At 71.4% G+C, this 80,812-nt stretch carries 67 protein-coding genes, 1 tRNA gene, 1 rRNA gene and 1 pseudogene; 51 read left to right on the forward strand and 19 right to left on the reverse strand.

Annotated features, from left to right (window positions below; translation table 11 throughout):
- The first annotated feature begins 156 nt into the window (after positions 1-156).
- From rrf to ABZ930_RS26830, 3 genes are all read left to right on the forward strand, one after another.
- Positions 157-273 (forward strand): 5S ribosomal RNA (gene rrf, locus ABZ930_RS26820).
- A gap of 118 nt (positions 274-391) precedes the next feature.
- A complete protein-coding gene (locus ABZ930_RS26825; RefSeq protein WP_361552893.1) occupies positions 392-1,054 on the forward strand; it encodes a DegT/DnrJ/EryC1/StrS family aminotransferase in 663 nt (220 codons plus the stop codon).
- Between the two features lie 97 nt (positions 1,055-1,151).
- Positions 1,152-1,224, forward strand: a tRNA-Thr gene (locus ABZ930_RS26830).
- Between the two features lie 68 nt (positions 1,225-1,292).
- On the opposite strand, the gene ABZ930_RS26835 is transcribed toward ABZ930_RS26830, so the two are convergent.
- The gene (locus ABZ930_RS26835; protein WP_361552714.1) at positions 1,293-3,911 is read right to left on the reverse strand and encodes a SpoIIE family protein phosphatase; all 2,619 of its coding nucleotides are present in this window, start codon (positions 3,909-3,911) and stop codon (positions 1,293-1,295) included.
- A gap of 408 nt (positions 3,912-4,319) precedes the next feature.
- Here ABZ930_RS26835 and ABZ930_RS26840 point away from each other — a divergent pair, with 408 nt between their 5' ends.
- The 10 genes from ABZ930_RS26840 to ABZ930_RS26885 all read left to right on the forward strand — a co-directional run bounded on the left by ABZ930_RS26840 (position 4,320) and on the right by ABZ930_RS26885 (position 19,220).
- Positions 4,320-9,818 (forward strand): HAMP domain-containing protein, encoded by a 5,499-nt coding sequence (locus ABZ930_RS26840; protein ID WP_361552717.1) that lies wholly within the window; start codon positions 4,320-4,322, stop codon positions 9,816-9,818.
- 274 nt (positions 9,819-10,092) lie between these two features.
- Positions 10,093-10,773, forward strand: coding sequence for a response regulator (locus ABZ930_RS26845; protein WP_353945113.1), 681 nt, complete (start codon positions 10,093-10,095; stop codon positions 10,771-10,773).
- Positions 10,774-10,888: 115 nt separating this feature from the next.
- Positions 10,889-13,654, forward strand: coding sequence for a DNA translocase FtsK (locus tag ABZ930_RS26850; RefSeq protein ID WP_361552720.1), 2,766 nt, complete (start codon positions 10,889-10,891; stop codon positions 13,652-13,654).
- A gap of 270 nt (positions 13,655-13,924) precedes the next feature.
- Positions 13,925-14,779 (forward strand): helix-turn-helix domain-containing protein, encoded by an 855-nt coding sequence (locus tag ABZ930_RS26855; protein WP_361552723.1) that lies wholly within the window; start codon positions 13,925-13,927, stop codon positions 14,777-14,779.
- A 79-nt stretch (positions 14,780-14,858) separates the two neighbouring features.
- Positions 14,859-16,328 (forward strand): 30S ribosomal protein S12 methylthiotransferase RimO, encoded by a 1,470-nt coding sequence (gene rimO / locus ABZ930_RS26860; RefSeq protein WP_361552726.1) that lies wholly within the window; start codon positions 14,859-14,861, stop codon positions 16,326-16,328.
- On the forward strand, positions 16,325-17,032 hold the full coding sequence (pgsA, locus tag ABZ930_RS26865) for a CDP-diacylglycerol--glycerol-3-phosphate 3-phosphatidyltransferase (protein WP_361552729.1): 708 nt from the start codon (positions 16,325-16,327) through the stop codon (positions 17,030-17,032). The genes rimO and pgsA overlap by 4 nt, the downstream gene beginning before the upstream one ends.
- Positions 17,029-17,607 carry a CinA family protein gene (locus tag ABZ930_RS26870; protein WP_361552732.1) on the forward strand — a complete coding sequence of 193 codons (579 nt, stop codon included), beginning with the start codon at positions 17,029-17,031 and terminating at the stop codon, positions 17,605-17,607. Before pgsA ends, ABZ930_RS26870 begins: the two co-directional genes overlap by 4 nt.
- A 109-nt stretch (positions 17,608-17,716) precedes the next feature.
- Positions 17,717-18,097, forward strand: coding sequence for a helix-turn-helix transcriptional regulator (locus ABZ930_RS26875; protein WP_361552735.1), 381 nt, complete (start codon positions 17,717-17,719; stop codon positions 18,095-18,097).
- 172 nt (positions 18,098-18,269) lie between these two features.
- Complete coding sequence (locus ABZ930_RS26880) at positions 18,270-18,743, forward strand: DNA starvation/stationary phase protection protein (RefSeq protein ID WP_361552896.1); 474 nt, start codon at positions 18,270-18,272, stop codon at positions 18,741-18,743.
- Between the two features lie 141 nt (positions 18,744-18,884).
- The gene (locus ABZ930_RS26885; RefSeq protein WP_361552738.1) at positions 18,885-19,220 is read left to right on the forward strand and encodes a hypothetical protein; all 336 of its coding nucleotides are present in this window, start codon (positions 18,885-18,887) and stop codon (positions 19,218-19,220) included.
- Here ABZ930_RS26885 and ABZ930_RS26890 read toward each other — a convergent pair.
- The 3 genes from ABZ930_RS26890 to ABZ930_RS26900 form a co-directional block, all read right to left on the reverse strand.
- Positions 19,168-19,959 carry an SDR family NAD(P)-dependent oxidoreductase gene (locus ABZ930_RS26890; RefSeq protein ID WP_361552741.1) on the reverse strand — a complete coding sequence of 264 codons (792 nt, stop codon included), beginning with the start codon at positions 19,957-19,959 and terminating at the stop codon, positions 19,168-19,170. The two genes, ABZ930_RS26885 and ABZ930_RS26890, sit on opposite strands and share 53 nt — an antisense overlap.
- Before the next feature lie 83 nt (positions 19,960-20,042).
- Positions 20,043-20,843 carry a DNA-formamidopyrimidine glycosylase family protein gene (locus ABZ930_RS26895; RefSeq protein ID WP_361552744.1) on the reverse strand — a complete coding sequence of 267 codons (801 nt, stop codon included), beginning with the start codon at positions 20,841-20,843 and terminating at the stop codon, positions 20,043-20,045.
- 193 nt (positions 20,844-21,036) lie between these two features.
- Complete coding sequence (locus tag ABZ930_RS26900) at positions 21,037-25,785, reverse strand: ATP-dependent helicase (RefSeq protein ID WP_361552747.1); 4,749 nt, start codon at positions 25,783-25,785, stop codon at positions 21,037-21,039.
- A gap of 88 nt (positions 25,786-25,873) precedes the next feature.
- Here ABZ930_RS26900 and ABZ930_RS26905 point away from each other — a divergent pair.
- The 4 genes and pseudogenes from ABZ930_RS26905 to ABZ930_RS26920 form a co-directional block, all read left to right on the forward strand.
- Positions 25,874-26,623, forward strand: a pseudogene (locus ABZ930_RS26905) (AraC family transcriptional regulator); the annotation flags it as partial.
- A gap of 113 nt (positions 26,624-26,736) precedes the next feature.
- Positions 26,737-27,543, forward strand: coding sequence for an AzlC family ABC transporter permease (locus ABZ930_RS26910; RefSeq protein ID WP_361552750.1), 807 nt, complete (start codon positions 26,737-26,739; stop codon positions 27,541-27,543).
- Positions 27,540-27,848: an AzlD domain-containing protein gene (locus tag ABZ930_RS26915; RefSeq protein WP_361552753.1), complete on the forward strand. Its 309-nt coding sequence runs from the start codon at positions 27,540-27,542 to the stop codon at positions 27,846-27,848. Before ABZ930_RS26910 ends, ABZ930_RS26915 begins: the two co-directional genes overlap by 4 nt.
- 88 nt (positions 27,849-27,936) lie before the next feature.
- Positions 27,937-29,133 (forward strand): helix-turn-helix domain-containing protein, encoded by a 1,197-nt coding sequence (locus ABZ930_RS26920; protein ID WP_361552756.1) that lies wholly within the window; start codon positions 27,937-27,939, stop codon positions 29,131-29,133.
- Positions 29,134-29,165: 32 nt separating this feature from the next.
- On the opposite strand, the gene ABZ930_RS26925 is transcribed toward ABZ930_RS26920, so the two are convergent.
- Positions 29,166-30,116, reverse strand: coding sequence for a hypothetical protein (locus ABZ930_RS26925; protein ID WP_361552758.1), 951 nt, complete (start codon positions 30,114-30,116; stop codon positions 29,166-29,168).
- A gap of 80 nt (positions 30,117-30,196) precedes the next feature.
- Between ABZ930_RS26925 and ABZ930_RS26930 the strand changes: the two genes are divergently transcribed.
- A complete protein-coding gene (locus ABZ930_RS26930) occupies positions 30,197-30,391 on the forward strand; it encodes a DUF3046 domain-containing protein (protein ID WP_361552761.1) in 195 nt (64 codons plus the stop codon).
- A 98-nt stretch (positions 30,392-30,489) separates the two neighbouring features.
- Positions 30,490-31,761, forward strand: a complete 1,272-nt coding sequence (locus tag ABZ930_RS26935; protein WP_361552764.1) for an AI-2E family transporter — start codon at positions 30,490-30,492, stop codon at positions 31,759-31,761.
- Between the two features lie 25 nt (positions 31,762-31,786).
- Here the strand turns inward: ABZ930_RS26935 and ABZ930_RS26940 are convergent, their stop codons facing one another.
- Positions 31,787-32,557 carry a hypothetical protein gene (locus ABZ930_RS26940; RefSeq protein ID WP_361552766.1) on the reverse strand — a complete coding sequence of 257 codons (771 nt, stop codon included), beginning with the start codon at positions 32,555-32,557 and terminating at the stop codon, positions 31,787-31,789.
- A gap of 331 nt (positions 32,558-32,888) precedes the next feature.
- On the opposite strand from ABZ930_RS26940, the gene recA reads away from it, so the two are divergent.
- The 3 genes from recA to ABZ930_RS26955 all read left to right on the forward strand — a co-directional run bounded on the left by recA (position 32,889) and on the right by ABZ930_RS26955 (position 37,467).
- Positions 32,889-34,004: a recombinase RecA gene (recA, locus tag ABZ930_RS26945; RefSeq protein ID WP_361552769.1), complete on the forward strand. Its 1,116-nt coding sequence runs from the start codon at positions 32,889-32,891 to the stop codon at positions 34,002-34,004.
- A gap of 3 nt (positions 34,005-34,007) precedes the next feature.
- Positions 34,008-34,784, forward strand: coding sequence for a recombination regulator RecX (gene recX / locus ABZ930_RS26950; RefSeq protein WP_361552772.1), 777 nt, complete (start codon positions 34,008-34,010; stop codon positions 34,782-34,784).
- 142 nt (positions 34,785-34,926) lie between these two features.
- The gene (locus tag ABZ930_RS26955; RefSeq protein WP_361552775.1) at positions 34,927-37,467 is read left to right on the forward strand and encodes an FtsX-like permease family protein; all 2,541 of its coding nucleotides are present in this window, start codon (positions 34,927-34,929) and stop codon (positions 37,465-37,467) included.
- Positions 37,468-37,504: 37 nt separating this feature from the next.
- Here ABZ930_RS26955 and ABZ930_RS26960 read toward each other — a convergent pair whose 3' ends face one another.
- From ABZ930_RS26960 to ABZ930_RS26995, 8 genes are all read right to left on the reverse strand, one after another.
- Positions 37,505-37,906: a rhodanese-like domain-containing protein gene (locus ABZ930_RS26960; RefSeq protein ID WP_361552778.1), complete on the reverse strand. Its 402-nt coding sequence runs from the start codon at positions 37,904-37,906 to the stop codon at positions 37,505-37,507.
- Positions 37,903-38,457, reverse strand: a complete 555-nt coding sequence (locus ABZ930_RS26965; protein WP_361552780.1) for a cysteine dioxygenase — start codon at positions 38,455-38,457, stop codon at positions 37,903-37,905. The genes ABZ930_RS26960 and ABZ930_RS26965 overlap by 4 nt, the downstream gene beginning before the upstream one ends.
- A gap of 89 nt (positions 38,458-38,546) precedes the next feature.
- Positions 38,547-38,639, reverse strand: coding sequence for a putative leader peptide (locus ABZ930_RS26970; RefSeq protein WP_361552783.1), 93 nt, complete (start codon positions 38,637-38,639; stop codon positions 38,547-38,549).
- 64 nt (positions 38,640-38,703) lie between these two features.
- On the reverse strand, positions 38,704-40,338 hold the full coding sequence (locus ABZ930_RS26975) for an FAD-dependent monooxygenase (protein WP_361552786.1): 1,635 nt from the start codon (positions 40,336-40,338) through the stop codon (positions 38,704-38,706).
- A 198-nt stretch (positions 40,339-40,536) separates the two neighbouring features.
- On the reverse strand, positions 40,537-41,475 hold the full coding sequence (locus ABZ930_RS26980; RefSeq protein ID WP_361552789.1) for an amino acid ABC transporter permease: 939 nt from the start codon (positions 41,473-41,475) through the stop codon (positions 40,537-40,539).
- Entirely contained in the window at positions 41,472-42,119 is a 648-nt protein-coding gene (locus ABZ930_RS26985) for an amino acid ABC transporter permease (protein WP_361552792.1), read from the reverse strand. The genes ABZ930_RS26980 and ABZ930_RS26985 overlap by 4 nt, the downstream gene beginning before the upstream one ends.
- Positions 42,120-42,229: 110 nt before the next feature.
- The gene (locus ABZ930_RS26990) at positions 42,230-43,153 is read right to left on the reverse strand and encodes a glutamate ABC transporter substrate-binding protein (protein ID WP_361552795.1); all 924 of its coding nucleotides are present in this window, start codon (positions 43,151-43,153) and stop codon (positions 42,230-42,232) included.
- A 92-nt stretch (positions 43,154-43,245) separates the two neighbouring features.
- Entirely contained in the window at positions 43,246-44,025 is a 780-nt protein-coding gene (locus tag ABZ930_RS26995; RefSeq protein WP_361552797.1) for an amino acid ABC transporter ATP-binding protein, read from the reverse strand.
- A gap of 273 nt (positions 44,026-44,298) precedes the next feature.
- Here ABZ930_RS26995 and ABZ930_RS27000 point away from each other — a divergent pair, with 273 nt between their 5' ends.
- Together ABZ930_RS27000 and ABZ930_RS27005 are read left to right on the forward strand one after the other, a co-directional pair.
- Positions 44,299-44,985 (forward strand): response regulator transcription factor, encoded by a 687-nt coding sequence (locus tag ABZ930_RS27000; RefSeq protein WP_361552800.1) that lies wholly within the window; start codon positions 44,299-44,301, stop codon positions 44,983-44,985.
- A 15-nt stretch (positions 44,986-45,000) separates the two neighbouring features.
- Positions 45,001-46,431: a HAMP domain-containing sensor histidine kinase gene (locus ABZ930_RS27005; RefSeq protein ID WP_361552803.1), complete on the forward strand. Its 1,431-nt coding sequence runs from the start codon at positions 45,001-45,003 to the stop codon at positions 46,429-46,431.
- Between the two features lie 24 nt (positions 46,432-46,455).
- Here ABZ930_RS27005 and ABZ930_RS27010 read toward each other — a convergent pair whose 3' ends face one another.
- The 3 genes from ABZ930_RS27010 to ABZ930_RS27020 all read right to left on the reverse strand — a co-directional run bounded on the left by ABZ930_RS27010 (position 46,456) and on the right by ABZ930_RS27020 (position 49,010).
- Entirely contained in the window at positions 46,456-47,463 is a 1,008-nt protein-coding gene (locus ABZ930_RS27010; protein WP_361552805.1) for a TAXI family TRAP transporter solute-binding subunit, read from the reverse strand.
- 98 nt (positions 47,464-47,561) lie between these two features.
- The gene (locus tag ABZ930_RS27015) at positions 47,562-48,503 is read right to left on the reverse strand and encodes a TIGR01777 family oxidoreductase (protein WP_361552808.1); all 942 of its coding nucleotides are present in this window, start codon (positions 48,501-48,503) and stop codon (positions 47,562-47,564) included.
- Positions 48,504-48,599: 96 nt separating this feature from the next.
- A complete protein-coding gene (locus ABZ930_RS27020; protein WP_361552811.1) occupies positions 48,600-49,010 on the reverse strand; it encodes a cupin domain-containing protein in 411 nt (136 codons plus the stop codon).
- A 211-nt stretch (positions 49,011-49,221) separates the two neighbouring features.
- On the opposite strand from ABZ930_RS27020, the gene ABZ930_RS27025 reads away from it, so the two are divergent.
- The 12 genes from ABZ930_RS27025 (at position 49,222) to ABZ930_RS27080 (ending at position 60,413) form a co-directional block, all read left to right on the forward strand.
- Positions 49,222-49,803 carry a carboxymuconolactone decarboxylase family protein gene (locus ABZ930_RS27025; RefSeq protein ID WP_361552813.1) on the forward strand — a complete coding sequence of 194 codons (582 nt, stop codon included), beginning with the start codon at positions 49,222-49,224 and terminating at the stop codon, positions 49,801-49,803.
- The gene (locus ABZ930_RS27030; protein ID WP_361552816.1) at positions 49,800-51,290 is read left to right on the forward strand and encodes a sugar ABC transporter ATP-binding protein; all 1,491 of its coding nucleotides are present in this window, start codon (positions 49,800-49,802) and stop codon (positions 51,288-51,290) included. The genes ABZ930_RS27025 and ABZ930_RS27030 overlap by 4 nt, the downstream gene beginning before the upstream one ends.
- 171 nt (positions 51,291-51,461) lie before the next feature.
- Positions 51,462-52,442: an ABC transporter permease gene (locus tag ABZ930_RS27035; RefSeq protein ID WP_361552819.1), complete on the forward strand. Its 981-nt coding sequence runs from the start codon at positions 51,462-51,464 to the stop codon at positions 52,440-52,442.
- Positions 52,439-53,413: a sugar ABC transporter substrate-binding protein gene (locus ABZ930_RS27040; protein WP_361552822.1), complete on the forward strand. Its 975-nt coding sequence runs from the start codon at positions 52,439-52,441 to the stop codon at positions 53,411-53,413. Before ABZ930_RS27035 ends, ABZ930_RS27040 begins: the two co-directional genes overlap by 4 nt.
- A gap of 55 nt (positions 53,414-53,468) precedes the next feature.
- Complete coding sequence (locus tag ABZ930_RS27045) at positions 53,469-54,386, forward strand: LysR family transcriptional regulator (RefSeq protein WP_361552825.1); 918 nt, start codon at positions 53,469-53,471, stop codon at positions 54,384-54,386.
- Between the two features lie 117 nt (positions 54,387-54,503).
- Positions 54,504-55,427, forward strand: a complete 924-nt coding sequence (locus ABZ930_RS27050; protein WP_361552828.1) for a VOC family protein — start codon at positions 54,504-54,506, stop codon at positions 55,425-55,427.
- A gap of 92 nt (positions 55,428-55,519) precedes the next feature.
- Positions 55,520-56,956, forward strand: coding sequence for an NAD-dependent succinate-semialdehyde dehydrogenase (locus tag ABZ930_RS27055; protein WP_361552831.1), 1,437 nt, complete (start codon positions 55,520-55,522; stop codon positions 56,954-56,956).
- Between the two features lie 6 nt (positions 56,957-56,962).
- Positions 56,963-57,748, forward strand: a complete 786-nt coding sequence (locus ABZ930_RS27060; protein WP_361552834.1) for a fumarylacetoacetate hydrolase family protein — start codon at positions 56,963-56,965, stop codon at positions 57,746-57,748.
- A complete protein-coding gene (locus tag ABZ930_RS27065) occupies positions 57,748-58,119 on the forward strand; it encodes a VOC family protein (protein ID WP_361552837.1) in 372 nt (123 codons plus the stop codon). Before ABZ930_RS27060 ends, ABZ930_RS27065 begins: the two co-directional genes overlap by 1 nt.
- A 36-nt stretch (positions 58,120-58,155) precedes the next feature.
- A complete protein-coding gene (locus ABZ930_RS27070; protein WP_361552840.1) occupies positions 58,156-58,947 on the forward strand; it encodes an alpha/beta hydrolase in 792 nt (263 codons plus the stop codon).
- Complete coding sequence (locus ABZ930_RS27075) at positions 58,944-59,417, forward strand: heme-binding protein (RefSeq protein ID WP_361552843.1); 474 nt, start codon at positions 58,944-58,946, stop codon at positions 59,415-59,417. The genes ABZ930_RS27070 and ABZ930_RS27075 overlap by 4 nt, the downstream gene beginning before the upstream one ends.
- A gap of 3 nt (positions 59,418-59,420) precedes the next feature.
- Complete coding sequence (locus ABZ930_RS27080; protein WP_361552846.1) at positions 59,421-60,413, forward strand: methionine synthase II (cobalamin-independent)-like protein; 993 nt, start codon at positions 59,421-59,423, stop codon at positions 60,411-60,413.
- Positions 60,414-60,495: 82 nt separating this feature from the next.
- Here the strand turns inward: ABZ930_RS27080 and ABZ930_RS27085 are convergent, their stop codons facing one another.
- Positions 60,496-60,783, reverse strand: coding sequence for a putative quinol monooxygenase (locus ABZ930_RS27085; protein ID WP_361552849.1), 288 nt, complete (start codon positions 60,781-60,783; stop codon positions 60,496-60,498).
- 203 nt (positions 60,784-60,986) lie between these two features.
- Here ABZ930_RS27085 and ABZ930_RS27090 point away from each other — a divergent pair, with 203 nt between their 5' ends.
- The 9 genes from ABZ930_RS27090 to ABZ930_RS27130 all read left to right on the forward strand — a co-directional run bounded on the left by ABZ930_RS27090 (position 60,987) and on the right by ABZ930_RS27130 (position 72,181).
- A complete protein-coding gene (locus tag ABZ930_RS27090) occupies positions 60,987-62,438 on the forward strand; it encodes an aldehyde dehydrogenase family protein (RefSeq protein WP_361552852.1) in 1,452 nt (483 codons plus the stop codon).
- Positions 62,439-62,491: 53 nt separating this feature from the next.
- A complete protein-coding gene (gene lhgO / locus ABZ930_RS27095) occupies positions 62,492-63,691 on the forward strand; it encodes an L-2-hydroxyglutarate oxidase (RefSeq protein ID WP_361552855.1) in 1,200 nt (399 codons plus the stop codon).
- Between the two features lie 187 nt (positions 63,692-63,878).
- Positions 63,879-64,739, forward strand: coding sequence for an amidohydrolase family protein (locus tag ABZ930_RS27100; protein WP_361552858.1), 861 nt, complete (start codon positions 63,879-63,881; stop codon positions 64,737-64,739).
- 10 nt (positions 64,740-64,749) lie between these two features.
- Positions 64,750-66,462 carry a thiamine pyrophosphate-dependent enzyme gene (locus tag ABZ930_RS27105; protein WP_361552861.1) on the forward strand — a complete coding sequence of 571 codons (1,713 nt, stop codon included), beginning with the start codon at positions 64,750-64,752 and terminating at the stop codon, positions 66,460-66,462.
- 30 nt (positions 66,463-66,492) lie between these two features.
- Complete coding sequence (locus tag ABZ930_RS27110; protein WP_361552864.1) at positions 66,493-67,542, forward strand: Ldh family oxidoreductase; 1,050 nt, start codon at positions 66,493-66,495, stop codon at positions 67,540-67,542.
- Between the two features lie 181 nt (positions 67,543-67,723).
- Positions 67,724-69,517: an ABC transporter ATP-binding protein gene (locus tag ABZ930_RS27115; protein WP_361552899.1), complete on the forward strand. Its 1,794-nt coding sequence runs from the start codon at positions 67,724-67,726 to the stop codon at positions 69,515-69,517.
- A gap of 49 nt (positions 69,518-69,566) precedes the next feature.
- Positions 69,567-71,093 carry a tRNA (N6-isopentenyl adenosine(37)-C2)-methylthiotransferase MiaB gene (gene miaB, locus ABZ930_RS27120; protein ID WP_361552867.1) on the forward strand — a complete coding sequence of 509 codons (1,527 nt, stop codon included), beginning with the start codon at positions 69,567-69,569 and terminating at the stop codon, positions 71,091-71,093.
- Between the two features lie 25 nt (positions 71,094-71,118).
- Complete coding sequence (locus tag ABZ930_RS27125; RefSeq protein WP_361552870.1) at positions 71,119-71,466, forward strand: hypothetical protein; 348 nt, start codon at positions 71,119-71,121, stop codon at positions 71,464-71,466.
- 10 nt (positions 71,467-71,476) lie between these two features.
- Positions 71,477-72,181, forward strand: a complete 705-nt coding sequence (locus ABZ930_RS27130; protein WP_361552873.1) for a class III extradiol dioxygenase subunit B-like domain-containing protein — start codon at positions 71,477-71,479, stop codon at positions 72,179-72,181.
- Between the two features lie 86 nt (positions 72,182-72,267).
- Here the strand turns inward: ABZ930_RS27130 and ABZ930_RS27135 are convergent, their stop codons facing one another.
- Positions 72,268-72,585 carry a hypothetical protein gene (locus ABZ930_RS27135; protein WP_361552876.1) on the reverse strand — a complete coding sequence of 106 codons (318 nt, stop codon included), beginning with the start codon at positions 72,583-72,585 and terminating at the stop codon, positions 72,268-72,270.
- 182 nt (positions 72,586-72,767) lie between these two features.
- Here ABZ930_RS27135 and miaA point away from each other — a divergent pair, with 182 nt between their 5' ends.
- The 6 genes from miaA (at position 72,768) to hflX (ending at position 80,701) form a co-directional block, all read left to right on the forward strand.
- Complete coding sequence (gene miaA / locus ABZ930_RS27140) at positions 72,768-73,706, forward strand: tRNA (adenosine(37)-N6)-dimethylallyltransferase MiaA (protein WP_361552879.1); 939 nt, start codon at positions 72,768-72,770, stop codon at positions 73,704-73,706.
- A gap of 106 nt (positions 73,707-73,812) precedes the next feature.
- Positions 73,813-74,280, forward strand: a complete 468-nt coding sequence (locus ABZ930_RS27145) for a hypothetical protein (RefSeq protein ID WP_361552902.1) — start codon at positions 73,813-73,815, stop codon at positions 74,278-74,280.
- A gap of 48 nt (positions 74,281-74,328) precedes the next feature.
- Positions 74,329-75,198 carry a diaminopimelate epimerase gene (gene dapF / locus ABZ930_RS27150; RefSeq protein WP_361552882.1) on the forward strand — a complete coding sequence of 290 codons (870 nt, stop codon included), beginning with the start codon at positions 74,329-74,331 and terminating at the stop codon, positions 75,196-75,198.
- 139 nt (positions 75,199-75,337) lie between these two features.
- Entirely contained in the window at positions 75,338-77,461 is a 2,124-nt protein-coding gene (locus ABZ930_RS27155; protein WP_361552885.1) for an HD domain-containing protein, read from the forward strand.
- A gap of 77 nt (positions 77,462-77,538) precedes the next feature.
- A complete protein-coding gene (locus ABZ930_RS27160) occupies positions 77,539-79,014 on the forward strand; it encodes a M1 family metallopeptidase (RefSeq protein WP_361552888.1) in 1,476 nt (491 codons plus the stop codon).
- A gap of 190 nt (positions 79,015-79,204) precedes the next feature.
- Positions 79,205-80,701, forward strand: coding sequence for a GTPase HflX (gene hflX, locus ABZ930_RS27165; protein WP_361552890.1), 1,497 nt, complete (start codon positions 79,205-79,207; stop codon positions 80,699-80,701).
- The last annotated feature ends 111 nt before the right edge of the window (positions 80,702-80,812 follow it).

Genomic DNA, 80,812 nt, shown 5'->3' on the forward strand with positions numbered 1-80,812 from the left:
TTGATAGGCCGGATCTGGAAGCACCGTGAGGTGTGGAGGTGACCGGTACTAATAGGCCGAGGGCTTGTCCTCAGTTGCTCGCGTCCACTGTGTTGGTTCTGAAACCACGAACAACCCCATGTGCCACACATGGTGCGGTTGTCAGTTTCATAGTGTTTCGGTGGTCATAGCGTGAGGGAAACGCCCGGTTACATTCCGAACCCGGAAGCTAAGCCTTACAGCGCCGATGGTACTGCAGGGGGGACCCTGTGGGAGAGTAGGACGCCGCCGAACTCCTTTTGATAAAGAGCTGGTCCCCGAACCTTTGGTTCGGGGACCAGCTCTTTTTTGTTTTGCTTTACTTGCCGTTCACGTAGCGCCATGACTATTCGGTGCCATGGGCACAGTTGGAATGCTGCAAGCCGCCGGTGTCGGCGCCGGTGACGAAGTGATCGTGCCGGCCTTCGGCAACCCCGAGGTCGCCGAAGCCGTCGTACAGGCAGGCGCCGCTCCCGTCTTCGCGGACATCGACCCCGACACGTACTGCGTCGACCCCGCACACGTCGCCGCGTGCGTCAGCGAGCGGACCGCCGCCGTCATCGCCGTGCACCGCTTCGGGCACAGCGCCGACCTCGAGCGGCTGAGGGGAGTCACCCAGCGCCGCGGGCTGTTCCTGATGGAGCAGGGCGAATCCCAGCTGCCGTTCGAGGAAGTCGGCCGGCGACGCGCGTACGCGGCCTATCTGAACGCGCGGCTCAGCGGGCTGCGGACGCCCGCGGCGAGCGAACGGCACACCTATCAGCAGTACGTCGTGCGGGTACCCGGCAACGGGCGGCCCGACCGGGACGCCTTCGCTCGCGCCCTGCGGGGCAAGGGAGTCGAATGCAGCGTGCCGGTGAAGACACCGGTGCACCGCATGCCCGCCTTCCGGCGGGACGTGGAACTGCCCGAGACGGAACGCGCCGCCGACGAAACACTGGCACTCACCCTCGACACGGCACTGTCCAAGCGGCAGATGCAACGGGTCGTCTCCGCCTGCAACGCACTCGGCGGATTGCTCCAACCCGCCTTCTAGCGCAGCCTTCGCGGGCCGTGCGATCGATGGTTCGAAGCGACCTGATCTTCGGGTATGCTTTAACTCGTTGGCGCGCGGAAAACCGCGAAAGCGACAAGCCCCTATAGCTCAGTCGGTAGAGCGTCTCCATGGTAAGGAGAAGGTCAGCGGTTCGATTCCGCTTGGGGGCTCAGGAATTGAGGCCCCCGCCCTGGAAACAGGGCGGGGGCTTTTTGCCTTTCCCCCCGCCCCTCCGGCGTCAGTCGTGGTGCAGGCCCGGTACGCGCATCGTCAGGATCGCCATGTCGTCGGACGGGGCGTCAGCGGCGAAGCGCTCCACCGCGCGCATGATGCGGGCGGCCACGGCGCCGGCCGTCAGCCCCGTACACGTCGACAGGACTTCGGCGAGACCGTCGTCGCCCAGCATGCGAGTGCCCTCACGGCGCTCCGTGATGCCGTCCGTGACGCACAGCAGGACATCGCCCGCGTCCAGCGTCATCGTCTGCTCGTACAGCTCCAGATCGTCCATCACGCCGAGCAGCGGCTGCGGCTCGGCGAACGGGACGACCGTGCCGTCCTGGCGCAGACGCAGCGGAAGCGGATGACCGGCACAGACCATCTTCAGGACCGCCGAGCCGTCCTCCTGCGGCCACAACTCCCCGTAGAGCAGCGTCAGGAAGCGGCTGCGGGCGCCCTCGTCGAGGATCGCCGCGTTCAGCCGCTCCAGGACCGCCGGGCCGCCGAAGCCCTCGCGGGCCAGCAGGCGCAGCGCATGCCGGGCCAGGCCCGTCACCGCGGCCGCCTCCGGGCCCGTGCCGCACACGTCGCCGATCGCGAAGCCGTACGCGCCGTCGCGGATCGGGAAGAGGTCGTAGAAGTCGCCGCCCACCTCGTTGCCCTCGCCGGCCGCGCGGTAGATGACCTCCACCTCGACGCCCGGGACGTCAGGGAGCTCCGGCGGGAGGAGGCTGCGCTGGAGGGACTGGCTGATCGCCATGCGCTCCGAGTACAGGCGGGCGTTGTCGAGAGCCAGGGCCGCTCTGCGGCTCAAGTCCTCGGCCAGTTCCAGGATCTCCTGGCGGAAGTGCTCGTCCGTCGGCTTGCCGAGCGTCAGCATGCCGATGACACGGTTGCGGGCGACCAGAGGGAGGACGACCGTCTCGCCGCCCACCGCCGACGCCGTGGCGAGCGTCGTACCGATACCGGAGGTCACGCTCGTCGGCTCGTTCAGGCCGAGGCTTCTCATCGACGTACGCAGTGCCGCCTGATGGGCCGCCTCCGCGGGCGCCGGCCAGACGCGCGCGCCGGGCGTGGGCACGGGCTCCGGCGGGGCGATCTTGGAGAGGAGCGCCTTGAGGCCGTCGATGCGCTCCTCGTCCTCGTGCAGGACGTACGAGAGGTACGGGTCCGAGGCCTGGTCGGCGATCGTGTACACCGCGCACCAGGTCGCCAGCGTCGGCACCGTCATCTGGGCCATCAGCGCCAGCGTCTGGTCCCGGTCGAGCGTGCCGGCCAGCAGATCGGACGCCTCCACCAGGAAACTCAGCGAACCGCGGCGCAGCTTCTCCAGCTCGCCGAGACGCGCCGATTCGACGGCCAGCGCGATACGGTCCGCCGCGAACTGGAGGCGAAGGGCTTCTTCGTTGGAGTAGCGGTCCGGCGACTCGGCCGCGACACCGAGCGAGCCGGTCAGGCGGCCCTCGACCTTGAGGGGGACCGTCACGACCGAACGCATGCCCGTGCCGTTCAGCAGCGGGACGGCGCCCGGGACTTGGGTGAGGTCCTCGTGGACGGCCGGCATGCGCGCCGAGCCGTAGCGGCCGGGGCCCACCTCGACGGGCACGCGCGCGAAGCGCTGACGGGCCGAGGGCAGACCGGTGGAGGCGCGGACCTCCAGCTCCGTCTCGTCGTCCGTGGCCAGCAGCAGGAAGGCCGAATCGCCGTCGAGCATGTCGCGGGCCCGCTCCACCGTGCGCTGGAGCAGGCCGTCCAGGTCGTCGGGGGCGGGGGAGCCGATGAAGACCTCGAACGGGTCGGAGCCCTGACTGTCCGACGACCCGCTGTCGGGCGCCGGGACGCGCAGCGGCGTCTGCAGCACGGCGCGCTCGTGATCGCGAACGAGCAGGCAGACCGTCGAGGGCTCACCGTCGGTGTCGCGGACCCGCAGATGGGAGGCGTAGACGGGGAGGACACGGCCGGTGGCCGCACGGATGCCGTAACTGCCCTCCCAGCGCGAGAGTTGGAGCGCGTCGGCGATGCCCGTGCTGGTGCCCGGCGTGTGCGGCCAGGCCGCGAAGTCGGTGAGGGGCTTGCCGGTGACCTGGTCGGCTGGATAGCCGAAAAGGCGCTCCGCGTCCTCGTTCCACGACGTGACCGCGCCGGTCTTGTCGATCTGCACGACGGCGACGCGCACCCGCTCGTCGGCGAGCGGCAGCAGATCGGTGGGGACCACGGGGCCGGCCGCGCGCGTGCCCACCGAGCGCTCCGGCAGGTCGAGTTGGAACCAGACCTGCTTGTGCGTGGCCGAATAGTCCACTCCCCAGCGGCCCGCGAGCGCGGCACAGAGCTGGAGACCGCGGCCGCCCTCGCGGTCGGGACTGCCCATGTTGATCGCCGAGGACTGGAGCGGGATCTCGCGTTCCGGATAGCGGTCGGAGACTTCGATGCGTACGTGGTCGTCACTGCGCAGGCACAGAACGTCCGCGGATGTGCCCGCGTGCACCACGGCATTCGTCACGAGTTCGCTGGTCAGCACCACGGCGTCGTCGATGATGTCGGCGTAGCCCCACCCCTGGAGGGTGTCGCGCACGAAGGATCGGGCGGTCGCGACGGACCGCCCGACGGGCTCGAAGGTGGCAGCCGCACGCGCGGTGATCACAGAACTCCCTGTACGCGTTGAACTCGATGTACTCGCCGTACCCGCCGCAGCACTCGCTGTACGAATGTCGAGGCCCAGGTCTCCCGTACCCATGTCTCGGCCGCCCCTCCGATGCCCGCTCGTTTTCCGCCACCGCCCAGGTCGGGCCGACCGGGGTGGGTGGACAGCCGTATGCCAGGTTACTTACCTTCGCCGTCCATGCGGATGCCGGTCGCCAGTGTTTCCGCCCGGAGGGTGTGCGGACGGTGTGCGAAGCTGCCGAACTGTTATGGCCTGGTTCAGCCATGGTGAAACACTGGGCAGGCTTCTGAAGAGAACGCATCGAATGACGGGTGCGGAGGTAGAAGCGCATCTGGGCACAGCCGAGCTACCCGAGCAGTACAGGTCGATCCCTGCGGGAGGGACACAGTGGAGTCTGGCGCAGCGACGCGGGGCAAGAAAACGCGCGCAGAAGGCGGACAGTCCCTGGCGAAACAGCGCAAATCGCGCAACGGCAGCGGGACGACGACGGTCGACAGCGCGGCGCTGAACCGGCTGCTCGCCGGTCTCGTCGCCATGCGGGACGGCAATTTCCGCAAGCGCCTCACGGTCAACGGCGACGGCGTGATGTCGGAGATCGCCGCTGTCTTCAACGAGGTGGCCGACCGGAATCTGCACCTCACCGGCGAGCTGTCGCGGGTGCGGCGGATGGTCGGACGTGAGGGAAAGCTCACGGAGCGGCTTGAGACCGGCGCGTGCGAGGGCTCGTGGGCCTCGGCGATCAACGCGTCGAACGCGCTCGTCGACGACCTCGTACGCCCCGTGTCCGAGGTGGGGCGGGTGCTCACGGCGGTCGCCGAGGGCGATCTGTCGCCCCGTATGGAGCTGCGGGCGCAGGTGCCCGAAGGGGCGGGGCATCCGCTGCGCGGGGAGTTCCTGAAGGTCGGACGGACGGTCAACAACCTCGTCGACCAGCTCTCGACCTTCACGGACGAGGTCACGCGTGTCGCGAGCGAGGTCGGGACCGAGGGCAAGCTGGGCGGGCAGGCGCGCGTACGCGGAATGTCCGGTTCGTGGAAAGACCTGACCGACTCGGTCAACACCATGGCGTACCGGCTGACCGCGCAGGTGCGTGACATTGCTCTCGTCACCACCGCGGTGGCCAAGGGTGACTTGTCCCGGAAGGTCACGGTTCACGTCGCGGGCGAGATGCTCGAACTGAAGAACACCGTGAACACCATGGTGGACCAGTTGTCGTCCTTCTCCTCCGAGGTCACGCGCGTGGCGCGCGAGGTGGGCACGGAGGGCGAGCTCGGTGGCCAGGCGCAGGTGCCCGGTGTGGCCGGTGTGTGGAAGGACCTCACCGATTCGGTGAACCTCATGGCCGGCAACCTGACGGCCCAGGTGCGAGGGATCGCCCAGGTCACCACGGCGGTGGCCAACGGCGACCTGTCCCAGAAGGTGACGGTGTCCGCGCGGGGCGAGGTCGCCCAGCTCGCCGAGACCATCAACCAGATGACCGAGACGCTGCGCACGTTCGCCGACGAGGTCACGCGTGTCGCCAACGAGGTGGGCGCCGAGGGCCAGCTCGGCGGCCAGGCCAATGTGCCGGGCGCGGCCGGGACCTGGAAGGACCTGACCGACTCCGTCAACACCGTCTTCAGAAACCTGACCACTCAGGTGCGCGACATCGCGACCGTCACCACGGCGGTGGCCAACGGTGATCTCTCCCAGAAGGTCACCGTCGACGTCGCGGGCGAGATGCTGGAGCTGAAGAACACCGTCAACACGATGGTGGACCAGCTCTCCGCCTTCGGTTCCGAAGTGACCCGTGTGGCCCGGGAGATCGGTGTCGAGGGTGAGCTGGGCGGCCAGGCGCTCGTCGTGGGCGCCGCCGGTACCTGGAAGGACCTGACGGACTCCGTCAACACGGCCTTCCGCAACCTGACCGGACAGGTGCGCAACATCGCGCAGGTGACGACGGCCGTGGCCAACGGCGACCTGTCGCAGAAGGTCACCGTGGACGTCTCCGGCGAGATGCTCCAGCTGAAGAACACCGTGAACACGATGGTGGACCAGCTGTCGTCGTTCGCCGACCAGGTGACCCGGATGGCCCGGGACGTGGGCACGGAGGGCCGGCTCGGCGGTCAGGCCCGCGTGGACGGGGTGAGCGGCACGTGGAAGGAGCTCACCGACTCCGTCAACTTCATGGCCGGCAACCTGACGTCGCAGGTGCGGCAGATCGCTCAGGTCACCACGGCCGTGGCGCGCGGTGACCTGTCGCAGAAGATCGACGTCGACGCGCGCGGCGAGATCCTGGAGCTGAAGAACACCATCAACACGATGGTCGACCAGCTGTCCGCCTTCGCCGACCAGGTCACGCGGGTCGCCCGCGAAGTGGGCACGGAAGGACGCCTGGGCGGTCAGGCGCAGGTGCCCGGCGTCGCCGGTGTGTGGCGCGACCTGACGGACTCCGTGAACGGCATGGCCGGCAACCTCACGGCCCAGGTGCGCAACATCGCGCAGGTCGCCACCGCGGTCGCGCGCGGTGACCTGTCGCAGAAGATCGACGTCGACGCGCGCGGCGAGATCCTGGAGCTGAAGAACACCCTCAACACGATGGTGGACCAGCTCTCGGCCTTCGCCGAGCAGGTCACGCGTGTCGCCCGTGAGGTGGGTACGGACGGCATCCTCGGCGGTCAGGCCGAGGTGCAGGGGGTGTCCGGTACCTGGAAGGACCTCACCCAGTCCGTGAACTTCATGGCGAACAACCTGACGCTCCAGGTGCGCAACATCGCCGAGGTCACCACGGCGGTCGCCCGCGGCGACCTGTCCAAGAAGATCACCGTCGACGCCAAGGGCGAGATCCTCGAACTCGTCACCACCGTGAACACGATGGTCGACCAGCTGTCGGCGTTCGCGGAGCAGGTGAACCGGGTCGCCCGTGAGGTGGGCACCGAGGGCCAGCTCGGCGGCCAGGCACGGGTTCCGGGCGTCACCGGCATCTGGAAGGACCTGAGCGACAACGTCAACCTGATGGCCAACAACCTGACCATGCAGGTGCGTAACATCTCCCAGGTCGCCAACGCCGTGGCCAACGGCGACCTGACCCGTACGGTCACCATCGAGGCGCGCGGCGAGGTCGCCCAGCTCGCCGACACGTTCAACACGATGGTGAAGACGCTGAGTTCGTTCGCCGACCAGGTCACGAAGGTGGCCCGTGAGGTGGGTACGGACGGCATCCTCGGCGGCCAGGCCCGCGTACCCGGCGTGGCCGGCACGTGGAAGGACCTCACCGAGTCCGTGAACGGCATGGCCTCGAACCTCACCGGCCAGGTCCGCAACATCGCGATGGTCACGACCGCCATCGCCAAGGGCGACCTGACCAAGAAGATCGACATCGACGCGCGGGGCGAGATCCTCGAACTGAAGACGACGATCAACACGATGGTCGACCAGCTGTCGTCCTTCGCCGACCAGGTCACCCGGGTCGCCCGCGAGGTGGGCACCGAGGGCCAGCTGGGAGGCCAGGCACGCGTGCGCGACGTCGACGGCACCTGGCGCGACCTGACCGAGTCCGTGAACGAGATGGCCGGGAACCTGACCCGTCAGGTGCGCGCCATCGCGGCCGTGGCCACCGCGGTGACCCGCGGCGATCTCAACCTCAAGATCGACGTCGACGCGGCGGGCGAGATCCAGGTCCTCCAGGACAACATCAACAAGATGATCTCGAACCTGCGCGACACCACGATCGCCAACGAGGAGCAGGACTGGCTCAAGGGCAACCTGGCCCGCATCTCGGGTCTGCTCCAGGGCCGCCGCGACCTCGACGACGTGGCCTCGCTCATCATGAGCGAGCTGACGCCGGTGGTCTCCGCGCAGCACGGCGCGTTCTTCCTGGCGATGCCGCTGGACGACGGCGCCGACGCGGCGAGCAGCGACGAGGACGCGTACGAGCTGCGCATGCTCGGCAGCTACGGCTACTCCATGGGCTCCATGCCGACCTCCTTCCGGCCCGGCGAGACGCTCATCGGCACGGCCGCCCAGGAGAAGCGCACGATCCTCGTGGACAACGCGCCGAGCGGCTACCTGAAGATCGCGTCGGGTCTCGGGGAGGCGCCGCCCGCGCAGGTCATCGTGATCCCGGTGCTCTTCGAGGGCACGGTGCTCGGCGTGATCGAGCTGGCGTCCTTCACGCCGTTCGCGCAGATCCAGAAGGACTTCCTCAACCAGATCGCCGAGATGATCGCGACGAGCGTCAACACCATCTCCGTGAACACCAAGACCGAGGTGCTGCTGAAGCAGTCCCAGGAGCTGACCGAGCAACTCAGGGAGCGCTCGGCCGAGTTGGAGAACCGGCAGAAGGCCCTCCAGGCGTCCAACGCCGAGCTGGAGGAGAAGGCCGAACTACTGGCCCAGCAGAACCGGGACATCGAGGTCAAGAACACCGAGATCGAAGAGGCGCGGCAGGTCCTCGAGGAGCGCGCCGAGCAGCTCGCGGTGTCGATGCGCTACAAGAGCGAGTTCCTCGCGAACATGTCGCACGAGCTGCGCACCCCGCTCAACTCGCTGCTGATCCTCGCCAAGCTGCTCGCCGACAACGCCGACGCGAACCTCACGCCGAAGCAGGTCGAGTTCGCCGAGACGATCCACGGAGCGGGCTCCGACCTGCTCCAGCTGATCAACGACATCCTGGACCTGTCGAAGGTCGAGGCGGGCAAGATGGACGTCTCGCCGACGCGGATCGCCCTGGTGCAGCTCGTCGACTACGTGGAGGCCACGTTCCGGCCGCTGACCGCGGAGAAGCAACTCGACTTCTCCGTACGGGTGTCGCCGGAACTGCCCACCACGCTCCACACCGACGAACAGCGCCTCCTCCAGGTACTGCGCAACCTGCTCTCCAACGCGGTGAAGTTCACCGACTCCGGAGCGGTCGAGCTGGTCATCAGGCCGGCCGGGAACGACGTGCCGAACGCGATCCGTGAACAGCTCCTGGAAGCGGGGTCGTTGCAGGACGCGGACGCGGACCTGATCGCGTTCTCGGTCACCGATACCGGTATCGGCATCGCGGCCAGCAAGATGCGGGTCATCTTCGAGGCGTTCAAGCAGGCCGACGGCACGACCAGCCGCAAGTACGGCGGTACGGGTCTCGGGCTCTCCATCAGCCGGGAGATCGCCCGCCTGCTGGGCGGCGAGATCCACGCGGCGAGCGAGCCCGGCCGCGGCTCCACGTTCACGTTGTACCTGCCGCTGCACCCGAGCGAGCTGCCGCCCCAGGGGTACGCGCAGCTGGCCCCGGCCGTCGAGCCGGGACGGCCGCTCGCCCTGGACGCGGCGCCCGAGCCGGCCGCCGAGGTGGAGACCCCGGCCGAGGTGAAGTCGTACCGGGAGACGCAGAACGGCGCCGCCGCGCTCTTCAGGCGCCGTCGCAGGGCCGTCCCGGAGCCCGAGCCGCGAGAGGCCCTGCCGGGCCGGTCCGGGGCCGCTCAGGAGCCGTGGGAGGGCTTGGCCGAGGAGATCCCCGCGCCGAAACCGCGGCGCGGCTTCACGTTCGGCGGTGAGAAGGTGCTCATCGTCGACGACGACATCCGCAACGTCTTCGCGCTGACCAGCGTTCTCGAGCAGCACGGGCTGTCGGTGCTGTACGCGGAGAACGGCCGGGAGGGCATCGAAGTCCTGGAGCAGCACGACGATGTGACGGTCGTGCTGATGGACATCATGATGCCGGAGATGGACGGTTACGCGACGACCACGGCGATCCGCAGGATGCCCCAGTTCGCCGGTCTGCCGATCATCGCGCTCACCGCGAAGGCGATGAAGGGCGACCGGGAGAAGGCCATCGAATCGGGCGCCTCCGACTACGTCACGAAGCCGGTCGACCCGGATCATTTGCTCTCTGTGATGGAACAGTGGATGCGCGGTGAGTGATGGGAAAACGGAATTTTCACGCAGAGTTGCTGACTGAGTGTGGCCGAGGCCGTGTAGAAGTGCGGTGTACGGGGAACCTTCTGGTCCCCCACCGCGTTTCTGCTACGTGCACAGTGACATCGCGGTGACAGGGTGTGGCGACAGGCGGGGTGCGGCTACCATGACCGGCACAAGGACGGGCGGCGCAAGGGAGTCGTTCCCCGGGGCGGCGACAGGAGCCTCCCCGAGTCCTGCGGACAGGGGCGGCCCCATGCCGGGGCGAGGAGGGCGGGCCATGGTGCAGAAGGCCAAGATCCTCCTGGTCGATGACCGGCCGGAGAATCTGCTGGCGCTGGAGGCCATCCTCTCTGCGCTCGATCAGACGCTGGTGCGGGCATCGTCCGGGGAGGAAGCGCTCAAGGCGCTGCTCACGGACGACTTCGCGGTCATTCTGCTCGACGTTCAGATGCCGGGAATGGATGGTTTCGAGACCGCGGCGCACATCAAGCGCCGAGAGCGGACACGGGACATCCCGATCATCTTCCTCACAGCGATCAACCACGGGCCGCACCACACCTTCCGGGGGTACGCGGCCGGCGCGGTGGACTACATCTCCAAGCCGTTCGACCCGTGGGTGCTGCGAGCGAAGGTCTCGGTCTTCGTCGAGCTGTACATGAAGAACTGCCAGCTGCGGGAGCAGGCGGCACTGCTGCGGCTCCAGCTGGAGGGCGGCGGCAAGGCGGTCGGCGACGCGAAGGAGCCCGCCGGGCTGCTCGCCGAGCTGTCCGCGCGGCTCGCGGCCGTCGAGGAGCAGGCCGAAGCGCTCTCCAAGCAGCTCGACGACGAGTCGGCGGACGCGGCCGCGGTGGCCACGGCCGCCCATCTGGAGCGCAAGCTCACCGGTCTGCGCAGAGCGCTCGACGCGCTGGAGCCCGGCACCGGCAGCGGCACGCCGTCCGTCCCGTCCCAGAACTGAGCAGCCGCCCCGGCTTTGAGGGCGCGTCACCTCACACGGCATCAGACCGCGACACAAACGGGTGAAGCCGCGACCACACGTGTCCCCGGCCTCGTCCCCCGGTAACCTCACACCCATGGCCTCACGTCCCGCAGCCAAGAAGACGCCCGCGAAGAAGGCGGCGGCGCCGGCCAAGGCTCCGGCGAAGAAGGCCGCTGCGAGAAAAGCGCCCGCGAAGAAGACCGCCGCCAAGAAGGCACCGGCCAAGAAGGCCGCTGCCAAGAAGCCCGTACCGAAGCCGGCCCCCAGCCCCACCGGCGGCCTCTACCGGCTCGTGCGCGCCGTGTGGCTCGGCGTCGCGCACAGCGTCGGCGCGATGTTCCGCGGCATAGGGCGGGGCGCGAAGGGGCTGGACCCCGCGCACCGCAAGGACGGACTGGCACTGCTGCTGCTCGGCGTCGCGCTGATCTGCGCCGCCGGCACCTGGTCCAATCTGCGCGGTCCCGTCGGGGACCTCGTCGAGATGCTGGTGACCGGCGCGTTCGGCCGGCTCGATCTGCTGGTGCCGCTGCTGCTCGGCTTCATCGCGGTGCGCCTGATCCTGCACCCGGAGAAGCCCGAGGCGAACGGGCGGATCGTCATCGGCCTGTCGGCGCTGGTCGTCGGCGTGCTCGGCCAGGTCCACATCGCCTGCGGTTCGCCCGCGCGCAGCGACGGCATGCAGGCCATACAGGACGCGGGCGGCCTCATCGGCTGGGCCGCGGCGACCCCGCTGAGCTTCACCATGACCCAGGTGCTCGCGGTCCCGATGCTCGTGCTGCTCACCGTCTTCGGACTGCTCGTGGTCACCGCGACGCCGGTCAACGCGATCCCGCAGCGGCTGCGGCTGCTCGGCGTCCGCCTCGGCATCGTGCACGACGACACGCTCGTCGGGGAGGCCGTGGAGGGCGAGTACGACGAGGAGTGGCGCGAGGCCGCGCCCGCGCGCGGGAGGCGGCGCCCGGCGGCCCAGGAGGAGCCACAGGCGTACGACCCCGACCGGATAGAGGAAGACGCGCTCTCCAAGCGGCGCAGGCCCCGGCGCGCGTCCGTGCAGCCCGCCATGGAGCGCCCCATGGACGCCGTCGACGTGGCCGCGGCCGCCGCGGCGGCTCTCGACGGTGCCGTGCTGCACGGGATGCCGCCGTCGCCGCTCGTCGCCGACCTCACCCAGGGCGTCGGCGGGGACCGGGCGGGGGAGCGGACCGGGGACGCCTCCGCGCCGGAGCGCACGGCGCCCGTACCGACCGCGCGCGGCAAAAAAGCCGCGCCGGCCGTCCCGGAGCCCGAGACGCCGTCCAAGCTGGCCGTGCCGGACCTGACGAAGTCCTCGCCCGACGCACCGCGCGACCTGCCCCCGCGCGCCGAGCAGCTCCAGCTCGCGGGCGACATCACGTACTCGCTGCCGTCGCTCGACCTGCTGACCCGCGGCGGACCGGGCAAGTCGCGCAGCGCCGCCAACGACGCCGTCGTCGAATCGCTGTCGACGGTCTTCACCGAGTTCAAGGTCGACGCCGCCGTCACCGGCTTCACGCGCGGTCCGACGGTCACCCGGTACGAGGTCGAGCTCGGCCCCGCGGTGAAGGTCGAGAAGATCACCGCGCTGGCCAAGAACATCGCGTACGCCGTCGCCTCCCCGGACGTGCGGATCATCAGCCCGATCCCCGGCAAGTCCGCGGTCGGCATCGAGATCCCGAACACGGACCGCGAGATGGTCAACGTCGGGGACGTGCTGCGCCTCGCCGACGCCGCCGAGGACGACCACCCGATGCTGGTCGCGCTCGGCAAGGACGTCGAGGGCGGCTACGTGATGGCGAACATGGCGAAGATGCCGCACATCCTGGTCGCGGGCGCCACCGGCTCCGGAAAGTCGTCCTGCATCAACTGCCTGATCACCTCGATCATGGTGCGGGCGACCCCCGAGGACGTGCGGATGGTCCTCGTCGACCCCAAGCGCGTGGAGCTGACCGCGTACGAGGGGATTCCGCACCTCATCACGCCGATCATCACCAACCCCAAGCGGGCCGCCGAGGCGCTGCAGTGGGTCGTGCGCGAGATGGATCTGCGCTACGACGACCTCGCGGCCTTCGGCTACCGGCACATCGACGACTTCAACCAGGCGATCCGCGACGGCAAGCTCAAGACGCCCGAGGGCAGTGAGCGGGAGCTGAAGCCGTACCCGTACCTGCTGGTCATCGTCGACGAGCTCGCCGACCTGATGATGGTCGCGCCGCGCGACGTGGAAGACGCGATCGTGCGCATCACGCAGCTCGCGCGTGCGGCCGGCATCCATCTGGTGCTCGCCACCCAGCGGCCGTCCGTCGACGTCGTCACCGGCCTGATCAAGGCCAACGTGCCCTCGCGGCTCGCCTTCGCCACCTCCTCGCTCGCCGACAGCCGCGTCATCCTGGACCAGCCGGGCGCCGAGAAGCTGATCGGCAAGGGCGACGGGCTCTTCCTCCCCATGGGCGCGAACAAGCCGACCCGTATGCAGGGCGCCTTCGTCACCGAGGACGAGATCCACGCCGTCGTGCAGCACTGCAAGGACCAGATGGCGCCCGTCTTCCGCGAGGACGTCGTCGTGGGCACCAAGCAGAAGAAGGAGATCGACGAGGACATCGGCGACGACCTGGAGCTGCTGTGCGCGGCGGCCGAGCTGGTCGTCTCCACCCAGTTCGGGTCCACGTCCATGCTCCAGCGCAAGCTGCGCGTGGGCTTCGCGAAGGCCGGCCGGCTGATGGACCTCATGGAGTCGCGCAGCATCGTCGGCCCGAGCGAGGGGTCCAAGGCGCGGGACGTGCTCGTGAAGCCGGACGAACTCGATGGAGTGCTCGCGGTGATCCGCGGGGAGGCTCATTCTTAGGCCGTTCGATCCCGGACCGAACGGCCCGGGATCGCTCGGTGCGGGACCGGCGCGATTTCGATGTCACTCGTAAGGGAATCGGGGGCAACCGTTTCCTCATCGCGTACGTCAAGTTGAGGGGAGGGGCGACGCCTTGTCGACCATCAGGACCTCGGGTCACACCGGTGGCTCTGATGGCGTACAAAGTCCGACCGCCCGGTTGCCCCACCCTTTCGTACCCCCCCTAGACTGAACCTCCAGCAGGTGGCTACACGCTCGAAAGGCGCCCCCGTGTCCATCGGCAACTCCCCTGAAGACGACCGCCCTTCGGAAGACCACACCCCGCAAGCGGGCGACGACCGGCCGTCGATCGGTCATGTCCTGCAGCAGGCACGCATCGCCGCGGGTCTCACCGTCGACGAGATCAGCCAGTCGACCCGGGTGCGCATCCCGATCGTTCACGCGATCGAACAGGACGATTTCTCGCGCTGTGGCGGCGACGTGTACGCGCGCGGCCACATCCGCACGCTCGCGCGTGCCGTGGACATCGATCCGGAGCCGCTGCTCGCCCAGTACGGCGCCGAGCACGGCGGCCGGCCCGCGCCGACACCGGCCACACCGCTGTTCGAGGCCGAGCGCATCCGCTCCGAGCCGCGCCGGCCGAACTGGACGGCCGCCATGGTCGCCGCGATCGTCGCTGTCATCGCCTTCGTGGGCTACACGGCGGTGAACGGCGGGGACGACGACGGTGACAAGCAGCAGGCCGCCGAGGGCGCGACGCCCAGCACCTCCAAGCCCGCGAGCCCCAAGCCGAAGCCCAGCACCAAGAAGCCCTCCGACCCGAAGCCGAACCCCTCGGACAGCGCCATCGCGGCCGCCCCGCGCGACAAGGTCACCGTCAAGATCAACGCGGCGGACGGGCGCAGCTGGATCTCCGCGAAGGACCACAACGGCCGCCTTCTGTTCGACGGAGTACTCGAACAGGGACAGTCGAAGACCTTCCAGGACAACCAGAAGGTCGACGTGGTGCTCGGTGACGCCGGTGCCGTCCAGCTGTACGTGAACGGGAAGAAGATCCAGGACGAGTTCCAGCCCGGCCAGGTCGAGCGGCTCACCTACACCAAGGGCGATCCCGAGGTCGGCTGAGGCCGAACCGGTGGCCTCGGCGATCTCCCGGTAACCCTCCCGGCGAGGGGTGTCAGTGGGACGAAGTAGTCTTGAGTCCATGCCCGAACGCCGTACCGTCGCACTCGTCACCCTTGGCTGCGCCCGTAACGAGGTGGACTCGGAGGAGCTCGCAGGCCGCCTGGAGGCGGACGGCTGGGAGCTCGTCGAGGACGCCGAGTCCGCCGATGTCGCCGTCGTGAACACCTGTGGCTTCGTCGAGGCCGCCAAGAAGGACTCCGTCGACGCCCTCCTCGAAGCCAATGACCTCAAGGGGCACGGCAGAACCCAGGCCGTCGTGGCGGTGGGCTGCATGGCCGAGCGGTACGGCAAGGAGCTCGCCGAGGCCCTTCCCGAGGCCGACGGTGTGCTCGGCTTCGACGACTACGAGGACATCTCCGGCCGCCTCCAGACGATCCTGTCGGGCGGCAGCGTGGAGGCCCACGCCCCGCGCGACCGGCGCAAGCTGCTGCCCATCAGCCCGGCCGAGCGCCAGGAGGCCGGCTCCGGCATCGCGCTGCCGGGGCACGCCCCGGTGGTCCTCACCGAGCTGCCCGAGGGTGTCGCGCCCGCGTCCGGGCCGCGTGCGCCCCTGCGGCGCCGGCTCGACGGCGCGCCCGTGGCCTCCGTGAAGCTGGCCTCCGGCTGCGACCGGCGGTGCACCTTCTGCGCCATCCCGTCGTTCCGCGGCTCGTTCATCTCGCGCCGCCCCAGCGATGTGCTCAACGAGACGCGCTGGCTCGCCGAGCAGGGCGTCAAGGAGGTCATGCTGGTCTCCGAGAACAACACCTCGTACGGCAAGGACCTCGGTGACATCCGTCTCCTGGAGTCTCTGCTGCCCGAGCTGGCCGGTGTCGACGGGATCGAGCGGGTGCGGGTGAGCTACCTGCAGCCCGCCGAGATGCGGCCCGGTCTCATCGACGTGCTGACGGGGACCGACAAGGTCGTCCCGTACTTCGATCTCTCCTTCCAGCACTCCGCCCCCGCGGTGCTGCGCTCCATGCGTCGCTTCGGCGACACCGACCGCTTCCTGGAGCTGCTCGACACCATTCGGAGCAAGGCACCGCAGGCGGGTGTCCGGTCGAACTTCATCGTGGGCTTCCCCGGTGAGTCCGAGGCCGACTTCGCCGAGCTGGAGCGGTTCCTGAACGGCGCGCGGCTCGACGCCATCGGCGTCTTCGGCTACTCCGACGAGGAGGGCACGGAAGCGGCCACGTACGAGACCAAGCTGGACGAGGACGTCGTCGCCGAGCGGCTCGCGCGGGTGTCGCGCCTCGCCGAGCAGCTGGTGTCGCAGCGGGCCGAGGAGCGTCTGGGCGAGACCGTCGAGGTGCTCGTCGAGTCGGTGGACGCCGAGGACGGCGTGATCGGCCGCGGCGCGCACCAGGCGCCGGAGACGGACGGCCAGGTGCGGCTCACGAGCGGCGAGGGACTGACGGTCGGCCGTATGGTCGTGGCAAAGGTGGTCGGAACCGAGGGAGTGGACCTCGTCGCCGAGCCGCTCGACGGGCTTGAGGAGGCAGGCAGATGACCGGAGTGCCGGCATCCGCCGCAGGTGGCACCGGTAGGCCGGCGCCCGGCGGCAAGCTGGGCACTGCGGCCGTCAACCAGGCCAGCCTGTGGAACATCGCCAACATCCTGACCATGGTCCGGCTGCTCCTGGTGCCGGGCTTCGTGGTGCTGATGCTCGCCGACGGGGGCTACGACCCGGCGATGCGGGCGTGGGCCTGGGCGGCGTTCGCCGTCGCCATGATCACGGATGTCTTCGACGGGCATCTGGCCCGCACGTACAACCTGGTCACCGACTTCGGAAAGATCGCCGACCCCATCGCCGACAAGGCGATCATGGGAGCGGCGCTGATCTGTCTGTCCTCGCTCGGTGACCTGCCGTGGTGGGTGACCGGCGTCATCCTCGGTCGCGAACTGGGGATCACGCTGCTGCGCTTCGTGGTGATCAGGTACGGGGTCATCCCGGCCAGCCGCGGCGGCAAGATGAAGACCCTCGCGCAGGGCACGGCCGTGGGCATGTACGTGCTCGCGCTGACCGGGCCGCTCGCGACGTTCCGGTTCTGGGTGATGGCGGTCGCCGTGGTGCTCACCGTGGTGACCGGTCTCGACTACGTACGACAGGCGGTCGTGCTGCGCCGCGCCGGGCTGGCCGAGGCGCAGGCCGCCGCGGCGCTCTCCCCGGCCGCCGCCGGTGGCCAGACGCCCTCGGAGGCGGCCGAGAAGTGACGTACGGGGCTGCCGAGGCGCTGCGGTTGTTGACGGAGCGAGGGGAGACCCTTGCCGTCGCGGAGTCGCTGACCGGCGGTCTGGTGGCCGCGGAGCTGGTGGCGGTGCCCGGGGCCTCGAAGTCCTTCCGCGGTTCCGTCACCGCCTACGCCACCGAGCTCAAGCACACGGTGCTCGGCGTGGACGCGGCGCTGCTCGCCGCGCACGGCGCAGTCCACCCTGACGTGGCGCTCCAGATGGCCGCCGGAGTGCGCGACGCGCTCGGTGCGGACTGGGGGATCGCCACCACGGGTGTCGCGGGTCCCGAGCCCCAGGACGGGCAGCCCGTGGGCACCGTCTTCGTGGCGGTGGCCGGGCCCGAGGAGCCCGGCACGGGTGGTTTCCGGCATGCACGCGATTTCGCTGGTAGCCGCAAAGTGCTCGGACTGCGGTTGAACGGCGACCGGGCGGAAATTCGTAGAGAGAGTGTACGGAGCGTGCTCGGGCTGCTCACGGAAGAGCTGGTCGGAGCGCATTCCGGCGAACGTACTGGGAATGCGCGGACACAGGATACGGAACAGAACGGGGGGTTTTGATGTTTGCAGCCCTGAGTGAACACGACATCGCTCCCCGCACGGCCGCCGCCCAAGGCGGTACGGTGGGGCGTGAAGGATGCGGCTACGCGGTCCGAGGAGGGAGCCACCGATGATTCTGCTCCGTCGCCTGCTGGGTGACGTGCTGCGTCGGCAGCGCCAGCGCCAGGGCCGTACTCTGCGCGAAGTCTCCTCGTCCGCCCGAGTCTCGCTCGGCTATCTCTCCGAGGTGGAGCGGGGGCAGAAGGAGGCTTCCTCCGAGCTGCTCTCCGCGATCTGCGACGCGCTTGACGTACGGATGTCCGAGTTGATGCGCGAGGTGAGCGACGAGCTCGCTCTCGCGGAGCTGGCCGCGTCGGCGGCAGCGGTCCCGTCGGAACCGGTGACGGCGCCGGTTCGTCCGATGCTGAATTCCGTCTCCGTGACCGGCGTCCCGCCGGAACGGGTGACCATCAAGGCGCCTGCGGAGGCCGTCGACGTCGTAGCGGCGTAGCGGTTGCGCCCAGCATGAGCTTGGGAAAGCCCCGGTCGAGATCTTCGGCCGGGGCTTTTCGCTGTGCGCACGGCCGACGGCACCTGGGACGTTCGGCCCTCACACCTCCCTCGTATGTCCGTGTTAGTACGGATATGCCATTGTTGGTAATGGTTTCGAGATGGAGGTACGGATGTACGTCGTGAAGAGTCCCCTGTCCGACGCAGACCTGAAGACGGTCTCCGAGGCCCTGCAAGGTGCCCTGGTCGATCTGGTGGACCTCTCCCTGGTGGCGAAGCAGGTCCACTGGAACGTGGTCGGTCCCCGCTTCCGGTCCGTGCATCTGCAGCTGGACGAGGTGGTGGACACCGCGCGTCTGCACTCCGACACGGTGGCCGAGCGGGCCTCCACGCTCGGGGTGTCGCCGGACGGCAGGGCCGGGACCGTGGCCGCCACCAGCGGGATCGGCACGATCGCCGACGGCTGGGTCAAGGACGTGGACGCGGTGGGCACCCTCGTGGACGCCCTCGGCGCCGTGATCACCCGGATGCGGGAGCGGATCGACGCGACCGGCGATGCGGACCCCGTGAGCCAGGACATCTTCATCGCCATCACGGCGGACCTGGAGAAGCACCACTGGATGTTCCAGGCCGAGAACGGCGGCTGAGCCGCCGCCGCGCGATCGGGCGCGCGCCGCCTCGACGGTGGCGCGCGCCCGGTGCGCCCTGTCCGTGGGGCGCGGGCTTCGTTAGCGTCGGAATGCGGTGCGTGGTGCGGTCGGTGCGGTACGGGTGGAGGTGAGCGGGCGGTGACGGTGGGCCGATGGCGAGCGCTGCGCTGGATACCCGCCGTGCTGGTCGGGCTGGTGTGGTGGTGGGGAGTGCTGCGGCTGGCCTTCGCGCCGGACGCGGGAGCGTTCGAGGGGGCGGTCGCCGCGGGGGGCTGGGGGCTGAGTCTGCTGCCGGTGCACGCGTTGCCCAAGTCGAAGGCGGCCGGCGTCGCGGGAATGCCGGGGCGTCATGGTGCGCGCAAGGTGCGGGTGCGGGCGCTGCGGGCGGGGCAGGAGACCGCGGGCGGGGTGTGGGGGTTCGTCACCAGGGCATGGCGACGCCTCCGTTCGGGCGGAGGATCTGGCCGGTCGTGAAGGACGCGGCGTCCGAGGCGAGGTGCAGCACCGCGTGCGCGATCTCGTCGGGCTCGCCGACCCGGCCGAGCGGGGTCATACGCGTCATCAGGGCCTCGGTGTGCTCTTGGGCGCGCTCGTCGTGTCGGGTCGTCATCGGGGTGCGGATCCAGCCGGGGGCGACCGCGTTGACCCGGATGCCGTGCGGGCCGACCTCTGTGGCGAGCGTCTTGGTCAGCTGGACGACGGCCGCCTTCGCGACGCCGTAGCAGAGCAGGCCCGGGCCGCCGGTGTCGACGGCCCCCGACGCCATCGTGACGATGCTGCCGCGGGTGCCGTTCGCGATCATCGTGCGGGCCGCTTCCTGGCAGGCGTACAGGATGCCCTTGAAGTTGATGGCGAAGACGCGGTCGAGGTCTTCGTCGCGGGTCTCCAGGACGGGGCTCGAGTGCATGACCCCGGCGATCGCGGCCATGATGTCGAGACCGCCGCCGCTGCCGTCGCCGCCGGGGCGGGCCGCCGTGGCGATCGCCTCGGTGAGCTGTCCGCGGTCGCTGACGTCGAGCGGGTACGGGTGCGCGGTGCCGCCGTCCTGCTTGATGAGGTCGGCCGTCTCGTGCAGGCCCTGCTCGTCGCGGTCCGCGCAGTGCACGGTGGCTCCCGCGTGGGCGAGCAGGACGGCCGAGGCGCGGCCGATGCCGCTCGCCGCGCCGGTGACGAACGCGGTGCGTCCGGTGAGGTCGTACGCCGTGACAGGCATGAAGCGACCGTACGAGCATTTCTGACGGGTCGTCAATTGTTGTGCGTGCTCGGAAATGCGGGACGGCGGGTGTGGCGCAGGGGCTACGGTGTCGGGCCCTGCTGGCAGACGGGGCACCAGTAGGTGGGGCGTTCCCGGGATCCGTCGCCCTGGTTCGCCTTGCGGATCGGGGTCCGGCAGCGCAGGCAGGGGCGCGGGGCGCGACCGTAGACGTAGAGGTGCTCGCCGGGGTGGCTGCTGCCGGTGGTGATGCGGGTCGGGCGGTCGCGGTTGGCCTCGAGGAGCTTCTTGGCGAGGAGGGGGAGGCGGGTGGTGGCCGCGTCCGGCAGTTCGCCGACCGGGAGCCAGGGGGTGACGCGCAGGAGGAAGCAGAGCTCGGACTTGTAGACGTTGCCGATGCCGGCCAGATTGCGCTGGTCGAGGAGGGCTTCGCCGAGCGGGCGGGCCGGGTCCGCGAGCAGATTGCGCAGGGCCGTGTCGGGGTCCCAGTCCGGGCCGAGCAGGTCGGGGCCGAGGTGGCCGACGGCCTTGGACTCCTCGGCCGTGCGCAGGAGTTCGACGACGGGGAGGCGGTAGCCGACCGCCGTGCGCGTCTCGTTGCCGAGGATGGCGCGGATCTGGTGGGCGGGGCCGCCGCGCCAGCGCTCGCCCGGCGCGTAGATCTTCCAGGAGCCGTCCATGCGCAGGTGCGAGTGGAGGGTGAGGCCGCCCTCGATGCGGGTCAGCAGGTGCTTGCCGCGCGCGGTGACGTCCAGGACGTCGCGGCCGGTCAGGTCGGCCGTGGCGAATCGGGGGACGCGCAGGTCGGAGCGGGTGAGCACCTGGCCCGCGAGGGCGGTGTGCAGCCGTTTCGCGGCTTGCAGGACGGTGTCTCCTTCGGGCATGGGTTCAGCGTAGGCGGGGGGCGGGTGGGGTGGCATGCCGTGGTGGGGGTGGGGGGGGTGGGCGCGGGCCGAGCGGGGCTGTGTGGGGCGGGGCGCAGGAGGATCGGGTGGGCAGTCTCAGGGCAGTGGGGTTCGGGCGGGCAGATTCAGGGGGCTTCGGCGGGTGGCCGGTGCCTCTGCGGGGCTGGGTGGGTCATGCGCGCAGTCTCAGGCCGCGGGGCGTCGCGTGGAAGCCTGAGCCCTCCAGGAGGGAGGAGTACGGGGAGGTGAGCGCCGCCGTGCCGTTGATCCGCTCGACCGTGATCGTGCCGAGCGCGCCGGAGCCGGCCGCGTCGGCGAGTGCCTGGGCCGCGACGGGCAGCCGGGGGTCGTCGGCCAGCTCGGCGGGGGTGGGGGCCGCGGCGTCCGCCGTGGGTGTGCCGTCGGAGGCCGGCCAGGACAGCAGGGTCTTGCCGCCGCGCTCCATGTAGAGCGTCAGCTCGCCGTCGACGAGGACCACGAGGGAGCCCGCCTTGCGGCCCGGCTTGTGGCCCGCGCCGGTGGGGGGTTCCGGCCAGGACAGGGCCGCCCCGTACGCGTTCGCCGGGTCGGCCGCCGCCAGGACGAGCGCGCGGGGCCCGCCGCTCTTCGGGGCGGGCGTGTCGGCCGGGGCCCAGGGGTCCGGCGGGGCCGTGCCGCGCTCCCGTGCCGTCGCCGCCGCGCGCAGGCGGTCCACGGCGCCGTCCATGGCGAACTGGGCGGCGCCGAGTCCTTCCACGACATAGCCGCGCCGGGCCTGCCCGCTCTCCTCGAAGACGGACAGCACCCGGTACGTCGCGGAGAAGCCGCCCTCGACGCCCTCGGCGGCCACGGCGCCGCGGGTCACCACGCCGTGCCGGTCGAGGAGGGTGCGGGCCAGGGCGTGGGCGCGCAGCGTCGGGTCGGGCTCCTGGGCGGGCAGCAGGGACCAGCGGCCCGCGACCGTGGGCGGGCCGGTGCGCGAGGTCGCGCGGGCGGCCCCTGTGAGGCTTCCGTAGCGGCCGCGCGGGACGGCTCTGCGGGCCCGGTGGGCGGTGGATCCGGCGGTGCGCCCGGAGCCCAGGACGGCCCGCATCGGCGCCAGCGTGTCGTTCGTGAGCCGGCCCGACCAGGCCAGCTCCCACAGGGCGTCGGCCAGCTGGGGATCGGTGGCCTCCGGGTGGGTGGTGGCGCGGACCTGGTCGGCGATCTGCCGGAAGAACAGGCCGTAGCCGCCCGCGAGGGCGTCCAGGACCGACTGGTGGAGCGCCGTCGGCTCCAGGGGGTGCGGGGGCGGCAGCAGGAGCGGCGCGCTGTCCGCCAGGTAGAGGCTGACCCAGCCGTCCTTGCCCGGCAGCGAACCCGCTCCGGCCCACACCACCTCGCCGGACGCCATGAGTTCGTCCAGCATCGCCGGTGCGTAGCCGGAGACGCGGGAGGGCAGCACCAGCTTCTCCAGTGCGGAGGCGGGCACCGAGGCGCCCTGAAGCTGCTCGACGGCGCGGACCAGGCCGTCGATCCCGCGCAGGCCGTGGCCGCCCAAGTGCTGCCACTGGGGCAGGAACTGGGCCAGCGCGGCCGGCGGCACCGGCTCCAGCTCGTGCCGGAGCGCGGCCAGGGAGCGGCGGCGCAGGCGGCGCAGCACGGTGGCGTCGCACCACTCCTGGCCGATGCCCGCCGGATGGAACTCGCCCTGCACGACCCGGCCGTTCGCCGCGAGACGCTGCAGGGCGCCCTCGGTGACCGCGGTGCCCAGGCCGAAGCGGGTGGCCGCCTGCGCCGAGGTGAACGGGCCGTGCGTGCGGGCGAAGCGGGCCAGGAGGTCGCCCAGGGGGTCCTTCACCGGCTCCGTGAACGCCTCGGGCACACCCACGGGCAGTGCGGTGCCCAGGGCGTCGCGCAGCCGGCCGGCGTCCTCGATCGCCGCCCAGTGATCGGTACCGGCGACGCGGACGCGGATGGCGCGGCGCGCGGCGGCCAGCTCCTCGGCCCAGCCCGGCTCCGCGCCGCGCTCGGTCAACTCGGCGTCGGTGAGCGGGCCGAGGAGCCGCAGCAGATCCGCGACGCCCTCGGCGCTCTTGACGCGGCGGTCCTCGGTGCGCCACTGAAGTTCCTGCTCCAGCTCGGCCAGGACGTCCGCGTCGAGCAGCTCGCGCAGCTCGGCCTGGCCCAGCAGCTCGGCCAAAAGGTGCGAGTCCAGGGACAGCGCGGCCGCGCGGCGCTCGGCGAGCGGGGAGTCGCCCTCATACAGGAACTGCGCCACGTAGCCGAAGAGCAGCGAGCGGGCGAAGGGGGAGGCCTCCGGGGTGGTGACCTCGACGAGGCGCACCTTGCGGGACTCGATGTCGCCCATCAGCTCGGCGAGCCCGGGCACGTCGAAGACGTCCTGGAGGCATTCGCGCACCGCCTCCAGGACGATCGGGAACGAGCCGAACTCGCTGGCCACCTCGAGCAGCTGGGAGGCCCGCTGACGCTGCTGCCACAGCGGGGTGCGCTTGCCGGGATTGCGCTTGGGGAGCAGCAGCGCGCGGGCCGCGCACTCGCGGAACCGGGAGGCGAACAGGGCCGAGCCGCCGACCTGATCGGTGACGATCTGGTCGACCTCGCCCTTGTCGAAGGCGACGTCCGCCGCGCCGATGGGGGCCTGCTCGGCGTCGTACTCCAGGCCCGGCTTGGCGGGCTCCTGGTCGAGGAGGTCCAGGCCCATCAGGTCCGCGTCCGGCAGGCGCAGCACGATGCCGTCGTCGGCGTGCATGACCTGCGCGTCCATGCCGTACTTCTCGCTGAGCCGGGCGCCCAGGGCGAGGGCCCAGGGCGCGTGCACCTGGGCGCCGAAGGGGGAGTGGACGACGACCCGCCAGTCGCCCAGCTCGTCGCGGAAACGCTCGACCACGATGGTGCGGTCGTCCGGGATGTGGCCGCACGCCTCGCGCTGCTCGGCCAGATACGCCAGCACGTTGTCCGTGGCCCAGGTGTCCAGGCCCGCCGAGGTGAGGCGCACGCGCGCGTCGTCGGGCTTCTGGGAGCCGATCTCACGGAGGAACGCGCCCACCGCGCGCCCCAGTTCGAGCGGGCGGCCCAGCTGGTCGCCCTTCCAGAAGGGGAGCCGGCCGGGGACTCCGGGGGCGGGGGAGACCAGGACGCGGTCGCGCGTGATGTCCTCGATGCGCCAGGAGCTGGTGCCGAGTGTGAAGACGTCGCCGACCCGGGACTCGTAGACCATCTCCTCGTCCAGCTCGCCGACGCGGCCGCCGCCCTTCTTGGGGTCGGCTCCGGCGAGGAAGACTCCGAAGAGGCCCCGGTCGGGGATCGTGCCGCCGGAGGTGACGGCCAGCCGCTGCGCCCCGGGACGGCCGGTGACGGTCCCGGCGACGCGGTCCCAGACGACGCGCGGCCGCAGCTCGGCGAAGGCGTCGGACGGATAGCGGCCCGCCAGCATGTCGAGGACACCGGTGAACGCCGACTCGGGGAGCGAGGCGAAGGGCGCCGCCCCGCGGACCAGGGTGAGGAGGTCGTCGACCTGCCAACTGTCGAGGGCGGTGATCGCGACCAGCTGCTGGGCGAGCACGTCCAGGGGGTTGGCCGGGACGCGGAGCGACTCGATGGAGCCGGTCCGCATGCGCTCGGTCACCACGGCCGACTGCACCAGGTCGCCCCGGTACTTGGGGAAGACGACGCCCGTGGAGACCGCGCCCACCTGGTGGCCCGCACGGCCGACCCGCTGCAGACCGGAGGCCACGGAGGGCGGCGACTCGACCTGGACGACCAGGTCCACGGCGCCCATGTCGATGCCCAGCTCCAGGCTGGAGGTGGCCACGACCGCGGGCAGCCGCCCCGCCTTCAGGTCCTCCTCGACCTGGGCGCGCTGCTCCTTGGAGACCGAGCCGTGGTGGGCGCGCGCGATGACCGGGGGAGCGCCGGTCGCCGCGCCGGAGCCGCCCATCAGCTCGGCGGGCGAGTGGTCCTCGGGGAGGGCCTCGCCGGTGGCGCGCTCGTACGCGATCTCGTTCAGCCTGTTGCACAGGCGCTCCGCGAGGCGGCGGGAGTTCGCGAACACGATCGTCGAGCGGTGGGCCTCGATGAGGTCCGTGATCCGCTCCTCCACCGAGGGCCAGATCGACGGACGCTCGGCGCCCTGGTCGGAGTCGGCCACCGGGGAGCCGCCCAGCTCGCCCAGGTCCTCGACGGGAACGACCACCGACAGGTCGAACTCCTTGCCCGACGGCGGCTGGACGATCTCCACCCGGCGCTGCGGCGACAGGTAGCGCGCCACCTCGTCCACCGGGCGGACCGTCGCCGACAGGCCGATGCGGCGGGCCGGGCGGGGCAGCAGCTGGTCCAGACGCTCCAGGGAGAGCGCCAGATGGGCGCCGCGCTTGGTGCCGGCCACCGCGTGCACCTCGTCCAGGATCACCGTCTCGATGCCGGTCAGCGCGTCACGCGTGGCCGACGTCAGCATCAGGAACAGCGACTCGGGCGTCGTGATCAGGATGTCCGGGGGCCGGGTGGCCAGGGCGCGGCGCTCGGCGGGCGGGGTGTCGCCGGAGCGGATGCCGACCTTCACCTCGGGCTCCGGCAGACCGAGCCGCACCGACTCCTGCCGGATGCCGGTGAGCGGGCTGCGCAGATTGCGCTCCACGTCGACCGCCAGGGCCTTCAGCGGCGACACGTACAGGACCCGGCAGCGCTTCTTGGGGTCGGCGGGCGGCGGGGTGGAGGCCAGCTGGTCCAGGGCCGCCAGGAACGCGGCCAGGGTCTTGCCCGACCCGGTCGGCGCGACCACCAGCACGTCCGAGCCCTCGCCGATCGCCCGCCACGCCCCGGCCTGGGCGGACGTGGGCGCGGAGAAGGCTCCCGTGAACCAACCGCGGGTCGCGGGGGAGAACCCGTCAAGGGCGCCGAGTGCGCTGGGGGCGCCGGTCGCCCCCTCATTGGACCTGACCATGGCTCCATCCTGCACCCGACCACTGACAACCGCCGTGACCAGCGCAAACGGGTGGTTCGTCGCGGCGGGCCCGGCGCACAATGGGAGCATGGCGGGCAAGGGCGAATGGGCACGGCACTGGCGGTACGAACACCTGCCGGGTCTCGATCTGCTGCGCGCCCGCTATCTGCGCCACACCTTTCCGCGCCACAGCCACGACGGCTATGTCCTCGGCGCCGTCACGAGCGGCGTCGAGGAGGTGGGCATGCCCGACGGCACCCTGCTCGCCGGACCCGGCAGCGTCGTCATGATCAATCCGGAGGTGGCGCACACCGCGCAGGCGGGCGGCCCCGACGGCTGGTCGTACTCCACGCTCTACCCGTCGGCGCGGGTCGTCGCCGAGATCGCGGCCGAGATCGGCACGGTCCGCGGCACCCCGGCCTTCGGGGAGTCCATCGTCATCGACCCGCAGACCGCACGCATGATCAGCGACGTGCACCGGGCCGCCGAGCAGGGCAACGCGCTGGCCGCCGACAGCCTCCTGCGCGTCGTGCTCGCCCGGCTCCTGCGCGACCACGGCACGGCTCTCGCGCAGCGCCCCCGCAGGACCGCCGGGCTCGGGGCCGCGACACGCGCGCGTGAGTCCCTCGAGGAGCGCATGGCCGATCCGCCGTCCCTGGAAACGCTCGCCTCCGAACTGGGCACCAGCCCCTTCGCGCTGCTGCGGGCCTTCCGCGACGCCTACGGGATGCCGCCGCACACCTGGCTCACCAGCGCGCGCGTACGGGCCGCCCGACGCCTCCTGGAGGCGGGCGCGGCCCCGGCCGAGGCCGCCGTCTCCGTCGGCTTCACCGACCAGCCGCACCTGAACCGGCACTTCACCCGGATCGTCGGCGTGCCGCCCGGGGCGTACCAGCGGGAGCGCAAGAACGTACAAGACCGCGACGGACACCTGCTCGTACCGTCCGAGGCGTGGCAGAACAGACAACACCCACGGACATACGCACAGCCGTACGCGCAGCAGGAAGGGCGCCTGAAGCGGCCCCCGGACACCACGGAGAGCACGCCGGAACGGACGGAAAACCGACCGCTGCCGTCGTCCGGGACGCGCTCGGCGTCGGCATCGCCGTCGGACTGTCGGGATTCGCCTTCGGGGTGACCTCGGCGGGCAGCGGCCTCAGCGTGCTGCAGAGCTGCGCGCTCAGCCTCCTCGTCTTCACCGGTGCCTCGCAGTTCGCGCTGGTCGGCGCGCTCGCGGCCGGCGGCAACCCGTTCACGGCCGCCGCGGGAGCCTTCTTCCTGGGGGTGCGCAACGCCTTCTACGGGCTGCGTCTGTCGCAGCTGCTCGCGCTCCCGCGCGCGGTGCGGCCGTTCGCCGCGCACTGGGTCATCGACGAGACGTCGGCCGTCTCGCTCGCCCAGCCCGACCGGCGCAGCGTGCGCCTGGGATTCACCGTCACCGGGCTGAGCCTGTACGTGCTGTGGAACCTGACCACGCTGGTCGGCGCCCTCGGCGCCGAGGCCATCGGCGACACCGACGCCTGGGGGATCGACGCGGCCGGACCCGCGGTGTTCCTCGCGCTGCTGGCACCGATGCTGAGGACCACCACGGAGCGTGCCGTGGCGGGTCTCGCCGTCCTCCTGATGCTCGGGCTGCTCCCCGTGCTGCCCGCCGGAGTGCCCGTACTCGTCGCCGCGCTCGCCGCGCCGGCCGTGCTCTACGTAGAGGGACGCCGTCGGGGCGGGGTCACGAACACGCCGCAAGGAGAGAACCGTTGACCATCTGGATCGCCATCGGCGTCACCGCGGTGGGGTGCTACGCCGTCAAGCTCATCGGTCTGCTCGTGCCCGCGGGGGCGCTGGAACGGCCCGTGGTGAAACGGCTGGCGGCGCTGCTGCCGGTCGCGCTGCTCGCCGCGCTCACCGCCCAGCAGACGTTCGCCGACGGCCGCGCGCTCGTCCTCGACGCCAAGGCCGCGGGACTTGCCGCGGCCGCCGTGGCCCTGCTGCTGCGCGCGCCCTTCCTGGTGATCGTCGCCGCCGCCGTGGCGGTCACCGCGGGCGTGCGGGCGCTCACCGGGTAAGCGGGCCCGCGCCGCGAACGGGAGGCGAACGCGCCGGTTAATGTGGCGCGTCACGACGACCTGTCCCGCAGCGCCCCAGGGAGGAACCGTGCCGCTGTCGCCGGAGGCCCGCTCCCTCGCCGCGCGCTGCGCACCGCACGTCAACGAACTGGCCCGGCGCATGGCCCGCGAGTCCTTCGAGGAACTGCCCGGCTACGCGCAACTGCCCGACGACGTGAAGGACCTGGAGATCGCGGCGACCGCACGCCACGGCGTACGGCGGTTCCTGAAGCACGTGAACGGGCCGGACCCCGACGTGCCGGGCCGGTCGGAGCGGTCCGGGGACCACCGGCTGTTCCGCGAGCGGGCCGCTCAGCGCGCCGAGGAGGGCATGCCGCTGCACCTCCTGCTGCGCACCCACGCCCTCGGCGTCTACGCCCTGTGGCAGGCGCTGCGCGACGTGGCGCGGCCGGGCGAGGAGGCGGCCCTCGTCGAGCTGGTCGACGTCCTGCTGGAGAGCCACCCCGGCATCGTCGGCGCGGTCGCCGAGACGTACCTCGACGAACGCTCCGCCCTGGAGGCCGAACAACGCGCACAGCAACGGTCGTTGGTCCGCGCCCTGCTCGACGGGATGGTGCCGCCCGGGCATGTGCTCCTCGACCAGCTCCGGCTCGAGGGGCCCGCCCTGGTCCTGGCGCTCGGCGTGGACACCCCGCCCGTGGAGGGGCCCGTGGCGGTGCGGCGCCGGCTGCGGCGGGTGCAGACCGTCCTGGACCAGGCCTTCGGAGTGGAGGCGCTCGCGCTGCTGGACGGCGACGGGGGCCGTGTCGTCGTGCCCAGGGACGCCGTGCCGCCCGAGGACCTGCCCCGGCGTCTGAGCAGGGCCAGCGGTCTGCGGATGCGGGTGGCCGCGGTGCGGGTGGACGGGCCCGAGCAGATCACCGGCGCGGCACGCACCGCGACGGAGATCCTGCGCATCACGCGCGTGTGCGGCCTGCCACCGGGGCTGCACCGGCTCGACGACGTCCTGCTCGAGTTCCACCTGTCGCGGCCCGACGAGAGCAGCCCCCGCATTGCCGCGCTCCTGGACCCGGTGGCCGAGCGGCCCGAACTCCTGCGGACGCTGCGAACGCACCTGGCCCACCGGCAGGACCGGCGGGCCACCGCCGACGCGCTCGGGCTGCACCCCAACACCGTCGACAACCGGCTGGCGAAGATCGCCGAACTGACCGGGATCGACCTGTCGTCGCCACGCGGCACCGCCCTCGTGATCGCCGCTCTTCTGCTGCGCGACTCCGAAGGCTGACCACGGCGCCGACGGGAACGCGGGCCGGGCCGCTACAAGGGCCGGCCGTAGGCGCGCAGGGTGCGCAGGGCCTCGATCGTCACCATGGGACGCGCCTCCAGGGCCGTTCCCGGCGCCCACTGCCGCCAGTTGACCGGCCAGCCGCCGTCCTCCTGCTGCTCGCTCCCCAGATGGTCGAGCGCGCGGGCCATCTCCTCCTCGGTGAACCAGGAGCGCGCCAGCGACTCGGGCGCCTTCGCGTAGTCGTACGGGTAGTGATGCTCGCCCGGCGCGTACCCGGGGGCCACCGGGTAGTCGCCCACGCGCTCCGGATCGAGCACCACGAGCCGCTGCTCACGTACGAGACGGCCGAGCCGGTCTGCCGCCGTCCGCGCGCGCGAGCGGTCCGGCACACCGTCGAGGAAGGCGATCGCCGCGTGGATCTCGTACGGGTGCGAGACCTTCAGCGACTCCACGGCCGACCAGCAGAAGTCGGTGGCGCGGAACAGCCAGGCGTGCCAGACCTCGTTGCGGTGCAGCAGACCGACCACCGGACCGGTGGCGAGCAGATCGCTCGGGGGGTCGTCGACCAGGGGCACGAACGGGGCGCAGGGGTAGCCGCGTTGGCTGGGATGCACTGCCGGAAGGGCCCCTTCCGGTGTGGAGACCGTCGTGAGATAGCGGCACACGCGTTCCACCCGCTGCCCCGAACAGCGTCCTACGGAGTCCAGCACGCGCAGCGCGTGACCGGTGTGCAGGGGCTGGCTGACGGGGCCGCGCAGATCCGGTTCGAGAGCGTGCCCGTACCCGTCGTCCTCGTTGCGGTACGCGGCCAGGGCGGTCTCCACGGCGTCGGCGGCGGCGGCCGAGCCCGTCAGGAAGTGATAGGCGAACCGGCGCTGCTCCAGGACGCGCGCGGTCAGCCAGATGAAGTGCTCGGCACGGGAGAGCGGGGTGTGGGGCGACGGCGATGAGGGGAGTGGGGATGCTCCGGTTTCGGCCATGCACCGACCGTAGGACGGAAAGCGTTCTCAACAAGACTCCCCGGAAACGTCTGCACTCTCAGGGGCGGGATACTGGAGTCATGCGGTTGACGGTCTTCTGGCAGCGGATGGCGGATCACTTCGGATCCGGGTACTCCGACACCTTCGCGCGCGACCACGTGATGGCGGGTCTCGGCGGGCACACGGTCCACGAGGCGCTGGACGCCGGCTGGGACGCGAAGGACGTCTGGCATGTGGTGTGCACCACGATGGACGTGCCTCAGGAGAAGCGCTGATCCGCTGAGGCCTGCCGCGGGCCCCTGAGAGGCCCCGAGCGGCCCGGATTCCCGACGCGTGGCACAGATTGTCCGTGGCGTGGGTGAGACTGGGCAGCGTGGCAGCGACAGACGAGAACCTCCAGGTGAAGACCGACGCCGCACCGCCCGGCACGACACCGCCCGAGCCGCCCTCGGGTCCGGTCGCTGCCGCGCGCGCGGGGATGCCGCGCTGGCTGCCGCGCGCCATGGTGCTCGCCCTGGCCCTCATCGCCTGTTTCCAGCTGGGCAGCTGGGCCTTCCACCAGGTCACCGGCCTGTTGATCAACGTACTGATCGCGTTCTTCCTGGCGCTCGCCATCGAGCCCGCGGTGAGCTGGATGGCGGCGCGCGGTCTGCGCCGTGGCCTGGCCACCGGTCTCGTCTTCCTCGGCGTGATGATCGCGACCGCCGGTTTCGTCTTCCTGCTCAGCTCGATGCTGGCCGGCCAGGTCGTCGACATGGTCGAGGACTTCCCGAAGTATCTCGACCAGCTCATCAGCTGGGTCAACACGACGTTCCACACGGACCTGAGCCGGGTCGAGGTCCAGGACAGCCTGCTGCACTCGGACTGGCTTCAGAAGTACGTGCAGAACAGCGCGACCGGCGTCCTGGACGTGTCCGGGCAGGTGCTCGGCGCGCTGTTCCAGCTGCTGACGATCACCCTGTTCTCGTTCTACTTCGCCGCCGACGGCCCGCGCCTGCGCCGTGCGCTGTGCTCGGTGCTGCCGCCCGCCAAGCAGGCCGAAGTGGTGCGCGCGTGGGAGATCGCCGTCGACAAGACGGGTGGCTATCTGTACTCGCGCGGCCTGATGGCGCTCATCTCCGGGATCGCGCACTACATCCTGCTGCAGGCGCTTGGAGTGCCGTACGCGCCCGTGCTCGCCGTGTGGGTCGGGCTCGTCTCGCAGTTCATCCCGACGATCGGCACCTATCTGGCGGGCGCGCTGCCGATGCTGATCGCCTTCACGGTGGACCCCTGGTACGCCCTGTGGGTGCTCATCTTCGTGGTGGTCTACCAGCAGTTCGAGAACTACATGCTGCAGCCGAAGCTGACCGCGAAGACGGTGGACATCCACCCCGCGGTCGCCTTCGGGTCGGTCATCGCGGGCACCGCGCTGCTCGGCGCCGTCGGGGCGCTCATCGCGATCCCCGCCGTCGCCACGCTGCAGGCGTTCCTGGGGGCGTACGTGAAGCGGTACGACGTGACGGACGACCCGCGCGCGCGGGGGCCGCGAAGGCGCGGGGGAGCGCCGTTGCTCGCGCGCATGCGGCGTGCCCTGAGGGGGCCGAACCATCCGGACGCCGAGTCCGCGGCCGACGCCGAGGCCCGGGAGGCCGGGGCCACGTGAGCGGGCCCCGCGCCGGGCGGGCCGGTCAGTAGGTGACGGCGGCCCGAGCGCCTGCCGCGACGACCGCCACCGCGTAGGTGGCCACCGCGCCGTACATGACCCGTTCCTTGGTGCGGTCCCGCCATGCCGTACGCGACATCAGCCGGGCCAGGACCGGCAGGACGAGCACGGCGTGCAGGCTGACCCCGTGCAGCGGCTTGAGCGCGGCCGTCGAGTGGTAGGCCGCCTCCTGATGTCCGCTCCGGGTCAGCGCCACACCCCGCGCGATCATGGCCGCGCCCGAGGCGAGAGCCACCAGGAGGACGGCGAAGCCGGCGCGCACGGCGAGCGGCATGCCCGTGCAGCCGCTCGGACGGCTGCGGAAGGAGAGGACGGCGAAGACCGTCAGGAGCACCACCAGGACACCGCCTCCCACGGCGAGCGACAGGGAGACGGCGGTGTCGAAGGCGGTCTCCATGTCGAGGTGCGACGGAACCTTGCGCCACGCCTGGAGGGTGATGCCGCCGACCTCCAGGACGCAGTCCGCGGCGAACACCACGAGCAGGGCGCTCCGCAGCCGGGCGCCGACGCGCAGATACGACGTCACCCAGGTGAGGGCCATCAGGGTCACGCCGAAGGAGAGCCCGAAGGTGACGGGCTTGCGCCAGGAGACGGGACCGTCCCAGGGGCCGCCGTCGACCGCGAACACGACGAGATGGACGAGCCCCGACGCGACGAGGGCGACGCCGGTCGTGTGACAGAGCCGCTCGGCCGGGGTGCATCGGCGCTCCACGGGGCAGGGGTGGGAGAGGTCCATGCGGACAAGGCTCGTCACACGGGTCCGCGCGGGCGTCGTCCGGCCGGAGGCATCCGGCGTACGCCGCGGGGAGTACCCGGGGCGATGGGTCGAGGCGGGGGCGGGACTTGCTCCTGTGCCGCGTGGTGCGCTTGACACCAAAATCGAACATCCTTTCTTATGGAAGGTCCAGGGACTCCTCTTGCCAGTAGTCCCAAGGGATTCGGAGAGAGTCGCCGGGCGAAGAGCCTCGAGTTATCCACAGGCGGACGGGCGTCGAGGCCGATTGTCAGTGGCAGGCGTTAGCGTCTTTGACGTGAAGCGATCGACTCAAGCAAACCGGGTGGAACCCATGGCAGGAACCGACCGCGAGAAGGCGCTCGACGCCGCGCTCGCACAGATTGAACGGCAATTCGGCAAGGGCGCGGTCATGCGCATGGGCGAGCGGCCGAACGAGCCCATCGAGGTGATCTCCACCGGCTCGACGGCCCTCGACATCGCGCTCGGTGTCGGCGGCATCCCGCGCGGCCGCGTGGTGGAGGTGTACGGCCCGGAGTCGTCCGGTAAGACGACCCTGACCCTGCACGCCGTCGCCAATGCCCAGAAGGCGGGCGGCGCGGTGGCCTTCGTGGACGCCGAGCACGCCCTCGACCCCGAGTACGCCAAGAAGCTCGGCGTCGACATCGACAACCTGATCCTGTCCCAGCCGGACAACGGCGAGCAGGCTCTGGAGATCGTCGACATGCTGGTCCGCTCCGGCGCCCTCGACCTGATCGTCATCGACTCCGTCGCCGCGCTCGTCCCGCGCGCGGAGATCGAGGGCGAGATGGGCGACTCGCACGTGGGTCTGCAGGCCCGTCTGATGAGCCAGGCGCTCCGGAAGATCACCAGCGCGCTCAACCAGTCGAAGACCACCGCGATCTTCATCAACCAGCTCCGCGAGAAGATCGGCGTGATGTTCGGCTCGCCGGAGACCACGACCGGTGGCCGCGCGCTGAAGTTCTACGCCTCGGTGCGCATGGACATCCGCCGCATCGAGACCCTGAAGGACGGCACGGACGCGGTGGGCAACCGCACCCGCGTCAAGGTCGTCAAGAACAAGGTCGCGCCGCCCTTCAAGCAGGCCGAGTTCGACATCCTCTACGGCCAGGGCATCTCCCGCGAGGGCGGCCTGATCGACATGGGCGTGGAGCACGGCTTCGTCCGCAAGGCCGGCGCCTGGTACACGTACGAGGGCGACCAGCTCGGCCAGGGCAAGGAGAACGCGCGCAACTTCCTGAAGGACAACCCCGACCTGGCCAACGAGATCGAGCGGAAGATCAAGGAGAAGCTGGGCGTCGGCGTCAAGAAGGTGGAGGAGCCGGCCGCCGAGCCGGGCGAGGAAGCGGCGGCCGCCCCCGTCGAGGACGCGAAGACCGTCCCCGCTCCCAAGGCCGCCAAGTCCAAGGCCGCGGCGGCCAAGAGCTAGTCCGTGACACGACGAACCGACTGGGCCGAGTACGACGCCCTCCCCACCCCCGATCGGGGACGTGCGGGTGCGGGGGCGTACGACGATGCCGTGGACGGGGAGGCTGGTCACGACGTCGAAGCGGGGGACGGAGCGGTGGACGGGCCGCGCCGTGGTGGACGTTCGCGCGGCGGGGCCGGACCGCGCGGGCGTCGGCGCAGAGGCGGATTCGGGGATCCGTCCGGCGCCGCAGGGGACGACGGTCCCCCCGACTCGTCGAGGGCCGAGCGGGGGGAGCCGTCGGGGGACCCGGCGGAGCGGGCGCGGAACATCTGCCTGCGTCTGCTCACCGGGACCCCGCGCACGCGCAAGCAGCTCGCCGACGCACTGCGCAAGCGCGAGATCCCGGACGACGTGGCCGAGGAGGTGCTGTCCCGGTTCGAGGAGGTCGGACTGATCAACGACAGCGCCTTCGCCGATGCCTGGGTCGAGTCCCGGCACCACGGGCGGGGCCTGGCGCGCCGGGCGCTCGCGCGGGAGCTCCGCACCAAGGGAGTGGACTCCACGGTGATCGACGAAGCGGTGGGGCAGCTCGACTCCGACCAGGAGGAGGAGACGGCGCGCGACCTCGTCGCCCGCAAGCTCCGCTCCACGCGCGGCCTCGACCGTGACAAGCGGCTGCGCCGGCTCGCGGGGATGCTCGCGCGCAAGGGCTACCCCGAGGGCATGGCGCTCCGGGTGGTCCGGCAGGCGCTGGAGGAAGAGGGGGAGGAGACCGAGGACCTGGGGTTCGCGGAGTAGCGGAGCAGCAGTGGTCCGAGCGGCGGACGGGTGGGGTTTACCCCACCCCGAGACGCCTGGCCGCCGCAGTGTGCGAGGTATCCGGTACGGGCCATCGTGGGCGCATGACGTTGAAGCCACGCACGGTCCGCCGGGGGACGCCATGATGCTGCGCTACGCACTGCAGACCGTGCGAGACCGGAAGGGCGGGTTCCTGGGGGCCTTTCTCGCCCTGATGTGCGCCGCCGCCCTCGTCACCGCCTGCGGCACCCTGCTGGAGACGGGCCTGCGCGGCACGGTGCGCACCGAGCGCTACGGGGCCGCTCCCGTGCTGGTCTCCGCCGATCAGAGCGTGCACCGGACCACCGTCAAGCACAAGAAGGGCAAGACGAAGGTCAAGCACAAGGCCAAGCCCCTCGCCGAGCGGGCCTGGCTGTCCCGGGACCTCGTCCGGAAGGTGCGGGCGGTGCCCGGCGTGCGGCGGGCCGTGCCCGAACTCACCTTCCTCGCCGAGCCGTTGGCGGCGGGCGCCACCGATCCCGACCGGCCCGCGCACGGCCACGCCTGGGACTCCGCCGCCCTGACCCCCTACACGCTGGCCGCCGGCACCGCGCCCCGGTCCGGCGGCGACATCGTGGTGGACCGCGGTCTCGCGGACCGCGCCCGTCTCACGGTCGGCGGCCGGCTCACCGTGCAGTCCACCCAGGACCCTCGTACGTACCGGGTGACAGGGATCGCCGAACCCGCCCCCGGCGCCACCGTCACCCGCCAGACCTCGCTGTTCTTCTCCACCGCCGAGGCCGAGCGGCTCGCCGCGCATCCCGGCCGGGTGACGGCGATCGGTGTCGTGCCCGAACAGGGCCGGGACGTCGGCGCGTTGAAGAAGTCCGTCGCCGAGGCGCTCGAAGGGACGACGGCGCGGGTCACCGCCGGTGAGGAGCGCGGACCCGTCGAGTTCCTGGACGCGGCCGCCGCGCGCGTGAAGCTGGTCAGCATGGGCGGAGCCATGGGCGGCACCTCCCTGCTCGTCGCCGTGCTCGTCGTCGTCGGCACCTTCGCCCTGTCCGTGCAGCAGCGCCATCGCGAACTGGCCCTGCTGCGCGCCATCGCCGCCACCCCGAAGCAGATCCGCCGACTGCTCGGATGCGAGGCGCTGGTCGTCGGCGCCGCCGCCGGGACCGTCGGCTCCCTCGCCGGGCTGCCGCTCGGCGGATGGCTGTACGGGCGCTTCGTCGAGCTCGGGTCCGTACCGCCCACGCTGGAGCGCACCGTCGGCTTCTTCCCGGTCGCCGCCGGGCTCGCCGCGACCCTTGTCGGCGCCTGGGTCGCCACCCGCGTCGCCGCCCGGCGCATCGGCCGGATCAGGCCCGCAGCCGCACTCTCCGAAGCGAGCGCCGCACCGGTGCGGCCCACCGTGCTCCGGACCGTCGCCGGGCTCGTCGCCCTGGCCGGCGGCACCGTGCTCGTCGTCGTCCTGGCCGGGCTGCGCACCGAGGCCGCCTCGACCCCCGTGACGTTCCTGTCCGTCGTCGTGCTCGCCGTGGCCGTCGCGCTGCTCGGCCCGCTGCTGGTCAGGGCGACCACCGCCGTCCTGGGACGGCCGCTGCGGAGCCTCGGTCCCACGGCCCGGCTCGCCACGGCGAACCTGAAGGGTCACGCGGCACGGATGGCCGCCGTCGTCACCCCGCTCACCCTCCTCACCGGCATGACCTGCACCGTCCTGTTCGTCCAGCCCACCCTGGGCGACGCCGCCCGGGCCCAGGCACGGGCAGGAGTCCGCGCCGACTCGGTGGTCACCGCGCAGGGCCCCGGCGTCCCGGCGGCGGCCGTGCGCGAGCTGCGCCGGGAGCGCGGGACCACCGCCACCGAGGTCGTCCGCTCCACCGTCCGGGTCGGCCTCGACAAGTACCCGGCACAGGGCGTCACCCCGGACGGCCTCACCCGGACCTGGGACCCGGACGTCACCGCGGGATCACTGGAGCGCTTCGGGGCGGGATCGGTCGCCGTCAGTGAACTCGCCGCCGATCAGCGGCATCTGAGGCCCGGCAGCACCCTGAAACTGACGCTCGGGGACGGCACACCCGTCACCCTGACCGTCGCCGCCGTCTACGCGCGGGGCCTCGGCTTCGGCGATCTGACCGTCGCCCACGATCTGCTCTCGCGCCACGTCGACAATCCGCTCGCCTCCTCCGTGCTCGTCTCCACCACCCGCTCACAGGAACAACTCGCGGCCACCCTGGATGAGTTCCCGGGCGTCCGCGTCCTCTCGCCGAGCGCGGCCGACGGGCTCCGGGCCGAGCGGCAGCAGGCCGACGCCGAGGTCAACATCATCGCGATGGCCCTGGTCCTCGCCTTCACCGCCATCGCCGTCGTCAACACCCTCGCGATGTCGGTGTCCGAGCGGATCCGTGAGTTCGCCCTGCTCCGGCTCGCCGGTGCGACCCGGCGCCAGGTGCTGCGCATGCTGCGGATCGAGGCGCTGACCGTCGTCCTCATGGGAGTGGGCCTCGGCAGCGGGATCGCCGCCGCCGTGCTCAGCGCCTTCAGCCTCGGCATGACCGGCACGGCGGCCCCGGCCGTCCTGCCCCTGACGTACGTCACCGTGGTCGCGACCGCCGCCGTCCTCGCGCTCACGGCGACGGCACTGCCGGGCCGGGCGGCCCTGCGCGTCCGGCCGGTGACCGTGGCGACGGCGAAGGAGTGACCCCGGCACCGTCGCCCCGGTCGCGCGGTGAGCGGCGTCAGCCCGCGGACACCGGAAGCCCCGCCGCGCGCCACGCCTGGAACCCGCCCACCAGGTCCGTCGCCCGGTGCAGCCCCAACTGCCGCAGGGAGGCGGCCGCGAGGCTCGACGCGTAACCCTCGTTGCAGACCACCACGACCCGCAGGTCGTGGCCGGTCGCCTCGGGGGCGCGGTGGCTGCCCTGCGGATCGAGGCGCCACTCCAGCTCGTTGCGCTCGACCACGAGGGCCCCGGGAATCAGTCCGTCGCGCTCGCGCAGGGCCGCGTACCGGATGTCGACGAGCAGTGCCTCGCCCGCCGTGGCCGCCGTGTACGCCTCCCGTGCCTCGACCCGGTCGAGGCCGGACCGTACGCGTTCGAGGAGTTCGTCGATGCCCACCGGGCGGTCCGCGGTGCTCACTGCCAGTCCTCCGGGCGCTCCACCGACTCCAGGCGCAGCAGCGGGCCGGTGCGGCTGTAGCGCCGGATCTGCGGGAGCGGGGGGTAGTAGGCGTGCACCGAGACGGCGTGCTCGGTGAGGGACTCGTTCAGGACCTCGTGGACGTGGTGGCGGCCGAAGCCGCGGCCCTGGCCCGTGCGCAACCGCCGTTCCCTGTCGACGCCTTCGGACAGTTCCAGGGTCTTCCAGCCGTCGGTGGGCAGCCGGGCGGCGAGCGAGTTCTCCTTCAGCGTGCCGGCCGCGGTCAGGAAGGCGCCGACCGAATCGGCGTGGTCGTGCCAGCCGGTGCCGGTCCCGGGCGGCCAGCCGATCAGCCAGGCCTCACTGCCGCCGGGACCCTCGAGCCGCACCCACGTACGGCCTTCCGGATCGAGCGGCAGGGAGGCGATGAGATCCAGGTCCGCCGCGGTGCGGCGGACGAAGTCGAAGAGATCGGCCTGGGTGGGCGCCGCGGCCGAGGGCGCGGCGGAAGCGGCGGGTACGGACGCGGGAGCAGAGAGGGGCGCAGACATGGAAACCGTCCTGGGTTCGCGAAGACCGCGCGCCACCGGCCCGGCGGACGGCCGGGAGACGGTGGGGCGCGAAGAGGAAGAAGGCGAATTCAGCAGGACGGGCGACACACGCAGCCCGCGTAGCGGACGAGGTCCATATGGACCCTCCGCCACAGGCGCACATTCGTGTCGATCGTCGTCACGTTCCGGAGTACACCATGGCGGTAGGGGCCGGTCAACTCTTGTTCACGGGGCGCGCGAAGCTCACTACGCGCCGCTGACCTCCGACGAGGCCGTCGCGGGCTCCGCCACCGACGGCTCCGGGCCGCCGAGCGCCGTGCGCGCCGCGTCGTACAGTTCCGCCGGGCGTACGCCGCTCAGCGCGGTGACGAGATGCCCGTCGGGCCGGATCAGCAGCACCGTGTGGGCGGGGGCGTCCGGATAACTCTCCGCGACGAGGAGTTCGGCCTCGTGCGGGAGCGCGGAGACGGCGGCCGCGAGCCGGGGCATGAGCCCCGCCGACATCCAGTGCTTGCGGTCCCACACGCCGGTGCCGGGCGCCACCAGGACCACGAGCAGCGGACCCAGGCCGAACCGGTCGCGCAGGTCGACGAACGAGCCGTCGGGCGCCGTCACCCGTACATCGGCCGCCGGGGCCCCGGGCGCCGTGCCCACGTCCACCTGCGACGCGGCGCGCGGTGGCGTGAGCGGGGAGTCGGCGTACGCCCCGGGCGCGCCCAGCGGGCCGTATCCCAGGTGACCGTCCGTGAGCAGCGCGTCGTGGCCGCGGGCGGATCCGGGCACGTACGACCGCAGTCCGCCGCCACCGCGCAGTATCGGCAGCGCCTGGTCGGCGGCGCGCAGCCGGCCCGCGACGGCGGCGCGGCGCTCCGTCTGGTAGCTGTCGAGGAGGGCGTCCGGGGTGGGGCGGCGGCCGTCGTGCCAGGCCAGGGCCAGTTTCCAGGCGAGGTTGTCGGCGTCGCGCAGGCCCTCGTCCAGGCCCTGGGTGCCGAGTGCGCCGAGGAGGTGCGCGGAGTCCCCGGCGAGGAAGGCGCGGCCCACGCGCCAGCGCCGGGCGAGGCGGTGGTGCACGGTGTGCACGCCCGTGTCGAGCAGCTCGTACGGGGGTGTGGAGCCGCCGCACCAGCCCGCGAGGGTCTCCCGGATGCGGGTCACCAGCACGTCGGGGGTGACCAGGTCGCTGCGCGGCGGGAGCAGCCAGTCCAGGCGCCAGACGCCGTCGGCCAGCGGGCGGCCGACGACCTCCGCGCCGGACGGCCCTGAGGTCCGCCACGGAGGGTTGCGATGGAGCAACGCCTGACCGGGCCAGGGAAGTTCCGTGCGCAGTGCGGCGACCGCGTGCCGTTCGACGGCCGTGCGGCCCGGAAAGCGGATGTCGAGGAGCTTGCGGACGGTCGAGCGGGGGCCGTCGCAGCCGACCAGGTAACTGCCGCGCCAGTAGGTGCCCTTGGGGCCGCGGGTGTGTGCCGTCAGCCCGCTCCCGTCCTCCTCGATCGAGTCGAGGCGGCTGTCGGCGGACAGCTTGACGAGCCGCTCGCGGGCGACGGCGGCGCGCAGGGCGCCGGTCAGATCGTGCTGGGCGATGTGCAGGGGGGCCGGCAGGGAGTCGTCAGGGTCACCGAAAGTGAGGACCCGCATCTCCTGCTTCCGGCGCAGTGAGCGCCAGCCGGTCCACCGGGATCCGAGCGCGTCGAAGGAGGCGCCGGACAGTCGCTCGGCGAGCGCGGCGGTGTCCTCGCGCAGGACGACCGTGCGGGCGGGGCGCGGCTCGTCCTTGCCGGGGCCCTCGTCGAGGACCACGGACGGTACGCCGTGGCGGGCGAGAGCGAGGGACAGCGTGAGACCCACCGGGCCCGCGCCGACGACGATCACCGGATCCACGGCGCGGCCCCTCCTGCCCCGTGCGGCGCCGCGCAGCAGGGCGCGGGCGAAGTACTGAACATACAGGAAGGGGCAGTTGGAGCGGGGTGCGCGTTCACAGAGCGTATGCAACCCATTGCCGGTGCTTGCGTCAAGTGACGGAGGCAGTGGCGACGACGCCACTGCCTCCGTGATACCTCAACGGTCGATGAAGATCCGTCAGACCCCGTTGTTCGTACCGCTGCCCGTGGTCTTGCCCAGCTGCTGCTGGATCTCCGACATCTCCACGATGGGCTCGGCGGCCGGGGCGACCGCGATGCCCTTGGGGGTGCGCCGGCCGCGCCGCTCGATCCAGTTGGCGAGACCGGACAGGGCCAGACACATCGCGATGTAGATCGCGCCGACGACGATGACCACCGCGGTGATCGGGTTCTCGCCGTTGACGATGATGTTGTTGGCCAGGGTGCGGGCCGCGAACAGCAGCTCGCTGTAGGTGATGATGTAGCCGAGCGAGGTGTCCTTCAGGGTCACCACGAGCTGGCTGATCATCGTCGGCAGCATCGCCCGGACGGCCTGCGGGAGCAGCAGCATCGTCATCACCTGGGTCTTGCGCAGACCCAGTGCGTACGCCGCTTCCACCTGACCGCGCGGTACGGCGTTGATGCCGGCCCGGAGGACCTCGGCCTGGACACAGCCGTTGTAGACGGTCAGACCGATGACGAGGGCCCAGAAGGCCGCGTTGTCGCCGACGGTCCCGAGGTTCTCCTTGTAGGTGAGGAAAAGCACCCACAAGGCGTAGATGGTGATCAGCAGCGGGATGGCGCGGAACAGCTCGATGAAGCCGGTGGCGAACCAGCTGACCGCCTTGTGCTCGGAGAGCCGGGCGACCGCGAGGAGCAGGCCGAGCACCAGGGAGAGCACTCCGGCGACGGCGAACACCTTCAGAGTGGTGAGGATGCCGTCGCGGATGTTGGTGCGCACACCCGCGTTGTTGAAGATGTTCCAGACCTCGGGCTTCAGCTGGCCCGTGACGTTCATCCGGTAGAGCGTGAAGGCGATCAGGCCCAGCACCGCGACGGAGCCGACGATCGTGTAGATCCAGTTGCGCACCTGGGCCTTGGGGCCGGGCGCGTCGTACAGGACGCTCGAACCACTCATCGTGCGACCCCCATGCGGCGCTCGAGCAGCCGGAACAGACCGCTGATGGCGAAGGTGATGATCAGGTAGCCGAGAGCCACCCAGACGAAGATCAAGCCGGCCGCGTAGCCCTTGTCGCTCAGCAGCTTCTGCACACCGAAGAGCTCGGCGACGCTGAACGCGCCCGCGATGGCGGAGTTCTTGGTCAGCGCGATGAAGATCGAGCTGAGCGGCGGCAGGACGGTCCGCGTCGCCTGCGGCAGGATGATCAGGCGCAGGGTCTGCGAGAAGGTCATGCCGATCGACCGGGCCGCCTCGGCCTGGCCCAGCGGCACCGTGTTGAAGCCCGACCGCACGGCCTCACAGACGAACGCCGACGTGTAGCAGCCCAGCGCGAGCAGCGCCTTGGCCCACGGGCTGATGCTCAGCCCGAACAGCGGCGGAATGACGAACCAGACGATGAGGAAGAGCAGCGTCAGCGGAGTGTTGCGGAACAGCGTGACCCACGCGGTGCCGAACAGGCGCAGCGGAGGGACGGGGGAGACACGGAACCCGGCGATGAGAACGCCGAGCACCATCGCCAGAACCCCGCTGGCCAGGGTCAGCAGGACGGTGCCTATGAACCCCTCGCGGAACTCCGGGAGATAGTCGAGCAATACGTTCACGGGGATGTCCTCGTGGGCGGCGGCGGACGGGCGACTGGGGCCGCGCCACGGGCACACCGCTGGGGTGTGCCCGGGGCACGGACCTGCTCCTCAGGAACTGAAGAGGGTGATCAGTAGCGCTCGAGGGCCGGCGGCTCGGCGTACGCGGAGTTGGACAGGCCGAGCGTCGCGTCGTACGCCTTCTTGTAGTCGCCGTTCTTCTCGTGCGCCTCGATGGCGTTGTTCACCGCGTCGCGCAGCGCCTTGTCGTCCTTGTTCATGCCGACGCCGTACGGCTCCTCGGTGAAGGGCTTGCCGACGACGTGCAGCTTGGTCGGACGCTGGGCCGCGTAGCCCTTGAGGATGGCGTCGTCGGTGGTGACGGCGTCGACCTCGTTGTTCAGCAGCTGCTGGACGCACTCGGAGTACTTGGACAGCTCGATGGTCTTCGCGCCGTACTTGGGCTTCTTGATCTCCTGCAGCGGGGTCGAGCCCTTGATGGAGCAGACCGTCTTGCCCTTGATCGAGTCGGTGCCGGTGATCTTGTCCTTGTCCGCCGTGCGGACCAGGAGGTCGGCGCCCGCCTTGAAGTACGGACCGGCGAAGCCGACCTGCTTCTTGCGCTCGTCGTTGATCGTGTACGTGCCGACGTAGAGGTCGACCTCGCCCTTGGAGATGGTGGTCTCGCGGACGTTCGAGTCGACCGTCTTGAACTCGATCTGGTCGGGCTTGAAGCCGAGGTCGGCGGCGACCATCTTGGCGATCTCGATGTCGAAGCCGGAGCGCTTGCCGTCGGTGTCCTCGAAGCCGAGGTACGGCTGGTCGTTCTTGGCGCCGATGACGAGCTTGCCGGCCTTCTGGGCCTTCTTCAGGGTGGCCGAGTCGATGGTGACGCTCGAGGCGACCTTGTAGGTGGGCAGCTTCGGCTGGTTCTTGCCGCCGGTGGAACCGGCCGGCTTGTCACCGGCGTTGCCGGACTCGCCGCCACACGCGGTGGCGGTCAGGGCGAGGGCGGCGACCGTGGCGGCGATCGCGGCGGACTTGCGGAGCTTCATGGTGAACATCCTTCGTGTCGGCAGAATCGGCAGTCGGAAATCTCAACACGCGCGCGCGGGACCTCACTTGAGGGCGCGTGTGCGGCGCGTGTCTAGTGGTGCAGGATCTTCGACAGGAAGTCCTTGGCCCGATCACTGCGCGGATTGCTGAAGAACTGGTCGGGGACGGCCTCCTCGACGATGCGGCCGTCCGCCATGAAGACGACGCGGTTCGCTGCCGACCGGGCGAAGCCCATCTCGTGCGTGACCACGACCATGGTCATGCCGTCCCGGGCGAGCTGCTGCATCACTTCGAGGACCTCGTTGATCATCTCCGGGTCGAGCGCGGATGTCGGCTCGTCGAAGAGCATCACCTTGGGGTCCATCGCCAGTGCCCGTGCGATGGCGACGCGCTGCTGCTGGCCGCCGGAGAGCTGCGCGGGGTACTTGTCCGCCTGCGCGCCGACGCCGACCCGGTCGAGGAGCGTGCGGGCCTTCTCCTCGGCCTGGCTCTTGGACACCTTGCGGACCTTGATCTGACCCAGCGTCACGTTCTCCAGCACCGTCTTGTGTGCGAAGAGGTTGAAGGACTGGAAGACCATGCCCACGTCCGCGCGCAGCTTGGCCAGCTCCTTGCCCTCCTGGGGCAGCGGCTTGCCGTCGATCGAGATGGCGCCGGAGTCCACGGTCTCCAGGCGGTTGATCGTGCGGCACAGCGTGGACTTACCAGAACCCGACGGGCCGATGACGACCACGACCTCGCCTCGGGCGATGGTCAGGTCGATGTCCTGGAGCACGTGCAGCGAGCCGAAGTGCTTGTTCACTTGGCTCAGCGCGACCAGCGCGTCGCCCGCGGGGGGAGTGGCGTCCTTGGTCACCGAAACTTCGGTCATCGGGGTCTTGCTCCATCCTCCTCGGTTGGGAGGACAGTAGTAACCCCGTACGACCAGCGTCATTACATCTGAGGGGAAATTGAGCATAACGATCCGGCCGCAACCGGACACTATGCGTGAAGAGGGCGTGGGTCCGCGTACCGGGTGCATAACGGAACACGGACGTAACCAGAACCCCCTTGACGTCGTCCTTACATATCGGCGTGGATGCCTTGAGCGTCGCGCGGTACCAAGTCGCGCGGTCGGACAACCGATGAACCAAAGGGGGCCGGAATGAGACTGCTGCTCGTCGAGGACGACGATCATGTGGCAGCGGCCCTGTCGGCGGTTCTGGCCCGGCACGGCTTCGAGGTGCACCACGCGCGCAACGGCGAGGAGGCCCTGCAGGCGCTCGTCCCGGAGGCCGCGGCCTTCGGGGTCGTCCTCCTCGATCTGGGACTGCCGGACCAGGACGGGTACGAGGTCTGCGGCAAGATCCGCAAGCGGACGTCGACACCGGTGATCATGGTGACCGCGCGCGCGGACGTGCGGTCCCGCATCCACGGGCTCAACCTCGGCGCGGACGACTATGTGGTGAAGCCCTACGACACCGGGGAGCTGCTCGCGCGCATCCACGCCGTCAGCCGGCGCAGTGTGCCGGGGGAGGCCGCCGTGTCCGTCGGCCAGGAGGTGCGGTTCGGCGGCGTCGCCATCGATCTGCCCACGCGGCAGGTGACGGTGGACGGAGCCGCCGTCCAGCTCACCCGCAAGGAGTTCGACCTGCTGGCGCTGCTCGCGCAGCGGCCGGGTGTCGTCTTCCGCCGGGAGCAGATCATCTCCGAGGTGTGGCAGACCAGTTGGGAGGGGACCGGACGGACGCTCGAGGTGCATGTGGCGTCCCTGCGCTCCAAGCTGCGCATGCCCGCCCTCATCGAGACCGTGCGCGGCGTCGGGTACCGGCTCGTCGCCCCGGCCGCGTAGGGATCAGGACTCCGGGTGCGCGCACGGCTGCTTCCGCTGCTCATCGTCCTCATGGCGGGCGTGCTGCTCGCGTTGGGTTTCCCGCTCGCGGTGAGTCTGGCCTCCGCGCAGCAGCAGAAGGTCGTCGTGGACCGCATCGACGACACCGCCCGGTTCGCCTCCCTCGCCCAGTTCGTCACCACGCGCTCCGAGGGCAGCGGCCGCACGGAGACCGACGAGCGGCGGCAGACCCTCCAGAAGGAGCTCACCCGCTACTACGACGTCTACGGGATAAAGGCCGGGGTCTTCTACCGCGAGCTCGACGTGCGGCCCATGGGGCGGGCGCCCCGTGCGTTCCGGGTGCCGCGCGACGGGCAGTTGCGGGCCGCCTTCGACGAGGCGCTGTACTCGCGCGGGAGCCACGACCCGCCGCAGGTGTGGCCGTGGCAGCGGCAGGGGCGCATCGTCGTCGCCTCGCCCGTCATCCGGGACGGCGATGTCGTCGCCGTCGTCGTCACGGACTCGCCCACCGCCGAGATGCGGGCCAAGACGGTACGCGGCTGGGCGGTCATCGCGCTGGGCGAGGCGGCCGCGATGCTGCTCGCCGTGGGGGCCGCGCTTCGCCTGACGGGCTGGGTCCTGCGGCCGGTGCGCGTGCTGGACGCGACCACGCACGACATCGCCACGGGACGGCTCAAGTCGCGGGTCGCGGCCGCCGGCGGTCCGCCGGAACTCAGGCGCCTGGCCCGGTCGTTCAACGAGATGGCGGACAACGTCGAGGACGTGCTGGAGCAGCAGCGCGCCTTCGTCGCCGACGCCTCGCACCAGCTGCGCAATCCGCTCGCCGCGCTGATGCTCCGTATCGAGGTGCTGTCCTACGAACTGCCGGAGGGGAACGAGGAGATCGCGTCCGTGCAGGCCGAGGGCAAGCGTCTGGCCCGGGTCCTCGACGACCTGCTGGACCTGGCGCTCGCCGAGCATGCCGCCGCCGACCTGCAGCTGACCGACATCGGCGAACTCGCGGCCGAGCGCGTCGAGGCGTGGCGGCTGACCGCGCAGGACAAGGGGGTGCGGCTCGTCGCGGACTGCCCGGCCGTGACCGGCTGGGCCGATCCGGTCGCCCTGTCCAGCGCCCTGGACGCCGTGGTCGACAACGCGCTGAAGTTCACGCCGCAGGGCGAGGAGGTCCGTGTCAGCGTCACCGCGAACGGCAGCAGCACGGCCGTCGAGGTCGCCGACGGCGGTCCCGGCCTGCGCGAGGAGGAGCTGTCCCGCATCGGCGACCGCTTCTGGCGCAGCGGCCGGCACCAGAACATCAAGGGCTCGGGCCTCGGCCTGTCGATCTCCCGCGCCCTGCTGACCGCGGGCGGCGGCTCGATCGCGTACGAGCCGCACGAGCCGCACGGCCTGAAGGTGACGCTGAGGGTGCCCCGGACCCGGCCGGGGAGCGGACCGGACGGCGGGTGAGCGCGGGGCCGTGGGCTCCGGCAGTCAGGGCTTCACCGAGCGGTAGTAGCGGCGCGCGCCCTCGTGCAGGGCCAGGGGGTCCGTGTAGACGGCCGTGCGCAGGTCCACGAGCTGCGCCGCGTGCACCTCGCTGCCGATCGAGTCGCGGCTGTCGATGACCGTACGGGTCACGGCCTCGGTCAGTTCCGGGTCCGTGCGGTCCGTCGTGACCAGGAGGTTCGCCACCGCCAGGGTGCTGACGGCCTTGCCCTGCTGGGCGTCCGGGTAGGTGTCGGCGGGCATCACGGCGGCGCGGTAGTAGCGCGCGGACGGGTCGCTCATGGCGCGCAGCCGGTCGAGCAGGCTGCCCATCTCCACCAGGCGGATGGGGAACTCCTCGGACAGCTCCTTCACGTTGTTGGTGGGCAGACCGCCCGACCAGAAGAACGCGTCGATCTTCCCGGACTTCAGGGCGTCGGCCATGCCGCTGATGCCGAGGTCGACCGGCACGATGTCCTTGTCGACGTCCAGGTCCGCCGCCGCCAGCACCTTCTCGGCGATCAGCCGTACCCCGGAGCGCGGTCCGCCGACGGCGACCCTCTTGCCGCGGAGATCGGCCACCTTCTTGATGCTGGAGCCCCGGGGCACGATGAGCTGCATGTAGTCGTCGTAGAGACGGGCGCAGCCGCGCAGCCGGTCCGCGCCGGGCTCCTGGTCCTCCTGGTACTTGGCGACGGCGTCCGCCGCGGCGATGGTGAAGTCGGCCTTGCCCGTGGCGACCCGGGTGACGTTGTCCCAGGAGCCCTCGCTCTCCTTGAGCGTCACGTCGAGCCGGGGCAGATCGCGGGCCAGCGCCTCGTCGAGGAGGTTGCCGTAGCGCACGTACACGCCGTTCTGCGTGCCCGTGCTGAACCTGACCTCGCCGGACGGCGACTTCTGCCCCAGCGGCAGCAGCCACCACAGCAGCAGCCCGAACACCACGAGCGCCGCCGCGGAGCCGGTGAGGGCGCGGCGGCGGGTCAGCGGGAACGTCCGGAAAGGGGCCTGCGGCATGCCGTGATCCTGCCAGGTGGGGCCGGGGCTGACCAGGGCGGCAGCGTCCGCGGCCGGTCACACCCGGTGACCTGCCCGCGCCGCTCGGGCCGCCGGGGTCACCGCAGGCGGCGCCGGCCCACCAGATCCGCCGCCGCCGTGTCCCACCGCTCATGGGCGAAGGAGAACCCGGCGTCGAGGAGCCGGCCCGGCACCACCCGGCGGCTCTTGAGCAGGAGCTCCGTGTCCGAACGCAGCGCGAAGGCGCCCACCCCGGCCATCCAGCGGGTCGCCGGCAGACCGAGCGGGACGCGCCGGGCCCGGCGCAGGACGCGCATGAAGTCGCGCTGGGGGAGCGGATGCGGGGCCGCCAGGTTCACCGGTCCCGTCAGCTCCTCGTGGGCGATCAGGAACTCCACCGCCCGTACGAAGTCCTGGTCGTGGATCCAGGACATGTACTGCCGGCCGCCCGCGACCGGCCCGCCCAGACCGAGCCGCGCGAGCCACGACAGCACGTCGAAGACGCCGCCGCGGTCCGGGCTCATGACCATCGCCGCGCGCAGGGCGACCTTGCGGGTGTCCGGGGTGTCGGCGTCTTGCTGCGCGCGCTCCCAGGCCCGGGCGATGTCGACGCTGTACGCCCAGTAGCCCGGGACGCCTGGCTCGGTGCCGCCGATGACCCCGGACGCCTCGTCGTGCGCGGCGTCGTAGGAGTGGGCGTAGATCGTGGCCGTGCTCATCTGCAGCCACAGCGCGGGCGGCCGGGCCGCGCCGGCGATGGCCTCCCCGACGGCGCGGGCCGAGTCGACCCGGGAGTCCATCATGGCGCGCAGGTTCTCGGTCGTGTAGCGGCAACTGACGCTGCGCCCGGCGAGGTTGACCACGACGTCGCTGCCGTCGATCTCCTTCACCCAGGCGCCCGGCGTGCGGCCGTCCCACTCCACTTCGCCCGCGCGCGTGGGTCGCCTGCTCAGCACGACGACCTCGTGCCCCGCCGCGCTGAGCGCGCGGCGCAGCACACCGCCGACCTGTCCTGTGCCACCCGGCAGTACGACCTTCATGGCGCGCCCCCTCAAGCGACCCGCTGACTGTTCCGCAGCGAGTTGAACATGTTCAAAATAGCGTGCGGGGGACGCAGGGTGCGAACGGGGGCGGGGTCAGTCCCTGCCCATCCGGTCCTCGGCCGACAGGTGCTCCACCGTCCGGCCGGTCTCCGTGAACGTACGGGTCACATGGCCGGAGCTGTACACCCACAGAATGCGCAGCGGGGTGTCACCCACGTTGCGGAAGAGATGGGGAATCGGCGACGGGACGTACGTGGTGTCGTGCCGCTCCAGCTTCGTGACCTCGCCGTCGACCACCACCTCGGCCGCGCCGTCGAGGATCGTGACGTGCTCGTCGCAGTTGTGCGAGTGCAGCGGGGCGCCCGAGCCGACCGGGTAGACGCTGATCCCGCTGGTGATCCGGTTCTCACCGCCGGCCGACGCGGTGGTGATCAGCGGAGTGGTCGCGACGGCGCCGCCGCGGTCGAGGAGGGGGACGGCTGCGGCCTTGATGATCGTCGTCATCCGGCGGTCCTTTCACAGGTGCGGAGGAGCCCGGGCGAGGGGCCGTGTCGACCGAGGTTAGAAGCCGTTCCCGGCTCGCGGATGCCGTCCGGCGTGCAGTTTTACCTTGCATTCCCGGAGGGGTGGTGGGGCCCTTTCCCGGGGGTACGGTCGGCCACCGTCGCACGGCGGACCACGACCGTGCACCGGATGTGAAGGCGGTTCCACGCCCATGAGGCTCCCCGTACTCGACGAAGAGGACATGACCCCGCGCCAGCGGGAACTGGCCGCGCGGATCGCCGGCAAGCGGGGTGCCGTGCGCGGTCCGTTCCGCGTCTGGCTGCACAGCCCCGAGATGGCCGAACGGGCCGATGCGCTGGGCGCGTTCGCCCGGTTCGACTGCTCCCTGCCCAAGCGGCTGCGGGAACTCGCGCTGCTGATGGCGGGCCGCAACTGGGACGCCCAGTACTCCTGGAACGCCCACGTCCACCAAGCCCTCGACGCGGGTGTCAGCGAGGCCAACATCAAGGCCATCGCCGACAAGCGCTACGCCGACGTCGCCTTCGACGACCCGGCCGACCAGGCCTTCTTCCGGTTCGCCCACGAGGTCCTCGACGAACACTTCGTCTCGGACGAGACCTTCGCCGCCGCCCTGGAACACTTCGGGCCGCAGGGTCTGGTCGACACCATCGGCGCGCTCGGCAACTTCACCATGCTCGGCATGTGCCTCAACACCTTCCAGGTGGATCTGCAGGCCGACAAGGAGCCGCCGTTCCCCGACATCCGCGGGTACGGCCGGGTGAACCCCGCATGAGCGGGCCTGTCGTCCGGGTCCGCGGCGTCACCAAGAGCTTCGGCGGCGCGGCCGCCCTGCGCGACGTCGACCTCGACCTGCACCCGGGCGAGGTGCACGCCCTGATGGGCATGAACGGCGCGGGCAAGTCCACGCTCGTCCAGGTCCTCTCGGGCGTCCACCAGGCCGACCGGGGCACCGTCGAGGTCGACGGTCAGGCCCAGCCGGGCCTGACCGTGCGGCGCGCCCGCCGGCTCGGCATCGCCTCCGTGCCCCAGCGCCGCGAACTGGCCGCCGGGCTCACCGTCGCCGAGAACATCATGCTCGGCGACCTGCCGCGCCGACACGGCGTCGTCACCTGGAGCGCCGTCGACTCCGGCGCCCGGAAGGCTCTCTCGGGTCTCGGCATCGACATCGACGTACGCAGACCCGCCGGTGAGCTGACCGTCGCCGAACAGACCATGGTCGAGGTCGCGCGGGAGGTGCGGCGCGGCGGACGGGTCCTCGTCCTGGACGAGCCGACCGCCTGCCTCAGCGCCGAAGCGGCGGAGCAGATACGGGGGTTGGTGCGCCGGCTGCGCGACGACGGGGTCGCCGTCGTCTACATCTCGCACTACATCGGCGAGGTCATGGGCATCGCCGACCGGATCACCGTGCTGCGCGACGGCGGTGTCGTGCGCAGCGCGCCGGCCGGTGAGTTCGACGCGGCCTCGCTGGTGCGCGGGATGGTCGGGCGGGACGTCGTGTCGGCACGGCCCGCACGGCCCGCGCCGCGGGACGAGCCGGGGATCTCCGTACGGGGGCTGAGCCGCGGGCGCGCCATCCGCGACTTCTCCGTGGACGTCCGCAGGGGCGAGGTCGTCGCGGTGCTCGGACCCGCAGGGGACGCCCAGTCCAGCCTGTTCGATCTGCTCTCCGGGCGGGCGAGGCCGGACGCCGGGCAGCTGAGCGTCGGCGGCGCCGCGGTGCCGTTCGGCAAGGTGGCCGCCTCCCTCGCGGGCGGGCTGCGCTGCGTCACCGGCGACCGGCGCACGCTCGGGCTCGTCCCCGGACTGTCCGTGGACGAGAACCTGATGCTCGCCCAGGACCGCCTGGAGCGCCGCGGCTGGCACCGCGGGCGGGATCTCGCCCGGCGGGCCGCGCCGCTGCGCCGGCGCTACGGAGTCGTCGCCCTCGCCGGCAACCCGACCGTCGCCACTCTGTCCGGCGGCAACCAGCAGAAGGTGCTCCTCGCCAAATGGCTGCAGACCGAGCCGGTCGCCTGCTTCCTGGAGGACCCCACCAACGGGGTGGACATCGCGGCGATGGCGGAGATCCACACCCTGGTCGACGAAATGGCCGGGCGGGGCGTCGCCGTGCTGCTCGCGTCCTCGTCGGCCGAGGAGGTCATGCGGCTCGCGGACCGGGTCGTCGTGGTCAGCGCCGGGCGGGTCGTTGCTCAGCGGGATGTCGCCGAGGTCGGTCAGGACGGGCTGGTGGCGCTGGCCGTGGGGGGTGGGGGCGCGTGAGGCCGGCGGGTGCGCGTGTGTGGGGGCTCAGGTCCTTGGGGTCGCCCCCTGGGCTGTGCCCCGGCCCCCAGCTTTCCGTTCGTCGTGGTTGCTCGCGCTCCGCGGCGGAGCCGCCAGTCGATGCTGCCCCGCGCCCCCTACGGGGCGCCCGCTGTTCGGAGGATCGTCACAGTGAGTGTCAAGGTTCCTTTCGTCGCCCGTGAGCGGGCGGACGTGGTGCCGGCCGTCCGTATCCCGCACGCGGGGCTCCTCGCCGTGCTCGTCGTCGTCATCGTGTTCACCGCGCTGCGCGCCGACTCGTTCACCACCTCGCAGAACCTGCTCAACGTCCTGCGGCAGATCAGCGTCAACGCCGTCATCGCCGGCGGCCTGACCCTGCTGATGACCGCGGGCGGCATGGACTTCTCCATGGGGTCCAACGCCGCCGTCACCACCGCCGTCGCGGCCCAGATGCTCTCCGGCGGACGGTCCACCGCGGTGACCGTGGTCGTCGCGCTGCTGCTCGCCGCGTGCGTCGGGCTGGTCAACGGGCTCGTCGTCACCTTCACCAACGTCGCCCCGTTCGTCGCCACGCTCGCCACCGCGATGCTGCTCGACGGTGTGGCACTGCTCGTGCTCAACGGCATGAGCGTCACCATCGGCGACAAGATGCAGGCCCTCGGCAACTCCACGGTGGCCGGGGTGCCCTGGCTGCTCGTCGTCGCCGTGCTCGTCCTGGCCGCCATCGGGCTCGTCATGCGGTTCACGACCTTCGGGCGCGACGCGTTCGCGATGGGCGGCAACGAGCACGTCGCGCGGCTCAGCGGCATCAACGTCCCCGCCCGCAAGCTGGCGCTCTACGCGCTGGCCGGCGCCCTCGCCGGGCTCGCCGGACTGATGCTGCTCTCCCGGCTCGGCGCCAGCGCGCCCAACACCGCCGGTCTGCAGACCCAGTTGACGGCCGTCGCGGCCGTGGTCATCGGCGGTACGTCGCTCGCGGGCGGCCGCGGCACCATCGCCGGCACCGCGCTCGGTGTGGTCCTGCTCGGCGTCGTCGCCAACGCCCTCAATCTGCTCCAGGTCAACAGCAACTACCAACTCGTCGTCACCGGAGCCGTGTTGCTCGTCGCCGCGGTCATCAACGGCTTCCAGAGGAAAGGCAGTACGCCATGACGTCCACCGTCCCCCGCTCCCGCAGAGCCCTCGCGGCCTCGCTCGCCGGCGTCACCGCGCTGGTGCTCGCGGGCTGCGCGCAAGACGCCGACACCAGTGCCGACAGCGGGGGCTCGAAGAAGGGCTCCGTCTCGCTCGGCTTCGTCAACGGCGCCAACACGCACTTCCACACCTGTCTGCAGAAGGCCGTCGAACAGACCGCGAAGAAGGAGGACGCCAAGGTCTACACGGCCAACTCCAAGCAGGACGCCGGGACCGAACTGTCCAACATCGAGGACATGATCTCCCGGAACGTGGACGCGCTGATCGTGCAGACGGTCAACGTCGACGCACTCGACGGGGACATCGCCAAGGCCAAGGCGGCCGGCATCCCGATCTATCTGACGTCCGTCTCGACCGACAAGATCTCCGACATCCTCGGCGCGGCCGTCGTCGACCTCACCAAGGTCGGGCAGATGGACGCCGACTGGATCGCCGAGGACGCGGGGTCGAAGAACGTCGAGGTCGGGGTCGTCGCCGGGGCGCCGGGAGCCGCCTCCGACCTGCTGGTCGGCGGCTTCACCAAACGGCTGCCGGCCACCGCGAAGGTCGTCGCCAACCAGCCCGGCATGTTCAACCCGGCCAAGGCCCAGGACGTCGCCGAGAACATGATCCAGGCCCACCCGGACCTCGACTACGCCTTCGTCGCCAACGAGGAGATGGCCTTCGCCGTCCGCAAGGCGTTCGACGCGGCCGGCGCCAAGGACGTCAAGATCGTCTCGGTGAACGGCTCCGAGGACGGGATCGCCGCGGTCAAGGACGGCCGGCTCCAGGCGACCGTCTCCAACTCGGCCCTGACCATCGGGCAGACCGCCGTCCGGCAAAGCGTCGACCTTCTTGCTGACAAGAAGGTTGACAAAGTAAGTAAGGTCCCCCTTACTTTGATCACCCGGGACACCGTGGACGAGGCGCCTCGGTACTGCCCCGAGTAGAGCGCCCCTTTATGAGAAGCGCCGGAATTCCAGCACTGCCTGAAATCGAGGACTCATGGATCGCCTGCTGCTCATGCACAGCTTCGTGACCGTCGCGCAGAACGGGAGCTTCAACGGGGCCGCGAAGAAGCTCGGCTCCTCCGGCTCCCTGGTGTCGCGGCACGTCGCCGAGCTGGAGCGGCAGGTCGGCGTCCGGCTCGTCAACCGCACGGCCCGCTCGGTCAGTCTCACCGAACAGGGCCTGCGCTACGCCGAGTTCTGCTCACGGATACTCGAAGAAATAGCGACGGAGGACGTTTCCATCGCCCAGCTCCACGACCGGGCCGAAGGGGCGCTGAGCATCATCTGCCCCAAATGGATCGGCAGTCTGGATCTGGGCGATGCGATCGCCGCGTTCTCCGCGGCCCACCCGAAGATTCACATACGTTTCGAACTCGGCGGCATGTCCGACCGGACGTACGACTTTCTGGACAGCGGATTCGACGTCGCGTTCCACACCAGGGATCTCCGCGATTCCGGGGTGCGTCTCAAGAAAATCGCCTCGCTGCCCTTCGTGCTCTGTGCCGCACCGGAATACCTGGAACGGCACGGACAGCTCACCGAGCCGAACGCGATCGCCGCGCACGACTGCCTGGTCCACGTGAACGATCCCGTCTGGCGCATCGGCCACGGGCATTCCTCGACGCTGCACAAGATCCGCAATGTGGCCTTCTCGTCGAACTCGTACATCGCGCTGCAGAAAGCCGCCGTGCACGGCCGCGGCATCGGACTGCTGCCGCAGCGGCCCGCCTACGACGACCTGCTCTCCGGCGCTCTGGAAGTGCTGCTTCCCCAGCTCGGCGTGCCCGACCGGCCGCTGTACGCGATCTACGGCCCCGGACAGTCCACACCGAAGAAGATCGCGGTGTTCCTGGAGTTCCTCACCCGCTGGTTCTCCCGGAATCCCATTCCGCGCATCCCCGTCGGCGACTGACCGACCGCATCCGCAAACAAGGGTTGCACACCTTGAACGGCAGGGCCGTTGAGGCGGCCGACGGGCAAATCTACGATCGCCGGAGAAAGCACGGGGGAGATCTGGAGTGAGGAATCGATGGGGATTCAGCGCATAGAGTCGGTCACCTACTCGGTCACCCGCTCGGACGTCGAAAGCGGCGGGATTCTCGAAGAGGCTGTGCGGTTCTTCGAGGATTTCGGGCTGTTCCTGGTGGAACGGACCGACGAGCACGCCGTGCTGGAGACGCTCGCCGGACAGACCGTCCACCTGGACGGCGCCCCCGGCCCGCTGCTCCCGCCGCCCGTCGAGGACGGCCCGACCCTGCGCGAGATCGTCTGGGGGGTGGACACCGCCGACGCACTCGACCGTCTGGTCCGGGAGGCCGGCAAGGACCGCCCGGTCCGGGAGAGCGCCGACGGCGTCCACCACACCGTCGACGAGACCGGTTTCGGAGTCGGCCTCACCTTGGCCAGGCCCCGCCCCCTCACCGTCACCCCCCGCCCGGCGAACGTGTCGGGCAGCGTGGGCCGCTGGAACACTCCGCTGGCACCGGTCGGGCAGGTCAGGCCGCTGCGGATGTGCCACGTCGCCCTCAACATCCCCCAGGCCGGACGTCAGGAGGCCGTCGCCTTCTACACCGACCGCCTGGGCTTCCGCCCCACCGACGTCGTCGAGCCCATGGGCGTCTTCCTCCAGGCCCCCGGCGACGACGACCAGCACACCTTCCTGCTCTGCCACCGCCCCGACAAGGCCGGGATCAACCACATCGCGTACGAGGTCCCGGGCGTCGACGACGTCATCGAGGGCGGCAACAACATGATCGAGAAGGGTTGGCGCGAGGCCCGCAAGCTGGGCCGGCACACCATCGGCTCCAACATCTTCCGCTTTCTGCACGCGCCGTGCGGCGGCCGCGTCGAGTACGCCTGCGACATGGACCGCGCCGACGCCTCGTACGAGACCCGCGTCCACGAGACGGCTCCGCCGCACACGATCTGGTCCCTGCGCAGCAATCGCCCCTAGGGGCGCGAGGACTGCGCGACCAGCCACGGGGCTCCGCCCCGGACCCCGCTCCCCGATCGCCGGAGGGGCTTGATCGGAAAGGGCCCGCTTTCATGACCAGCTATCCCCGCGTACGCCTCTACATAGGCGGCGAGTGGCGCGAATCCGGCACCGAAGAAACCGCCCCCGTCGTCAACCCCGCCACCGAAGAGACCATCGGCACCGTCCCCCTCGCGACGCCCGCCGACCTCGACGACGCCCTCGAAGCGGCGCGCCGGGGCTTCGAGACCTGGCGCGCCACCCCGGTGGCGACCCGCACCGAGATCCTCCACCGCGCCGCCGACCTGATCACCGAACGCGCCCCGGAGATCGGCCGCGTCATGACCCTGGAGGGCGGCAAGCCCCTCAAGGAGGCGATCGGGGAAGCCCGCCGGACCGCCGACACCCTGCGCTGGCACATCGAGGACGCCCGCCGCGCCTACGGCCGCACCATCCCCTCCGCCCCCGGCACGATCCTGTCCGTGCGCCGCGAACCGATCGGCCCCGTCGCCGCGTTCGTGCCCTGGAACTTCCCCGTCGGCGGCCCCAACCGGAAGATCTCCTCCGCCCTCGCCGCCGGCTGCTCCATGGTCATCAAGGCCTCCGAGGAGACCCCGGCGACGGCCGCCGCGCTCGTCGCCTGCTACGCCGACGCGGGGCTCCCCGCCGGAGTCCTCAACCTCGTCTTCGGCGAACCCGCCGACGTGTCCGCCCGGCTGATCGCCTCCCCGGTGACCCGGCTCGTCGCGTTCACCGGATCCGTCCCCGTCGGCAAGCTGCTCGCGGCCGCGGCGGGCCAGGTCATGAAGCCGGCCCTGATGGAGCTCGGCGGCCACGCGCCGGTGATCGTCTGCGCGGACGCCGATCCCGTGGAGGCCGCCCGGCGCGCCGCCCGCGCCAAGTTCTTCAACGCCGGGCAGGTCTGCACCTCGCCCAGCCGCTTCCTCGTGCACTCCTCGCTCCACGACGACTTCGCCGCCGCCTTCGTGAAGGCGACCGAGGAGATCGTGGTCGGCGACGGACTCGACCCGGCGACCACCATGGGCCCGCTCGCCAACGAACGCCGCCTGGCCGCCGCCGAACGCCTCACCGCCGACGCCGTGCGGCGCGGCGCGACCGTGCGCACCGGCGGCCTGCGCCCCGACCGTGCCGGATACTTCTTCGCGCCGACCGTGCTGACGGACGTACCGCGGGACGCGCAGATCATGAGCGAGGAGCCGTTCGCGCCGCTCGCCCCGATCGTGCCGTTCGACGACCTGGACGACGCGCTGACCGTCGCCAACTCCCTGCCGTTCGGCCTCGCCGCCTACGGCTTCACGGAGTCCGCGGCCACCGCCGAGAGGCTCTCCGCCGAACTGGAGGCCGGCATCCTGTCGATCAACCACTGCGGCGGATCCGTCCACGAAGCACCGTCCGGCGGGGTCAAGGAGAGCGGGTACGGACGCGAGGGCGGTCCCGAGGCCCTGGACTCCTACCTCGTCACCAAGCGCGTCGCGCACCGGCTGAGCTGACCGCCCGTGAAATACGCCCGCGTCGACGTCGGCGGCCGCGCCCACTGGGCCCGCGCCGCCGGCCCCGACACCCTCGAACTGCTCTCGGCCTCCCCGCTGGAGAGCCCGGCCCCCTCGGTCACGGGTGAGCTGCCCGTGACCGGGGCCCGCTGGCTGCCCCCGGTGGTCCCGCCCGTCTTCTACGCCGTCGGCTTCAACTACCCGCGGCACATCGCCGAGCACGGCGCCACGACACCGGCCCGCCCGGAGATCGGCTACCGCGCCAACAACGCCCTGACCGGGCACGGTTCGCCGATCGTCAGGCCGTCCGACGTCACCGGCCGGTTCGAGGCCGAGCCCGAACTCGTCGCCGTCATCGGCCGGCGGATGCGGCACGCCACGTACGACGAGGCGCGCGCGGGCGTCTTCGGCTGGACCATCGGCAACGACGTCAGCGCCCGCACCTGGCAGCACGAGGACCGCACCTTCTGGCGGGCCAAGAACAGCGACACCTTCAAGCCGATGGGCCCCTGGATCGAGACGGCCGTCGACGCGCTCGCGCAGACCACGACGCTCTCGGTCAACGGCGAGGTACGCGCCCGGTTCCCCACCGGCGACATGGTGTTCGACCCGTACGACTACATCGTCGCCATGAGCCGCCGCCTCACCCTGCACCCCGGCGACGTGCTGTGGATGGGCGCGGAGTCCACCTGCGCCCTGGAACCGGGAGACACCGTCGCCGTCGGGATCAGCGGCATCGGGGTGCTCTCCAACCCCGTACTAGAGGAAGCACCACAGGAAGGTCCTGCCTGATGAGCAAGGAACCCCGCTACATCCACCACGTCAACTTCCCCACCACCGACCCCGACCGCACCGCCGCCTGGTACGCGAAGGTCTTCGGGATGAAGCGCATCATGCCCAGGTCGAACACGCGCGTGGTGCTGATGACGCGCGGGAACTTCGACCTGCACTTCACCCCCGTCGAGGAGATGGAGCGCATGGCGCCCTACCACTTCGCCGTCGAGGTCGACGACTGGGACGAGTTCCTCGACCACCTCAAGGAGCTGGGAATCCGGCACACCCGGCCGATCCAGCGCCCCGAGAACCAGTCGAAGTTCTGCTACATCCACGATCCCGACCACACCATGATCGAACTCGTGTACCACGCCAAGCGCCCCAACTGACCCACGCCGTCGACATCGTTCAGGAGTTCGTGTCTCATGCCCTACGTCGATTCCGACGGTGCGTCCATCTACTACGAGCGGCACGGCGAAGGTCCGGCGATCGTGTTCGTGCACGGTTCTGGCGGCCACCACGCCATCTGGTGGCAGCAGGTCGCCGCGCTGCGCGAGGAGTTCACCGTCGTCACGCTCGACCTGCGCGGCTTCGGCCGCACGGAACTGGCCGAGCCGCAGACCGAGTTCGACGGCCAGGCCTTCTACGGGGACGTCGTCGCCGTCCTCGACCAGGAGGACCTCACCGACGCGATGCTGGTCGGCCAGTCCATCGGCTCCGTCGCCGCCCTGCGCGCCGGACTCACCCGCCCCGACCGCGTCACCTCGGTCGTCCTCGGCCACTCGCTGGGCGGCATCGACCACCCCGAGCTGCGCGAACTCGCCGCCGCCGACCGCGCGGAGGCCGTCAAGCTCCCCGTCATCGACCGCCTGCTGACCCGGCGGTTCCGCACCGAACGGGCCGATCTCACCTTTCTGTTCAAGCAGCTCGGCACGTTCAACGTCGCCACCATGCAGGACCTGCGCAACCTCGACGCCAACGGCCCGACCCTCGAAGAGATCGCCGCGTCCGGCGTCCGGGTCGCCTTCCTCGCGGGTGAGAAGGACGCCGTGCTCAGCGTGAAGACCGTCACCCGCGCCCACGACCTGCTCCCCGGCTCCCACCTGGAAATCGTCGACGGCGCCCCGCACTCCATGTACTGGGAGACCCCGGAGACGTACAACGCCGCCGTCGCCCGCCTGCGCCGCACCCTCACCCCCGCGAAGGACTCCGTATGACCGCCGCCCTCACCCTCGACGCCGCGGAAGAGATCATCACCGCCGCGCACCGGCGCGCCCAGGACATCGGTAAGGCGGTCAGCGTCGCCGTCGTCGACGCGGGCGGCTTCGTCATCGCCGTCCGCCGCCCCGACGGTGCCCGCCCGCTCACCCCCGACATCGCCCGCGCCAAGGCCTACACCGCGGCCGTCATGCAGCGCCCCGGCAAGATGCTCAAGAAATGGCAGGAGAGCCAGCCCGTCTTCTTCTCCCAGCTCTCCCAGCTGCCCGGCGCCGCCCTGCCGATCATGGCCGCCGACGGCAGCATGACCATCAAGAGGGACGGCGAGATCATCGGCGGCCTCGGCATCGCCGGCGGCACCGCCGACGAGGACCAGGTCATCGCCGAGGAAGTACTCAAGGCCCTGGGCTACGAACTGGAGTTCGCCGCCTGGGGTGTCGCGGGCGCACCGGCCGAAGGGCGGTCCTGAACCATGGCGGACACGTTCAACTACCGCATCGACCACCACGGAAGCCTGGTCCGCCCGGCGGGCCTGGACCGCACGGACGCCGACTCGCTGGCCGCCGCGCTCACCGGCGCCGTCGCCTACCAGCGCAAGCTGCGCTCCACGGTCGTCACCGACGGCGGCTACCCCTACGAGGACTTCCGCGGCGCCGTCCTGGAGCACGTCGCCGGGGTGCGCCGCACGGACCGGACCGGCCCCGACGGGCTCGCCGTCTGGGCCGCGGACACCCTGCCGAAGGCGGCGGGCCCGCTCGCCGTCGAGCACGCGAAGCACCTGGCCGCCCAGACCGTCATCGCCCCGAAGGTGACGCTGCCCGCCCCGTCGTACCTCGCCGCGACCCTCGAAAGCCCCCTGGACGCAACCGAACTGGGGGAGGCCTTCGCCGAGATCGTCCGGGCCGAGATCGCCCGCCTGGTCGACGCGGGGGTCCGCCTGGTCCAGCTCGACAACCCGCTGCTGCTCGCGGCGACGGCCACCGACGCCGCCCCGGCGGGCCCGCTCCCGTACGCCGAAGCGCTCGCCGTCGACGCGGCGGCCGTCCGCCTGGACACCCGGCCCGAGGGCGTCCGCATCGGCTACTTCCCGGGCGCGACGGCCCCGGCGACGGTCGACCGGGCGGCGGCCGAGCGGCTGTTCACGCAGATCCCGGCCGACCGCTGGATCCTGCCGCTGCGCAGCGCGTCCACGGCGGAACTCGATCTCGTCCGCGCCCTGCCCGAGGACCGGGACGTCTGCTTCGGCGTGGTCGACGCGGCCGTCGCGGACCTGGAGGACATCGACACGGTCCTCGACCGCCTGGACGCGGCGGGCGAACTGAAGGACCTGGAGGACGCGGCGATCTCCCCGACCCGGGGCTTCGCCGACGCGGCCTCCCACCCCCTCCTGACCGAGCCGGAACAGCACGGCAAACTGGTCCTGGTGGAGACCCTGGCCAGATATGTATGGGGCAACGAGTTCTGAAACGGGCAGCGCCCCTGAAGAGCGACAGCTCTTTCAGGGGCGCGGGGAACTGCGCGAGCAACCACGACGTAAGCCGCAGAAGCTAAAGCACCTCGGCGAACGTCACCTCCCGCTCCCGGAGCAACGGCCGCACCACCCCCACGATCAACTCCGCAAAATGCGCGGCAGCGCAATGCGCGTCGAATCCGGCCCGGTCCTCGTACACCTCGTACAACACGAACCCACCCGGCACATCGGCCTCGGCATGCACCTCGTAGGCGATATTGGCCGGCTCCTCACGCGTGAACTCCCGCATCTTCAGCAACGCGTCCCGCACGGTCTCCGCATCGTCGGCGGCACAGCGGTAGTGGGCGAAAACGGCGTACGTCACGGCAGGGCTCCTCACCACAAAAGACCAGTTCAACAGTGCTCCGATTGCAGCACAGAACCCCACGCGGGCCACCCGCGCGCCGCGCAACCAATGACTGCCTCCCCGGATCTGCCCGCGACGCCGCGCGTGGTGTGTCGTACATCCGGTTCCCGATGCCCCAGACGCCGCAGATCCCGTAGCTGCCGGAGAGAGAAGTGATCCAGATGCGTTCCGTGGAGACCCTGGTCGGCGGGGAGTGGACGGCCGGCGACGAGTGGATCGAGGTCCAGAACCCGGCCGACCTGCGCACCCCCGCCTTCCGCGTCCCGGCGCTCACCCCCGCCGACGTCACCCGCGCCTACGACCACGCCCAGCGCGCCTTCCCCGCGTGGAAGCGCACGAGTCCGCTGGCCCGCGCCACGGTCCTGACCGCCGCCGCCGCGCTGTTGCGCGAGCGCGCCGACGGAATCGCCGAGGACATCGCCACGGAGAACGGCAAGACGCGCGCGGAGGCCCGCGGCGAGACGCTGAAGGCCGCCGACTTCCTGGAGTACTACGGGCTGCTCGTCGGCCGGGGCGGCTACGGCACGCTCCTGAACGACATCCGCCCCGACACCCGCACCAGCGCACAGGCCGAGCCGCTCGGCGTGGTCCTGGCGGTCACCCCGTGGAACGACCCGCTGATCACCCCGGCCCGCAAGCTGGCCCCCGCGCTCGCCGCGGGCAACACCGCCGTCCTCAAGCCCGCCACCGAGACCCCGGTGTCCGGGCTCCACCTGGCGCGGGCGCTGCACGACGCGGGCCTGCCGGCCGGGGTCCTGAACGTCGTCACCGGCCGCACCGCACGGATCTCCGGCGCGCTCCTCGACGACCCGCGCATCGCCGCCGTCACCTTCACCGGTTCCAACGCCGTCGGTGATCGGCTGCGTACGGCGTTCGCGACCCGCAACATCCGCTTCCAGGGCGAACTCGGCGGCAAGAACGCCTCCGTCGTCCTCGCCGACGCCGATCTGGACAAGGCCGCGCGGACGGTCGTCGCCGCCGCCTTCGGACAGGCCGGGCAGCGGTGCACCGCCACCAGCCGCGTCGTCGTCGAGCGGCCGGTGCACGACGCGTTCGTCCGCCTGCTGCTGACCGAGGTCGCGGCACTCCGGCCGGGGGCACCGCTCGCGGAGGGGACGGGCATGGGCCCCCTCTCCGGTCCGCGCCAGCGCGACAGCGTCGCCGAGCACATCGGGCGCGCCGTCGAGCAGGGCGCGAAGGTCCTGGCCGGCGGCGACGCGCCGGCCGACGGCGCCCTCGTGCACGGCTGCTACCTCAACCCGACCGTTCTCGGCGACGTCACCGACGCCGTCGACATCTGGCGCGAGGAGGTCTTCGGTCCGGTGCTCGCGGTCCGCGCCGTCGACTCCCTCGACGAGGCGATCGCCGCCGTCAACGACTCCGGCTTCGGCCTCGCCGCCGCCGTCTTCACCCGCGACCTGCACGCCGCCCACCGCTTCGCCGGCGAGGCCGAGTGCGGCCAGATCGCCGTCAACCTCACCACCCCCGGCTGGGACGTCCACCACCCCTTCGGCGGCTTCCACGACTCCGGCTCCCCGTTCAAGGAGCAGGGCACCGAGGCGCTGCACTTCTACACCCGGGTGAAGACGGTCGCGATCCACTACGGCGCGTAGTTAGGTGTTGCGCAAGCGCGTCATACGCACAACTTCCAGAAAGGAGGCGGATGTTGGCAGACGAGACGATAGGCATCGTGGGAGCCGGCATCGTGGGCCTCGCGACCGCCCGCGAGATCACCCTGCGCCGCCCCGGCACCCGCGTCGTCGTGTTCGACAAGGAACAGGACGTCGCCCACCACCAGACGGGCCACAACTCCGGTGTCGTGCACGCCGGCATCTACTACACGCCCGGCAGCCTCAAGGCGGACCTGACCGTCCGGGGCGTCGGCCTGCTCCGCGAGTACTGCCAGGAGCACGAGCTCCCGTACCGGGAGATCGGCAAGCTGGTCATGGCCGTGCGCGAGGACGAGCTCGACCGGATGAACGCCCTCTACGAGCGGGCCAGGAACAACCACGTACCGGAGCTGCGGAAGGTCTCCCGCGAGGAGATCGCCGAACTCGAACCGCAGGCCGGCGGCATCGCGGCCCTGCACTCCCCGCGCACCGCGATCACCGACTACCCGGGGATCGCCCGCGCGTTCGCCCGGGACATCGAGTCGTCCGGGGGAGAGGTCAGGCTCGGCTTCCACGTCACCGGCATCACCGAGGTCACCGGCGGCATCGAGGTGGCGTCCGCGACCGAGCGGGTGAGCGTCGACCGGCTCGTGCTGTGCGCCGGGCTCCACTCCGACTCCGTGGCCCGGCTCGCGCGGGGCGGGCCCGAACCCCGGATCGTCCCGTTCCGCGGCGAGTACATGCTGCTCAGACCGGAGCGGGCGGACCTGGTGCGCGGGCTGATCTACCCGGTGCCCGACCCCCGGTACCCGTTCCTCGGCGTGCACTTCACCCCGCGCGTCGACGGCTCGGTCGAGGTCGGCCCGAACGCCGTCCTCGCCCTCGCCCGCGAGGGATACACCCGCACCCGGGTCTCCCCGAAGGACCTCGTGGGGCTGGCCGCCTACCCCGGCGTCTGGCGCATGGCCGCCCGGCACTGGCGCACCGGCATCAAGGAGTACAAGGGCTCCTTCTCCACGGCCGCCTTCATGAAGGACGCGAAGCTGTACGTCCCCGGGGTCGGCGTCGACGACGTCGTCCGCGGCGGCGCCGGCGTGCGCGCCCAGGCGCTGGACCGCGACGGCACCCTCGTCGACGACTTCCGTCTGCACCGGTCCGGCCGGATCACGGCCGTGCGCAACGCCCCGTCGCCCGCCGCGACGGCCTGCCTGGCGATCGCCGAGCACATCGTGGACGCCGCCCTCGACGCGTCCTGAGCGGGTGCGGTTCGGGACCTCGTCCCCGAGTCCCGAACCGCACCGATCGGCCCCGAACACCCCTGTGCCCTGCGCCTTTTCGCGCAAGAACTGCTTGCGCGCCCAGCTCTGCGCAAGGCGCCGCGACGCACCTAACGTCGGTCTCACCGCACACCCCCTCCAGTCGTCCAGAGAAAGAAGCACCGGCATGTTCGTCGTCGACACCCAGATCCACATCTGGAAGGAAGAGACCCCGGACCGCCCCTGGGTCCCCGGCGCCCGCGAGCGGATCCGCCTCAACGGCCACCGCGAGGACCCCTTCAGCTACGAGGAGGCCCTGGAGCTGATGGACGAGGCCGGCGTCAACCGGGCGCTGATCCTCCCGCCGTCCTGGGAGGGCGACCGCATCGACTACGCCCTCGAAGCGTGCGAGGCGCACCCGGACCGGTTCGGCATCATGGCGCGCATCCCGCAGAACAAGCCCGAAGAGGGCAGGGCCATGCTCAAGGACTTCGCCCAGAACCCGCATGTCAAGGGCACCCGCCTCACCTTCCACCGCCCCATCGACCGCAACTGGATGATCGACGGCACCAACGACTGGTACTGGCCCCTCGCCGAGGAGCTGAACGTCCCGACGATGGTGCACGCGCCCATCTGGAAGCGTGAGCTGGGCGAGATAGCCGGCCGCCACCCCGGCCTGAAGATCATCATCGACCACATGGGCATCATGGCCCGCTGCGTCGACGACGCCATCGGCTACTGGGTCCAGGAGACCGCCGACCTGCACGAACACCCCAACATCTACGTCAAGCTCTCGGCGCTGCCCGGCTACTCCACCCAGCCCTTCCCGAACAACAACATCGAGAAGTACGTGCGCGAGATGGTCGACAAGATGGGCCCGCGACGCTGCTTCTACGGCACCGACATCACGCGCCTGACCGGCCACGGCATCACCTACACCGACACCATCGAACAGTTCACCAAGCACTGGGACTTCACCCCCGACGAGCTCGAATGGATCATGGGCCGGGGCATCGCCGAGGTCCTGAACTGGCCGATCGAGGGCTGAGGACGCACCCATGACGTACGCGCACGAGGCGCGCGGCGTCGACGGCGGAGACGCACTCGTCTCCGCCTTCAACGCCGTCGGTGCCGACTACCTGTTCTGCTCCTCCGGCTCCGAATGGGCCCCGGTGTGGGAGTCCCTGGCCCGCCGCCACCGCGACGGCGAGCCCGCGCCGGTCTACCTGGACCTCACCCACGAGACCGTCGCGGCCGGCATGGCGACCGGCTACGGGCTGCTCGAGCGCCGCCCCCAGGGCGTCCTGCTGCACGCCGCCCCCGGCCTGCTCCAGGGCTCCATGGCCGTGCACGGCGCGCTCCTCGCCGGGGTCCCGATGGTCGTCGCGTCCTCGGAGTCCACGACGTACGGCGACGCTCCGGGACCCGACCCCGGCGGCCAGTGGTACCGCAACCTGTCGATCGTGGGCGGCCCGCACGGCATCGCCCAGCCGTTCACCAAGTGGGCCACCGAGGCCGCGAGCGTGCACACCCTGCCCACCATGGTCACGCGCGCCGCCGAACTCGCCCGGCGCGCCCCGGCGGGACCGGCCTACCTCAACATCCCGCTGGAGATCCTGCTGGAGGACTGGGACGGACGCGAGGCCAAGCCGCTCGTCGCACCCGGCACCACGCACAGCTCGCCCGACCAGGCCGACGCCGTCGCCGCACTGCTGCGCACGGCCCGGAACCCGGTGATCGTCACCGAGACCGCGGGCCGCGAGGAGGGCGGCTTCGAGGCCCTGGTGGCCTTCGCCGAGGCCTGGCAGATCCCGGTCGTCGAACCCGACTCGGCGGTCTGCGCCAACTTCCCGCGCACCCACCCGCTGCACGCGGGCGGCGACATCGGCCCGTGGATGGCCGAGGCGGACCTGATCCTCCTGGTCAACTGCCGCGCCCCGTTCTACCCGCCCTCGCGCCGCCCCGAGAAGGCCACGGTCGTCGTGATCGACGAGGTGCCGCAGCGCCCGCACGTCGTCTACCAGGTGCTGTACGCCGACCACTACCTGGAGGGGAACGTCACCCACTCCCTGCGCCAGCTGGCCAGGCGGGCGAAGGACCTCGACCCGGCGGCGGTGGCCGCCCGGCGCGCCGCGCAGGAGGAGCGGCACGCCGCCGAACAGGTCGCCATAGGGCGGGCCGAAACGGACGCGGCCCAGCGGACGGCCGGCGTCGACCCGGTCCTCGTCGCCGCCTCCCTGCGCACCCTCCTCGCGGACCGGGACGGCATCGTCGTCGACGAGACCATCACCCACAGCCGCGTCGTCAAGCGCCACCTGAAGACCTCCGTCCCCGACTCGTACTTCTACGTACAGGGCGGCCTCGGCCAGGGCATGGCCGTCGCGCTCGGCGTCAAACTCGCCGCGCGCGAGCGGCCCGTGGTGCTGACCGTCGGCGACGGCGCCTTCACCTACAACCCGGTCATCCCGTCGTACGACGCCTCCAGGACGTACGAACTGCCGCTCCTCGTCGTGGTGTTCAACAACCGTGTCTACAAGTCGATGAACCTCAACCACCGCCGCTTCTATCCCGAAGGCGCCGCCGCCGACACCGGTGAATGGCTCGGCACCGATCTGCACCGGCTGCCGCGGCTGGCCGCCTTCGCCGAACCGTTCGGCATGCACACCGAGACCGTCGACGCGCCCGACGCCCTCGTCCCCGCCCTGGAGCGGGCCCTGAAGGCCGTCGCCGCCGGCACCACCGCCGTCGTCGACGTCCTCGTCTCCCGCTGAGCCGCCCCGGACTCGTAAGGATCCGTCACCATGCCCGACAAGACCCTGGTCGCCCCCGCCGACCTGCGCACGTTCGCCGCCGCCCTGCTCGAGAAGGGCGGCCTGGGCGCCGAGCACGCCGCGACCACCGCCGACGTGTTCGTCTGGGCCGCACAGCGCGGCGTCGAATCGCACGGCATCGCGCGCGTACCCGCCTATCTCGACCTGCTCGCCCAGGGCGTCGCCAACGCCACCCCCGAGCTGAGGTTCAGCTCCGGCGCCCCGGGGGCCGCCGTCCTCGACGCCGACCGCGCACCGGGACCGGTCGCGCTGACCGCCGCCGCCCGGGAAGCGGTGACCCGTGCCCGGGCCAACGGCATCGCCTCCGTCGGGGTCCGGGAGACCGTGCACACCGGCGCCATCGGCTACTACGTGTCGAAGATCGCCGAGGCGGGGCTGGTCGGCATCGGCTTCGTCGCCGGGATGCCCAACATGGGCTACACCGGCGCCAAGGGGCCGGCCGTCGCCACCAGCCCGCTCGCCATCGCCGTCCCCGCACGCGAGCACGCCCCGCTCCTGCTCGACATGGCCACCGCCACCATCGCCCTGGGGAGGATCCGGCAGGCGAAGGCGAGCGGCACCGCGCTGCCGGAGGGCGCGGCGGCCACCGCGGACGGCACCCCGACCACCGACCCCGAGCAGGCCGTGCTGCCGCTGCCGCTGGGCGGCGCCAAGGGCGCCGGCATGTCCCTCGCCTTCGAGATGCTGACCGGCGTCCTGGTCGGCGCCCCGATCCTCGCGGCCTTCCACTCCGGCGACCCGGCGGGCCGCAAGCACCGCCAGAACGCCCTGCTGATCGCGGTGGACCCGGCGGCCTTCGGCGGCGCGGACGTCTTCGTCGCCGACGTCGACACGACCCTGGAGACCCTCAAGGGCCTTCCGGCGGCGGACGGCACCCGAGAAGTCCACTATCCGGGTGAACGCAGCGCGGCGACCGCCGACGAGCGCGGAGCCCACGGCATCCCGATCGCCCCCAAGGTCTGGGCCCAACTGGCCGACGCAGCACAGGAGAAGGGGGTGGCGCTGCCCCCGGTGCGGTGAGCCGGAGGCCGGAACAAGCCGGACAAGGGGCTCGAAAAAACCCTTGGCCGTCATCGTTCCGGCCGCGGGACACTTCCCACCCTGTCGACCCCAGCCGGCGGCCGGGGTCATCCATCTACCGGACAGGAGTGGGAAGTTGGAGACGCCCGGAGCCCCGAGGACAGCACCGCGCCGCAGCGCGGTGCTGCTCGCCTGGCGCATCTACGTCGGCGAGCTGGTCCGGCAGCGCCGGCTCGCGGTCCCCGCGATGCTGCTGCCCGCCCTGGGCAACGTCGGCATCAACTACATCGCGCCCCTCGTCGTCGCCCACCTCGTCGGCCGCTTCGCGGGGGAGGGCACGGTCGACGCCCGGGGCGCACTGCCGTACGTCGCGGTCTTCGCCGGCGTGCTGCTGCTGGCCGAGACGATGTGGCGGATCGGCATCCACTGCCTCAACCGGGTGGACGCCCAGGGCGTCGAGCGGCTGTACGTCCACGGCATGGACGAGCTGTACGCCAAGGACGCCACGTTCTTCCACGACAACTTCGCCGGATCGCTGACCAAGCGGGTCTCCAGCTTCGCGGTCCGCTTCGAGGAGTTCGCCGACACCCTCGTCTTCCAGGTGACCGGCAGCCTGGTCCCGCTGATCTTCGGCTCGGTGGTGCTCTGGACCTACGAGCCCTGGCTCGTCGTCGCCCTGCTGACGATGATCGCCGTCACCGGCCTGACCGTGGCCCCGCTCATCCGCCGCAGGCAGCGGATCGTGGACGCGCGCGAGGCGGCGATCGCCCGCGTCTCGGGCCATGTCGCCGACAGCCTGTCGAACATGGAGACGATCCGGGCGTTCGCCGCCGAGGACCGGGAGGCCGCCGAGCACCGCAGCCGGGTCGCCGAGTCGCAGCGCTGGATGCTCAAGTCCTGGGACTACAGCAACCTGCGCATCGACACCCTCGTCGCCCCGCTGTCCGTGCTCACCAACGCGCTGGGCCTGCTCCTCGCGGTCACCCTGGGCGGCGGCCACGGCGTCGAGGGCGTCGTGGTGGCGTTCACGTACTACTCGAACGCGACCCGGATCATGTTCGACTTCAACCAGATCTACCGCCGCCTGGAGAGCTCGACGACGGAGGCCGCCCAGTTCACGGAGCTCCTGATGGTGCCGGCGACCGTCCTCGACCCGCCCGCGCCCCGGCCCACCCGGCCCGGCCGCACCGACGTCCGCTTCGAGAAGGTGGCCTTCGCCCACGCGGGGGCGCCCCGGCTCTTCGACGGCCTGGACCTGGAGGTGCCCGGCGGCGCGAAGGTCGGCTTCGTCGGCCGGTCCGGCGGCGGCAAGACGACCCTGACCCGGCTGCTGCTGCGCATGTCCGACATCCAGGGCGGCCAGATCCGGATCGGCGGCCAGGACATCAGCCGGGTGCGCCAGCGCGACCTGCGCGAGCTGATCGCGTACGTGCCCCAGAGCCCCGCCATGTTCCACCGCAGCCTGCGCGACAACATCGCCTTCGCCCGCCCGGACGCCACCGACGCGGAGATCCGCCGCGCGGCCGAGGCCGCGCACGTCACGGAGTTCGCCGACACCCTCCCCGACGGCTTCGGCACCCTGGTCGGCGAGCGCGGCGTCAAGCTCTCCGGCGGGCAGCGCCAGCGCGTCGCCCTGGCCCGCGCCATCCTGCGCGACGCCCCCGTCCTGCTCCTCGACGAGGCGACGAGCGCCCTGGACTCCGAGAGCGAACGGCTCGTCCAGGAGGCCCTGTGGCGCCTCATGGAGGGCCGCACCGCCCTGGTGATCGCCCACCGCCTGAGCACCGTCGCCGGCATGGACCGTCTCGTCGTCCTGGACCGCGGCCGCGTCGTCGAGCAGGGCACCCACCACGACCTCCTCGCCGCCGACGGCACCTACGCCAAGCTCTGGCTGCACCAGTCGGGCGGCTTCCTGGTCGACGGGAACGAACCGGAAAGGGCCGGGACGGCGGAAGGGGCCGAGGTCACACCGTGAGACGGGCTCGGCGACGGAGCCGTGCCCGCAACGGCCTACCCTTGTGTGCATGACCAGCAGCAGCGACCGGAGCCAGGCAGTGGACGTAGCGGACCCCAAGACGTATGAAGTGCTCACCTACGGGTGTCAGATGAACGTCCACGACTCCGAGCGCCTCTCCGGCCTCCTGGAGAACGCCGGGTACGTCCGCGCTCCCGAGGGCTCCGACGGCGACGCCGACGTGGTGGTCTTCAACACCTGCGCGGTGCGCGAGAACGCCGACAACAAGCTCTACGGCAACCTCGGCCGGCTCGCCCCGCGCAAGACCTCGCGCCCCGGCATGCAGATCGCCGTGGGCGGCTGCCTCGCCCAGAAGGACCGCGACACCATCGTCAAGAAGGCGCCCTGGGTGGACGTCGTCTTCGGCACGCACAACATCGGCAAGCTGCCCGTCCTCCTGGAGCGCGCCCGCGTCCAGGAAGAGGCGCAGGTCGAGATCGCGGAGTCCCTGGAGGCCTTCCCCTCCACCCTGCCCACCCGCCGCGAGAGCGCCTACGCGGCCTGGGTCTCCATCTCGGTCGGCTGCAACAACACCTGCACCTTCTGCATCGTCCCCGCGCTGCGCGGCAAGGAGAAGGACCGCAGGACCGGCGACATCCTCGCCGAGATCGAGGCTCTGGTCGCCGAGGGCGTCTCCGAGATCACCCTGCTCGGCCAGAACGTGAACGCCTACGGGAGCGACATCGGCGACCGCGAGGCCTTCAGCAAGCTGCTGCGCGCCTGCGGCTCCATCGAGGGCCTGGAGCGGGTCCGCTTCACCTCCCCGCACCCGCGCGACTTCACCGACGACGTGATCGCCGCGATGGCCGAGACACCGAACGTGATGCCGCAGCTGCACATGCCGATGCAGTCCGGTTCGGACACCGTCCTGAAGGCGATGCGCCGCTCGTACCGCCAGGAGCGCTTCCTCGGCATCATCGAGAAGGTCCGCGCCGCGATGCCGGACGCCGCGATCACCACCGACATCATCGTGGGCTTCCCCGGCGAGACCGAGGAGGACTTCGAGCAGACGATGCACGCCGTGCGGGAGGCCCGCTTCTCCGCCGCCTTCACCTTCCAGTACTCCAAGCGCCCCGGGACCCCGGCCGCGACCATGGAGAACCAGGTCCCCAAGGAGGTCGTGCAGGCCCGCTACGAGCGCCTGGTCGCCCTCCAGGAGGAGATCTCCTGGGAGGAGAACAAGAAGCAGGTCGGCCGCACCCTGGAGCTGATGGTCGCCGAGGGCGAGGGCCGCAAGGACGGCGCCACCCACCGCCTCTCCGGCCGCGCCCCCGACAACCGCCTGGTCCACTTCACCAAGCCGGACCAGGAGGTCCGCCCCGGCGACGTGGTCACGGTCGAGATCACCTACGCCGCCCCGCACCACCTCCTGGCCGAGGGCGCGGTGCTGAACGTGCGTCCCACGCGCGCGGGCGACGCCTGGGAGAAGCGCACCAAGGAGACCCAGGACAAGCAGCAGGGCGTCCTGCTGGGCCTGCCCAAGATCGGCGTCCCCGAGCCGCTGCCCGCGGTCACCGGCGGCTGCGCGGTCGACTGAGGCACCGGAAACGGGGGGCAACCGCATGACGACGCACTGGGTGATCACCGTCGAGTACGGCACGGGGGAGGGCCACCACTTCGAGGCGCTCACCCGGTTCACGGCCGACCGCGAGGAGGCCCGGCGCCGCCTGTACACGTACGCGTGCGAGCACAAGCACCGTGACGCGCTGCGGCAGCGCAGCCGCCATGTGTTCCGGCAGGACGACCACGCCTACTACGTGCAGGTCCGGGGCGCCATGTCCGGCCATCACCTGCACTACCGCCTCGCCGAGCTGGTCTGGAGCACCGACAAGGAGCTGCTGCCCGACCCCCGGCCGGAGGAACCGAGGGACGCCGTCCCGGACGATCCCTGGCGCCCGCCCGCGCAGTAGGCTGACGATCATGCTTGTCGCCGCAGCCGTCTGCCCCTGCCCGCCGCTGCTCGTGCCCGAGGTCGCCGCCGGGGCGGCCCCGGAGCTGGACGCCGCGCGTGCGGCCTGCGACGAGGCGCTCGCCAAGGTCGTCGCCGCGGCGCCGGAGCTGATCGTGGTCGTCGGCGAGGGCGCGCGCACCAGGTTCCACGAGGCCGGGGCCCGCGGCTCCTTCCGGCCCTTCGGGGTCGATGCCGACGTGCTCCTCGGCCCGCCCCCGGGCGCCCCGGAGGCCACCCTGCCGCCGTCCCTCGCGGTCGGCGCCTGGCTGCTCGCGCGTGCGGGCTGGACCGGCCCCGTACGCGGCTACGAGGTGGAGGGCGGCCGGTCCCGGCCGGTCAACGGCGAGGACGGCGTGCGCCTCGCGTCCCTGGCCGACCGCGTGGGGCTGCTCGTCATGGGCGACGGCACGGCCTGCCGCACGGTGAAGGCTCCCGGCTACCTGGACGAGCGCGCCGAGGGCGTGGACGCGCTGATCGCCGCCGCCCTGCGCGGCCTCGACGCCGACGGCACGCTCGCGCGACTCGACGCCGACCTGTCCCGCGAGCTGAAGGTCTCCGGCCGAGACCCCTGGCAGATCCTCGCGGCGGCCTGGGGCGACGAGAACGGCACGGGCGAACTGCTCTACGAGGACGCGCCCTACGGAGTCGGCTACTTCGTCGCCTCCTGGACGTAGCCACCGGCCGGCAGCGGGCCCGGACACGGCGACGGCCGCGAAACCCGAAGGCTTCACGGCCGTCCGCCATGTGTGCCGCGCACGAGCTACTTGCGGGCGCCCTCGCCTGCCTCGTTGTCGGCCGCCTGCTCCGCCGACTGCTGCTTCGGGATCTCCACAGCGGCCGCGCCGGCCTCGGCGGTCTCGCCCGCGCCGCCGAGCGCCGACGTCGCGGCCTGCGGCTCGTCCGTGGCCTCTGCCGCCGCCTCGGCGGTCTCCGCGGCCTCGGAAGCCTCAGGAGCCGACGCGGCGTCCGCGGTGCCCTCAGCCTCCGGCTCGGCCGTCAGAGTGGCAGTCCCGCCCTCGACGGTTGACACCTCCTCGGTGTCCTTGGCCTTGCGGCGAAACATGGCAAATACGCCCATTTCAACTCCATACGTGACTCGTGCGGGCGAAATCCCGCCCTGCCCGGTGCGGTCCATTGCGTCGCCCGGGTCACCGGTCCGCAAAACCGGCGGCTGGAACCTCGCAACAGGAAACGACCCCGCACCTGCCCCGTCACGTAGCTCGTTCGAGAAGTGGTCCCGTGGTTTGCGAGACTGGGGCGGTGAGTAGCGCAGCTCCCGCCCCGCGGGTCATCGCCGTCGTCGGTCCCACCGCGGCGGGAAAGTCGGATCTCGGTGTCTTCCTGGCCAGAGAACTCGGCGGCGAGGTCGTCAACGCCGATTCCATGCAGCTGTACCGAGGGATGGACATCGGCACCGCCAAGCTGACGCCCGAGGAGCGTGCCGGAGTCCCGCACCACCTCCTCGACATCTGGGACGTGACGGAGGCCGCGAGCGTCGCCGAGTACCAGCGACTCGCCCGCGCCGAGATCGACCGCCTCCTCGCCGAGGGCCGCTGGCCGGTCCTCGTCGGCGGATCGGGGCTCTACGTGCGGGGTGCCGTCGACAAGATGGAGTTCCCCGGCACCGACCCCGGCGTCCGCGCCCGCCTGGAGGCCGAGCTGGCGGAACACGGCTCCGGCACCCTGCACGCCCGCCTCGCCGCCGCCGACCCGGAGGCCGCCACCGCGATCCTGCCGAGCAACGGCCGGCGCATCGTGCGCGCCCTCGAAGTCATCGAGATCACCGGAAAGCCCTTCACGGCCAACCTGCCGGGACACGACTCCGTCTACGACACCGTCCAGATCGGCGTCGACGTCGAGCGGCCCGAACTCGATGAACGCATCACCACGCGGGTGGACCGCATGTGGGACGCGGGACTCGTCGACGAGGTACGCGCGCTGGAGGCCCAGGGCCTGCGCGAGGGCCGTACCGCGTCCCGCGCGCTCGGCTATCAGCAGGTCCTCGCGGCACTCGCCGGAGAGTGCACCGAGGAGGAGGCGCGCACGGAGACCGTCCGTGCCACCAAGCGCTTCGCGCGCCGCCAGGACTCGTGGTTCCGCCGCGACCCGCGGGTGCATTGGCTCAGTGGGGCTGTGGCCGATCGCACGGAACTCCCGGCACGCGCAATGGCGTTGGTCGAACGACCGGTTACAGCCTGATCACGTGATGGCATCGGGACGCCCGGGCGGTCATCCCGGCCCCCGTGGGCGTGCCATCATCGACCTCGATCGACCGAGACAGTCCGGAGTGGGAGGGCGCGTGGCGATGGAGGCCGGCCCTCGTGACACCGCACCAGGCGGGGAGCAGCTCAGCTCCGACGGGCCTGAGACGACCCCGGACGGCGTGATCGCCGACGGGCCCACGGCCGACGAGATCGCCGCGCAGGACGAGGCGGCGGAGGTCGAGGTCGAACTGCGCCCGCAGCGCAGGCTCCGGATCTGGCAGCTCGCCCCCATCGTGATGCTCGCCACCCTCGGCTCCCTGATGTTCGCGTTCCCGCTGTTCTTCGAGTTCGGCGACGGCGGCGCGGTCGTGGCCATGCTGGGGCTGCTGATCAGCTCCTGCGCCGCCGGCTGGGGCCTGATGGCCGCCCGCCGGGTGGGCTACGCGCTGCCCGGACTCCCGCCGCGCGGCTCGGGCCGCTGGCCGGACTGGCGGGTCGTGGGCGCGTACGTGGTCGTGGTGGCCGCCGTGACCGTCCTCGCCGTGTGGCGTGTGGCCCGGCTGCGCTGAGAGCGCACCGCTTCCCCGGTCGTCGGACCGATCTCGTACGATCGACAGATGACGACCTTCCTCAAGGGGCACGGGACCGAGAACGACTTCGTGATCATCCCGGACCCGGAGAACGCGATCGAGCTGCCCCCGGCGGCCGTGGCCGCGCTCTGCGACCGTCGCGCCGGCCTCGGCGGCGACGGTGTGCTCCACGTCGTGCGCTCCGCCGCCCACCCCGAGGCGAAGCACCTGGCCGACGAGGCCGAGTGGTTCATGGACTATCGCAACGGCGACGGCTCGATCGCCGAGATGTGCGGCAACGGCGTCCGGGTCTTCGCCCGGTACCTCCAGCACGCCGGACACGTCGGCGAGGGCGACCTCGCCGTCGCCACCCGGGGCGGCGTCAAGAAGGTCCACATCGACAAGGAGGGCCTGGTCACGGTCGGTATGGGCCGGGCGACGCTCCCCGAGGGCGAGGTCACCGTCACCGTCGACGGCCGCTCCTGGCCCGCACGGAACGTGAACATGGGCAACCCGCACGCCGTCGCCTTCGTGGCCGACCTCGCGCACGCGGGCCGCCTGTTCGACCCGCCGCCGTTCGCCCCGGCCGAGGCCTACCCGCACGGGGTGAACGTGGAATTCGTCGTCGACCGCGGCCCGGGCCACGTCGCCATGCGCGTGCACGAGCGCGGCTCCGGCGAGACCCGCTCCTGCGGCACCGGCGCCTGCGCGGTGGCCGTCGCCGCGGCCCGCCGCGACGGCGTCGACCCCACCGTCACCGGGACCCCGGTGACGTACGAGATCGATCTGCCCGGCGGCCGGCTCACCATCACCGAGCGGCCCGACGGCGAGATCGAGATGACCGGACCGGCGGTGATCGTGGCCCAGGGCGAGATCGACACGGACTGGTTCGCTGCAATCGAAACCGTAAACCCGTGAACTGTCGCTCGAATGGGTGATCCGTTTCACGCTGGGCGAGAGCGGGACTGCACCACGTGATGGGCTCGGTAGCATCAAGCACCGGTCCGGACGGGTGCCCCCGCCAGCCCGCCACCGGTCGACGCAGCCGGAGGTGCTCATGAGTGCGGAGGCGACCAACCCCGCGACCCCGGGGCCGATCACGCCCGGAGCCCAGCGAAGGCGTGGCCGTCCCCGGATCGACCTGCGGCGACTCGGCCGCGCGGCCTTGCTCGGCCCGGCCGGCCGAGACCGGCTGCCGGACGCGATCGGCCATGTGGCCGAGGCCCACCGGGCCCACTTCGCGGACGCCGATCTGGAGCCGCTGCGCCGTGCCTACGTCCTGGCCGAGTCCTCGCACCGCGGCCAGATGCGCAAGAGCGGTGAGCCGTACATCACCCACCCGCTCGCCGTGACGCTCATCCTGGCCGAGCTGGGCGCGGAGACCACGACGCTGACCGCGTCCCTCCTCCACGACACCGTCGAGGACACGGACGTCACGCTCGACCAGGTGCGCACCGAGTTCGGCACCGAGGTCGCCTATCTGGTCGACGGCGTGACCAAGCTGGAGAAGGTCGACTACGGCGCCGCGGCCGAGCCCGAGACCTTCCGCAAGATGCTGGTCGCGACCGGCAACGACGTCCGCGTCATGTCGATCAAGCTCGCCGACCGCCTGCACAACATGCGCACCCTCGGCGTCATGCGCCAGGAGAAGCAGGAGCGCATCGCCAAGGTCACCCGCGACGTCCTCATCCCGCTCGCCGAGCGCCTCGGCGTACAGGCCCTGAAGACCGAGCTGGAAGACCTCGTCTTCGCCATCCTGCGCCCCGAGGAGCATGGGCAGACCCAGACCCTCATCGCCGCCGACACCGCCCGGGCCGAGGACCCGCTGGCGGACATCGCCGACGAGGTGCGCGGCGTGCTGCGCGAGGCCGGGCTGACCGCCGAGGTCCTCATCCGGCCCCGGCACGCCGTCTCCGTCCACCGGGTGCTGCGCAAACGCGGCGAGCTGCGCGGCGCCGACTTCGGCCGCCTGCTCGTCCTCGTCTCCGAGGACGCCGACTGCTACGGCGTCCTCGGCGAACTGCACACCTGCTTCACGCCGGTGGTCTCGGAGTTCAAGGACTTCATCGCCGTACCGAAGTTCAACCTGTACCAGTCGCTGCACACCGCGGTGGCGCGGGCCGACGGCGAGGTCGCCGAAGTACTCATCCGCACCCACCAGATGCACAAGGTCGCGGAGGCCGGCGTCGTCGCGCTCGGCAACCCGTACGCCCCCTCCGCCGAGGAGCACCTCGACACCGAGGGCGAGCGCTCCGACCCCACCCGGCCGGGCTGGCTCTCCCGCCTCCTCGTATGGCAGCAGTCCGCACCCGACGCCGACACCTTCTGGTCGACCCTGCGCGAGGACCTCGCCCAGGACCGCGAGATCACCGTCTTCCGGCCCGACGGCGGCACCATCGGCCTGCCCGCGGGCGCCAGTTGCGTGGACGCCGCCTACGCCCAGTACGGCGAGGACGCCCACGCCGTCATCGGCGCGCGGGTCAACGGCCGCCTGGCGACACTCAGCACGGTCCTCAAGGACGGCGACACGGTCCAGCCGCTCATGGACCGCATGGAGGGCGCCGCCGCCTCCGAGCCGTCCCGCGACTGGCTCGACCACGCCCGCACGCCCGCCGCGCGCATCGCCATCCGCCGCTGGCTGGCCGCGCACCCGGAGGGGCCGAGCGCGCCGGAGTCCGCGCCGCGCGCCCCCTACAGCGGCCCCTCGGCGCGCCCCTCGGCGGCGAACGCCGTCGTCGACCAGCCGGGGGCCTCCGTCCGCCTCGCGGGCTGTTGTACGCCCGTACCGCCCGACGAGGTGACCGCCTTCGCCGTCCGCGGCGGCGCCGTCACCGTGCACCGCGTGGAGTGCCCCGCGGTGGCCCGCATGACCGGCGCGGGACGGCCCGAGGTCGGAGTGCGCTGGGCCGACGCCGAGACCGCCGAGTACCGGGTCACCCTGATCGCGGAGTCCTTCAGCCGCCCGCACCTGCTCGCGGACCTGACCGAAGCCATAGCGCTCGAGGGCGTCGCCATCGTCTCGGCGACCGTCGAACCCCCCGTCCAGGGCCGGGTCCGGCACACCTACACCCTCCAACTCCCCGGCTCCGCCCACCTCCAGGGCCTGATGCGGGCCATGCGCAACGTCCCGGGGGTGTACGACGTGGGCCGCGCCCAGCACGCGGCGGCCGGAGCGCTCTAGTTCCCCGGAGACCTCGTTCGGGTGGGTGCGGCGCGTGCCGCCGGACCCACCGGGGGCCGCGCTGATAGCCGTAGTTCATGCTGCTCAGCTCCCGAACCCCCCGCACCGTCGCGCTGCTCGCCGCCGGTGCCTCGGTCGCGCTGCTCGCCGCGGCCGCGCCGCCCGGGCCCGTCACGCCGCTCGGCGTCGGCGACCGGCTCTTCCCGACCCTCGGCAACCCCGGCTACGACGTCCGCGCGTACGACATCTCGTTCACGTACAAGGGCGACAACGACAAGCCGCTCGACGCCGTCACCAAGATCGACGCGCGCGTCACGTCCCGGCTCGACCGGATCAACCTCGACTTCTCGCACGGCACCGTGCGGTCCGTCGAGGTCAACGGCGCGCGGGCGGACTTCGCCACCGGCGGCGAGGACCTGGTGGTCACGCCCGCCCGGCCGCTCGTGGCCGGTCAGCCGATGCACATCACCGTGCGGCACACCAGCGACCCCCGGCCCGGCAAGGAGGAGGTCGGCTGGGTCCGCACCAAGGACGGGCTCGCCATGGCCAACCAGGCCGACGCCGCGCACCGCGTCTTCCCCGGCAACGACCACCCCTCCGACAAGGCGATGTTCACCTTCCGCGTGAACACGCCGCAGCAGTACACGGCCGTCGCCAACGGCCTGCCCACCTCCGTCACCCCCGGCGCCGGCGACACCACGGACTGGACGTACCGCACCGCCCACCCCATGGCCACCGAACTGGCCCAGGTCTCCATCGGGCGCTCCACCGTGCTGCACCGGAAGGGCCCGCACGGCCTCCCGGTGCGCGACGTGGTGCCGACCAAGGACGTCAAGGCGCTGCGCCCGTGGGTCGACAAGACGCCCGCGCAGCTCGCCTGGATGGAGAACAAGATCGGCCGCTACCCCTTCGAGAACTACGGGGTGCTGATCGCCGAGGCCAGCACCGGCTTCGAACTGGAGACCCAGACCCTCTCGCTCTTCGAGCGGGACCTCTTCGTGCGCACCGAGTACCCGGCCTGGTACGTCGAGTCGGTCATGGTGCACGAGCTGGCCCACCAGTGGTTCGGCGACAGCGTCAGCCCCCGGACCTGGTCCGACCTCTGGCTCAACGAGGGACACGCCACCTGGTACGAGGCCCTCTACGCGCAGGAGAAGGCCGACCGGCCCCTGGAGACCCGGATGCGCAACGCCTACCGCGAGTCCGACGGCTGGCGCGCCTCCGGCGGAGCGCCGGCCGCGCCCAAGGGCCCGACACACGGCGAGAAGATCAGCATCTTCCGGCCGGTCGTCTACGACGGCAGCGCGCTCGTCCTGTACGCCCTGCGCCAGGAGATCGGTGCCGAGAGGTTCGAGCGGCTGGAGCGTCGGTGGGTGGCCACGCACCGTGACGACACCGCCACCACCGCGGACTTCACCGCCCTCGCCTCCCGGGTGGCCGGGCGCGACCTGAGCGGCTTCTTCCAGCAGTGGCTCTACGCGAAGAAGACCCCGCCGATGCCCGGACACCCGGACTGGAAGTCCGCGCCGGTGCAGAACAAGGCCCGCAAGTAGCCCCTCCACGCGGGCGTGGACCCGTGCGGCGCGGGAAATAACCCGGGTGACGAGACGGCCCGTACCGTGCGACCATCTTCAGGCCGACGGCGCGGGCCCGACCGGGAATCCCGGGGCAGCCCCGAGCGTTGTCAGAGGTGTCGGGCGGCAGTCCGGCCACTTTTCGAATCCCAGCGACCCGAAGGATCCAATGACCTCCTCTTCTTCCCCTTCCCAGGACGCGCAGAGCTTCGCGCAGAACCACACCGAAGGTCTTCGGGCCGATGCCCTGATGGAAGAGGACGTCGCCTGGAGCCACGAGATCGACTCGGACCGGGACGGTGATCAGTACGACCGTTCGGAGCGCGCGGCGCTGCGTCGTGTCGCCGGCCTGTCCACCGAGCTGGAGGACGTCACCGAGGTCGAGTACCGACAGCTCCGTCTGGAGCGTGTGGTGCTCGTCGGCGTGTGGACGTCCGGCACCGTGCAGGACGCGGACAACTCCCTCGCGGAGCTGGCCGCCCTCGCCGAGACGGCGGGCGCGCTGGTCCTCGACGGCGTCACGCAGCGCCGGGACAAGCCCGACGCGGCGACGTACATCGGTTCCGGCAAGGCGCTGGAGCTGCGCGACATCGTCCTCGAGACCGGAGCCGACACCGTCGTCTGCGACGGTGAGCTCAGCCCCGGCCAGCTCATCCACCTCGAAGACGTCGTCAAGGTCAAGGTGGTCGACCGGACCGCCCTGATCCTCGACATCTTCGCCCAGCACGCCAAGTCCCGAGAGGGCAAGGCGCAGGTCGCGCTCGCGCAGATGCAGTACATGCTGCCGCGACTGCGCGGCTGGGGTCAGTCGCTGTCCCGGCAGATGGGTGGCGGCGGCGGTGGCGGCATGGCCACCCGTGGTCCCGGTGAGACCAAGATCGAGACGGACCGGCGACGGATCCGCGAGAAGATGGCGAAGATGCGCCGTGAGATCGCGGAGATGAAGACGGGCCGCGACATCAAGCGCCAGGAGCGCAAGCGCAACAAGGTGCCCTCGGTCGCCATCGCCGGATACACGAACGCGGGCAAGTCCTCGCTGCTCAACCGCCTCACGGGTGCGGGCGTCCTGGTGGAGAACGCACTGTTCGCCACCCTCGACCCGACCGTGCGCCGGGCCGAGACGCCGAGCGGCCGCCTGTACACGCTGGCCGACACGGTCGGCTTCGTCCGGCACCTGCCGCACCACCTCGTCGAGGCGTTCCGCTCCACCATGGAGGAGGTCGGCGACTCCGACCTGATCCTGCACGTGGTCGACGGCTCGCACCCCGTGCCGGAGGAGCAGCTCGCCGCCGTGCGCGAGGTGATCCGGGACGTCGGCGCCACCGACGTACCGGAGATCGTGGTGGTCAACAAGGCGGACGCCGCGGACCCCCTGGTCCTCCAGCGCCTGCTGCGCAACGAGAAGCACGCGATCGCCGTCTCGGCCCGCACCGGCGCCGGCATCGAGGAGCTGCTCGCGCTCATCGACGCCGAACTGCCGCGGCCCGAGGTCGAGATCGAGGCGCTCGTGCCGTACACGCACGGCCAGCTGGTCGCGCGGGCGCACAGCGACGGCGAGGTGATCTCCGAGGAGCACACCCCGGAGGGCACCCTGCTCAAGGCACGCGTGCACGAGGAACTGGCGGCGGAGCTCGCGCCGTACGTTCCGACGGCGGCCGCCGGCTGACATCCGGCCGCAGTGAGCGGTATGTGAGTGGGCCCGCCCCGGACCTCCGGGGCGGCGTCCTCGACGGTGACGGGCCCGTGCCCGGTGTCGACATCGGCGTCGACCCGGTAG

Origin of the sequence: Streptomyces sp. NPDC046716 (genome assembly GCF_040645755.1) — a bacterium.
In the GTDB taxonomy this organism is placed as follows: domain Bacteria; phylum Actinomycetota; class Actinomycetes; order Streptomycetales; family Streptomycetaceae; genus Streptomyces.

Excerpts from the sequence above, each read along its gene's own strand:
- ABZ930_RS26825 (WP_361552893.1), top strand. The coding sequence starts at position 392 with ATGCTGCAAGCCGCCGGTGTCGGCGCCGGTGACGAAGTGATCGTGCCG.
- ABZ930_RS26845 (WP_353945113.1), top strand. The coding sequence starts at position 10,093 with ATGGTGCAGAAGGCCAAGATCCTCCTGGTCGATGACCGGCCGGAGAAT.
- ABZ930_RS26850 (WP_361552720.1), top strand. The coding sequence starts at position 10,889 with ATGGCCTCACGTCCCGCAGCCAAGAAGACGCCCGCGAAGAAGGCGGCG.
- rimO (WP_361552726.1), top strand. The coding sequence starts at position 14,859 with ATGCCCGAACGCCGTACCGTCGCACTCGTCACCCTTGGCTGCGCCCGT.
- pgsA (WP_361552729.1), top strand. The coding sequence starts at position 16,325 with ATGACCGGAGTGCCGGCATCCGCCGCAGGTGGCACCGGTAGGCCGGCG.
- ABZ930_RS26875 (WP_361552735.1), top strand. The coding sequence starts at position 17,717 with ATGATTCTGCTCCGTCGCCTGCTGGGTGACGTGCTGCGTCGGCAGCGC.
- ABZ930_RS26880 (WP_361552896.1), top strand. The coding sequence starts at position 18,270 with ATGTACGTCGTGAAGAGTCCCCTGTCCGACGCAGACCTGAAGACGGTC.
- ABZ930_RS26890 (WP_361552741.1), bottom strand. The coding sequence starts at position 19,959 with ATGCCTGTCACGGCGTACGACCTCACCGGACGCACCGCGTTCGTCACC.
- ABZ930_RS26895 (WP_361552744.1), bottom strand. The coding sequence starts at position 20,843 with ATGCCCGAAGGAGACACCGTCCTGCAAGCCGCGAAACGGCTGCACACC.
- ABZ930_RS26900 (WP_361552747.1), bottom strand. The coding sequence starts at position 25,785 with ATGGTCAGGTCCAATGAGGGGGCGACCGGCGCCCCCAGCGCACTCGGC.
- ABZ930_RS26925 (WP_361552758.1), bottom strand. The coding sequence starts at position 30,116 with ATGGCCGAAACCGGAGCATCCCCACTCCCCTCATCGCCGTCGCCCCAC.
- ABZ930_RS26930 (WP_361552761.1), top strand. The coding sequence starts at position 30,197 with ATGCGGTTGACGGTCTTCTGGCAGCGGATGGCGGATCACTTCGGATCC.
- ABZ930_RS26940 (WP_361552766.1), bottom strand. The coding sequence starts at position 32,557 with ATGGACCTCTCCCACCCCTGCCCCGTGGAGCGCCGATGCACCCCGGCC.
- recA (WP_361552769.1), top strand. The coding sequence starts at position 32,889 with ATGGCAGGAACCGACCGCGAGAAGGCGCTCGACGCCGCGCTCGCACAG.
- ABZ930_RS26955 (WP_361552775.1), top strand. The coding sequence starts at position 34,927 with ATGATGCTGCGCTACGCACTGCAGACCGTGCGAGACCGGAAGGGCGGG.
- ABZ930_RS26965 (WP_361552780.1), bottom strand. The coding sequence starts at position 38,457 with ATGTCTGCGCCCCTCTCTGCTCCCGCGTCCGTACCCGCCGCTTCCGCC.
- ABZ930_RS26980 (WP_361552789.1), bottom strand. The coding sequence starts at position 41,475 with ATGAGTGGTTCGAGCGTCCTGTACGACGCGCCCGGCCCCAAGGCCCAG.
- ABZ930_RS26990 (WP_361552795.1), bottom strand. The coding sequence starts at position 43,153 with ATGAAGCTCCGCAAGTCCGCCGCGATCGCCGCCACGGTCGCCGCCCTC.
- ABZ930_RS26995 (WP_361552797.1), bottom strand. The coding sequence starts at position 44,025 with ATGACCGAAGTTTCGGTGACCAAGGACGCCACTCCCCCCGCGGGCGAC.
- ABZ930_RS27000 (WP_361552800.1), top strand. The coding sequence starts at position 44,299 with ATGAGACTGCTGCTCGTCGAGGACGACGATCATGTGGCAGCGGCCCTG.
- ABZ930_RS27010 (WP_361552805.1), bottom strand. The coding sequence starts at position 47,463 with ATGCCGCAGGCCCCTTTCCGGACGTTCCCGCTGACCCGCCGCCGCGCC.
- ABZ930_RS27015 (WP_361552808.1), bottom strand. The coding sequence starts at position 48,503 with ATGAAGGTCGTACTGCCGGGTGGCACAGGACAGGTCGGCGGTGTGCTG.
- ABZ930_RS27020 (WP_361552811.1), bottom strand. The coding sequence starts at position 49,010 with ATGACGACGATCATCAAGGCCGCAGCCGTCCCCCTCCTCGACCGCGGC.
- ABZ930_RS27025 (WP_361552813.1), top strand. The coding sequence starts at position 49,222 with ATGAGGCTCCCCGTACTCGACGAAGAGGACATGACCCCGCGCCAGCGG.
- ABZ930_RS27030 (WP_361552816.1), top strand. The coding sequence starts at position 49,800 with ATGAGCGGGCCTGTCGTCCGGGTCCGCGGCGTCACCAAGAGCTTCGGC.
- ABZ930_RS27040 (WP_361552822.1), top strand. The coding sequence starts at position 52,439 with ATGACGTCCACCGTCCCCCGCTCCCGCAGAGCCCTCGCGGCCTCGCTC.
- ABZ930_RS27045 (WP_361552825.1), top strand. The coding sequence starts at position 53,469 with ATGGATCGCCTGCTGCTCATGCACAGCTTCGTGACCGTCGCGCAGAAC.
- ABZ930_RS27050 (WP_361552828.1), top strand. The coding sequence starts at position 54,504 with ATGGGGATTCAGCGCATAGAGTCGGTCACCTACTCGGTCACCCGCTCG.
- ABZ930_RS27055 (WP_361552831.1), top strand. The coding sequence starts at position 55,520 with ATGACCAGCTATCCCCGCGTACGCCTCTACATAGGCGGCGAGTGGCGC.
- ABZ930_RS27065 (WP_361552837.1), top strand. The coding sequence starts at position 57,748 with ATGAGCAAGGAACCCCGCTACATCCACCACGTCAACTTCCCCACCACC.
- ABZ930_RS27070 (WP_361552840.1), top strand. The coding sequence starts at position 58,156 with ATGCCCTACGTCGATTCCGACGGTGCGTCCATCTACTACGAGCGGCAC.
- ABZ930_RS27075 (WP_361552843.1), top strand. The coding sequence starts at position 58,944 with ATGACCGCCGCCCTCACCCTCGACGCCGCGGAAGAGATCATCACCGCC.
- ABZ930_RS27080 (WP_361552846.1), top strand. The coding sequence starts at position 59,421 with ATGGCGGACACGTTCAACTACCGCATCGACCACCACGGAAGCCTGGTC.
- ABZ930_RS27090 (WP_361552852.1), top strand. The coding sequence starts at position 60,987 with ATGCGTTCCGTGGAGACCCTGGTCGGCGGGGAGTGGACGGCCGGCGAC.
- ABZ930_RS27100 (WP_361552858.1), top strand. The coding sequence starts at position 63,879 with ATGTTCGTCGTCGACACCCAGATCCACATCTGGAAGGAAGAGACCCCG.
- ABZ930_RS27105 (WP_361552861.1), top strand. The coding sequence starts at position 64,750 with ATGACGTACGCGCACGAGGCGCGCGGCGTCGACGGCGGAGACGCACTC.
- ABZ930_RS27110 (WP_361552864.1), top strand. The coding sequence starts at position 66,493 with ATGCCCGACAAGACCCTGGTCGCCCCCGCCGACCTGCGCACGTTCGCC.
- miaB (WP_361552867.1), top strand. The coding sequence starts at position 69,567 with ATGACCAGCAGCAGCGACCGGAGCCAGGCAGTGGACGTAGCGGACCCC.
- ABZ930_RS27125 (WP_361552870.1), top strand. The coding sequence starts at position 71,119 with ATGACGACGCACTGGGTGATCACCGTCGAGTACGGCACGGGGGAGGGC.
- ABZ930_RS27130 (WP_361552873.1), top strand. The coding sequence starts at position 71,477 with ATGCTTGTCGCCGCAGCCGTCTGCCCCTGCCCGCCGCTGCTCGTGCCC.
- ABZ930_RS27135 (WP_361552876.1), bottom strand. The coding sequence starts at position 72,585 with ATGGGCGTATTTGCCATGTTTCGCCGCAAGGCCAAGGACACCGAGGAG.
- ABZ930_RS27145 (WP_361552902.1), top strand. The coding sequence starts at position 73,813 with ATGGAGGCCGGCCCTCGTGACACCGCACCAGGCGGGGAGCAGCTCAGC.
- dapF (WP_361552882.1), top strand. The coding sequence starts at position 74,329 with ATGACGACCTTCCTCAAGGGGCACGGGACCGAGAACGACTTCGTGATC.
- ABZ930_RS27155 (WP_361552885.1), top strand. The coding sequence starts at position 75,338 with ATGAGTGCGGAGGCGACCAACCCCGCGACCCCGGGGCCGATCACGCCC.
- ABZ930_RS27160 (WP_361552888.1), top strand. The coding sequence starts at position 77,539 with ATGCTGCTCAGCTCCCGAACCCCCCGCACCGTCGCGCTGCTCGCCGCC.
- hflX (WP_361552890.1), top strand. The coding sequence starts at position 79,205 with ATGACCTCCTCTTCTTCCCCTTCCCAGGACGCGCAGAGCTTCGCGCAG.